General features: G+C 74.9%; 103 protein-coding genes, 8 tRNA genes and 1 pseudogene (1 of these 112 cut by a window edge). 52 read left to right on the top strand and 60 right to left on the bottom strand.

Annotation, left to right across the window (positions count from 1 at the left end; genetic code table 11):
- The 4 genes from BUE45_RS17370 to BUE45_RS17355 form a co-directional block, all read left to right on the top strand.
- Window positions 1–1103, top strand: partial view of a bifunctional acetate--CoA ligase family protein/GNAT family N-acetyltransferase gene (locus BUE45_RS17370; protein ID WP_073380393.1) — the final stretch only. 1609 nt of this gene lie to the left of the window's left edge; only the last 1103 of its 2712 coding nucleotides appear in the window; the start codon falls outside the window, past its left edge; it ends in the stop codon at window positions 1101–1103.
- Between the two features lie 130 nt (window positions 1104–1233).
- Window positions 1234–1806, top strand: coding sequence for a DUF5998 family protein (locus BUE45_RS17365; protein ID WP_084737424.1), 573 nt, complete (start codon window positions 1234–1236; stop codon window positions 1804–1806).
- A gap of 263 nt (window positions 1807–2069) precedes the next feature.
- Window positions 2070–2891, top strand: coding sequence for an enoyl-CoA hydratase-related protein (locus tag BUE45_RS17360; RefSeq protein ID WP_073380391.1), 822 nt, complete (start codon window positions 2070–2072; stop codon window positions 2889–2891).
- A 71-nt stretch (window positions 2892–2962) separates the two neighbouring features.
- Window positions 2963–3616 (top strand): MBL fold metallo-hydrolase, encoded by a 654-nt coding sequence (locus BUE45_RS17355; protein ID WP_073380390.1) that lies wholly within the window; start codon window positions 2963–2965, stop codon window positions 3614–3616.
- 1 nt (window position 3617) lies between these two features.
- Here the strand turns inward: BUE45_RS17355 and BUE45_RS17350 are convergent, their stop codons facing one another.
- The 3 genes from BUE45_RS17350 to BUE45_RS17340 all read right to left on the bottom strand — a co-directional run bounded on the left by BUE45_RS17350 (window position 3618) and on the right by BUE45_RS17340 (window position 6702).
- A complete protein-coding gene (locus BUE45_RS17350; protein ID WP_073380389.1) occupies window positions 3618–5501 on the bottom strand; it encodes a CHAT domain-containing protein in 1884 nt (627 codons plus the stop codon).
- A gap of 257 nt (window positions 5502–5758) precedes the next feature.
- Window positions 5759–6163, bottom strand: a complete 405-nt coding sequence (locus BUE45_RS17345) for a hypothetical protein (protein WP_073380388.1) — start codon at window positions 6161–6163, stop codon at window positions 5759–5761.
- Window positions 6160–6702 carry an RNA polymerase sigma factor gene (locus BUE45_RS17340; RefSeq protein ID WP_245833316.1) on the bottom strand — a complete coding sequence of 181 codons (543 nt, stop codon included), beginning with the start codon at window positions 6700–6702 and terminating at the stop codon, window positions 6160–6162. Before BUE45_RS17340 ends, BUE45_RS17345 begins: the two co-directional genes overlap by 4 nt.
- 279 nt (window positions 6703–6981) lie before the next feature.
- Here BUE45_RS17340 and BUE45_RS17335 point away from each other — a divergent pair, with 279 nt between their 5' ends.
- Window positions 6982–7476 (top strand): DUF3145 domain-containing protein, encoded by a 495-nt coding sequence (locus BUE45_RS17335; protein WP_073380386.1) that lies wholly within the window; start codon window positions 6982–6984, stop codon window positions 7474–7476.
- Between the two features lie 123 nt (window positions 7477–7599).
- On the opposite strand, the gene BUE45_RS17330 is transcribed toward BUE45_RS17335, so the two are convergent.
- The 4 genes from BUE45_RS17330 to BUE45_RS17315 all read right to left on the bottom strand — a co-directional run bounded on the left by BUE45_RS17330 (window position 7600) and on the right by BUE45_RS17315 (window position 10682).
- Window positions 7600–8010: a DUF1707 SHOCT-like domain-containing protein gene (locus tag BUE45_RS17330; RefSeq protein WP_073380385.1), complete on the bottom strand. Its 411-nt coding sequence runs from the start codon at window positions 8008–8010 to the stop codon at window positions 7600–7602.
- 65 nt (window positions 8011–8075) lie between these two features.
- Entirely contained in the window at window positions 8076–8864 is a 789-nt protein-coding gene (locus BUE45_RS17325) for an inositol monophosphatase family protein (RefSeq protein ID WP_073380384.1), read from the bottom strand.
- Complete coding sequence (locus BUE45_RS17320; protein ID WP_084737422.1) at window positions 8861–9898, bottom strand: ATP-grasp domain-containing protein; 1038 nt, start codon at window positions 9896–9898, stop codon at window positions 8861–8863. The genes BUE45_RS17325 and BUE45_RS17320 overlap by 4 nt, the downstream gene beginning before the upstream one ends.
- 247 nt (window positions 9899–10145) lie before the next feature.
- The gene (locus tag BUE45_RS17315) at window positions 10146–10682 is read right to left on the bottom strand and encodes a YbhB/YbcL family Raf kinase inhibitor-like protein (RefSeq protein ID WP_073380382.1); all 537 of its coding nucleotides are present in this window, start codon (window positions 10680–10682) and stop codon (window positions 10146–10148) included.
- A gap of 176 nt (window positions 10683–10858) precedes the next feature.
- Between BUE45_RS17315 and BUE45_RS17310 the strand changes: the two genes are divergently transcribed.
- Entirely contained in the window at window positions 10859–11824 is a 966-nt protein-coding gene (locus BUE45_RS17310; RefSeq protein ID WP_073380381.1) for an LLM class F420-dependent oxidoreductase, read from the top strand.
- Between the two features lie 34 nt (window positions 11825–11858).
- Here the strand turns inward: BUE45_RS17310 and BUE45_RS17305 are convergent, their stop codons facing one another.
- From BUE45_RS17305 to BUE45_RS17295, 3 genes are all read right to left on the bottom strand, one after another.
- Entirely contained in the window at window positions 11859–13232 is a 1374-nt protein-coding gene (locus BUE45_RS17305; protein ID WP_073380380.1) for a PucR family transcriptional regulator, read from the bottom strand.
- 233 nt (window positions 13233–13465) lie between these two features.
- Window positions 13466–14035, bottom strand: coding sequence for an SRPBCC domain-containing protein (locus BUE45_RS17300; RefSeq protein WP_073380379.1), 570 nt, complete (start codon window positions 14033–14035; stop codon window positions 13466–13468).
- 110 nt (window positions 14036–14145) lie between these two features.
- Window positions 14146–14844 (bottom strand): IclR family transcriptional regulator, encoded by a 699-nt coding sequence (locus tag BUE45_RS17295; protein WP_073380378.1) that lies wholly within the window; start codon window positions 14842–14844, stop codon window positions 14146–14148.
- A 115-nt stretch (window positions 14845–14959) separates the two neighbouring features.
- On the opposite strand from BUE45_RS17295, the gene BUE45_RS33450 reads away from it, so the two are divergent.
- From BUE45_RS33450 to BUE45_RS17270, 4 genes are all read left to right on the top strand, one after another.
- A complete protein-coding gene (locus BUE45_RS33450) occupies window positions 14960–16249 on the top strand; it encodes a glucose 1-dehydrogenase (RefSeq protein WP_084737419.1) in 1290 nt (429 codons plus the stop codon).
- Entirely contained in the window at window positions 16242–17669 is a 1428-nt protein-coding gene (locus BUE45_RS17280) for an FAD-dependent oxidoreductase (protein WP_073380377.1), read from the top strand. Before BUE45_RS33450 ends, BUE45_RS17280 begins: the two co-directional genes overlap by 8 nt.
- A gap of 74 nt (window positions 17670–17743) precedes the next feature.
- Window positions 17744–19063, top strand: coding sequence for an MFS transporter (locus BUE45_RS17275; RefSeq protein WP_073380376.1), 1320 nt, complete (start codon window positions 17744–17746; stop codon window positions 19061–19063).
- Window positions 19063–19872: an SDR family NAD(P)-dependent oxidoreductase gene (locus BUE45_RS17270; RefSeq protein ID WP_073380375.1), complete on the top strand. Its 810-nt coding sequence runs from the start codon at window positions 19063–19065 to the stop codon at window positions 19870–19872. The genes BUE45_RS17275 and BUE45_RS17270 overlap by 1 nt, the downstream gene beginning before the upstream one ends.
- Before the next feature lie 34 nt (window positions 19873–19906).
- On the opposite strand, the gene BUE45_RS17265 is transcribed toward BUE45_RS17270, so the two are convergent.
- The 3 genes from BUE45_RS17265 to BUE45_RS17255 all read right to left on the bottom strand — a co-directional run bounded on the left by BUE45_RS17265 (window position 19907) and on the right by BUE45_RS17255 (window position 22877).
- Window positions 19907–20452 carry a TetR/AcrR family transcriptional regulator gene (locus BUE45_RS17265; RefSeq protein WP_073380374.1) on the bottom strand — a complete coding sequence of 182 codons (546 nt, stop codon included), beginning with the start codon at window positions 20450–20452 and terminating at the stop codon, window positions 19907–19909.
- A 19-nt stretch (window positions 20453–20471) separates the two neighbouring features.
- Window positions 20472–21989 carry an MFS transporter gene (locus BUE45_RS17260; protein ID WP_084737418.1) on the bottom strand — a complete coding sequence of 506 codons (1518 nt, stop codon included), beginning with the start codon at window positions 21987–21989 and terminating at the stop codon, window positions 20472–20474.
- 549 nt (window positions 21990–22538) lie between these two features.
- Window positions 22539–22877, bottom strand: coding sequence for a GNAT family N-acetyltransferase (locus tag BUE45_RS17255; protein WP_073380373.1), 339 nt, complete (start codon window positions 22875–22877; stop codon window positions 22539–22541).
- Window positions 22878–22980: 103 nt separating this feature from the next.
- On the opposite strand from BUE45_RS17255, the gene BUE45_RS17250 reads away from it, so the two are divergent.
- Window positions 22981–24192, top strand: coding sequence for a DUF418 domain-containing protein (locus BUE45_RS17250; RefSeq protein WP_073380372.1), 1212 nt, complete (start codon window positions 22981–22983; stop codon window positions 24190–24192).
- A 9-nt stretch (window positions 24193–24201) separates the two neighbouring features.
- The gene (locus tag BUE45_RS17245) at window positions 24202–24921 is read left to right on the top strand and encodes a TetR/AcrR family transcriptional regulator (RefSeq protein WP_073380371.1); all 720 of its coding nucleotides are present in this window, start codon (window positions 24202–24204) and stop codon (window positions 24919–24921) included.
- Window positions 24922–25028: 107 nt separating this feature from the next.
- Here the strand turns inward: BUE45_RS17245 and BUE45_RS17240 are convergent, their stop codons facing one another.
- The 3 genes from BUE45_RS17240 to BUE45_RS17230 form a co-directional block, all read right to left on the bottom strand.
- Window positions 25029–25526, bottom strand: coding sequence for a hypothetical protein (locus BUE45_RS17240; protein WP_073380370.1), 498 nt, complete (start codon window positions 25524–25526; stop codon window positions 25029–25031).
- A gap of 45 nt (window positions 25527–25571) precedes the next feature.
- On the bottom strand, window positions 25572–26663 hold the full coding sequence (locus tag BUE45_RS17235; RefSeq protein WP_073380369.1) for a Gfo/Idh/MocA family protein: 1092 nt from the start codon (window positions 26661–26663) through the stop codon (window positions 25572–25574).
- An 88-nt stretch (window positions 26664–26751) separates the two neighbouring features.
- Window positions 26752–27723 (bottom strand): aldo/keto reductase, encoded by a 972-nt coding sequence (locus BUE45_RS17230; RefSeq protein WP_073380368.1) that lies wholly within the window; start codon window positions 27721–27723, stop codon window positions 26752–26754.
- 141 nt (window positions 27724–27864) lie between these two features.
- Here BUE45_RS17230 and BUE45_RS17225 point away from each other — a divergent pair, with 141 nt between their 5' ends.
- Window positions 27865–28413: a MarR family winged helix-turn-helix transcriptional regulator gene (locus BUE45_RS17225; protein ID WP_073380367.1), complete on the top strand. Its 549-nt coding sequence runs from the start codon at window positions 27865–27867 to the stop codon at window positions 28411–28413.
- A 140-nt stretch (window positions 28414–28553) separates the two neighbouring features.
- Here BUE45_RS17225 and BUE45_RS17220 read toward each other — a convergent pair whose 3' ends face one another.
- The 6 genes from BUE45_RS17220 to BUE45_RS17195 all read right to left on the bottom strand — a co-directional run bounded on the left by BUE45_RS17220 (window position 28554) and on the right by BUE45_RS17195 (window position 40155).
- Window positions 28554–29267, bottom strand: a complete 714-nt coding sequence (locus BUE45_RS17220; RefSeq protein WP_073380501.1) for a DUF3159 domain-containing protein — start codon at window positions 29265–29267, stop codon at window positions 28554–28556.
- 809 nt (window positions 29268–30076) lie between these two features.
- Window positions 30077–30829 carry an SDR family oxidoreductase gene (locus tag BUE45_RS17215; RefSeq protein WP_073380366.1) on the bottom strand — a complete coding sequence of 251 codons (753 nt, stop codon included), beginning with the start codon at window positions 30827–30829 and terminating at the stop codon, window positions 30077–30079.
- 239 nt (window positions 30830–31068) lie between these two features.
- Window positions 31069–31452 carry a hypothetical protein gene (locus BUE45_RS17210; protein WP_073380365.1) on the bottom strand — a complete coding sequence of 128 codons (384 nt, stop codon included), beginning with the start codon at window positions 31450–31452 and terminating at the stop codon, window positions 31069–31071.
- A 64-nt stretch (window positions 31453–31516) separates the two neighbouring features.
- The gene (locus tag BUE45_RS17205; RefSeq protein ID WP_073380364.1) at window positions 31517–31900 is read right to left on the bottom strand and encodes a YbaB/EbfC family nucleoid-associated protein; all 384 of its coding nucleotides are present in this window, start codon (window positions 31898–31900) and stop codon (window positions 31517–31519) included.
- Window positions 31901–32608: 708 nt separating this feature from the next.
- On the bottom strand, window positions 32609–32824 hold the full coding sequence (locus BUE45_RS17200; RefSeq protein ID WP_073380363.1) for a hypothetical protein: 216 nt from the start codon (window positions 32822–32824) through the stop codon (window positions 32609–32611).
- The gene (locus tag BUE45_RS17195) at window positions 32821–40155 is read right to left on the bottom strand and encodes a LuxR C-terminal-related transcriptional regulator (protein WP_073380362.1); all 7335 of its coding nucleotides are present in this window, start codon (window positions 40153–40155) and stop codon (window positions 32821–32823) included. The genes BUE45_RS17200 and BUE45_RS17195 overlap by 4 nt, the downstream gene beginning before the upstream one ends.
- Window positions 40156–40814: 659 nt before the next feature.
- Here BUE45_RS17195 and BUE45_RS17190 point away from each other — a divergent pair.
- Window positions 40815–41564, top strand: coding sequence for a DeoR/GlpR family DNA-binding transcription regulator (locus BUE45_RS17190; RefSeq protein ID WP_073380361.1), 750 nt, complete (start codon window positions 40815–40817; stop codon window positions 41562–41564).
- A 233-nt stretch (window positions 41565–41797) separates the two neighbouring features.
- On the opposite strand, the gene BUE45_RS17185 is transcribed toward BUE45_RS17190, so the two are convergent.
- Complete coding sequence (locus tag BUE45_RS17185) at window positions 41798–42673, bottom strand: helix-turn-helix transcriptional regulator (protein ID WP_073380360.1); 876 nt, start codon at window positions 42671–42673, stop codon at window positions 41798–41800.
- Window positions 42674–42795: 122 nt separating this feature from the next.
- Between BUE45_RS17185 and BUE45_RS34010 the strand changes: the two genes are divergently transcribed.
- The 3 genes from BUE45_RS34010 to BUE45_RS17170 all read left to right on the top strand — a co-directional run bounded on the left by BUE45_RS34010 (window position 42796) and on the right by BUE45_RS17170 (window position 43628).
- Complete coding sequence (locus BUE45_RS34010) at window positions 42796–43131, top strand: Scr1 family TA system antitoxin-like transcriptional regulator (RefSeq protein ID WP_342746027.1); 336 nt, start codon at window positions 42796–42798, stop codon at window positions 43129–43131.
- Window positions 43124–43303 carry a DUF397 domain-containing protein gene (locus BUE45_RS17175; RefSeq protein WP_073380359.1) on the top strand — a complete coding sequence of 60 codons (180 nt, stop codon included), beginning with the start codon at window positions 43124–43126 and terminating at the stop codon, window positions 43301–43303. The genes BUE45_RS34010 and BUE45_RS17175 overlap by 8 nt, the downstream gene beginning before the upstream one ends.
- Window positions 43304–43454: 151 nt before the next feature.
- The gene (locus tag BUE45_RS17170) at window positions 43455–43628 is read left to right on the top strand and encodes a DUF397 domain-containing protein (RefSeq protein ID WP_394328521.1); all 174 of its coding nucleotides are present in this window, start codon (window positions 43455–43457) and stop codon (window positions 43626–43628) included.
- A gap of 299 nt (window positions 43629–43927) precedes the next feature.
- Here BUE45_RS17170 and BUE45_RS17165 read toward each other — a convergent pair.
- From BUE45_RS17165 to BUE45_RS17155, 3 genes are all read right to left on the bottom strand, one after another.
- A tRNA-Val gene (locus tag BUE45_RS17165) sits at window positions 43928–44001 on the bottom strand.
- A 15-nt stretch (window positions 44002–44016) separates the two neighbouring features.
- A tRNA-Cys gene (locus BUE45_RS17160) sits at window positions 44017–44087 on the bottom strand.
- A gap of 41 nt (window positions 44088–44128) precedes the next feature.
- A tRNA-Gly gene (locus BUE45_RS17155) sits at window positions 44129–44201 on the bottom strand.
- Window positions 44202–44372: 171 nt separating this feature from the next.
- On the opposite strand from BUE45_RS17155, the gene BUE45_RS17150 reads away from it, so the two are divergent.
- Entirely contained in the window at window positions 44373–45572 is a 1200-nt protein-coding gene (locus tag BUE45_RS17150) for a molybdopterin molybdotransferase MoeA (RefSeq protein ID WP_394328519.1), read from the top strand.
- A 51-nt stretch (window positions 45573–45623) separates the two neighbouring features.
- Here the strand turns inward: BUE45_RS17150 and BUE45_RS17145 are convergent, their stop codons facing one another.
- Window positions 45624–47264, bottom strand: a complete 1641-nt coding sequence (locus BUE45_RS17145; protein ID WP_073380357.1) for an MFS transporter — start codon at window positions 47262–47264, stop codon at window positions 45624–45626.
- A 194-nt stretch (window positions 47265–47458) separates the two neighbouring features.
- Between BUE45_RS17145 and BUE45_RS17140 the strand changes: the two genes are divergently transcribed.
- From BUE45_RS17140 to BUE45_RS17130, 3 genes are all read left to right on the top strand, one after another.
- Complete coding sequence (locus BUE45_RS17140; protein ID WP_073380356.1) at window positions 47459–48010, top strand: TetR/AcrR family transcriptional regulator; 552 nt, start codon at window positions 47459–47461, stop codon at window positions 48008–48010.
- 304 nt (window positions 48011–48314) lie between these two features.
- Window positions 48315–49505 (top strand): mannose-6-phosphate isomerase, class I, encoded by a 1191-nt coding sequence (manA, locus tag BUE45_RS17135; protein ID WP_073380355.1) that lies wholly within the window; start codon window positions 48315–48317, stop codon window positions 49503–49505.
- Between the two features lie 59 nt (window positions 49506–49564).
- Window positions 49565–49939, top strand: coding sequence for an FKBP-type peptidyl-prolyl cis-trans isomerase (locus tag BUE45_RS17130; protein WP_073380354.1), 375 nt, complete (start codon window positions 49565–49567; stop codon window positions 49937–49939).
- Window positions 49940–50036: 97 nt separating this feature from the next.
- Here BUE45_RS17130 and BUE45_RS17125 read toward each other — a convergent pair whose 3' ends face one another.
- Window positions 50037–51212: an acyl-CoA dehydrogenase family protein gene (locus tag BUE45_RS17125; protein WP_073380353.1), complete on the bottom strand. Its 1176-nt coding sequence runs from the start codon at window positions 51210–51212 to the stop codon at window positions 50037–50039.
- 177 nt (window positions 51213–51389) lie between these two features.
- Between BUE45_RS17125 and BUE45_RS17120 the strand changes: the two genes are divergently transcribed.
- Window positions 51390–52031 (top strand): TetR/AcrR family transcriptional regulator, encoded by a 642-nt coding sequence (locus BUE45_RS17120; protein ID WP_073380352.1) that lies wholly within the window; start codon window positions 51390–51392, stop codon window positions 52029–52031.
- Window positions 52032–52073: 42 nt separating this feature from the next.
- Here BUE45_RS17120 and BUE45_RS17115 read toward each other — a convergent pair whose 3' ends face one another.
- Complete coding sequence (locus tag BUE45_RS17115) at window positions 52074–53738, bottom strand: hypothetical protein (RefSeq protein ID WP_073380351.1); 1665 nt, start codon at window positions 53736–53738, stop codon at window positions 52074–52076.
- Window positions 53723–54499 carry an ABC transporter ATP-binding protein gene (locus tag BUE45_RS17110; RefSeq protein ID WP_073380350.1) on the bottom strand — a complete coding sequence of 259 codons (777 nt, stop codon included), beginning with the start codon at window positions 54497–54499 and terminating at the stop codon, window positions 53723–53725. The genes BUE45_RS17115 and BUE45_RS17110 overlap by 16 nt, the downstream gene beginning before the upstream one ends.
- 284 nt (window positions 54500–54783) lie before the next feature.
- On the opposite strand from BUE45_RS17110, the gene BUE45_RS17105 reads away from it, so the two are divergent.
- Window positions 54784–56172, top strand: a complete 1389-nt coding sequence (locus tag BUE45_RS17105) for a sensor histidine kinase (protein WP_245833315.1) — start codon at window positions 54784–54786, stop codon at window positions 56170–56172.
- Window positions 56172–56939 carry a response regulator gene (locus tag BUE45_RS17100; RefSeq protein WP_073380348.1) on the top strand — a complete coding sequence of 256 codons (768 nt, stop codon included), beginning with the start codon at window positions 56172–56174 and terminating at the stop codon, window positions 56937–56939. The genes BUE45_RS17105 and BUE45_RS17100 overlap by 1 nt, the downstream gene beginning before the upstream one ends.
- A gap of 141 nt (window positions 56940–57080) precedes the next feature.
- Here the strand turns inward: BUE45_RS17100 and BUE45_RS17095 are convergent, their stop codons facing one another.
- Window positions 57081–58430 carry an MATE family efflux transporter gene (locus BUE45_RS17095; protein WP_073380347.1) on the bottom strand — a complete coding sequence of 450 codons (1350 nt, stop codon included), beginning with the start codon at window positions 58428–58430 and terminating at the stop codon, window positions 57081–57083.
- A 248-nt stretch (window positions 58431–58678) separates the two neighbouring features.
- Between BUE45_RS17095 and BUE45_RS17090 the strand changes: the two genes are divergently transcribed.
- From BUE45_RS17090 to BUE45_RS17065, 6 genes are all read left to right on the top strand, one after another.
- Window positions 58679–59131 carry a carboxymuconolactone decarboxylase family protein gene (locus BUE45_RS17090; protein ID WP_073380346.1) on the top strand — a complete coding sequence of 151 codons (453 nt, stop codon included), beginning with the start codon at window positions 58679–58681 and terminating at the stop codon, window positions 59129–59131.
- A 97-nt stretch (window positions 59132–59228) separates the two neighbouring features.
- Window positions 59229–61025: an AMP-dependent synthetase/ligase gene (locus BUE45_RS17085; RefSeq protein ID WP_073380345.1), complete on the top strand. Its 1797-nt coding sequence runs from the start codon at window positions 59229–59231 to the stop codon at window positions 61023–61025.
- Window positions 61026–61230: 205 nt separating this feature from the next.
- Window positions 61231–62364 (top strand): LLM class flavin-dependent oxidoreductase, encoded by a 1134-nt coding sequence (locus BUE45_RS17080; RefSeq protein ID WP_073380344.1) that lies wholly within the window; start codon window positions 61231–61233, stop codon window positions 62362–62364.
- Entirely contained in the window at window positions 62361–63200 is an 840-nt protein-coding gene (locus BUE45_RS17075; protein WP_073380343.1) for an ABC transporter permease, read from the top strand. The genes BUE45_RS17080 and BUE45_RS17075 overlap by 4 nt, the downstream gene beginning before the upstream one ends.
- A 20-nt stretch (window positions 63201–63220) precedes the next feature.
- Window positions 63221–64255 (top strand): taurine ABC transporter substrate-binding protein, encoded by a 1035-nt coding sequence (locus BUE45_RS17070; protein ID WP_073380342.1) that lies wholly within the window; start codon window positions 63221–63223, stop codon window positions 64253–64255.
- Entirely contained in the window at window positions 64242–65009 is a 768-nt protein-coding gene (locus BUE45_RS17065; protein WP_073380341.1) for an ABC transporter ATP-binding protein, read from the top strand. Before BUE45_RS17070 ends, BUE45_RS17065 begins: the two co-directional genes overlap by 14 nt.
- A gap of 63 nt (window positions 65010–65072) precedes the next feature.
- Here the strand turns inward: BUE45_RS17065 and BUE45_RS17060 are convergent, their stop codons facing one another.
- On the bottom strand, window positions 65073–65606 hold the full coding sequence (locus BUE45_RS17060) for a DUF7144 family membrane protein (protein WP_073380340.1): 534 nt from the start codon (window positions 65604–65606) through the stop codon (window positions 65073–65075).
- 211 nt (window positions 65607–65817) lie between these two features.
- Between BUE45_RS17060 and BUE45_RS17055 the strand changes: the two genes are divergently transcribed.
- From BUE45_RS17055 to BUE45_RS17035, 5 genes are all read left to right on the top strand, one after another.
- On the top strand, window positions 65818–66330 hold the full coding sequence (locus BUE45_RS17055; protein WP_073380339.1) for an ArsR/SmtB family transcription factor: 513 nt from the start codon (window positions 65818–65820) through the stop codon (window positions 66328–66330).
- 17 nt (window positions 66331–66347) lie between these two features.
- Window positions 66348–67418 (top strand): serine hydrolase domain-containing protein, encoded by a 1071-nt coding sequence (locus tag BUE45_RS17050; protein WP_073380338.1) that lies wholly within the window; start codon window positions 66348–66350, stop codon window positions 67416–67418.
- Window positions 67415–67801, top strand: coding sequence for a hypothetical protein (locus tag BUE45_RS17045; protein WP_073380337.1), 387 nt, complete (start codon window positions 67415–67417; stop codon window positions 67799–67801). Before BUE45_RS17050 ends, BUE45_RS17045 begins: the two co-directional genes overlap by 4 nt.
- Window positions 67802–68071: 270 nt before the next feature.
- Entirely contained in the window at window positions 68072–69439 is a 1368-nt protein-coding gene (locus BUE45_RS17040) for an ATP-binding protein (protein WP_073380336.1), read from the top strand.
- A complete protein-coding gene (locus BUE45_RS17035; RefSeq protein ID WP_143173392.1) occupies window positions 69436–70752 on the top strand; it encodes a cytochrome P450 family protein in 1317 nt (438 codons plus the stop codon). The genes BUE45_RS17040 and BUE45_RS17035 overlap by 4 nt, the downstream gene beginning before the upstream one ends.
- Before the next feature lie 53 nt (window positions 70753–70805).
- Here BUE45_RS17035 and BUE45_RS17030 read toward each other — a convergent pair whose 3' ends face one another.
- Window positions 70806–71936: a hypothetical protein gene (locus BUE45_RS17030; protein WP_073380335.1), complete on the bottom strand. Its 1131-nt coding sequence runs from the start codon at window positions 71934–71936 to the stop codon at window positions 70806–70808.
- Window positions 71933–72541 (bottom strand): RNA polymerase sigma factor, encoded by a 609-nt coding sequence (locus tag BUE45_RS17025; RefSeq protein ID WP_073380334.1) that lies wholly within the window; start codon window positions 72539–72541, stop codon window positions 71933–71935. Before BUE45_RS17025 ends, BUE45_RS17030 begins: the two co-directional genes overlap by 4 nt.
- A gap of 201 nt (window positions 72542–72742) precedes the next feature.
- Between BUE45_RS17025 and BUE45_RS17020 the strand changes: the two genes are divergently transcribed.
- The gene (locus BUE45_RS17020; protein WP_073380333.1) at window positions 72743–73765 is read left to right on the top strand and encodes an alpha/beta fold hydrolase; all 1023 of its coding nucleotides are present in this window, start codon (window positions 72743–72745) and stop codon (window positions 73763–73765) included.
- Here the strand turns inward: BUE45_RS17020 and BUE45_RS17015 are convergent.
- Window positions 73753–74598 carry an NAD-dependent protein deacetylase gene (locus BUE45_RS17015; RefSeq protein WP_073380498.1) on the bottom strand — a complete coding sequence of 282 codons (846 nt, stop codon included), beginning with the start codon at window positions 74596–74598 and terminating at the stop codon, window positions 73753–73755. The genes BUE45_RS17020 and BUE45_RS17015 overlap by 13 nt on opposite strands.
- Before the next feature lie 32 nt (window positions 74599–74630).
- A complete protein-coding gene (locus BUE45_RS17010) occupies window positions 74631–75023 on the bottom strand; it encodes a nuclear transport factor 2 family protein (protein WP_073380332.1) in 393 nt (130 codons plus the stop codon).
- A gap of 136 nt (window positions 75024–75159) precedes the next feature.
- Here BUE45_RS17010 and BUE45_RS17005 point away from each other — a divergent pair, with 136 nt between their 5' ends.
- Window positions 75160–75720, top strand: coding sequence for a PadR family transcriptional regulator (locus BUE45_RS17005; protein ID WP_073380331.1), 561 nt, complete (start codon window positions 75160–75162; stop codon window positions 75718–75720).
- A 43-nt stretch (window positions 75721–75763) separates the two neighbouring features.
- Window positions 75764–76291, top strand: coding sequence for a potassium channel family protein (locus BUE45_RS17000; RefSeq protein ID WP_073380330.1), 528 nt, complete (start codon window positions 75764–75766; stop codon window positions 76289–76291).
- A gap of 3 nt (window positions 76292–76294) precedes the next feature.
- On the opposite strand, the gene BUE45_RS16995 is transcribed toward BUE45_RS17000, so the two are convergent.
- From BUE45_RS16995 to BUE45_RS16980, 4 genes are all read right to left on the bottom strand, one after another.
- Window positions 76295–76648 (bottom strand): UBP-type zinc finger domain-containing protein, encoded by a 354-nt coding sequence (locus BUE45_RS16995; protein ID WP_073380329.1) that lies wholly within the window; start codon window positions 76646–76648, stop codon window positions 76295–76297.
- A gap of 53 nt (window positions 76649–76701) precedes the next feature.
- Entirely contained in the window at window positions 76702–76989 is a 288-nt protein-coding gene (locus tag BUE45_RS16990; RefSeq protein ID WP_073380328.1) for an Rdx family protein, read from the bottom strand.
- A gap of 65 nt (window positions 76990–77054) precedes the next feature.
- Window positions 77055–77684: a TetR-like C-terminal domain-containing protein gene (locus tag BUE45_RS16985; RefSeq protein ID WP_073380327.1), complete on the bottom strand. Its 630-nt coding sequence runs from the start codon at window positions 77682–77684 to the stop codon at window positions 77055–77057.
- Window positions 77685–77780: 96 nt separating this feature from the next.
- The gene (locus BUE45_RS16980) at window positions 77781–78521 is read right to left on the bottom strand and encodes an SDR family oxidoreductase (protein WP_073380326.1); all 741 of its coding nucleotides are present in this window, start codon (window positions 78519–78521) and stop codon (window positions 77781–77783) included.
- Between the two features lie 214 nt (window positions 78522–78735).
- Here BUE45_RS16980 and BUE45_RS16975 point away from each other — a divergent pair, with 214 nt between their 5' ends.
- Window positions 78736–79671 (top strand): aldo/keto reductase, encoded by a 936-nt coding sequence (locus BUE45_RS16975; protein ID WP_073380325.1) that lies wholly within the window; start codon window positions 78736–78738, stop codon window positions 79669–79671.
- A gap of 64 nt (window positions 79672–79735) precedes the next feature.
- Here the strand turns inward: BUE45_RS16975 and BUE45_RS16970 are convergent, their stop codons facing one another.
- The 4 genes from BUE45_RS16970 to BUE45_RS16955 all read right to left on the bottom strand — a co-directional run bounded on the left by BUE45_RS16970 (window position 79736) and on the right by BUE45_RS16955 (window position 83966).
- Window positions 79736–80776, bottom strand: a complete 1041-nt coding sequence (locus tag BUE45_RS16970) for a CPBP family intramembrane glutamic endopeptidase (protein ID WP_073380324.1) — start codon at window positions 80774–80776, stop codon at window positions 79736–79738.
- Window positions 80777–80927: 151 nt separating this feature from the next.
- Window positions 80928–81182: a hypothetical protein gene (locus BUE45_RS16965; RefSeq protein ID WP_073380323.1), complete on the bottom strand. Its 255-nt coding sequence runs from the start codon at window positions 81180–81182 to the stop codon at window positions 80928–80930.
- 2 nt (window positions 81183–81184) lie between these two features.
- On the bottom strand, window positions 81185–82531 hold the full coding sequence (locus tag BUE45_RS16960; RefSeq protein ID WP_073380322.1) for a TRAP transporter large permease subunit: 1347 nt from the start codon (window positions 82529–82531) through the stop codon (window positions 81185–81187).
- An 82-nt stretch (window positions 82532–82613) separates the two neighbouring features.
- Complete coding sequence (locus BUE45_RS16955) at window positions 82614–83966, bottom strand: RraA family protein (RefSeq protein WP_073380321.1); 1353 nt, start codon at window positions 83964–83966, stop codon at window positions 82614–82616.
- A gap of 215 nt (window positions 83967–84181) precedes the next feature.
- On the opposite strand from BUE45_RS16955, the gene BUE45_RS16950 reads away from it, so the two are divergent.
- The gene (locus BUE45_RS16950; RefSeq protein ID WP_073380320.1) at window positions 84182–84940 is read left to right on the top strand and encodes an IclR family transcriptional regulator; all 759 of its coding nucleotides are present in this window, start codon (window positions 84182–84184) and stop codon (window positions 84938–84940) included.
- Window positions 84941–85006: 66 nt separating this feature from the next.
- Here BUE45_RS16950 and BUE45_RS16945 read toward each other — a convergent pair whose 3' ends face one another.
- From BUE45_RS16945 to BUE45_RS16915, 7 genes are all read right to left on the bottom strand, one after another.
- On the bottom strand, window positions 85007–85834 hold the full coding sequence (locus BUE45_RS16945) for a MerR family transcriptional regulator (RefSeq protein ID WP_084737410.1): 828 nt from the start codon (window positions 85832–85834) through the stop codon (window positions 85007–85009).
- Window positions 85835–85943: 109 nt separating this feature from the next.
- Entirely contained in the window at window positions 85944–87515 is a 1572-nt protein-coding gene (locus BUE45_RS16940; protein WP_245833314.1) for an alpha/beta hydrolase, read from the bottom strand.
- Between the two features lie 757 nt (window positions 87516–88272).
- A tRNA-Val gene (locus BUE45_RS16935) sits at window positions 88273–88349 on the bottom strand.
- A gap of 19 nt (window positions 88350–88368) precedes the next feature.
- Window positions 88369–88443, bottom strand: a tRNA-Cys gene (locus tag BUE45_RS16930).
- Between the two features lie 51 nt (window positions 88444–88494).
- Window positions 88495–88567, bottom strand: a tRNA-Gly gene (locus BUE45_RS16925).
- A gap of 69 nt (window positions 88568–88636) precedes the next feature.
- A tRNA-Gly gene (locus BUE45_RS16920) sits at window positions 88637–88712 on the bottom strand.
- A 163-nt stretch (window positions 88713–88875) separates the two neighbouring features.
- Complete coding sequence (locus BUE45_RS16915) at window positions 88876–89307, bottom strand: roadblock/LC7 domain-containing protein (RefSeq protein WP_073380318.1); 432 nt, start codon at window positions 89305–89307, stop codon at window positions 88876–88878.
- A 385-nt stretch (window positions 89308–89692) separates the two neighbouring features.
- Between BUE45_RS16915 and BUE45_RS16910 the strand changes: the two genes are divergently transcribed.
- Complete coding sequence (locus BUE45_RS16910) at window positions 89693–90535, top strand: aminotransferase class IV (RefSeq protein ID WP_073380317.1); 843 nt, start codon at window positions 89693–89695, stop codon at window positions 90533–90535.
- A 103-nt stretch (window positions 90536–90638) separates the two neighbouring features.
- On the opposite strand, the gene BUE45_RS16905 is transcribed toward BUE45_RS16910, so the two are convergent.
- Complete coding sequence (locus BUE45_RS16905) at window positions 90639–91061, bottom strand: SsgA family sporulation/cell division regulator (RefSeq protein ID WP_073380316.1); 423 nt, start codon at window positions 91059–91061, stop codon at window positions 90639–90641.
- 493 nt (window positions 91062–91554) lie between these two features.
- On the opposite strand from BUE45_RS16905, the gene BUE45_RS16900 reads away from it, so the two are divergent.
- A tRNA-Val gene (locus BUE45_RS16900) sits at window positions 91555–91628 on the top strand.
- 1017 nt (window positions 91629–92645) lie between these two features.
- Here BUE45_RS16900 and BUE45_RS16895 read toward each other — a convergent pair.
- The gene (locus BUE45_RS16895) at window positions 92646–92939 is read right to left on the bottom strand and encodes a PGPGW domain-containing protein (protein WP_073380315.1); all 294 of its coding nucleotides are present in this window, start codon (window positions 92937–92939) and stop codon (window positions 92646–92648) included.
- A 626-nt stretch (window positions 92940–93565) separates the two neighbouring features.
- Here BUE45_RS16895 and thrS point away from each other — a divergent pair.
- Window positions 93566–95539, top strand: coding sequence for a threonine--tRNA ligase (thrS, locus tag BUE45_RS16890; RefSeq protein WP_073380314.1), 1974 nt, complete (start codon window positions 93566–93568; stop codon window positions 95537–95539).
- 71 nt (window positions 95540–95610) lie between these two features.
- On the opposite strand, the gene BUE45_RS16885 is transcribed toward thrS, so the two are convergent.
- Together BUE45_RS16885 and BUE45_RS16880 are read right to left on the bottom strand one after the other, a co-directional pair.
- Window positions 95611–95853: a hypothetical protein gene (locus BUE45_RS16885; protein ID WP_073380313.1), complete on the bottom strand. Its 243-nt coding sequence runs from the start codon at window positions 95851–95853 to the stop codon at window positions 95611–95613.
- A 68-nt stretch (window positions 95854–95921) separates the two neighbouring features.
- A complete protein-coding gene (locus BUE45_RS16880) occupies window positions 95922–96578 on the bottom strand; it encodes a hypothetical protein (protein ID WP_073380312.1) in 657 nt (218 codons plus the stop codon).
- A 311-nt stretch (window positions 96579–96889) separates the two neighbouring features.
- On the opposite strand from BUE45_RS16880, the gene BUE45_RS16875 reads away from it, so the two are divergent.
- Window positions 96890–97093: a hypothetical protein gene (locus tag BUE45_RS16875; RefSeq protein WP_073380311.1), complete on the top strand. Its 204-nt coding sequence runs from the start codon at window positions 96890–96892 to the stop codon at window positions 97091–97093.
- A 45-nt stretch (window positions 97094–97138) separates the two neighbouring features.
- Here BUE45_RS16875 and BUE45_RS16870 read toward each other — a convergent pair whose 3' ends face one another.
- Genes BUE45_RS16870 through BUE45_RS16860 form a run of 3 tightly spaced genes read right to left on the bottom strand, consistent with a single transcriptional unit; the run spans window position 97139 to window position 101983 of the window.
- Window positions 97139–98296, bottom strand: coding sequence for an acyl-CoA dehydrogenase family protein (locus BUE45_RS16870; RefSeq protein WP_073380310.1), 1158 nt, complete (start codon window positions 98294–98296; stop codon window positions 97139–97141).
- On the bottom strand, window positions 98293–100350 hold the full coding sequence (locus BUE45_RS16865; RefSeq protein ID WP_073380309.1) for an acetyl/propionyl/methylcrotonyl-CoA carboxylase subunit alpha: 2058 nt from the start codon (window positions 100348–100350) through the stop codon (window positions 98293–98295). The genes BUE45_RS16870 and BUE45_RS16865 overlap by 4 nt, the downstream gene beginning before the upstream one ends.
- A 7-nt stretch (window positions 100351–100357) precedes the next feature.
- Complete coding sequence (locus BUE45_RS16860) at window positions 100358–101983, bottom strand: carboxyl transferase domain-containing protein (protein WP_073380308.1); 1626 nt, start codon at window positions 101981–101983, stop codon at window positions 100358–100360.
- Between the two features lie 119 nt (window positions 101984–102102).
- On the opposite strand from BUE45_RS16860, the gene BUE45_RS16855 reads away from it, so the two are divergent.
- Window positions 102103–102687 (top strand): SACE_7040 family transcriptional regulator, encoded by a 585-nt coding sequence (locus BUE45_RS16855; RefSeq protein WP_073380307.1) that lies wholly within the window; start codon window positions 102103–102105, stop codon window positions 102685–102687.
- Between the two features lie 159 nt (window positions 102688–102846).
- Window positions 102847–104220, top strand: coding sequence for an NAD(P)/FAD-dependent oxidoreductase (locus BUE45_RS16850; protein WP_073380306.1), 1374 nt, complete (start codon window positions 102847–102849; stop codon window positions 104218–104220).
- Window positions 104221–104283: 63 nt separating this feature from the next.
- Here BUE45_RS16850 and BUE45_RS16845 read toward each other — a convergent pair whose 3' ends face one another.
- Complete coding sequence (locus tag BUE45_RS16845) at window positions 104284–104574, bottom strand: metal-sensitive transcriptional regulator (RefSeq protein ID WP_073380305.1); 291 nt, start codon at window positions 104572–104574, stop codon at window positions 104284–104286.
- Between the two features lie 334 nt (window positions 104575–104908).
- Here BUE45_RS16845 and BUE45_RS16840 point away from each other — a divergent pair, with 334 nt between their 5' ends.
- The 5 genes from BUE45_RS16840 to BUE45_RS16820 all read left to right on the top strand — a co-directional run bounded on the left by BUE45_RS16840 (window position 104909) and on the right by BUE45_RS16820 (window position 110311).
- Entirely contained in the window at window positions 104909–105154 is a 246-nt protein-coding gene (locus BUE45_RS16840) for a DUF2630 family protein (RefSeq protein WP_073380304.1), read from the top strand.
- A gap of 123 nt (window positions 105155–105277) precedes the next feature.
- The gene (locus tag BUE45_RS16835; protein WP_073380303.1) at window positions 105278–105916 is read left to right on the top strand and encodes a DUF4126 domain-containing protein; all 639 of its coding nucleotides are present in this window, start codon (window positions 105278–105280) and stop codon (window positions 105914–105916) included.
- 52 nt (window positions 105917–105968) lie between these two features.
- A complete protein-coding gene (locus BUE45_RS16830; RefSeq protein WP_073380302.1) occupies window positions 105969–106643 on the top strand; it encodes an HAD family hydrolase in 675 nt (224 codons plus the stop codon).
- Between the two features lie 272 nt (window positions 106644–106915).
- Window positions 106916–108898 carry an acetoacetate--CoA ligase gene (locus tag BUE45_RS16825; RefSeq protein WP_073380301.1) on the top strand — a complete coding sequence of 661 codons (1983 nt, stop codon included), beginning with the start codon at window positions 106916–106918 and terminating at the stop codon, window positions 108896–108898.
- Between the two features lie 159 nt (window positions 108899–109057).
- Window positions 109058–110311, top strand: a complete 1254-nt coding sequence (locus BUE45_RS16820; RefSeq protein WP_073380300.1) for a heparan-alpha-glucosaminide N-acetyltransferase domain-containing protein — start codon at window positions 109058–109060, stop codon at window positions 110309–110311.
- A gap of 8 nt (window positions 110312–110319) precedes the next feature.
- On the opposite strand, the gene BUE45_RS16815 is transcribed toward BUE45_RS16820, so the two are convergent.
- Window positions 110320–111003 carry a hypothetical protein gene (locus tag BUE45_RS16815; protein ID WP_073380299.1) on the bottom strand — a complete coding sequence of 228 codons (684 nt, stop codon included), beginning with the start codon at window positions 111001–111003 and terminating at the stop codon, window positions 110320–110322.
- Window positions 111004–111434: 431 nt separating this feature from the next.
- On the opposite strand from BUE45_RS16815, the pseudogene BUE45_RS16810 reads away from it, so the two are divergent.
- A pseudogene (locus tag BUE45_RS16810) lies at window positions 111435–111973 on the top strand (deoxyribose-phosphate aldolase); the annotation flags it as partial.

The following is a 111973-nucleotide window of genomic DNA, read 5'->3' as shown; positions in this document are numbered from 1 at the left end:
CCGACGAGGACGTGCACTCCGTCGTGGTCGTGTTCGTCCCCGCCCTGCACCCCATCTCCGACGACGTCGCCCGGGTGCTGCGGGCCCGGTCCCTGGGCGCGGACAAGCCCATCGTCGCCACCTACCTCGCCCGCCAGGGCATCCCCGACGAGCTGCGCCACGTCGGCGAGCGGGGGGAGACCCTGCGCGGGTCGGTGCCCTCCTACCCCGCGCCCGAGGACGCCGCGCGCGCCCTCGCCTACGCCACCCGGTACACCCAGTGGCGCGACCGCAAGCCCGGCCGCCACCCCGAGCTGCCCGACATCGACGGCGCCCGGGCCCGGGCCACCATCACCCGCGCGCTCAAGAACGCCCCGGGCCAGGAGGTCTGGTTCGGCGGCGAGCGCCGCTACGACGAGGACACCGCGGTCTCCGCCGAGGACACCCGCGAACTCCTCGCCTGCTACGGGGTCACCGCCTACCCCGACATCCCCGTGTCCGCCGCCGACGAGGCGGTGGTGGCCGCCGGGCGCCTGGGCTACCCCGTCGTGGTCAAGGCCGACTCGCCCGACCTGCGGATGCGGGCCGGGGGCACCTTCGTCCGCGCCGACCTGCGCACCCCCGACGACGTGCGCAGCGCCTACCTCTCGCTCGCCGACCGGTTCGGCGGGGAGGCCGACCTGGTCGTGCAGCGCATGGTCGCCCCCGGGGTGCCCACCGTGGTGCGGGCGGGCGACAACCGGTCGTTCGGGTCGGTGGTCTCCTTCGGCCTGGCCGACGTCACCGCCGAACTCCTCGACGACCGCTCCTTCCGGCTGGCCCCGCTCACCGACATGGACGCGGCCGACCTCATCCACGCCGTGCGGGCGGCGCCCCTGCTCTTCGGGCTGCCCGCCGGCGCGACCTCGCTGGCCGAGCAGCCCAACGTGGAGGCCCTGGAGGAACTCCTCATCCGGGTCTCGCGCCTGGTGGAGGCCTTCCCCGAGATCGGCTACATCGACCTGGACCCGGTTCTGGTCAACGCCACCGGGGCGCACGTGCTGGGCGCCCGCATGTGGCTGCGCGAGGCGCCCGACGACCGGCCCGACGCCGGGCCCCGGCGACTGCGAGGGGTGACCTTCTGATGCGGCGGCCACCGCACGCCCCCGGTCGGGGAGCGGCGTCCTGATCAGGCACTGGGCATCCCGTTTCTCCCAGCGGTCGCGAAGTGTCGCGTCGAGGAGGCAGGATAGGGACATGAGGAAAACACGCGCCGTGTCCACGGACTGGCGGCTGGAGATCGAACGCAGCGGCTACTATCCCGCGCTGGTGATCGACGCCGTCGCCACGGCCCTGGGCGACGAGACCGCCCAGGCGTTCGTCGTGCACCACGAGGCGACCTTCGACCCGGCGATGGAGATGCGCCGGCACATCACCGTCATGCTGCTGACCGCCACCCGGCTCGTCGTGTGCCACACCGACGAGCACCCGCCCACCGACGACGGCGGCACCTCGCACGCGTCCACCACCACCGACAGCATCCAGCTCGGCAACGTCCAGTCGGTCGCCCTCACCCGGGTCGTGCCCAACCCCGCGCAGTACACGCCCGGGAGCATGCCCAGCGAGCTGGTCCTCAGCGTCAACCTCTCCGTCAACTGGGGGGCGGTCGCCCACATCGACCTGGAGCCCGCCTCCTGCGCGGACGAGAGCTGCGAGCTCGACCACGGCTACACCGGCGCCATCACCGCCGAGCCGCTGACCCTGCGGGTGAGCGAGGCCGCCGACGGGGCCGAGGCCGTCGCCACCATGCTGAACTTCGCGAACGCGCTGTCGGAGGCCACCCGCTGACACCGGCCGTCCACGGGGCCGGGGACCGCGTACCGGTCCCCGGCCCCGCCGCGTTTCACACGCGCGCCCCGCGGCCGTGACGGGGACTTAACGAACACGGGCCGCCCGGGCGTGGTGCCGTAACAATCCGTCCGTCTAGGGTTGGGAGCGGATTCGTGCGTTCCGCCACGAACCAGGCGCCCCCGTGCACGCGGCACCCCACCGGCGTGCGCACCCTCCCCGCACCCGCGGAGATGACGGACCCGGAGAAAGGTCGGTCTGCGATGACGCAGCACTCGTCCCCGACGACCCAGGAAGGCGCACCGCCGGTGCGCCTCGACGTGGACAGGGGGGTGGCGACGGTCACCCTCGACTCCCCCCGCAACCGCAACGCGCTGTCCGCGCGGCTGCGGACGGGACTGTCCGGGGCGCTGTCCGCGGCCATGGCCGACGACGAGGTGCGCGCCGTCGTCCTCACCGGCACCGGGCCCGTGTTCTGCGCCGGGGCCGACCTCAAGGAGGTCGCCGCCGCCCTGGCCGGGGAGCCCGTCGCGCCCGCACCCGAGCTGCCGGAGGTCTTCGAGCAGATCATGGGCGCCCCCAAGCCCGTCATCGCCGTCCTCAACGGCGCCGCCCGCGCCGGGGGCATCGGCCTGGTCGCCGCCGCGGACATCGCCCTGGCCCCCAAGAGCGCCACCTTCGCGTTCACCGAGGTCCGCATCGGGGTGGTGCCCGCGATCATCTCCGTCCCGGTGTCCGCGCGGATGCACTCGCGCCAGCTCAGCCGCTACTTCCTCACCGGGGAGCTGTTCGACGCCTCGGCCGCCGCCAAGGCCGGTCTCATCACCCAGGCCGTGCCCGACCGCGAGATGGCGCACGCCCTCGACGCGGTCCTCCAGGGCATCCGCGGCTCCGCGCCCAAGGCGCTCTCCCGCACCAAGGAACTGCTCGGCGAACTCGGCGCCGGGGCCCTGGCCGCCCCCGAGCGGCGGGCCGAGGCGTTCGCCCGTATGGGCGAGCTGTCGGCGGAGTTCTTCGCCGGCGAGGACGCCGTCGAGGGCCGGGCCTCCTTCTTCGAGAAGCGCCCCCCGCGCTGGGCGCGGTGACCTCCGGCCGGACGCCCGCGCTTTCGGGGCGTCCGGCGCGTTCGCTCCTGTGAAGAGGTCACAATGGTCGGGTGAGCTACTCCGGAGATACGAGGGTCGGCGGTCCCGCCGACCTGCGACGACTACCGCACCTGACCATCACCAAGATCAGCGTCGGCCCCATGGAGAACAACGCCTACCTGCTGCGTTGCCGCTCCACCGGCGAAGCCGTCCTCATCGACGCCGCCGCCGAGCCCGACCGCATCCTCGAACTCATCGACTCCGACGGGCTCGACCGGGTGATCACGACCCACCGCCACCAGGACCACTGGCAGGCCCTGGCCGAGGTCGTCGGGGAGACCGGCGCCCGCACCGTGGCCCACCCCGAGGACGGCGGGGAGCTGCCCGTCTCGGTGGACGAGCCCGTCGTCCACGGCTCGCGGATCCCCGTCGGCGACTGCCACCTCACCGTCATCCACCTGCGCGGGCACACGCCCGGGTCGATCGCGCTGCGCTACGACGACCCCGAGGGGCACACCCACCTGTTCACGGGGGACGGCCTCTTCCCCGGCGGGGTGGGGCGCACCTGGTCCGACGAGGACTTCCGGACCCTCCTGGGCGACGTCGAGGAGCGCGTGTTCGGCGTCCTGGCCGACGACACCTGGGTGTACCCCGGCCACGGGGGCGACACGACCCTCGGGGTCGAGCGCCCCCACCTGGACGAGTGGCGCGAACGGGGCTGGTGAGTCAGGCCCCCAGGCACACGAAGCCGAGCCGGCCCAGGTGCGCGGCGACCGCCTCGGGCGGTGCGGCGCCCGCCGCCAGCGCCCGGTGGAAACCGGCCACGGCCCGCCCGGTCCCGGAGTCGAGCACCGGGGCCGGGTTGGCCACCACCGCGCGCACCCCCGCGGACAGCAGCGCGCCGGCGAACCGCCCCGCCCCGCACGAGGTCAGCACCACCACCTCCGGCGGCGGCGCCGACACCAGGTCCAGGGCCAGCAGCGGCCCGTCGTCCAGGGCGACCGACGACAGCAGCGGGGAGCGCTCCGACACCCTGCCGTGCCCGGCCAGGTGCACCAGGTCGCAGCCCGCGGCGCCCGACACCGCCTCGCCGACCCGCGTGGCCGTCCGCGCCCGGGCGTGGATCCCGGCCAGGTCGGCGACCTCCCGGGCCGCGCCCCGCGGCCCCGGGCCCGACACCAGCAGCACCCGCCGCCAGCGGGGGAGCGGTCGCGCCACCCGGTCCGCCCACGCCCGCGCCGACGGCACGACCGCCACCGGCCGGTCCCGCAGTCCGGGCAGCGTGCCCCACTGCGGGCGGCCCAGCCGCGGGTCGGCGGCGATCACCAGCGGGCGCTCGCCCGCCAGCTCCAGCACCGGGGCCAGCGCTCCGGCGAGGTCGCGCGCCACCGCCGCGGGCGCGCCCAGCGGCAGGGCATGCACCCGGCCGCCGGCCACGACCAGCGCCACCACCTCGCCCGCGACCGCCAGGCGCACGAACGCCCGGCCCTCCAGCAGCCCGGCCAGCCGGCCCCCCACCGGCCCGTGCTCCCGCTCGGGCAGGCGCCGCGCGTACCGCGACCGCTCCCACCGCCGGGCGTACACCAGGCAGTGCCGGTCCCGCCCCTGTGCCAGCGCCGCGCGGTAGCGCTCGACCACCGGCCCGCCCACCGCGCCCGGTGCCGCGGGCACCGCGCGCTCGGCCCACTCCAGCGCCGCGGCGAGGTCGCCCCGCGCCAGCGCCGCCTCCAGACCGGCCCGCGCCACCTGCGGGTCGCGCGGCGCCGCCCACGGCTCGGGCCGCGCCTCGACCGCCCGGTGCGCCGCGACCAGCGGGGGGAGCGGTCGGCAGACGCTCAGCGGCCGGCGCAGCTCCAGCTCCGCGTGCGCCCGCACCCGCGGCGCCGCGCACACCTGGTCCGCCATCGCCTCCACCCGCTCCGCCAGCCCGTGCCACAGCGAGCCGGCGCCATACGCGCCCCGCACCCGCCGCACCAGCTCCCGCGCCCGGTACCGGTCACCGCGCAGCAGCCGCAGCTTGGCCTCCACCAGCAGGGTGGCCGCCTGGGCGGACCGGCCGTGCGCCCAGGGGCCGTCCGCAAGCGTGCGCGCCGCCTCCTCCAGGTGCCCCTCGGCCAGCAGCGCCTCCGCCAGGTCGGTGCACAGCGCCTCCCGCCGGTCGGCGGGCAGCCGGTGCGCCAGGTCCGTGAACGTGGCGACCGCCCCCGCGGAGTCGCCCCCGCGCAGCGCGAGGCAGCCCAGGTTCTGCCGGGTGACCAGCTCCAGCAGGTGCAGGCGCCGGTCGGCGGCCAGTGACCGGGCCTCCTCCAGGTGGTCCCGGGCAGCCCCGAACCCGCCGCGCAGGATGTGCGCGAGCCCCAGGTTGGCGAGGAAGCCGGGCAGGACGGGCGCCGACTCCCGCGCGAGCGGGTGCCGCCGCAGCCGGGGGTGGGTGTCGTCGAGGATCTCCACGGTCCGCTCGAACCGTCCGCGCTTGGCCAGGTCGACGCCGGCCACGACCCGCCGCAGGAGCAGGCGGCCGGACCGTTCGACGCGCCCGTTCCTTCCCGGCCGCCAGTCGACGGAGGGGCTGGAGACGGGGGAGGGGCAGGGGGAAGGGGAGGTGGTCAAGGTCGGACCGCCTTTCTCCTGGGGGGAGGAACACCTCCAGGAATAGCAGCGGGTGACGTTGCGTGTGGAGAAGGGAACCCGAAGTCACCGTGGTGGAGGGCTCTCAAAGCTCGACAAAGACGGGCGAAGGCCCATGATCGCCCGCGGGTTCCCTCCGGGGTGCAATGGTGATTCGGCCCCGCCCGATCTGTGACGGCTGGGACCGGCGACCCGGGGCCCGCCCGCGGGCCCGCGCTGCGGGGCGCGGGCCGCCCGGGTCAGAGGGTGAACCACTCCGTGGTGAGCGGGGGCTCGGCGTCGCGCCGCAGGGTGAGGCGGATCGGGCCGCGGTGCAGGCCCTGGAGGGCGAACTCCCCGGTCTCCTCGATGGAGGCGACGTCCTCGCGGCGACCGCTGGGCCGGTGGGCCTCCAGCAGGGCGAACCCGAAGTCGCCCCGGACCGTCCCCGCCAGGGTGCGCGAGGGCCCGCGTGCGTGCAGGGAGAGGTCGATGCGCACGTCGCGGAACCCGAAGGACAGCTCCCCCACGACGGGGTCCTCCACCGACCGCACGACCTCGGCGCGGGGGCCCCGCTCGGTGACCAGGACCGCGAGGTCCATGGCGTCCCCGCTCCGGTCGAAGGCCGCCAGGGCGGCGTCCCGGCCCTCCCGGTCCTCGCTCATATCTCGTCCTCCAGGGTGGTGCGGAGCCTGCGGACCATGCGGCGGCGCCCGTTGGACGCCGCCCTGCGGTCCCGCGGGGGCGGGGTGGAATCGGGTTCGAGGAAGCGCAGCGCCTCCTCGCGCTCGCCCGGGTCGCGGAGCCGGTCGACCGCCCGCCGCAGCGCCCGGTCGCGCTCCTTGCGCAGGTACTCGGCCTCCGGGTCCGGGGCGTCGCCCTCGACGTGGGCGAACGCCTCCGGGTCGGCCGGGTACTGGCGGGCGTCCCTCGCGCGCTGGCGCAGGCACTTGTCGCGGGTGACCCTTTTCAGCCATGCGCGTAGGTGGTGGGGCTCGCGGAGACGGGGGAGGTGCTGGTTGAGGGCCAGCCAGACGGTCTGCACGACGTCCTCGCGGTCGGGTGCGGAGAGCCGGTAGGAGCGGGCGACGGCGTTGACCATGGGCAGGTGGCGGTCGACGATGCCGCACCAGGCCTCACGGCTGCCGAGCCGGGCCAGGCGCACGAGTTCGGCGTCGTCAAGGTCGAGTCCGGTTGTGGCCAAAGGCGGGGGCGGTTCATGCCGGGGGCCGCTGGAAAGTACGGTTTCAGGGTCCTCGTGCGACTGGTCTGGCAAACGCGCCCCCACTATGATCGGACTCCCATAGCACCTTCGGGGCTCACGTTACTCCGGAGGGCCCGGGGATGCCGGGAGATCCCAGAAGATCGCTGGTCCTCAGGGTGCCCATCGGGCACAATGGGGCAAAGGTATTCAGGCGGGTATGCAACCTTCTCGTGGTACGAGGGCGTCGGGGAAGCGCACTCGTTCGTATCAGGAGGTTCGGTGTCCGCACGTGGCGTCTTGTACGTCCACTCCGCGCCCGCGGCGCTGTGCCCACACGTCGAGTGGGCGGTCGCGGGTGTCGTAGGAGTACCCGTGAAACTCGATTGGGTCGCACAGCCGGCGGCGCCGGGCCACCACCGCGCCGAGCTGAACTGGCAGGGGAGGCCGGGCACCGCGGGAGCGGTGGCGTCGGCGCTGAACACGTGGCAGCGCCTGCGGTTCGAGGTGACCGAGGAGGGGTCGCCCGGCTGCGACGGCGTGCGCTACAGCTACACGCCGTCCCTCGGCATGTTCACGGGCGTCACCAGCGCGGCCGGGGAGGTCCTGGTGCCGGAGGGGCGCCTGCGGCTCGCCGTGCAGGAGGCCGCCGCGGGCGGCTCCGACCTGGCGGCGGCGATCGACCGCCTCACCGGGCGCGCCTGGGACGAGGAGCTGGAGCCCTTCCGCTACGCCGGCGACGGCGCGCCCGTCCGCTGGCTCCACGCCGTGGGCTGACCCTCCCGGGCGGTCCCTCCGGCCGTGTGCCCCCGCCGGGCCCGGGCCTGTGCGCCGCACGCGTCGCCGTGTCGTGGGCCGTTCGCTCGGTGCCGGCGGGACGGGAGCCGCCGGCCGGTGCGCCTAGAGGGGCTCGCCCTCGTCGGGCCAGACCATGGAGGCGAGCAGGACCGCCGCCCAGATGCCCAGCGGCACGAGCGGCCAGTACGGCACGAGTTCGCCGCCGATGAGGACGGCCCCGCCCCACACCCCCGTGAGCACCACCGCGATGCCCAGCCACCAGCGCCACTCGTCCGCGTGCTCCCAGCGGGATTCGTCCCGGACGGGGGTCACCAGCGGGGGCCGGGCGGCGGGCGCGGGCAGGTCGGCGATGAGCCGGTCCAGCTCCCCGACCAGCACCGCCCGCAGCGCCGACTCCACCCGGCGCTCGTACTCGACCAGGTCCAGACGGCCCTCCACGAAGGCCGTGGTGAGCCGCTCGACGATCTGCTCGCGCTCGTCGTCGGAGGCGCGTGTGCGTTGCCGGTCTTCCACTTCCCACCCCCCGGGGCGCGTGCGGTGCCCACACGATACGCGCGCCCCCCGGGGCGGGGGAAGGGTCATTCGGCGGCCAGCCAACGCGCGACGGTGCGGCAGGTGGACGGGTCCGCCCCGCCGACCAGGCCGGTGTGCTCGTACCCCCCGCGGTACCCGAAGGGCGTGCCGTCCAGCCGGGTCAGCAGGCCCCCGGCCTCGGCCAGGACCAGGCCCGGCGCGGCCACGTCCCAGTCCCGCACGGGAACGTCCTTGACGAACAGGTGGGCGGTGCCTTCGGCGATGAGGCACAGCTTCAGCGCGATGCTGCCGCTCTCCCGGTAGTCCCGGTACCCGAAGCGCTCGGCGACCCGGGCCGCGATGCCGACGGGCCGCGGGGTGTTGTCGGTGAGCACCCCGGCCCCCGGCGGGGCGGCGGGCAGGCGGGGCAGCGCGACGCCGTCGCGGTGCGCGCCCCGGCCGCGCACGGCGGTGTACAGGGCCCGGGTCTCGGGGGCGTACACGGCGGCGATCTCGGGCCGGTCGCCGATGACGAGGGCCGCCTGGGTGACGTACCCGGCGAAGCCGTGCGCGTAGCTGGCGGTCCCGTCGATGGGGTCGATCAGCCAGTAGCGGGACGGCCGCTCCCGGGCCAGGGAGCCGGGGTCCTCCTCGCTGACCACCGGGATGTCCGGGTCGATCGCGGTGAGCCTCTCCGACAGCGCCCGGTGGGCCCGCGCGTCGGCCTCGGCCTTGAACTGGCCGCCCTCCCACGCGCCCCGCAGCGCCGCGGCGTCCTCGCGCCAGGCGCGCAGCAGCGCGCCGACCCCGGTCACGGCTCCGGCCACCGCCTCCGCCAGCGCGTGCCCGCTCACCGGCCGGCCAGCGGGACGACGGGAGGGGAGACCGGTCCGGGGTCCCGGGAGGGGACCGCGGAGGCCGGTGCCGGGCTGATGCCGTGCGAGGTGAACCGCGCCTCGTCCATGAACTCGTCGGTCCAGCGCCGCACCATGGCGACGCCCTCGCTCCACCGGTCGGCGAGCCGCGGGCCCGTCCCGAGCGCCTGCCCCACCAGCCCGGCGACCTCGTCGACCCCCGCGGCGGTGGTGAGCGCCGAGGTGGAGGAGAAGCGCGGGTTGATCTCGAACACCCGGGGGACGCCCGCCCCGTCCAGGCACAGCTGGACGTTGAAGGGCCCGTCGGCGCGCAGGGACTCCTGGACCGCCCGGCAGGCCGCGATCACCGCCTCGTCGCGGCGGGTGACCGCGTACTTGGTGACACCCTGCTTGAGCACGACCTCCTTGGGGACGACGGCCTGTAAGGCGCCGTCGCGCCAGACCACCACGGACACGGTGAACTCGGGTCCGGCGATCCGCTCCTGGACGATGAGCTCGTCCGCGGGGCGCCCGCTCTCGGCCACCACCCGGGCGAGGTCGCCGACCGAGTGGACGATCCGCACCCCGCGGCTGCCCCGGCCGGTGCGCGGCTTGACCACCAGGCCGCGGTCGGCCTCGAAGGCGTCGGCGGGCCACTCGGAGGCGAGCCGGGTGCGGGGCACCCCGATCCCGGCGGCGTCGAGCTCGCGCATGAGCCGGTACTTGTCCAGGCAGGCGGCGACGAACCCCGGCAGCGGAAGCAGCACCGCCACCCCGTCCTCGGCGAGGCCGCCGACGCGCAGCAGCTCCTCGTCGACCAGGGGGACGACCGCGACGGCGCCCTCCTCGGCGCACAGCGCCCGCATGCGGGGCAGGAACGCCTCGCTGTCGCCCGGGGGGACGAGGTGCCCGCGGTCGGCCAGGTACAGGCCCGGGGCCGCGGGGTCGACATCGGTGGCGACGACCCGGTAGCCCCGCGATCTCAGGTGGAGGATGATGCCCGGAGTGGGTGCCGACCCCGCCGTCGTCACCACGATGGTCGGTTTCCTCGAAGACTTCTGTGGCACCGGTCGTACCCTTCCAGCCGTGTCGGGCGGATCGCGGGGGATGCACCGAGGGTAGTCTCCGCCGGGCGGGACGGGCCGGGAATGGCCGGTTCCGGCTCGGAGGTGAACCGTACGGGCCCCTCGCGCGTGTACCCATCGGCCCGCCGGGAGGAAGGGGGCCTGGGGCGGGCGGCCCCGGGGGAGGGGCCGCCCGCCCCCGGCGGGTCCGGACCGGCTACTTCTGCTCGTAGACCGGGGTCAGGAGCGCGCGCCCGAGGGAGTGCGAGAACAGGTTGAACCCGAGGAACGCCGGGCTGGCGGAGTCGTCCACGGCCAGTTCGGGCACGCTCACGGCGTGCACCGCGAAGAAGTAGCGGTGCGGCCCGTGCCCGGCGGGCGGCGCGGCGCCGATGTAGCGGTGGACCCCGGCGTCGTTGCGCAGGGTGACGGCGCCCGCGGGCAGGTCGTCCGGACCCCCGGAACCCGCGCCGGCGGCCAGCGAGGTGACGCCGGCGGGGATGTTGGCCACCGCCCAGTGCCAGAACCCGCTGGCGGTGGGGGCGTCGGGGTCGAAGCAGGTCACGGTGAAGCTCTGCGTCCCCTCGGGGAACCCGCTCCAGGACAGCTGCGGCGAGACGTCCTCGCCGCCGGCGCCCATGATGCCGCTGACCTGGGCCGGGGGCAGGGTCTCGCCGTCGGCGACGTCGGTGCTGGTCACGGTGAACGCCGCGACCCGGGGCAGGAAGTCGTAGGGGGAGGGTGGCACGGCCACGGTGAGGGGCCTCCTTCGTGTGGTGCGGTTTCTCGGGCCCTACGAACATACGCCGGGACGCGGCCGGCCGTCCGCGCCCCGCGCCGCCGTGTCGCGGGGGCGCCCCGAGACAGCAGACCGACCGGGCGGTATGGTCGGGGTCCACCGGCACGGACGACACCGACCAGGGAGCCACCATGACCAGTCGCTGGGGCATGACCGTTCCGCTCGAAGGGGTCCCGCTCCTCGACCAGAGGGCGATCATCGAGCGCATGGCCGACCAGGGCTACACCGACCTGTGGTCGGCCGAGGCCGCAGCCACCGACGCGTTCACCCCGCTGGCCCTGGCCTCGGTCTGGGCCCCCGGACTGCGCCTGGGCACCGCCATCGTGCCCGCCTACACGCGCGGCCCGGCGACCCTGGCCATGAGCGCGGCGACGCTGGCCGCCGCCGCGCCGGGCCGGTTCGCCCTGGGGATCGGCACCTCCTCCAACATCATCGTCGAACGGTGGAACGCCATCCCCTTCACCGAGCCCTACAAGAAGGTCCGCGACACCGTCCGCTTCCTGCGCGAGGCGCTCTCCGGCGCCCGGGTCGAGGCCGACTACGACACCTTCTCCGTCCAGGGGTTCACCCTGGGCGCGGTCCCGGCGCAGGTACCGCCGATCCTGGTGGCGGCGCTGCGCCCGGGCATGCTGCGGCTGGCCGGGCGCGAGGCGGACGGGGCGGTCGTCAACTGGCTGTCCGCCGAGGACGTGCGGACGGTGGTCCCGTACGTGCACGGCCAGGGGGAGGGCAAGGAGGTCGTCGCCCGGATCTTCGTCGCCCCCGGGGCCGACCCGGAGACCGCCCGGGGGATCGGCCGCCGGGCGATCTCCGCCTACCTCAACGTCCCGGTGTACCGGGCCTTCCACGAGTGGCTGGGCCGCGAGGAGCTGGCCCCGATGTGGCGGGCCTGGGACGCGGGCGACCGCAAGGGGGCACTGGCGGCCGTTCCCGACCGCGTGGTGGACGAACTGGTCGTGCACGGCCCGGCCGAGTACTGCCGCGAGCGCGTGGCCGCCTACGTGGAGAACGGGGTGACCACCCCGGTCCTGGCCCCGATCGGCCCGCCGGGGGAGGACCCGGCCGAGGTGGTGCGGGCGCTGGCCCCGCGGGACTGACGCCCGGGCCGTCCCCGGCGCGGGGACCGGGCGCTCACGGGCCCTCGACGGCCCCGGGCGCCAGGCGGGCGCGCAGGACGAGTTCGAGCTCGAAGCGCGCGCCCGGCTCGCGCAGCCGCTCCCCGAACAGCTCCTCCAGCAGCCGCATCCGGTACCGCACGGTCTGGGGGTGGACGCCCAGCCGCTCGGCGGCCCCGTTGGCGTTGAAGCCCGACTCCAGCCAGGCCAGCAGCGTGCGGGCCATCCGCTCCCGCCGGTGCGGACGCAGCCCCGCCAGCGGTGCGAGCCGGGCGCGGGTCATCTCGGACACCAGGGCGGCGTTCCGGGACAGCAGCAGGGTGAGCAGGTGGTCGTCCCAGCGGACCAGGCCCCGGCCGGGAACCGCTCCGGAGCGCACCAGCTCCGCCAGTTCCCGGGCCCGCTCCAGCGACTCCGGCGCGCGCTCCAGCGGCACGCCCGGCCCCAGCACCGCGCAGGCGCCCCGCAGCGACCGCTCCAGCGCCCGCAGCCGGCCGGGCCCCCCGGGGTCGGGGACCAGCGCGCAGGGCTCGGGGCGCTCCAGGTCCACCAGGGCGTCGGGCGGCAGCGCCGGGCGCAGGCCCCCGGGCGGCTCCGCCGGGCGCCCCCGGGCCGCCCCGCCGGCGGGCTCCGGCACCGGGCCCGTTCCGACCGCCTCTCCGGTCCCCTCCGCCGGGGCCGCCGCCTCCGCCGGGGCCGCCGCCTCCGCCGGGGCCGCCGCCTCCGCCGGGGCCGCCGCCTCCGCCGGGGCCGCCGCCTCCGCCGCGCGCCCGGGGTGGAACAGCACCGCGGCCACCCGCCCGGGAGGCCGCCAGCGGGCGGAGCGGGCCAGCGCCGCGACCGCCGCCGGGTCCCGGCCCGCCCCGCCCAGCAGCGCCTCCAGCAGCCGGGTGCGCCGGTGCCGCGAGGCGTCGACCCCGGCCGACGCCACCCGGGAGTGCCCCCGGGCCGCGGCCGTCCCGATCTCCTCCTCGAACAGCAGGACCGCCTCGCCCAGGGACCCCAGGTGCGCGCGGGGGAGGGCGTCCTCCTCGGACAGGCGCCGCCAGGCGACGGCGGCGGTGACGCGCAGCCCGGTGTGCAGGCGCTCCAGTCCGCGGCCCCGCGCGGCCTCGTGGGCGCCGAACGCGCGGAAGCGGGCGAGCAGCCCCTCGTCGGGGCCGCCGCCGGACTCCAGCCGGTCCAGGAACCCGCGCACGCCGGAGTCGACCAGGCCGCGCGCCGCGCCGCCCGCGCCCGGCGCCCCCGGGTCCTCCCCGAGCCTGCGGTGGATCCCGGCGAGGGCCTCCTCCACCAGCGCCGGGGCCAGGGGGCGCAGGCGTGCGCCCACCTCGGCCGGTATCCCGGAGAACGGGTCGGTGCGGTCGGTCTCCTGCGGCGGGTGGGTCATCGGGCGTGCCTCCGGCGCCGGCGCACGGCGGAGCCGTCCGCGGCACGCCCGCGCGTGCCGGACCGCCCGTGTGCCGGATCGAGGGGGTGCGACCCGCCGGGGCGGCGGGGGCGCCCCCATCCCACCAGAACCGCGTTCGGGGGACAAGCCCGGCCCCCGGCGACGCCGCCGCGCTCCGCCGCGCCGCGCTCCGCCGCGACCCCCCGGGGCCCGCGCGCACCGGCGGCGCGGGCTCAGCCGAACAGCAGGTAGCCAAGGAGCATGCCGCCCGCCACCACCAGCAGCGCGGCCGCCGACCACAGCCGCTGGGCGCCCGCCCCGGACCGCTCCGGCCCGGACGGCTCCCCGGCGTCCGCCTCCGGGGCGGGCGCGCGCTCGTCCAGGCGCCGGGCGCACCGCTCCATCAGGCCGCCCGCGACCTCCGTGACCACGGCCTCGTTCCAGCGGGTCAGCCCGCCGGACAGCTCCAGGTCGGTGACCACGGACACGGCGGTCGTGTTCCCGCGGCCGTGCAGCTCGGCGGTGATGACGGCGGTGCCGGTCCCCCGGCCGCGCCGGGACCGGCCGTCCGCCGCCACGACGATCCGGCGGGACCGCTCGTCCGCGGCCACCAGGCGGGCGCCCCCGGTACAGGCGACCACGGCGGGGCCGACCTTGACGCGCGCCTCGGCCAGGTGGCGGTCGCCCTCGGTCCCGACCAGGCGCACCCCGGGCACGCAGGGGACGAGGGACTCCAGGTCGGTGAGCAGCTCCCAGGACCGCTCGACGGGTGCGTGGACGACGAATTCGTTGCTGATCCTCATGGGTGTGCTCTCCACCGGGGCTCCGAGGGGTGCGGACCCGGCCTGCCCCGGACCGGGCCCGGTCCGTCTGCCAGTGTCGCGCCCCCGCCCCGCCGCCGCCAACGCGGGCCTCAGGGCAGGCGTGCGGCGATGCGCCGGGCCGCCGCCCTGACGGCCTCCCCGTGCCGGGCGGGGTCCTGCGGGTCCAGGACGGAGACGCCGATGCTGGCGACGGGCGCCCCGTTCGAGCGGACGACGGGCGCGGACACACCGGTCACCGCGTTGGTGACCTCGCCGTGGGACACCGCGTAGCCGCGCTCGCGCGCCAGGGCGACCTCCGCGCGCTCCCCGGGGCGGGGCGGCATCGCCGACAGCAGGGCGAGTCCGGCCGACCCCTGGTCGAGCGGGTCCACCCGCCCGGGCCGGAAGGCGAGGTGGACGCGGGCCCGGCTCGGCTCCACGACCATCAGGGCCCGTGCCTCGTCCTCCCCCTCGGGCACGATCAGGTGCGCCGTCGCCTCCTGCGATTCGGCCAGCTCGGTCAGTACCGGCAGCGCGACGCCGCGCAGGTCGGACTCCACCGACTCGGCGAGGGCGATCAGGCCGGGGCCGGGGGTGATGCGCTTGAACGCGTCGCGGCGGCACAGCCGGTGCTCCTCCAGTGTCCGGACCAGCCGGTGCGCCACGGTGCGGTGCACCCCGATCCGCTCGGCGATCTCGGTGACCGAGAGGCCGTGGGGGTGGCGGCCGAGCAGCTCCAGCACCTCGATCCCGTTGTGCAGGGTCTTGGACGTCCTGGTGTCCGGCCGGCCGGTGTTCTCGTCGGGCATCGGGCTCCTTCCGCAGGTGAAGATACACCCCGCCGCTTGACGGGAGTGACGTGTGACACTTACGTTAACTACTAATTGCACACCTAGTGCGATTATCGCACACCGGAGGTGATCCATGGGCGACCTCACGGTCTCCGCGACCCAGGCGTTCTACGCGCTCCAGTCGCACCTCATCGACTCCGGCGACGCCGACGCGTGGGCCGCCACCTTCACCGCGGACGGCGCGTTCCACTCGCCGACCTATCCGGCGCCGGTCCTCGGACGCCGGGACCTGTCCGCCTTCGCGCGGCGCTTCACCGAGACGGCCCGGGCCGCCGGCGAGGTCCGCCGCCACGTGGTGACCAACGTGGTCCTGCACCCGGGCGGAGCGGAGGAGGCGCAGGTCAGTGCGTATCTTCAGGTCATCGCCACGGACTCCGCCGGCGACACCCGCATCCTCAGGTTCACGACCGTCCACGACCGGCTCCGCCGGGAGGACGGGCGCTGGCGGGTCCACCGCCGCGACATCGCCCGCGACGCCCCGCAGCCGCCCGTCCGCCCCCTGCCCGCCCCGACGAAAGGCACCGCCACCATGACCCCGTACGAGGGCACCGGCCCCGCCCGTGTCGTCGACCGCCCGATGGAGGTCGTCCACCCCGAGATGGCCGGCCGCACCGCGGTCGTCACCGGCGCGGCGCGCGGCATGGGCCGCGCCTTCACCGCCGCCCTGGCCGCCCGGGGGGTCAACGTCGTCGCCGCCGACATCAACGACGTCGACATGAAGGCCGCCGCCGAGGAGATCGCGCGCGAACTCGCCGCGGACCCCCGGGCGGGCGCCCCCGGCCGGGTCGCCGCCCGCCGGGTCGACGTCGTCGACCCCGAGCAGCACGAGGCCCTGGCCCGTGCGGCCGTCGAGGAGTTCGGGTCCCTCGACTACTGGATCAACAACGCCGGGGTCTTCCCGTACGCGCCGGTCGGCGAGATCACCGCCGAGCAGATGTCCTCCGTCCTGGACGTCAACGTCCAGGGCGTCCTGCACGGCTCCCAGGCGGCGGCCCGCCACATGGGACCCGGCGGCGCCATCGTCAACATGTCGTCGGTGTCCGCCGTGCGGGTCCGGCGCGGGCGCGCCGCCTACTGCGCCTCCAAGGCGGCCGTCGCCCACCTCACCGAGTCCCTCGCCGTCGAGCTCGGCGACCTCGGACTGCGGGTCAACTCCATCGCCCCCGGGTTCATCGACACGGAGATGACCCGGTGGCTCCAGGACGACCCCGAGGCCCTGGCCGCGGCCCTGGACCGGGTCCCCCTGCACCGGGTCGGCTCCCCGGAGGAGGTCGTGGGCGTGCTGCTCTTCCTGCTCTCCGACAGCAGCCGTTACGTGACCGGCCACAGCATCGCGGTGGACGGCGGGTCGCGCCATGTCTGACGGCGGGGACGGCGCGAGCGTCGACGTCGTCGTCATCGGCGGAGGGGGCGCGGGGCTGGCCGCCGCGGCCACGGCGACCGAGCACGGCGCGTCCGTCCTGCTGTTCGAGGCCGAGCCCGACCTCGGAGGGTCCACCCGGCTGTCCGCGGGGCTGTTCACCGCCGCGGAGACCAGCGTCCAGCGCGGTCTGGGCGTCGAGGACTCCGCCGACCGGTTCTACCAGCACTACATGGACCTCAACCAGTGGATGCTGGAGCCCGGCCTCGTCCGCGCGTTCTGCGAGAACACCGGTCCCACCCTGGAGTGGCTCATCGGCCTGGGCGTGGAGATCCCGGCGCGGACCTCGGGCAACGCCCACACGCCCGGCCTGTCCCAGGCGGGGGTCGAGGACGTCTGGCGCGGCCACGTCCCCCGCGACCAGGGCGAGGGGCTGGTCGCCGCGCTGGCCGCGGCCTGCCGCCGGGGCGGGGTCGAGACGGTGCTCAACACACGGGTCGAGCGACTCCTGTTCGAGGACGGCCGGGTCGTCGGCGTCGTCGCGGACGGCGTGGAGGTGCGCTCCGGCGCCGTCGTGGTGACCACCGGCGGGCTCTCCCGGGACCCGGAGCTGCTGAAGGAGCACTACCCGGCGGCCCTGGCCGCCGGCGAGCACGGGTTCGTCGTGGCCGCCCCCGGCAGCCGGGGAGACCACCTCCGCTTCGCCGGGCAGGTCGGCGCCTCCGTCACCGGGTCGGGCTGGGGCCTGCTGCTGCCGACCGTCTACTTCCAGCGCATGCACCACTGGCAGTCGGGGTTCCCGCCGGTGTCGCGCGTGTACGTGGACGGCTCCGGCCGCCGCTTCATGGACGAGGACGCCTCCTACGCGGTCTCCGCCGGGATCATCGACTCCCGCGGCGGGTCCGCCTGGTGCGTCTTCGACGAGCGGGCCCGGCTCTCCCTGCCCCCCGGTTACGCCGACTGGAACCCCGGGCGCGTCCTGGAGGAGGCCGAGGCCGGGCGCACCCTGCGCGCCGACACCCCGCGGGAGCTGGCCGCGCTGATGGGCGTGCCCGCGGACGCCCTACAGGTCACGGTGGACACCTGGAACGACGCCCTGCCCCACGGCCGGGACGAGCGCTTCCGGCGCCACCTCACCCTGCGGAACAAGGGCTACGAGGGCACGCCGGACCCCCTCGGCCCGGGCCCCTACTACGCGGCGCGCATCCTGCCCGCCGAACTCGTGTGCACGCACGCCGGCCTGGAGATCGACTCCCGCGCCGCCGTGCTCGACCGCACCGGGACACCCGTCCCGGGCCTGTTCGCCGCGGGCGAGGCGGGGGCCGGAGTCCTCGGCCTGCGCTACGTCGGCGGCGGCAACGCGGTCGCCAACGCTCTCACCATGGGCCGCATCGCCGGCCGCGGTGCGGCACCCCGGGGCTGAGGCCCCGCACCCCCTAGCGGAACCGGGGCCGGAGCCCGCCGGGCACCGACCCCCTCGCGCCCCAGGAGGCGTACATGACACTGGACCAACGACCGTCGGACCCGGCGGGGAGCGGCGACACCGGGTTCCAGTCCCGGGTGAAGGTCATCCGCGCGGCCGTCATCGGCACCGTCGTCGAGTACTACGACTTCGGCATCTACGGCTACATGGCCACGTTCGTGGCGATGCTCTTCTTCGTCTCGGACGATCCCACGGCGTCCCTGCTGGGGACCTTCGCCGCCTTCGCGGTGGCGTTCTTCATGCGGGTGCCCGGCGGGATCGTCTTCGGGCACATCGGCGACAAGTACGGCCGCCGCAAGGCCCTGTCCTGGACCATCCTGCTGATGGTGCTGGCGACGGCGCTCATCGGCATCCTGCCCAACTACTTCACCCTCGGGGTGTGGGCGACGGTCCTGCTCGTGCTGTGCCGCTGCATGCAGGGCTTCGCGGCGGGTGGCGAGCTGGGCGGCGCCAACGCCTTCGTGGCGGAGTCGGCCCCGGCCCGCTGGCGCGCCACCCAGACCTCTCTCGTCAACTCCGGGACCTACTTCGGCTCCCTCTTCGCCGCCCTGGTGGCCCTCGCCGCCACCTCGCTGTTCACCGAGCAGCAGATGCTGGACTGGGCCTGGCGGATCCCGTTCCTGCTCAGCCTGCCCATCGGCGTCATCGGCCTCTACATCCGCAACCACCTGGAGGACACCCCGCAGTTCAAGGAGCTCTCCGAGCAGGGCGAGACCGAGAAGATGCCGATCAAGACCCTGCTGGTCACCAACTGGCGGTCGGTCCTCAAGATCATCGGCCTGGGCGCGGTCATCACCGGCGGCTACTACATCGTCTCGGTGTACGCCGCCACCTACCTCCAGACCACCGCGGGCCACTCCTCGCAGGTGGCCTTCACCTCCACCGCGGTCGCGATGGTGGTGGGAGCCGCCACCCTGCCCCTGTCCGGGTTCCTGGCCGACACGATCGGCCGCCGCAAGGTGATCCTCATCGGCAGCGTCGGGGCGATCCTCCTGGGCTTCCCGATGTTCATGATGATGTCGGCCGGCCCGGCCTGGGCGGCGATCGTCGGCCAGTCCGTGCTGTTCGTGTGCGTCTCGATCGTCAACGGGGCCTCGTTCGTCACCTACGCCGAGATGCTGGGCGCCTCCACCCGCTACAGCGGGATCGCCCTGGGCAACAACGTCACGAACACCCTGCTGGGCGGGACGGCACCGTTCATCGCCACCTGGCTGATCGGTGCCACGGGCAACCCCCTGGCGCCGGCCGGGTACTTCGTCCTCACCGCGGTCATCACGCTGGTCGCGGTCCTGTTCACCGCCGAGACGCGCGGCACCGAGCTGAGGGTCGACTGATGGCGGCCGGGACGCCGGGGGCGCACGGGCTCGACGGCCGCGTGGTGCTGGTGACCGGCGCCGCCAGCGGCATGGGCCGGGCCGAGGCACTGGCCCTGGGCCGGGAGGGCGCCCTGACCTGGGTCGCCGACATCTCCGGACCCGGAGCCGAGGAGGTGGCCGCGCAGGTCCGCGACGCCGGGGGCAGGGCCCGGGCGGTCCGGCTCGACGTCACCGACCCGCAGGGGTGGCGCGAGGCCGCGGAGCTGGTCGGGCGGACCGACGGCGCGCTCCACGGCCTGGTCAACAACGCGGGGGTCAGCCACCGGTTCGGCATCTCCGACACCACCGACGAGGACTGGCGGCGCGTCCTCGACGTCAACCTGTCGGGGGTGTTCTACGGGATGAAGTACACGGCGTCCCTGCTCGGCGCCTCCGGCGGCGGATCGGTGGTCAACGTGTCCTCGATCGCCGGGATGACCGGCTACTTCTCCGCGGGGTACGCCGCCGCCAAGTGGGGCGTGCGGGGGATCAGCAAGACCGGGGCGCTGGAGTACGCGGACCGCGGGGTGCGGGTGAACTCGCTGCACCCCGGGCTGGTGGAGACCCCGCTGCTGCTCTCGGGAAGCGACCGCTTCGTCCAGGAGAGCCTGCGCTCGGTCCCGGCGGGGCGGGTGGCCGACCCGGAGGAGGTGGCCGGCGTCGTGCTGTTCCTGCTCTCCGACGCCGCGCGGTACGTCACCGGCACCGAGGTCGTCGTGGACGGCGGCCTCACCGCGGGCGGGCTCTACCACCGGATCCTCGCCGGGCTCGGGGAGGGCCCGGCCTGAGGGGGCGCGGCCCGCCGCGGCGGGCCGCGCCCCCTCACGCGTCGGGGGCCGGGCAGGCGTCGACGTGTGCCTGCACCCCCGGGGCGTACAGGTCGAGCAGCTCCGCGTCGGGGATCCCCTGGAACAGCCCCACCACCCGCAGCCCTTCGGCGAGGCCGATCATCTGGCACGCGACCGCGGCCGCGTGCCGCCGGTCCGGGGTGGTGTCGCCGATGACGCGGGCGACGCTGTCCAGCAGTTCGCCGCCGTCCGCCCCGAACCCCTCCTCGGCGGACTCGCGGGCCCGTGCGGTGGCCAGCAGCCAGTTCTCCGGCAGGCAGTGCTCCCGGCGGGTGAGGACCTTCTGCACCAGGGCCCGGCCCAGGGCCGACCGGGGCAGGTCGAGCTCTCCCAGGGGGATGCGATGCGGTCCGAGGGCGTTGAAGAGCTCGGCCTTGCTGCCGTAGTGCTTGATGACCAGGGCCGGGGAGACGCCCGCCGCCGCGGCGATGTCGCGGACGGTCACGCCCTTGTACCCGTGCTCGCTGAAGAGGGCGCGGGCGGCGGCGATGATCGCCTCACGGCTGTCGGTTCTGGTCACGGTGCGCGGCTCCCGGCGTTCAGGTCCCCGTGGGTTCCCGGGGAGGACGAGGGTAACCGGCCCCTCCGGGCACCGGTGCGGCGCGGTCGGGCGAACCGCTCGCGCCGCCGCTTTCGGCCACGGGGCCCGGGACGGGGTCGGGCTCGGCCTCGTACCCCCGCACCGGGATGAACAGGCCGAAGGCCGTGCCCGCGACGCAGACCGCGGCGCCCGCCCACAGCGCGGCGTCCATGCCCGCCGCCGACGGGTAGGTGACCCCGTCCACGGAGACGGTCAGCGACGCGAACAGCAGCGCGAGCAGCGCGCTGGCCGAGGAGGTGCCCAGCGCGCGGACCAGCGAGTTGACCCCGTTGGCGGAGGCGGTCTCGCTCCGCGGCACGGCGCTCATGATGAGGACCGGCATCGCCGCGAAGGAGATGGCCGTGCCCACGCTGACCAGGGTGCTGCCCACCACGGCGTTGGCGACCGAGTCGGGGGCCAGCACCCGGCCCGCGTAGGTCAGCCCCATGACGGCCAGCCCGGCGACCAGGGTGGGCTTGCCGCCCCACCGGTTGAGCATGCGGCTGGAGACCGGGGAGAACACCAGCATCATCAGCCCGCCCGGCACCATGAGGAGACCGGCGGTGACCACCGGCAGCGCCAGGCCGTATCCGGTGTCGGTCGGCACCTGGAGCTCCTGGGTGGTGATCAGGCTGTTGAGGAGCATCGCGAACCCGGCGAAGAACGACGCGACGTTGGTGAGCAGCACCGGCGGCAGTACCGCCGTGCGCAGGTCCACCATGGGGGCGCGGGTCCTGAGCTGGAGCGGGATCCACAGGGCCAGGGACAGGACCGACACCGCGCCCAGGACGAGCACCCGCGGCCCGCCCCAGCCCCAGGAGGCGCCCTTGGACAGGGCCAGCAGCAGGCACACCAGGAAGACGGACAGCACCAGCGCGCCCACGACGTCGAAGCGGCCGGGGGAGCGCTGCGGGGACTCGGCCACCGCCAGCCGGATGAACACGATGAGCACCGCGCCCACGGCGGCGGTCGACCAGAACAGGGACGTCCACCCGAACGCGCCGTAGAGCACCCCGGACAGCGGGAGCCCGAGCGCGCCGCCGATGCCCAGCGTCGCGCTCATCAGCGCGATGCCCCCGGCGAGCCGCTCCCGGGGCAGCTGTTCGCGCATGATGCTGATGCCGACGGGGATGAGCGAGGCCCCGAACCCCTGCATGGCGCGCCCGACGAGCAGCGGTACGAAGCTCCCGCCCACGGCGGCGATGAGGGAACCGGCCGTCATCACCCCGAGCGAGAGCAGCAGCATGCGGCGCTTGCCGTACATGTCGGCCATGCGGGCGACGATCGGGGTGGACACGGCTCCGGCCAGCAGGGTGGCGGTGACCAGCCAGGACGCGTCGTCGGCGGACACCCCCAGGATCTCGGGCAGGTCCGGGAGCAGCGGGATGACCAGGGTCTGCTGGAGGGAGACGATCATGCCGCAGAGGGTGAGGACGCCGGTGGTGAACCAGGCGGGTCCCCGCGGTGCGGACGACATGGGACCTCCGGGGAAGGGGCGGGCGAGGGGGTGAACAGTTGTTCACCACCAGGGTAAACAGTGTTCAACCCCGGTGGCACGCCCCGGCCGCCGATCGTGGCGCGGATCACCCCCGCGTGCCGCGCCCGGGCGGGGCGCACGGTCGCGGGCGCGGGAACGCGCCGCGCGCCGTGCGGCCCCCGTCCGCGCGGACCGGCCGCACGGGCGAGGGGCGGAGGGGGCGGGCGGGACGCGGGTGGTAACGCTGCGGCCGGCGGGGGAGGGGTCGGTGCGCGGGGCCCGGGCACCGCACCCGCGGGGCCGTCCCCGCCGCCGGCCCCCTGGTCGGGCCGGTCCCGGCGCCGGGTCCCCGGTCCCCGTACTCCCGGGAGGGGGCGGCCCCGCCCCGCGGCCGTTCTTCGCCCCGGCCTGCTCGACGGCGGTGGCGCCGGCCACCGCACCCCCGGCCGACGCGCTCCCGGCCGTCGACCCGGGGCGGGCCGTTCGGGAGCGGCCGGCGCAGGGCGGACCGGTGCGCGTGTCCGCCCGCCCGCCGGGGCGCGGCGGCCCTCACTCCTGCTGGTGCGGGAGGGAGCGCACGAGTTCCAGATCCTGCGGCGTCACGTCGAGCAGGGCGTCGTCGAAGTCGTGGTGCTCCCTGACGTACCGGGCCACGTACGGGCAGACCGGGACGATTTTCAGGCCCAGCGCGCGGGTCTCCGCCAGTGCCTCCGCGACCAGCGTCCCCGCCCACCCCCGGTCGGAGTAACGCTCGCCGATCTCCGTGTGGAAGAAGATCCGCCGCCGGTCGTCGGGGTCCACGAACTTCGTGTACCCCACGACGTTCCCGTCCGTGCTGATCGTGTACCGGTCCGCAGCCTCGGCCACCCTGGGCCTGTCGTCCGCCATGCACCCATCATGCTCCCGCGCACCCCCTTGTGCCGGGAGGGCGCGCGGTCTAAAGTTCTGAACACCGTTCAATTATTGAACACCGTTCAGAGAGGAAGTGCCGATGGACGGACGACTGCTGGCACCCGACTTCGCACGGGGCGGGATGCTGCTGCTCATCGTGCTGTCCAACGCCGCGATCTTCTACCACGGGGTCGCCGCCGCCGGGGGCGGTACCTCGGCGACCCCCCTGGCCGACCAGGCCGTCCGTTTCGCGATGCTCGCCCTGCTCGACGTCCGCGTGTACCCGCTGTTCGCCTTCCTCGTCGGCTACGGGCTCGCCCGCGCCTACGCGGCCCGCTCCGCGGAGCTGGGCGAGGACCGTGCGCGGGCCGTGATCCGCTCGCGCAACCGGTGGCTCCTCGCCTTCGGGGCCGTGCATGCCGCGCTGCTGATGGGCAGCGAGGTCCTGGCCGCCTACGGCATCGTCGGCCTGGTCCTGTGCGCCCTGTTCCTGGGCCGGAGCGAACGCCGGTTGAGGGCCGCGGTCCTCACCGGCGCGGGTCTGCTCGCCGCGGCCTTCCTGGTGTCGGCCGCGGTCCTGGCCGCCTCCGCACTGCTGCCGGCCGCCGGGACGCCCCCCGCGGCGGGCCCCCCGCCCGAGGAGCTCGGCCTCAACGGCTCCGGCACCGCCGACTACCCCGCCTCCGTCGTCTCCCGCCTGACGGGCTGGGGCTTCCTGCTGTTCGTCAACGCGTTCGGCGTCGTGATGCCCACGGCGGTCCTGGCCGGCATGTGGACGGCCCGGCGGGGGATCCTGGAGGAGCCGCACCGCCACCGCCGCCTGGTCGCCACCGCGGCAGCCGCCGGGGTCGGTCTGGGGCTGGCGGGCGCGCTGCCCTCCGCGCTGGCGCACGTCGGCGTGCTCGAACCGGCCTCGGGAGCCGCCGAGGCGGCGCTGTTCCTGCTGGCCTGGACCTCGGGGCTCGCGGGAGGACTGGGGTACGCCGCCCTGTTCGTGCTCGCCGCCGACCGGTTCACCCGCCGCGGCCGCACCCCCCGCCCGGTCGCCGCGGTCGCCGCGCTGGGCAAGAGGTCCCTGAGCGGCTACCTCACCCATTCCCTCGTCATGGCGCCCGTCCTCTCCCTGTGGGGGCTGGGCCTGGCCGCACACCTCACCGAGGCGACCACCGCCCTGTTCGCCCTCTGCCTGTGGCTGGCCACCGTCGCGGCGGCCGCGCTCATGGAGAGGAAGGGGGTGCGCGGCCCCTTCGAGGTGCTGCTGCGCGGGCTGGGCGCGCGTGCTGCGCGCCGCCGGGCCGGGGTACCGCGTTAGATTGGGGCCGTGCCTGCGACATCCTCATCCGGCCGGAGCCGGGACACCGGCGGCGGTTCCGCCGCCCGCCGCGGACCGCGCCGGAGCCTGACCCGCGAACGCGTCGTCGACGAGGCGATCGCGATCGTCGAGTCCGACGGACTGGCCGCCCTGTCCATGCGCAGCCTCGCCGAACGCCTGGGCGTGGCACCGGGCACCCTGTACACCTACGTCCCCAACCGGACGGCGCTGGAGACGCTCATCCTCGACGCGGTGGCGGCCGGGGACGCGCTCCCGCACCGGCTGCCGGGCCCCTGGTGGCTGCGGCTGGAGGCGTGGGCCCGCCAGGACCTGGTCACCTTCCGGGAACGTCCCTGGGTCCTGGAACTGCGCCGCTCCACCCCCGGCGTCGGGCCCGCCCTGATCGCCTGGCTGGACTCGGCGCTGCGGGCCTTCGACGGCACCGGCCTGCCCGAACAGGTCAAACTCGACATGATCGAGGCCCTGGACGCCTACGTCTGCGGGGCCGCCGCCAACGACGCCCAGGCGCACGGTGGGGAGAGGCTTCCCGACATGGAGCTGTTCCCGGAGACCGGCCGGGCCTACGCGGACGCGCACGCCCTGCGGCGGGCGGCCGGGGAGGGCGCGCTCACCGCGCACCAGGGGCAGTTCGAGTTCGGGCTGCGCTGCCTGATCGCCGGGTTCCGCGCCGTCGCCGAGGAGTACGGGGAGGCCGGCGGGACCCCCTGACACCGCCGGGCCGCACCCGCGCACGGCCCTGCTCCGCTCCACGGGCCCGGACACGGTGTCGTCGCCGAGTCCGGGCCGGCGCACCCGCGGGACGGTCGGAGCGCCCCTCAGGCCCCGTCGGAACGGCCGCCCGGCCCCCGCGCGGACCGCCGGGCCAGGTGCCGTTTGGAGCCCGCCGTCGTGGGGCCCGGCACGGTCCCCGGGGGGAAGGGCGGGGGGTCGGCCGGCCGCCGCGAGCGCGGCAGCACGCAGACCTGGTACCCGTCCTCGTAGAGGACCGTGCCCGGGTCGTCGGAGGTGCTCTCCCGGTGGGCCACGCCGTGGGCGGTGAGGATCCCGCGCAGGGCCGCGATCCGCCCGGTGAAGTCCTCCCTGCCCCGCACGGAGTCGCGGAACCAGGTCACCGCGCCCCGGGTGTTCCCGTCCGCGTACACGGGCGGTACGGGCAGGGCGTCCCGGAACCAGTCGTCGATGTCGAGGTAGAGGTCCTCCTCGGCGTCCGAGAGCAGCCCCGCCCGCCGCAGGTGGTCGACCGCCACGAAGACCCCCACCTCCACCCCCACCCGCCCGACGTAGTCCGCGTGCACCCTGAAGAAGTCCGCCATCCCCGCGGTATACCCGCGAGGCGCCCGGCCTCCCCGAGGGCGGTGTCAGCGCCGCGCGCCGGTCCGCGCGGCCTCCTCCACCCGGGCGACCAGGCGGCTGTTGTGCAGGGCGCGGGCGAACCCCGGGGTGCGGCGGGTCCCGTCGGCGATGTCGCGCGCCAGGGAGGCGTACACCTCGCCGACGTTGAGGGAGGCCCCGTCCCAGACCTCCGCGGCGGTCGGCCCGGTACCCGTGGCGACGGGTGTGTCGGGCGCGTCGAAGTCCGCGCTCGAAGCGAGCGCGAGGTCGCCCACCTGGACGCCCGCGGGGTGGTCGCCGGTCAGCCGCAGCCAGCCCTCGGATCCGCGCACCTCCAGCGCGAAGCCGGCGTCCGCCGCGGGCACGCCCGCCAGGACCTGCACCCCCGCCGGGGCGCCCGACGCGGTCTTGACGATGGCGTCGAGGTGGTCGGGGACCTCCCGCACGGACGTCTCCCCCGTGTCCGCGAGCCGCACCCGCGGCCAGAGGGTCTCCGTGCGCGCGTCGACCTCGGTGATGTCCCCGAGGACCGCCTCGACCACGTCCAGGACGTGGCCGGCCGCGATCGGCAGGAGGCCGGCCCCCGACTCGGCCCTGTCGAAGTACGCGTACGCGCTCGCCGACTCCGGTCCGTTGCCGAACGTCGTCGCGGACACCCGCGCCGAGAGCAGCCGTCCCAGCCGCCCCCGCGCGACGATCTCCGCCGCCCGGCGCACCGAGGGGTTGAGCCGCCCCTGGAGGCCGATCGCCGTGTGCAGCGACCCGGCCGCGTGCGCCATCTCCTCCGTCTGCGCGAGGCTCGCGCCCAGCGGGGACTCGCAGTACACGGCTTTGCGCGCCGCCAGCGCGGCGAGCACCAGGTCCCGGTGGGCCGGGACCTTGACGGCCACGGTGACCAGGTCCACCTCCGGGTCGCGGATGAGCGCGAGGGGGTCGGCGTACCAGCGCCGGGCGCCGAAGGCCTCGGCGGCGCCGCGCGCGCTCGCCTCGTGCCGCGTCGCCACGGCCGCCAGCTCGAACCGCGGCTGCGCGGCGAGCGCGGGGACGTGCGAGGCCCCCGCCCAGCTCGCCCCGGTGTCCGCGCCGATGATGCCGACCCGGATCGTCCTGTCCGTCATGGTGTCCGCCTTCGTTGTTCGGTGTTCCCGGGGCGCGGCCGTTCCGCGCCCCGTGTCCGGTGGCCGCCGGGCCCCGGGCTCCGGGCCCTCAGAGGTCGACGGCGGCCATGTCGGCCGCCGCGTGGCGCGCGCCCGAGGCCGGGGCCAGGGCGTCCAGGCGGCCGGTCTGCTCCGCCGTGAGCCGGACGCCGTCGGCCGCGCAGTTCTCCGCGAGCCGGTCGGCGTTCGTGGTCCCCGGGATGGGGGCGATGCCCTCCCCCCGTGCGAGCAGCCAGGCCAGGGCGACCTGCGCGGGTGTGGCCCCCGCCTCCTCGGCCACCGCGCCGACCTCGTCGGCGATGCGCAGGTTGCGCTCCAGGTTGCCGCCGGTGAACCGGGGGTTCGTGCGCCGCCAGTCGCCGGCGTCCAGGCCGTCGAGGGTGCGCACGGCCCCGGTGAGGAAGCCGTGCCCCAGCGGCGCGTAGGGGACGAGGCCGATGCCGAGTTCGCGCAGCACGGGCAGGACCCCGGACTCGGGGTCGCGGGTCCACAGCGAGTACTCGGTCTGGACGGCGGTCAGCGGGTGGACCGCGTGGGCCCGGCGGATCGTCGCCGCGGAGGCCTCCGACAGCCCGATGTGCAGGACCTTGCCCGCGGCCACCAGGCCGGCCAGCGCCCCCACCGTCTCCTCCACGGGGGTGCCCGGGTCGATGCGGTGCTGGTAGTAGAGGTCGATGCGGTCGGTCCCGAGCCGCCGCAGGGAGCCCTCCACGGCCGCGCGGACGTTGGCGGCCGTGCCGTCCGGGCCCGGGCGGCCGGTGTGCGAGACCAGGCCGAACTTGGTGGCCAGCACGACCCCGTCCCGCCGGCCCCTGACCGCGCGCCCCACCAGCTCCTCGTTCACGTGCGGCCCGTACACCTCGGCGGTGTCCAGGTGGGTGACCCCCAGGTCCAGCGCCCGGCGCAGGGTCCGGACGGCCCCGGCCGGGTCGCGGCCGGCGCCGGTGTAGAACGCGGACATGCCCATGGCCCCGAGCCCGATGCGCGAGACTTCGAGCCCCCCGAGTGCCGTGGTCCTCATGCGGTGCTCCCCTTCCGGAGGGTGCGGCGGTCCGGTGCGGGGCGCGGGACGCGGGCCCGCACCGGACCGACTTCGAACTTGATGCTTCAACAACTACACCCTCTAACTTGACGCGTCAACAACGAGGGCTAATCTGGTCCCATGGACACGAGCACGACCGGAGCGCCGGGACCGGGCGGCCCGGACCCGCGGGGCGGGGAGGGCGCCGAGGCGGGGGAGCCCGCCGGTCCCCCCGCCGGGACCCGGTGGCTGGACGGCGGGGAGCTGGCGGCCTGGCTGGCCACGTCGGCGATCATGATCAGCCTGCCCGCGGCCCTGGACGCGCGGATGCAGCGCGAGTCCGGGATGACCTTCTTCGAGTACATGGTGCTCTCGGTCCTGTCCGAGGAACCGGAGCACACGATGCAGATGAGCGACCTGGCCGCCCGGACGTCGGCCTCGCTCTCGCGGCTGTCCCACGTCGCCGGGCGCCTGGAGAAGCGCGGGCTGCTCGCGCGGGTCCGCGTCCCCGGGCCGGGCCGGCGCACCAACGCCGTCCTCACCGGGGCCGGGTACGGGGAGGTCGTGGCCGCCGCTCCCGGGCACGTGGCGGCGGTCCGCGAGTACCTGGTGGACGGTCTCGGCCCCGCGGAGCTGGCGGCGCTGCGCCGCATCGGCGCCTCGGTCGAGGCCGCGATCGACCGGACCTGACCGGGCCCGGCCGGCTCCGCGCGCGCGGCCCGGCGCGGGGCCCGCGGCTCTCCGGGGCCGCCCGGCGGGTGCGCACCGCGTGCGGGACCTTGGCACAACGGGGCGCCGGCGGTCCGCGGACCGCCGACGCCCCCTCCGGCTCAGCCCCGTGCGGCGGCCGGGGCCCCGTCGGTTCCGATGAGCCGCTTGGTCGTGCGGCGGAAGGCCCAGACCACCACGACCGCGACCAGCGCCGTCAGCGGGAACCCCGTCACCGTGTCGGCGATCGCGAGCCCGGTCGTGGAGTCGGCGAGGTACAGCCACTGCCGCACGGCGAACCGGCCGGCGAACCCCACCGCCACCGCCAGGGTGGCCAGGTCGTGCGCCAGCAGCGAGGGCCCGTCCCCGCGCCACGGGTGCGCGTTGCCGTGGACGGCGTTCCAGGCCAGGCCGGTCAGCGGCCGGCGCACCAGCAGTGAGGCGGACGCGGCCACGGCCCCCGCCAGCGAGGCCCAGATCCCGATCAGGAAGAAGTCGTTGGCCGACCCGGTCAGGGCGGCGATCCCCCCGGCCGCCGCGACGCCGATCACCCCGCCCAGCGCGGGCATGAGGTCCTCGCCGCGCCACCTGCGGAACACGGCCAGCGCCAGCGCGACGGCGACCGCCACGCCGACCGCGCCGGTCAGGGGCAGGAAGGGGACGGCGGTCGCGAAGACCACGACCGGCAGGGCGGAGTACACCATCCCGGACGGGCCGCCCAGGCCCCGGAGCATCTCCCCCTTCAGGTCCACGGGGGACTCGGTCCGGGCGGTCGCGCCGGAGGCCCCGTGCTCTGCCTCGTCGGAAAGGTCGTGGACGCGTCGGTGGTCGGTCATGGTGTCGCCTTCCTTCCAGGGGGTCGGTGAGGGGGCGGCCACGGCGCCGTTCCGCTGCGGGACGGGGGAGGCGTCCCGGGCGCCCTCCGGCGCGAGGGGTGCGCGGGGGTGCGCCGGGAGGTCGAAGAGGTTCCTGTCCGTGCGGGGGGCGGGCGGTGCCATGTCGTGCCTCTCCTTCGTTCTCGGGGACGCTGGAGGTTCTCCGTCGGGACCGCGGGGGAGCGGGCCCTCCCGGGGGCGAACCCGGTATCTCCGATCCAACCCGGCGGAGCGGTCACCGGTCAGTGGCGCAGCGTCACCGATCCGATGTGACCCGCCTACGGGTACGACGGTGACACGGCGTCACTTGCGCGGGCGTCCGCCCCGGTCCGCGGAACGGTGTCCGGGGCGAAGAGGGGCGTCCCCGGTGCGGTGGCACGACGGGTGGCCGCGCCGCGCCCGCCGTGCCACCGCCCGCCCCGCGGCCCCCGCTCCCGGACGCGGGGAGCGGCGACGCGGACCGCGGTGAAAGCGGCGGCGGCAGGAGGGGTCCGGCCCCCACCGGGGGCCTGAGTTCCGGCGGTCGTCGCAACACCCCGCCGGTGAAGGGCTGCGGCGGACGACTACGAGATCCGCGACCGCTTCCTCGGCCGAGGGAGCGCCCTCTCGCCGGGGAGCGGCGCCTCCGCCTACGGCTCAGGGGACAGGGCGTGGGGACCGGGAGGCGTGCCGCGTCGTCGTCACCGGCTCCCGAACCGGCGAACGACGGCGTGACGGTCGCACGGCCTCGGGAAGGACACCGGCGGCGGCGCCCGGGAAGGGGGGCGCGGTCACCGCGGCGCGCCGCCCGAGACGACCAGGGACTGGCCGCTGACCCGGCCCGCCAGCTCGCCCGCGAGGTACTCGGCGGCGTCGGCGACGTCCTCGGGGCCGTCGCCGCGTCCGCCGAGCGGTGGGAACCGGGCCGTGTGGTGGAACCCGCCTCCCGCCGCCGCGCCGGTCGGCACCCCGGCGCCGAGGGCCACGGCGGGCAGGATGGTGTTCACCGTGACGTTCCTGGGGCTCAGCTCCATGGCGAGGACCCGCACCAGGTGTTCGGCGACCCGCTTGGACGACGAGTACAGTCCCGTCCCCGGGCGCGGTCCCGTGGTCGTGCCCGATCCGACGTAGATCAGCCGGCCCCCGTCGGAGACCAGCCTCGCCGCCTTCTGGAGGGCGAAGAACGCGCCCTTGGCGTTGACCGCGAACAGCCGGTCGAACTGCTCCTCGGTGACCTCCGCCACCGGCCGGTCGGCGACCTCCTCCCCGGCGTTGGCGACGACGATGTCGAGGCGCCCGAACGTGTCGACCGCGGTCGCGTACAACGCGTCCAGCCCGGCCGGCGACGCCACGTCCGCCCGCACCACGATCCCGCGGCCCCCGGCCGCTTCGACCTCCTCCAGCGTGTGCAGCGCACCGTCCTCGTCCGTGGAGTAGGCGATCACCACGCTCGCCCCCAGCCACGCGTAGCGCTGCACGATCGCGCTGCCGATCCCGCGGGACGAACTCGTGGCGACGGCCACCTTGCCCGACAGATCAGTCAATGTCCCGGTCCTTCCGTCCTCGGGTGATGGCGTCGATCCTCGGGGGAGGCCGGGGGCGTATCCAGGCCTCCCCGATCCCCGGCTCGGCCGTCCGCCTCCGGGCGCACCGCCGGCGAGGGGCCCGCGGGCCGCCCCGGAGCGCGGGCGCCGGGAACACCGCTGCGCCGGGGGAGGGGCGCCGCCTCGCGCCGGCACCCGCCGGGCGGCGCCGCCCGTCCCGGGACGGCGCACGCGGTCGGCTACCGCCGGCCCGGGAGGCCGCCGGGAACCTCGTCGCCGATCCGCTGCGCGCGGTTCTCGGCGTCCTCGTCGGCGTTCGCGTAGTTCCGCGCGGTGCCCTCGGTTCTTTCGGAGGTGCTGCGCAGGAGGCCGGCGGTGCTCCTCAGATACAGCATGAGGTTCTCCTCCAGCGGTTGCAGCACGTCGTTCATCTGCCGGGCGAAGTCGTCTCCCTCGCCCCACGGGGTTCCCAGGGGCCGGCGCACGGACTCGTACCACTCGACCAGGGCGTCCATCCTGTCGGCCGGCTCGTGGATGTACCGCCCGTCGCGCGCCAGTGCCTCCGGCGCGACGTAGAGGGAATCGCCGGAGCCGCTGCCGCCGGGGCCGTCGTATCTGGGCATGCTCTCTCCTGTCGGAAGTGTCGTGGGCGCGCACCGCGGGGTGGACCGGGTACCGGTCCCGTGCCTACCGGGGCGGTTCCACACCGAGGCCGCGGAAGAGGGCTCCGGTGTCGAAGGTGCCCTTCATGACCTCGCCCATGTCGATGCCCTCCGGGGCGAAGGGCCGGTACAGCTCCGTCACGCGGTCGGCCATCCGCGCCCGCGCGCGGTTGACGACGTCCTTGATGGCGCTCGCCAGCTCCGTGGGCGCCATGTCCCGGTAGGACTGGGTGTGGAACTTGAGGTCGACCAGATCACCGGTCGCGTCCACCGTCGCCGCGACGAGGCGGTTCTTGGACACGGCCTCCTCGGTCGCCTCCTCCAGGGTCGCGCTCGCGTCCTCTACTTCGCGGAGCGTCCGCTGGAGCCGGGCCAGTTCTCGTTCGTTCCGCTCTTCCCAACCGCTCATCGCCCGTTCCGCTCCTTCTGTCCTCGTCCGGGCCGTCCCGGATACCGGGCGGCCCTGAACCGTGGTGTTCTCTGTGCTGACGAGGCACCCCTCACCCGCTCGTCCTCCGGCAGTCGGGTCGAGCGCCGCCGGTCGCGACCCTCGTGCCCGCCTCGCGGGGGCGCCGGTCGGCGCCGTCGCCGCGGGGAGGGCCGTCGACACGCGTCGGCGTGCCCGGGCCGTTTCCACCGGAGCCGGGGGAGAGGGGGTCGCTCGGCGGGAGCCGCAGCGGGGACTCACGGAGGAAGGGGGAAGCGGAGTCGAAGACGCGCGGCCTCGTGCGCCGCATGTTGTCTTGTGTTGTTTTTCCGCTTCGCTTAATTTCTACCATATTCGCTTGTGGGTGTTCCGTGTTCGTCCTGTGGCCGCTGTCACCGCGGGACCGTGCTCCGCCCTCGGGTGTCGGCCGTGCGACCGGCCTGGGCGCGCGGCCCGGCCCCTTTCCCGTGGGCGCGTCCCCGGGCGCGCCCGGGGACGCGCCGGCGGCACCGCCGAACGGCGGGAACGGGGCCCGTCCCGGGCGCCGCCCCCGCGTCGGCGGCACCGCCGGTCAGCGGAAATGGAGGGCTCGCCTCCCGGGCCCCGTGGTCGCGGCCGCGGTGCGCCGGCCCGGTCCTTGCCGGCCCTTCGGCGCGTCGGGCGGGGAATCCCGCTGCGGCCCGGCGGCGCTCACCCGGGTTCCTCGAAGTAGCGGACGTAGGCGTTGGACCGCGCCGCCCAGTCCTCGAATATCCGTTCGCCGGACCAGCCGCGTGTGGCGCGCATACGCGGGATGGCCTCGGCCGTCGCCGCGTCGTGGCCGGTGAGGGTGCCGTCGTCGTGCAGCGTCAGGAAAGGCCGCGACCGCCGTGTGCGGCGGTCCTGGACGTAGAGCACGCGGGTCATCGGCCGCTCCCGGTGAGAAGGCCGGCGGTCCCCCGCGCGTTGTGGGCGAGCATGTCGAAGCGCGCCGTCATCTCGTCGAACCAGTCGGTCCGGCCCAGGTGGTCGAAGTCGGCGGAGACCTGCGTGAGCCGGGAGCGCAGCAGCCGGATGTCGGCCCGGGTCAGCGGGTTGGCGATCCACGCCTTGGCGTCGAAGTCGTAGAAGGGCCGCATCCCGTCGGTGTAGGCCAGCCCGTCCAGGTCGGTGGGGTCCTCCGGCGTGTACTCGTACTTGAACCAGGCCTTGCCGTGGTCGATGCCCGCGACGTGCCCGTCGCCCTGGTCCAGCCAGTTGCCCGGGTTGCGGTCGCCGTTGGCGACCAGCACGTCCAGCAGGCCCAGCACGTACCCGTCCCGGGTGGTCAGGAGCGGTGACCGCGGATCGTCCAGGTGTGCGAACCCGGATTCGCCGTGCATGAAGTGCATGAACACCTCGGTCTCACCGACGCGCAGCACACCGGGCACATTGGCGCCGATGGCGCGGCCCACCAGGGAGGCGAGCTGCTCGGCGTCGGCACGGTGACGGGAGAAGGTGGCCCCCTCGGTGTCCTTGTAGACCGCCTGCACGCCGTTCTCGAAGCGCATGAGCGCGGTACTGCCGTCGGAGCCGTCGGTGACCAGGTCCTGCTGGTCCAGCACATCGGATCCGGTGGCGGCGACGAGGTCCTCGACACCGGAGAAGGTCCGGTTCCACAGCGTGAGCGTTTCCATCCGCCCGTCCCGGTCTCCGTCCGACTCCTGCGCGTCCTCCTCGTGCGAGGCCGCGGGCTCCTCGCCGTGGGCGTCCGGGTAGGTGCCAGGGGCCTCGGTGGAGCCTTGCGTGTACCCGTACGCCGGGGGGACCTGGCCGTAGACGGGCTCCGTGGGGTACCGGGACACCCGTGTCCCCTCGGGGTAGGCCGATTCCGGCTCCACGGCCGGCCCGTAGCCGTACGCGCCCCCGTACGGGTCCGAGGGCTCGGCCTCGGTGCGGTGGCCCCTGCGGCGCCGGTGGTGGTGGCCCGCCATGAAGACCTGGGTCCGGGCGTCCTGGGCGCTGTGGTGTCCGATGTCCTCTATCCGGTAGCGGTAGGTGAGGTCGGCGATGACGTCCTCGACCGTCGGCGGCCGTTCGTCGTTCTTCTTGCCGGCGGCGACGAGCGCCCCGAGGTCGGGCCCGGTCGGAGGTTTGCCGCCCCACGGATCGTCGGGGTCGGCCGGGGCCGGCTCCCGCGCGGGCGCCGTCGGCGCGGGGCCGTAGAAGTCGTCGTCCGGGTCGTCGGCGGGTACCGGGGAGACGGGCGGGGGGTTGAGGGTGGCGCTGAACAGTTCGACGATGTCGTGGCCGGACGTCGCGGTGGACGGCCCCGCGGTGCCGTCGGCGGTGGTGGACCCCGGTGCTGCGGGGCCCGGTTCGGTGGGCGGTCGCGCGGACTCCCGCCGAACCGGAACGGAGGGGGCGGTGGCGCCGGGGCCGCTGTCGGCGGGCGGGGGTCCCTGCCGGGTGCGGTTGCCGGGGCCGGCGCCGCGGCGGGTGGAGGAACCGCCGGTCGAGCGGTCCGCGGCGGTGGCACCGCCGCTTCCGGTTGCCGGCGGCGGTGCGGAGGGTGCGGTGCCGGCGGTGCCACCGCCTGTCGGCGGTGCGGGCGGGTCGTCGTCGCGGGGGCCGCGCGCGTGGCGGTCGCGGGGGTGGTCGTCGGCGTCGTAGAGGTCGTCGTCGCTGTCGTCGCTGTCCGAGGTGCCCCGTCCGTCCTCGTTGTCGAGAGCGGGGCCTGCGGCGGCCCGCGGACCGTGGGAGGCGGGGGTGAGGCCTGCGGCGGCCAGGACGGCGGGCACGTGCCCGGGACCGTCCAGCCCCAGGGTGCGGACGATACTGCGGATCTGGTTGGCCACGGTGCTTCTGCTCGCCCCGAGGCGGGTGGCGATCTCGACCGCGTCCAGCCCGGCGCCCAGATGGATCATGACCCCGTATTCGGGGTCGTTCAGAGTGTTGATCCGGTCGACGGCCCGGGCGATCCGGTCGGGGGTGGGAGCCGCTGGGGCCGGTGCCGACTGAGTGGGCACCGCTCGGGCCCGTGCGGGCCGGGCGGAAGCCGGGCCGGCGGTCGCCCACCCGGCGGCCGCGGCGGCTGCGACCGCCTCGCCGCGGCCGGCCACCCCGAGGCGGTGGGCAAGGCGGGTGAGGTCGTTCTTGACCACGTTCTGGGTCAGCTGGAGCCGTTCGGCGATCCGCCCGGCTTCGAGTCCCTGCGCGTGGAGGGCGAGGACCTGGCGCTGGTTTTCACGTAGGAAGGGGATGCGGGTGCGGGCGCGCTGTATCCGCTGCTCCGGTGACAGGGCGGCGGGGTCGGTGTCGTCGGTGAGTCCGGCCGCGGCGGCGACGGCGGCGGCGTCCGTGCTGGCCTCCGCCCCCAGCCCCAGGGATTCGGTGAGGCCCCTGAGCATGACGGTGAGCCTGCGCGGCGTCCACTCGGGCCGGGCGGTGATCTCCTCGATGGTCCGCCCGGCTCCCAGCGCGACGAGAAGCTCGAACTGGCCGTCGCTCAGGGTGGTGATGCGGTCGGCGGCCAAGGCCGACCGCTCGGCGGTGGCCGGCGGCGGGCCCGCCGCGTCGGTGGTACGGGACGCCGCGACGGTCGGGACCGCCGGTCCGGCGGCGCGGGCGACCGCGGCCACCTCGCTGCGGCCGACCACGCCGAGGCGGTGCGCGAGGCGGTTGAGGTGCGTTCTCACCGTGTTCTCCGGCATGTCCAGCCGTTCGGCGATCCGTCCGGGGTCGAGTCCCTGCGCGTGGAGGCCGAGAAGCCGACTCTGGTCTTCGCGCAGGAGGGGAACGCGGGTGCGGGCGCGCTGTACCCGTTGTTCGGGGGTCATGGCGTTGGAGGCGGTGTCGTCGGTGAGTCTGGCCGCGGCGGCGACGGCCGCCGCCCCGGCGCGGTCGCCCGCTTCCAGACCCAGCGAGCCGTAGAGGCCCCTCAGGGCGGTGGCGAGCCGGTGCGGGGTCCAGCCGGGCCGGGCGGTGATCTCCTCGTCGCTGTGACCGGCACCCAGGGCGACGAGGATCTCGAACCGGCCGTCGCTCAGGGTGGTGATGCCGTCGGCGGCCCGGGACGGCCGCTCGGCGGTGGCCCGGGGCGGGACCACCGGGTCGGTGGTGCGGGACGTCGCGGACGCCTCCTCGCGGCCGATCACCCCGAGGCGGTAGGGAAGGCGGGTGAGGAGGGTCTTGACCGTCTCCCGGGAGAGGCGGAGCCGTTCGGCGATCCGGTCGCGTTCGAGCCCCTGCGCGTGGAGGACGAGGGCCTGGCGCTGGTCTTCGCGCAGGAAGCGGATGCGGGTGCGGGCGCGCTCCCGTCGTTGCCCGGGTGTCAGGCCGTCGGGGGCGGTGTCGTCGTCGAGCCCCGCCGCGACGGCGATGGCCGCCACGGCCTCCCGGCCGCCCGTCTCCAGGCCCAGGGAGTCGGCGATGCCCCGTAGGGAGATGGCGATCCCCTGGGGTGTCCAGCCGGATCGTGCGGTGATCTCCTCATCACTGCGACCGGCCCCCAGGGCGACGAGGAGGACGAATTCGTTGTCGCTCAGGGTGGTGATGCGGCGGACGGCCTGAGCCGCCTGCTCGGCGGTCAGCACCGGCGCCACCGCCTGCTCGGCGTGCGGCACCGGCGCCACCAGGCCGGAGATTTCAGCGGCGGCGACCGCCTCGGCGCGGCCGTCCACGCCCAGGCGGCGCACGAGACCGCTGAGGCGGGCCCTGACCGACTCCTGGGACATGTGGAGCCGTTCGGCGATCCGGCCGAGTTCGAGCCCCTGCGCACGGTGGGTGAGGACCTGGCGCTGGTCTTCGCGCAGGAAGGGGAGGCGGGTGCGGGCGCGCTGTATCCGCTGCTCCGGTGACAGGGCGGCGGGGTCGGTGTCGTCGGTGAGTCCGGCGGCGACGGCGACGGCCGCCGCCCCCGCGCGGTCGTGTACCGCCAGGCCCAGCGCGGCGGCGATGCCCCTCAGGGCGAGGGCGAACCGGTGCGGGGTCCAGCCGGGTCGTGCGGTGATCTCCTCGTCGGTGCGCCCGGCTCCCAGGGCGACGAGGATCTCGAACTGGCCGTCGCTCAGGGTGGTGACGCGGTCGACGGCCTGGACCGTCCGGGCGTCGCGAGGTGCGGCGGTGGCGTCTCCGCCGCCGTCGGAGGGCACCACCGGCGGAGACCAGGCAGGGGCGGTCACGGGTCCGGGGACGGAGGGGAGGGGGTCCCGGCCCCCGAGCATGTCCGTGTCGTCCTGGAGGAACCCGAACGGGTCGTCCGCGTCCAGGGAGTCGAACACGCCCAGCTCGTCCAGGAGGGCGATGGGGTCGTGCTCCCCGAGATCGTGGGTGTTCTCGTCGTCGGTGACGAAGAGCGGCCCCTCGTCGGGTGCGCCCGTGTCGTCCAGAGGGGCGACGGGGCCGTTCTCCCGGCGGCCGTGGGTCCACCCGGTATCGAGGAAGGAGGGGAAGCCGCCGCCGAGCACGTCCCCCTCGCCGAGTCCCTGGAGGGGGTCCTCGAACGTGCCGGGCGGCGGGAAGCCGTGATCCGGAGGGAAGGTCACCGCGTCCGCCGGGAAGTCGAGGAAGGGGGCGTACGCGTCCTGCCACTGCGGTGCGTCGGGGAGGTTCTCGGGGTCGCCGCTGTCCCCCGCACCGTCGCCGCTGCCGTCGGGGTCGTCGAGGTCCATGGTGAAGACCCGGGTGTCCTCACCGGTGCCGCGTCCGATGGTGTCGAGGTCGCGGGGGCCGTAGCCGGGGTCGGTGAGGTGGGCGATGGCCTCTGCGATCGTGCGGGGCTGCTCCTTGGCGGACTTGGGGTCCGCGAGAACGCTGAAGTCGGGTGTGGTCGGCGGGTTGCCGTTCCAGGGGTCGTCGGGGTCGCCAGGGGCGGGGCGCGCGGGTACGGAGGGGCCGTAGAAGTCGTCTTCCGCGCCGTCGCGGCCCGGTGCGCGTCCGGCACCGGACGCGTCGGCCGGGTCCGCCGGTCCGGGGTCTCCGGTGACGGTGCTTTCAGGCGGCCGGGAGAGGGCCTCCCGCTGCGGGCGTTCCGCGTCGGGCGCGCCGTTACCGGGGTCCTCTTCGGACGGTGTTCCGGAAGACGCGGAGGAGACGTCTCCGTGTCCCGGCCTGGACACGGGCACGGGCGCCCCGGACACGGTGGCGCTTGCGGTGTCGGCGGAGCCATGGGCGCGCCCCGCGCCGTCGTCTTCTCCCCGGGTGACCGGGGCGGCGGTGCCGGAGGTGCGGACCGGGGGCCCGTCGGCGGGGTCCGCGGAGGCGGGTCCGTCGGAACCGGCGTGGCCACCGGTCTGGAGGCCGCCCCGGTCGGGGGCCGGGACCGGCCGGTTCCGCGCGTCGGCCGGTGCGCCGGGAGCGGCGGTGCCGTTCGCGGTGGCACCTGTGGCGGGACCCGCGGGCGTGTTCGGTGCGTGTTGCTGGACTGGCGCGGCGGGGGACACGGGCGCGGCCGGTACGGGGGCCGCGTGGGGCACGGCACCGGAGCCGGTGCCGCGGGCGCGCGGGACGTCCGGTGGGCTCTGTCCCGGTGCGGTGGGCCGTTCGCCGCCCAGGGCTTGCGCGCCCGTGGGCGCGGAGCGGTCGAGGTGCTCCCCTGCGGCCACGGGGGGAGCGGGGGACCCGTCGCGTGTGGCGTCGGAGGCCGTGCCCTGGGCGGTGTCCGCACGACCGTCGTCGGCGCGGCCGTGCGGGGCGTCGCCGCCGGCGGGGGTGTGGAGCCGGGTGCCGGGAGGAGCGGCGGCGTCGATGCGGACGGCGCCGGTGCCCGGAGCGGTGCCGCCGGGGTCGGGGCGGTCTGCGGGGGCCGGGTCGTCCCCGTGGCCGTCGCCGCCGGCGCTTTCGCTGCTCTCATCGTTCCCGGTGGTGCCGGGCTCGGCGGGTGGCGGCGGCGGGGCCTGCGGGCGGTGGAGGCGGTCGATGGCGGACAGGGCGCCGTCGACGGTGACGCCCTGGAAGGTGGACTGGAAGGCGCCGGCGGTTGCGGAGTGGCCGTTGGCCTTCCAGCCCTCGTCGGTGAGCAGGGCGTTCGCGGTGCCTTCGCCGAGGTAGCCCTCCAGGGCGCCGGAGGCCGCGCCGGCACCGAGGACCTCGGCTCTGACGAGGGGGCGCGTCATGTAGTCGCCCATGCCGTCGGTCAGGACGGTCGGGACGGTGTGCGCGAGGTGGGCGCGGGTCTGGGGAGGCAGGGGCGTTCCGTGCAGGAGCCCGGCCAGGCGGTGGGCGAGGTCGGGGCGGCCCCAGTGGGCCATGAGGGTGTCGGCGTAGCCGTTGCCGAGGGCCCGGGCGCCGGTGGTTCCCAGGAGTGGGCCGTAGTGGGTGGCGAAGACCCCGGCGAGGTCGTCGCGGAAGTCCTTGTTGATGAAGGGGTTGTCGAAGCCGGTCCTGCCCGCGGGAGGGTTGAAGGTCGCGGCGAGGTCGCGTTCGTAGGAGGCGAAGACCCCGGCGAGATCGCGGTTGATGTCCGGGCCGGGCACGGGACCGGGGCCGGGACCGGTGTCCGTGTCGGGGCGGTCCGGCGGAGGGGCGTCGAGGCGGGGCGGCGGGGGGACGCTGGCGAGGGTGTCCAGGTTGGTGCGCAGCAGGTCGCGGACCTGGTGGCTGAAGAGGCCGTCGACGACGCCGGAGAACCCGGCGGAGATGAGGCCGGACAGGCCGGCGCCGCCGTGGGTCAGGCGGGTCATCTCCCTGTCGTGGAACCTGCGGGTGCCGGCGTCGATCTGGGCGCGCTGGATGACGGAGTCGAGCGACGCGAAGAGCTGTTCGGTGATCTGGTGCGAGGGTGCGGTGAGCAGGAGCCAGGCGAGGACGCGCTGGATGGCGACGGAGCGGATGTACTTGAACCAGGGGATCCACGCGTACGACGCGCCCATCGTCCACTTCGCCATCGCGATGCACCAGGCGATCTCGATGAGGAGCTGGAGGAGCTGGCCGAAGGCCATCCAGTGCATGTACTCGGCGTTGGCGGCTCCGTCGCCGAGGGCGCGGGAGGAGTTGCGGGCGGTTCTGGCCCCGGAGCCGATGTAGTCGTTGTCGCCGGTGGTGAACTGGGCGAGGGAGGTGTCGTAGTGGTCGGCGGCGGTGCTGGAGAAGTCGGCGCGGACCCGTCGGCGGACCTGGGAGAGCAGGTCCTTGAGCTGTTCGAGGGTGGCGGCGACGTGATCCTGGTGGGCGGCCAACTGACGCATCGCGGCGGGGTCGGCCGAGGGGATCTCCATGCCCAGGAGCCATTTGGCGGTCTCACGGATCCACGCGGCGGTGTCGGGACCGAAAGGGGGCATGGGGACGACCGCTCTTTCCATCGTTGCTGTTCGCGCAGGCCACGGCGGGTTCCTGCCGGGGACCCACCCCTCGCCGGGAGGACACGGCGGTAGGGGGCACGCCGTTCGGCACTGTGGGGATGAGTTGCTTTGGGTTGTTCAGTATATTGCTTTATGTTCGTTTGTGTTGTGGTGGTGGTTACAGTGCGGTGGTGCGGCGGAACCCTCGGAACTCCGGCCGTGCCCGGCGACCGGTGCGGGTGTCCGGTGCCGCTCGCCGCACCCGGATCGCGGTGACCGTGCACGGGCCCTCCGGCACCGACACGCCACTGGTCGCCCCGGTTGCGGGCACCCGCGACCCGGGGGAGCGTCCGGCCGCCGAGAAGCCGCTCCGACCTCCCGAACGCAGCGCCTGCGCGGTCACCGTGGACGGGGCCGGTCCGGGCGGTGGCGAAGAGCCACCCCCCTGACGGGAGAGGGGCCGGGGCGTGCACGGGAGGCGGCGCATGGAGACGTCAGAATGGGATCGGCGACGTTTCCGGGGCGGGGGTACGCCGAGGTATCCCAGGTGGGAAGGCGCCTCCCCGGTCCCGGGGAGGCGCGCGACCGGGAGGGACCCCTGAGGCGCCGCCCCGACGACCAGCATCCCCCGAGCCCCATGGAAACGCAGGTGAAGCCACATGTACGCCGAAGAGCGGCAGCGCCACATCCTGGAGCGCGCCCGGCGCGACGGAAGGGTGGAGGTCGCCGACCTCGCCGAGGCCTTCGACGTCACCTACCAGACGGTGCGGCGCGACCTGACCGCCCTCGAACACCACGGGGTGCTGCGGCGGCTCCACGGCGGTGCCATCCCGGTCGAGCGGCTCAAGTTCGAGCCGGCCCTCGGCCGGCGCGACATGACCCCCGAGAAGGAGCGCATCGCCGAGGCCGCCCTGGAGGAGGTGCCCGCCGGGGGAGCGGTCCTCCTCGACGGGGGCTCCACCACGGGACGGCTCGCCGAGCAGCTCCTGCTCGATCTCACGGTCGTCACCAACTCGGTGTCCATTGCGATGACGCTGATGCCCCGGAGCAACATCGACCTGATGCTGCTGGGAGGGCGTGTGCGTGCGCGCACACAGGTGACCGTGGAGGGGTGGGTGCTCCAGGCGCTGGAGGACACCCGCGTCGACGTCGCCTTCATGGCCGCCGACGGCGTGTCCGCCGAACACGGGCTCACCACCCGTGGCGCCGCCGAGGCACAGGTCAAGCGGGCGATGATCCGTTCGGCGCGCCGGGTCGTCCTGCTGGCCGACCACACCAAGGTCGGTGAAGAGCACTTCGCCCGCTTCGCCGCGCTCGACGAGGTGGACTGCGTCATCACCGACTCGGACCTGGCCGACGGCCTGGCCGACGAGCTCGCCGCCGCCGGGCCCCGGGTGGTCGTCGTGTGACCGGCCCCTCGGGGCGTGCCGTCGCCGCGGGGCGGGAAGGACACGGGTGACCGGCGCGCTCTCGGTCCGGTGCCCCGGCCGTGCCGCATCGGATCCGCTCCGCGCTCCGGTGTCCGGCCCGTGGCCGGGGGCGGATGTGCGGGGGGTCGACCCCGCCCCGGGACCGGGCCCGGGGCGACCGGTGTCCTTCCGGGGCCGCGGGGGTCCGTGGTGCGGACGCCGGACGGCCCGTCTCACACCGTTCCGGGAACCGTGCGGCCCCGCCGGCCGGTGCGGGCCGCCCGGGGGCCGGTGACGGAGAGCAGCCGCAGCTTCTCGTGGCTCTCGGAGCCCGGGGCGGCGGTGTAGACGAGCAGGCAGTGCGACTGGTGGGGGTCGAGCAGCACCTGGCAGTCCAGCTCCAGTGTGCCGAGCCAGGGGTGGATGAAGCGCTTGACGGTACCGGGGAGGACACCGACCTCCTGGTCGTCCCACACCTGCCGGAACTCCTCGCTCCGGGAACGGAGGAGGGTGACGAGGTGCCCCGCGCGGGACGCCGATCCCCGCAGCGCGGCGGTCTTGCGCAGGCCCGCGGCGAACACCCGCGAGAGCGTCTCGTGGTCTTCGGGCGCGTAGAGCCCCCGGGTGGCGGGGTCGGTGAACCAGCGGTACACGATGCTGCGGGCCGGGCCGGTGTAGCGGGTCGTGTCGCCGGTGAGTGCGACGCTCAGTGGGCTCTGGCGCAGGGTTTCCGCGAGTTCGGTGACGATCTCGGCGGGGGTGTCGTCCAGGCGGTCGAGGATGCGCAGCAGCCCGGGGCTGATGTGCTCGTTGTCCGTGCCGCGCGGGGGCGGATTGTGCCCGGCCAGGCGGAACAGGTGGTCACGTTCGTCGAGGGACAGGTGCAGTCCCTGGGCGATCGAGGAGAGCATCTGCACGGACGGCCGGGGGCCGCGCTCCCGCTCCAGGCGGGTGTAGTAGTCGGTCGACATGTGGCAGAGCACGGCGACCTCCTCGCGGCGCAGCCCGCTGGTCCTGCGGCGCTGTCCGCGCGGCAGTCCGATGTCCTCGGGTTGCAGCGACTCCCGGCGGTGCCGGAGGAACGCCGCCAGTCCGGCCCGGTCTATCACGGCCCGTCTCCTTCTGCTCGGTGTCCGCCCTTCCTACCGCCGGCGGGAGCGGTTAGCCACGGAGCGTCGATCCCCCTTTCGGGTCCGGCGCGGTCTGGGGCCCGGGGTTCCCGTCCCCGGCCGTGCCGGCTGCGCTGTCCCGCGGCAGATCGTTCCCGCAGTCGGTTCGCCTGTGCGCGGAGGTGGTCCCGCGCGTCCGGTGCGCGGGACCACCGCGGTCCTGCGCGGTGCCGGTGGGGTCGGCGGGGAGCATCCTCGCGGGGGTGACGTCGCCGTTCCAGATCTACAAGCTTCGCGACGGTTCACGGGTGGCCACGTCCGAGCACACGAACGGGACTATCGTGGTCAACGAAGCCCCGGGTGTTCAACGGTTGCAGGAACTCGCCCGCAACGCTCTCGGTAGCGCGCTCCCTGTGGACGACACCCTTCGCAGACTCAAGGAGATCAGTGATGAGTAACGAGTGGCGCACGTCGAGCTACTCGCAGAACGGCGGTCAGTGCGTCCAGGTCCGCGACCGTTCGACGGCGGTGGACGTGCGGGACAGCGTCCACCCCGAAGCGGGACACGTGACCTTCTCCGCCTCGGAGTGGGCGGCGCTGGTGGCCTCCTCCGTCGAAGGCGACCGCTGACCCACCGCCCCCTTTTCACGTCCGCGTACGGCCCGTCACCCTCGTCTCCGGCGGTGGGTCGCGCCGCGTTCGCAGTGTCTGCTGTGAGAAACCTGATCGGACTCTGTTTCCCTCTGGGGGAAACGCCCACCCTGCTAGGAAGGCTGCTGTGATGTGGCACAAGTCCAGCTACAGCAACGACGCCGCTCACTGTGTCGAGGTCAGCGAGGGGCCGAGCACCCTGGTCCGGGACACCCGTAACCGGACGGCGGCGATCCTGGCCTTCCCCGCCTCGGAGTGGATCGCCCTGGTCGCCGGCGAATCGCGGGAACCGGTCTCCCGCTGACCGCATCCCCTCGACGGCCTCGCGGCCGACCGTCCCGAAGGCGGTCGGCCGCCGTCGTGGAACGGGCCCCGGTGCCTCGGCCCGCGGCCCGGTTCCGCGAGCACGCGGGGTCCTGGCTTCTCCGGTGCTCCGGACAGGTGCTCCCCGGTCCGCCTCGGTCCCCGGTCCCGCACGGCTCATACGGTCGCGGGGCCTGCCCGCCTGAAGTGATGCCGGGGCAACGAACGGGCGACTCCCGGACACAGCGAAGGGCATGTGCCGGATATCTCCGGAACATGCCCTGAACTGGTCGTGCTGGGTGGGCGATACAGGATTCGAACCTGTGACCTCTACCGTGTCAAGGTAGCGCTCTAACCAACTGAGCTAACCGCCCGTGCGAAGCGATGGGAGGTGGAGACGGGATTCGAACCCGTGTAGACGGCTTTGCAGGCCGCTGCCTCGCCTCTCGGCCACTCCACCGAGTTGCACGCAAGCGCCTGAGCACTTCCGCGTCTCCTCCGAGCGGACGACGGGATTCGAACCCGCGACCCTCACCTTGGCAAGGTGATGCTCTACCAGCTGAGCCACGTCCGCTTGTCGACCGGACCGGCCTCGTTCCCTCGGCCGCTGCCCTGTCGCTGGTTAGAACTGTAGCGGAAAGTCGGCAGACGGCAAATCGGGTTTGCGTGGGGCCCCGCCCACACGCTGGGCGGAGACGGGAACCCCTCCGCCGCCCCGCGGGGTGGACAATGGGTGGTCAGGCCGATGACGACGGGGGAGGGCGACGCCATGGGCGGGTGCGGATCGGACCACGGGGGATCGCTGGACTGGTCCTCGGCGCGGGACCGGGCGCGCGCCGCGGGGGGACGGGCCGCGGTGGCCGTGCGCGCGGTGCCGCTCGCGCGGGCCGCGGGGGCGGTGCTGGGTGCGGACGTGCGCGCGCTGACCGGGGTCCCGGCGTTCGACGCCGCCGCCATGGACGGCTTCGCGGTGGCCGGCGCCGGCCCCTGGGAACTGGTGGGCACGAGCCTGGCCGGAGCCCCGGCGGCCGGTGCGGGCCTGGCGCCCGGGCAGGCCGTGGAGATCGCCACCGGCGCGCGGGTGCCCAAGGGGACCGAGGCGGTCCTGCCGTACGAGAGGGCGGAGCGACGGCAGGGCCGGGTCGCGGGCCCCGCGGAGGCGGGGCGGCACGTGCGCTGGACGGGGGAGGAGACCGCGCCGGGTGAGACGGTCCTCACCCGGGGGACCGTCGTGGGCCCGGCGGCACTGGGCCTGGCCGCCTCCCTGGGGCACGAGACCCTGCCGGTGCTGGCCCCCCGCGTCGCGGTTCTCGTGACCGGTGCCGAGGTCACCACCTCGGGCCTGTCCGGCGAGGGGTTCGTCCGCGACGCCATCGGCCCGATGCTGCCCGCGCTCGTGGAGTGGGCGGGCGGCCGGGTGGACCGGCTGGACCACCAGGGCGACGACCGCGCGGCCCTGGCGGAGGCGATCGCCGCCGCGGACGCCGACCTGCTCGTGGTGTGCGGCTCCTCCTCCAAGGGCCCCGCCGACCACCTGCGCGCGGTGCTGGCCGACCTGGGCGCCGAGGTCCTGGTGGACGGGGTGGCCTGTCGGCCGGGGCACCCGCAGCTGCTGGCGCGCCGGGCCGGCACCGTCATCGCCGGCCTGCCGGGCAACCCCGGGGCGGCCCTGGTGGCGGCCCTGACCCTGGTCGTCCCGCTGCTGTGCGCGATGACCGGGCGCCCCGACCCCTCCTGGTGGCCCGGCCCGGTCCCGGTGGCCGGGGAGGTGGCCGCCCACCCCCGCGACACCCGGCTGGTCGCCGTCCGGGTCCAGGACGGCACGGCCGTCCCGGTGGGCCACGACCGCCCGGCCAGCCTGCGCGGCGCGGCCCTGGCCGACGCCTACGCGGTCGTCCCGCCCGGCTGGCGGGGCGGCGGGGCGGAACTGCTGCGCCTGCCCTGAGCGGGCCCCGGTACGGCGAAGGACCCGCGGGACGTCCCGCGGGTCCTTCGGTCAGCGTGCCGCCCGCTCCCCGGCGCCTGCGGCCGCTTCGGCCGCCCCGGTGGCGGCGGGCACCGGCGGCTCGGGCCGCTCCACCGCCGGGTTGCCCCGGCCGCGCAGCAGCAGCCACGCCTGGACGGCCGCCGCCGCCACGATGGCCACGGCGATCGCACTGGTCATGTGCATCCCGCTGGTGAACGCGGTGCGCGCCGCCTCCATCAGCGCCTCCCCGGGAGCCCCGCCCAGGTCGGTGGCGCTGTGCGCGGCGCCGCCCAGGGTCTCGCGGGCGGCGTCCACCGCTCCGGCCGGAACGCCCTCGGGCCCGGTCAGGTGCGAGCGGTAGAACGCGGTCAGCGCGCTGCCCAGCACGGCCACGCCCAGGGCCGCGCCCAGTTCGTAGGCGGTCTCGGAGATGGCCGAGGCCGCCCCCGCGCGCTCGGGCGGGGCCGCGGACATGATCGCTCCGTTGGTGAGCGTCTCGGCGAACCCGGAGCCGGTGGCGATCAGCGCGAACCCGGTGGTCACCACCGCCACGCCCAGCGTGGCGTCGTTGACCGGCGCGACGACCAGCACCGCGAACCCGGCGGCCGTCACCAGCAGGGACCCGCCGACCACGGTGGCCAGGCTCAGCCGGCGCGACAGGCGCACCGCCACCAGCCCGGCCAGGACCGACAGCAGCAGGCCCGGGACCAGGACGAACCCGGCCCGCATCGGCGAGATGCCCAGCACCAGCTGGAGGTACTGGGTCAGGAAGAACAGGGACGACACCAGCGAGAAGACGATCATCAGGTTGGTGACCACCGCGACGCTGAACACGCGGTCGCGGAACAGCCCCACGTCGATGAGCGGGTCGTCCAGCTTCTTCTGCCTGCGCACGAACAGGTAGCCCAGGGCCAGGCCGACGGCCAGCGAGGCGACCGGGACCGCGGACAGGCCCTCGGTCGCGAGCTTCTTGACCCCGTACACGGCGGGCAGCATCGCGCCCAGGGACAGCAGCACGCTGACCGCGTCGATCCGGCCCGCGCCCGGGTTGCGCGACTCGCGCACCAGCAGCGGCACCAGGACCAGGATCAGCGCCATCACCGGCAGGTTGATCAGGAACACCGAGCCCCAGAAGAAGTGCTCCAGCAGCCAGCCGCCCAGGATCGGCCCCAGGGCGGCGCCGCCGGAGAACCCGGAGGCCCACAGGGCGATGGCCAGCAGCCGCTGGCGCGGGTCCAGGAAGATGTTGCGCAGCAGGGACAGGGTGGAGGGCATCAGGGACGCGCCCGCGACGCCCAGCAGGGCGCGCGCGGCGATGAGGATCTCGGGGGTCGGCGCGAAGGCGGCCAGCAGCGACGCGGCGCCGAACGCGGCCGAGCCGATCATGAGCAGCCGGCGGCGGCCGATGCGGTCGCCGAGCGAGCCCATGGTGATCAGCAGGCCGGCCAGGATGAAGCCGTAGACGTCGATGATCCACAGCAGCTGGCCGGCGGTGGGCGCCAGGTGCTCGCTCAGCGCGGGCACGGCGAAGCCGAGCACGGTCGAGTCCACCGAGATCAGGATCACGGGCAGCACCAGGACGGCCAGGGCGGTCCACTCGCGGGGGCCTGCCAGGGCCGGGGCGCCGTCGCGTGCGCGCTCGCTGCCGTTTCCGGTCGTGACGGAAGTCATCTCTCCTCGTAACGTGTCGCTGTTCCCGCGTGCCCGGGAAGGCCGGGGCGGGGGTCCGGCGGGATGGCGGGCTCCGGGCCGGAACGGGTGGATCGGGACGGGAAGCGCTGTCGACCGTCCGTGCGCGGACGCACTTCGGGGATTCTTCAACCGTCCAGACGGTACAGTACCGTCCGGCCGGTACAGTGTCAATCGTGAACGCTTCCGATACCCGCGACCGCATCCTCGACGCCCTCCAGGAGATCCTCGTGCGCGAGGGCTACTCGTCGGTGACCCTGGAGGCGGTGGCCCGCGCCGCCTCGGTGTCCAAGGGCGGCCTCCTCTACCACTTCCCCTCCAAGGCCGCCATGCTCACCGGCCTGATCGAGCGCCTGTCCGTCCTGGCGGAGGAGGAGTTCCGCGAGGCCGTCGAGGGGGAGGAGGGCGTGGTCCGCGTCTTCCTGCGGACCTCGCTGCCGCAGAGCCCGGAGGAGCGCGAGCTCTACTGGGCGATCATCGCGGCGCTGCGCGGCCACAACGACATGCCTGAGGAGGCCTTCGCCCACGTCCTGAGCCTGTTCGACCGCTGGCGCGTGCTGCTGCACGAGGAGCTGGAGGACCCCGTCCTGGCGGAGATCATCCTGCGGGCCGGGGACGGCCTCTACCTGTCGGACATCGCCGGACTGCCCCCCGCCGACCCGGCGCTGCGCCAGGGCATGATCGACCGCCTGGTGGCCGAGTCCGACCGGGTCCGCCGCAGGCGCTGAGCCCCCGGCCGCGGCCCCCGCTCCCGTTGCCGCCCGCCGGGGCCCGCCCGTGGGCCCCGCGCTTTCGCCCGCAGTGACGCGGTGGTGCTGTCCCTGTGTCCTGGATCATGATTTACTTGCCGGTAACTTCGTTGCCGCCGCCGGACCACCGGTCAGCCGGGCGCCTGCGGCGGGGGATGCGAGCACCACCTCCGGCAGGGGGGCGTGCCGGGTCGACGCGGGACCGCTCCGTTCGCGAGACTGGCCCCCGTCCCGCCGGAGCGTCGGCGGGGTGAGAACTTGCAGACGGGAAAGCGGGGAGCGGATGCACAGGCTCACCAACCAGGTCCGACCGTACGCCTGGGGTGCGCGCACGGCCATCCCCCGGCTGCTGGGCCTGGAGCCGGACGGCACCCCGCAGGCCGAGCTGTGGCTGGGCGCCCACCACGGCGCCCCCAGCACCGCCCGGTGCGAGCGGGGACCCCTCCCGCTGCCCGAGCTGATCACCGCCGAACCCCACCGGGTCCTGGGTGCGGAGGTCGTCGACCGCTTCGGCGCCCGCCTCCCCTTCCTGCTCAAGATCCTGGCCGCCGACGAGCCCCTGTCCCTCCAGGTGCACCCGGACGCCGCCCGGGCCCGGTCCGGGTTCGCCGCCGAGGAGGAGCGGGGCATCCCGGTCGACGCGCCCCACCGCAACTACCGCGACCCCCACCACAAGCCCGAGCTGCTGCTGGCCCTGGAGCCCTTCGAGGCCCTGTGCGGATTCCGCGAGCCCGCCGCCGCCCACCGCGACCTGCTGGACCTGTCCTGCGAGCTGGCCGACCTGCTGCGCGAGGACCTGTCCCGGGAGGACGACCGCGCCGCGCTGCGGGCGGCGCTCACCCGCCTGCTCACCCTGGACGCCGCCGACCGCGGGCGGCTCATCGGCGGGTTCGTGGACGAGTGGGAGCGCGTCCGCCCCCGGTGCGCCCACGCCGGCATCATCGGCGACCTGGCCGCCCGGTACCCGGGAGACCCCGGAGCAGTGGCGTCGCTGCTGCTCAACCGGGTCACGCTCTGGCCGGGGCAGGCACTCTTCCTGCCCGCCGGCAACCTGCACGCCTACCTCCAGGGCACGGCCGTCGAGGTGATGGCGGGCTCCGACAACGTGCTGCGGGCGGGACTGACCCGCAAGCACGTGGACCCGGCCGAGCTGCTGGACGTGGTCGACTTCTCGGTCCTGCCCATCCCGTACTCCCTGCCCACCGTCCAGGACGGCAGGCGGCAGTTCAGCCCGGCCGCGCCGGAGTTCGCCCTGCACGAGATCGGTCCGGGCCGGGTCACCGCCCACCTGCCCGGGGAGGGGCCCGCGGTGGTGCTCGCGCTGAACGGCCGGGTCGAGCTGATACCCGAGATCGGGCGCCGGATCGAGCTGCTCCGCGGGCAGTCGGTGTTCGTCCAGGCCGACAGCGGACCCCTCAAGATCGAGGGCCGCGGGCACGTCGTCGCGGCCACGGTCGGCGCGCTGCTGGGCTGAGCGCGGGGACCGGTACGCTGGCCCCCTCTGTTCACCCGTGTCACAGAAGAGGTACCACCATGGCTCTGGAGCGTCCGGAGATCGACCCCATCGACGGCCCGCCGCCGGCGGACCTGCAGATCACCGACTCCGTGGTCGGCGAGGGGCAGCAGGCCGGACACGGCAGCACGGTCGACGTCCACTACGTGGGCGTGGCCTTCTCCAGCGGCGAGGAGTTCGACGCCAGCTGGAGCCGCGGCGCCCCGCTGAGCTTCCGCCTGGGCGCCGGCCAGGTCATCCCCGGCTGGGACCAGGGCGTCCTGGGCATGCGCGTGGGCGGCCGCCGCAAGCTGGTCATCCCGCCGCACCTGGCCTACGGCGAGCGCGGCGCGGGCGGCAAGATCGGCCCGAACGAGACCCTGATCTTCGTCTGCGACCTGGTCGCCGTCCGCTAGAGGGCGTTCTCCGGACCCCTGCCGCGGCCCTGCCCGGGCCCGGAGGGGAAAGGGGCCCGTGCCGCACCGGGCACGGGCCCCTTCCGCACTCCCGCGGTCAGCCCAGGGTTGCGCCCACCTTGACGTGGCCCCTGAGCAGGTCGCGGGCGATCGTGCGGCGCTGGATCTCGTCGGTGCCCTCGAAGATGCGCAGCAGGCGCAGGTCGCGGTAGAACCGCTCGATGGGCAGCTCGCGCGTGTACCCCATGCCCCCGTGGATCTGGAGCACGCGGTCGACGATCTCGTTGGCCTTGACGCCGCCGAAGAGCTTGGCGATGGACTGTGCGTGGCGCGAGTCGCGGCCCGCGCCGACCTGCCAGGCCGCGTGCAGCACGAGCAGGCGCAGCGCCTCGATCTCCACCTGGGAGTCGGCGATCATCCACTGGATGGCCTGGCGGTCGGCGATCGGCGCGCCGAAGGTCTCCCGGGTCCGGGAGTACTCGACGGCCATGGTCAGCAGCCGCTCGCAGCTGCCGACGGCGCGGGCGGGGAGCAGGTAGCGGCCCTTGCCGATCCACTGCATCGCCAGGGTGAAGCCCCCGCCCTCCTCGCCGAGGATGTTCCCGTGCGGCACGCGCACGTCCTGGAAGACCAGGGAGGCGGGGCGGCGCTCGCCCATGGTGTCGATGGGCTCGGAGGTCCAGCCCATGTCGCGGTCCACCAGGAAGCAGGTGACGCCGCCGTTCGCGCCCCTCTCCGGGTCGGTGACCGCGAAGACCATGGCGAAGTCGGCCTCGTTGCCGCCGGTGATGAAGGTCTTCTCCCCGTTGATCACCCACGTGTCGCCGTCGCGCACGGCGCGGGCGCGGATGGCCTTGGCGTCCGAGCCGGCGCCCGGCTCGGTGATGGCGAAGCACGACCGCTTCTCCCCGGCGATGGTGGGCAGCAGGTAGCGCTCCCGCTGCTCCTCGTTGCAGTGGTAGAGGATGTTGTCGGCCTCGCCGCCGAACTTGAAGGTCAGGAAGGTCCGGCCCAGCTCGATCTCGATGACCGCCGCGGTGACCGGGTCCAGCCCCATGCCGCCGTACTCCACCGGCGTCTCCACGCCCCAGAAGTCGGACTTGCGGGCGAGCTCCCGCAGCCGGGCGCGCTCCTCGCGGTCCAGGCCCGGGGGGTGCCCCTCGCGCTCGCGCCGCAGCACCCCGTTCTCCAGCGGCACCAGCTCCCGCTCGACGAAGGTCCGCACCCAGTCGCGGACGGCGCGCTGCTCTTCGCTCAACGAGAAATCGATCACGGCCTGCTCCCAGTTAACCTAACGGTGTTCGGTTAATTGAGGGTACGACGATCCCCGCCGCCGGGGCAAGAGGGGGCGCGCCCGCGGAACGGGTCCGGACGGCCGGGGGCCGTACGATGATCGGGCCCGGACACCGGAGGTACCGGTGCCGGCCCACCGCAGAGGGGACCCAGGTCAGTGGCCCGACCCAAGACGCCGATCCTGAGCCGCGCGGGCATCCGCCGCGCCGCGCTCGCCCTCATCGACCGGGACGGGCTGGACGGGCTGTCCATGCGCAAGCTCGCCGAGGAGCTGGACGTGCGCGCGGCCTCCCTGTACAGCCACTACCGCACCAAGGAGGAGCTGCTCGCCGCGATAGCCGAGGAGGTCACCCGGGACATCGAGGTCTCCGCGTTCGAGAGCGGCGACTGGCGCCGGGGCCTGACCGCCTGGGCGCGCTCCTACCGCGGCGCCCTGGCCGCCCACCCCAACCTGCTGCCGGTCATCGCCGCGGGCCCCGGCCGCCGGGAGGAGGCGCTGCGCCGCGCCGACGCCATCCACGGCGGGCTGGTGGGCGCGGGCTGGCCGCCCCGCTACGCCACCATGATCGGCGCCTCCACCCGCTACCTGGTCCTGGGCTCGGCCACCGGCTCCTTCGCGCGCGGCTTCGACGACGACGTGCGCGTCTACCGCGACCGCTACCCCAACCTGTCCCAGGCCCACCGGCTGGCCGAGCACGCCGCCGAGATCGACGAGGACAGCTTCGAGCTGGCCCTGTCGTCCTTCCTGGACGGGCTCACCGCCCTCTACGCGAGGGTGCGGACCGAGCCCGGTCCCTGAGCCGGGGCGCCGTCCACGCCCCGGCCCGGGTCTGTGCGGGGTTCAGGACCCCTGCGGCCGCGTCTCCTCGTTGCCGGAGATCGCGGTCCGCTCCAGCCGGTCCAGTAGGGACCCGGCCTCCGGTACCGCCTGGAGGGCGACGGCTTTGCCGTAGCGGATACGGGTGAACGTCTCCGGCAGGCGCCCGTCCAGCCGCCGGTGCGCGATCCGCCCCAGCCACAGGGCGCCCAGCAGGCCGTTGGCCACCCCCACCGGGACCGCCGCCCACGGCGCCCCGGCCAGCCCCAGGAACACCGCCGCCAGTACGGCCGGGGACGCCAGCACCGGCAGCGACAGCAGCGACAGCCACACCTGCACCTGGTTGTCGCCGCTGTCGTTGGCGTCCACCCGCAGCTGCGGGTCCACCCCGGGGGACAGCGCCACCACCGAGAACAGCAGCGACAGGCCCGAACCCGCGCCGAACACCGCGGCCAGCCCGGTCAGCACGTAGGGCCAGGCCCAGTGCTCCCCGGTGAGCACGATGAACAGCACGCTCAGCGCCAGCGCCCCCGGCGCGCTCAGCAGCGCGATCGCGATCTGGCGGCCGCGCACGTCGGCACGGGCCGTGCCGGGGCCCTGGCCCACCGCGGTCAGCCACAGCGCCGTCCCGTCGTGGCCGTACATGTTGGCGGTGGCCAGCACCATGATGAACGCGCAGATCACCCCGGCGAACGGCGCGAAGAACGAGAACGTGTCGCTCGACCACGCCAGCAGGCCGATGAACAGGCCCGCCCACAGGGAGGCGCGCACCTCCAGCCCCCGCCACGGGTCGCGCCACCACTGGCGCAGCTCCTTGCCCACCACCGCGCCCAGCGGGGTGCCCGGCAGCACGGCGCGGGCCGGCCGGGAGAGCGGCCGGGCCCCCGGCGGGCGCCCGCGCCGGCGCACCCCGCGCGCCGTCACCCGGGGCGCCAGCAGCACCGCCGTGACCGACGCCAGGACCAGCGAGGTCAGGGCCGTGGCCGCCAGCCAGCCCAGGGCCGAGCCCCAGGCCCCCGCCCCCGCCGCGTCCACGGCGTGCACCGGCCACGACGTGGGCAGCGCCGCCAGCAGCGCGCCCGTGGGACCCTCGCCCAGGCCGCGGTCGCGCAGCTCCAGCGTCGCCGCCAGCGCCGGCTGCACCGCCATCCAGCCGAAGAAGATCAGGGCCAGGAAGAGCCCCCACTGCACCGAGGCGATCTCCATTCCCAGCCGCGAGTGCATCGCCGCGCCCAGCGCCCGGAACACCAGCCGGGAGAGGGAGATCAGCGAGACCCACAGCAGCAGCGCCGCGGGCACCGCGACCAGGGCCGCGCCCGCCGACAGGGACGCGCCGTGCCACACCAGCGCCGCCGACGCGACCAGCGTCAGCGCCGGGCCCAGGTCCACGAACGCCGTGACCAGCAGCAGCGCGCCCGTGCGGCGGCGGTCCATCGGCAGCAGCGCGAAGTACTGCGAGCGCAGTGTCCCCGCCCCGTTGGCGACCGTGGGGCCCAGCGCCCAGGCCGCCGCCCACACCGCGAAGACCAGGGGGAGCAGGTCCGAACGGACCCGCGGGCCGGGGGAGGAGACCGCCAGGTACCAGGTCAGCGCGGCGCCCAGCAGGGCCAGGACCAGCCCCAGCACGCGCATCCCGGTGAAGGAGTGGCGCATCAGCGCCAGTTTGAGGCGGATCAGGACGACAGCCACGCCAGCTCGTCCTCTCCGACCTCGCGCGCGCCGACCAGCCGCACGAAGGTGTCCTCCAGGGTGGCGTCCGGGCCGCGCACGCCGTCCAGGGTCCCGTCGGCCAGCACGCGCCCGCGGGCGATGATGGCCACCCGGTCGGCGAGCCCTTCCACCAGGGCCATCACGTGGCTGGAGACCACCACGGTGCCCCCGCCGTCGGTGAAGCGGCGCAGGATCGCGGTGAGCACCCGGGCCGACACCGGGTCGACGGCCTCGTAGGGCTCGTCCAGCACCAGCACCCGGGGCGCGTGCAGCAGGGCCGTGGCCAGGCCGATCTTCTTGCGCATGCCGGTGGAGTACTCCGCGATCAGGACGCCCCTGTCGTCGGCCTCCTCCAGCTCCAGGACCCGCAGCAGCTCCCCGGCCCGCTCCCGGACCAGGCCCCGCTCCAGCCCGCGCAGCCCGCCCCAGTGGGTCAGCAGCTCCCCGCCGGTGAGGCGCTCGGGCAGGGACAGCCCGTCCGGGAGCACACCGAGCAGGCGCTTGGCGCCCACCGGGTCCGACCACATGTCCACGCCCAGCACCCGGGCCGTGCCCGCGTCGGGGCGCAGCAGGCCGACGGCCATGGAGATGGAGGTCGTCTTGCCCGCGCCGTTGGGGCCCACCAGCCCCAGCAGGGCGCCGCGGGGAACGGCCAGGGACACACCGTCGGCGGCCCTGGTGCCGTTGAAGGCCTTGGTCAGCCCGACCAGTTCCAGGGCGGGCCCGTCGTCGTTCGCCATACCCCCGATCGTCCCGCCGCGGACCGGTGCCCCGCATCGTCCGATCGGTCGTTTTCATCCGGCGCGGTGTCGGCCGATCGGACGACGGCCGGGACGGCGCCCGGGCCCGGTATCGGCCTTTCGGCCGAGGTGCCGCCACCCGCTCCCGGCCTACCCTGAGAGGGGTGGGCGGTGCGCCGGCCGCGGGTCCGCCGCGCCGGGCCGGCCCCCCGGGGCGGTCGCGGGTGCGTGCCGGCGGGCAGGGGCGGGCCCTGCGGGCCGCGGGTGCCGGGAGGGCGGGTGCGGTGGAAGGGGTAACGGCCGTGGAGGCGGCGGGCGGCGACGGGACCCGCGGCGGCGGGGGGCCGGGGGAGCCGGGCGGGTCGGACGGAGGGCGCGCCGTCCCCTGGGGCGTGCTGCTGACGGTCGGCGCCGGGCTGGGGTGGGCGGTGCTGTACGCGCTCCTGTACCGGCTGGGGTACAACTCCTACGTCCCCGGGTGGCTGGCCGCCGTGGACGTGGTGCTCGGCGTGGCCGCCGCCCTGGTGCTGTTCGCCCGGCCCCGGTTCCCGCTGGCCTCGGCCGCGGTCGTCGGGCTCCTCTCGGCCCTCTCCTCCGCCTCCCTGGCGGCGCTCGTCGTCTCGCTGATCGGGCTGACCGCGCGCCGCCCCTGGTGGCAGGCGGCCGCGGTGGCGGCGGGCACCGTCGTCGTCGGACTGCCCTGGTTCCTGCTGGTGATCCCCGACCACCAGGTGGCCTTCGCGCTCGTGGTCGTCGTGCTCCTGCTCCTGGGCTGCCTGGGCTGGGGGCTGGCGCTCAAGTCCCGGATCCGGCTGGTCGAGCGGCTGCGCGAGGACGTGCTGCGCGCCCGCGCCGACCGCGACCGCAGGCTGTCCGAGGCCCGCGCCGACGAACGCCGCCGTATCGCGCGCGAGATGCACGACGTCCTCGCCCACCGGATGTCCCTGCTGTCCGTGCACGCCGGAGCCCTCGCCTACCGGGTCCGCCAGAGCGAGCAGGGGCAGGCCCCGCCGCCCACCGCGGAGGAGCTGGGCGCGGCCGTGGGCGTCATCCGCGACAACGCCCACCGGGCCCTGGACGAACTGGGCGGCGTGCTCGCGGTCCTGCGCGCCGCCGACACCGGACCCGGGGAGGGCGGCACGGGCGCGCGGGAGGGCGCGGGCACCGCCCCGCCTCAGCCGACCCTGGCCGACCTGGAGCGGCTGCTGCGCGAGGCCACCGGGTCCGGGCAGCGGGTCAGCGCCCGGCTGGAGCTGCCTGGGGACGCGGTCCCCGGCGACCGGGTGGGCCGCAGCGCCTACCGGGTGGTGCAGGAGGGGCTGACCAACGCGCGCAAGCACGCCCCGGGGGCCCGGGTGGAGGTACGGGTCCAGGGCGGGCCGGGCCGGGCACTGGCGGTGTCGGTGCGCAACCCGCTGCCGGTGGGGGTGGCCGCGGCGGAGATCCCCGGTGCGGGAGCCGGGCTCACCGGGCTGGCCGAGCGCGTCCGCCTCGACGGCGGGACCCTCACCCACGGGTCGCGACGGGGGGTCTTCCGCCTCGACGCCGAGCTGCCCTGGCCCGAGGCCGCGGCGGCACCGCGACCACCCCGGGCCGGGGCGGCGGACCCGCGGACACCCCCCGCCCGGCCGGTACCGGCGGACGCCGCTGCCGCGGACACGCGGGTGCGATAGTGGACGACGTGGACACTCCCGTACGCGTTCTCCTCGTCGACGACGACCCGCTGGTGCTGACCGGGCTGCGGATCATGCTCTCCGGGGCGCCGACCATCACCGTGGTCGGCGAGGCCGCCGACGGGGAGGAGGTGGCCGCCGCGGTGGCCGCGCACCGCCCCCACGTGGTGCTGATGGACGTGCGCATGCCCGGCATGGACGGGATCACCGCCACCGGGGCGCTGCGCACCGGAGGGGAGGACGACCCCCAGGTCATCGTGCTGACCACGTTCGACGCCGACGACACCGTCGCCCGGGCGCTGCGCGCCGGGGCCGCCGGATACCTGCTCAAGCACACCGAGCCCGAGCGGATCGTGGAGGCGGTGCACCGCGCCGCGGCCGGGGAGCCGGTGCTCTCTCCCGCGGTGGCCCGCGCCCTCATGGACCGGGTCGCCGCCGGCACCGGGCGGGACGGCCACGACGCGGCGGCGGGGCCGGAGGGCGCACGCCGCGACGGCGTCGCCCCCGCTCCGGACGGGGGCGGGGCGCACGATGCCGCGGCCGTGCGCGGCCGCGGCGCCCGGGAGCGGCTGGCCCTGCTCACCGGGCGCGAACGCGAGGTCGCCGAGGCCGTCGCCGACGGGCTGTCCAACGCCGAGATCGCCCGTGCGCTGCACATGTCGCTGGGGACGGTCAAGGCGCACGTCTCCAGTGCGCTCACCAAACTCGACCTGGCCGGCCGGGTGCCGCTGGCCCTGCTCGCCCACGACGCGCGCGACCGCTCCTGACACCGGTGCCGGTCGCCGGCGCCCCGGGGGCGGCAGGCCCGCCCCGGCAGGCGCGGAGCGGAGCGGTCCCGGACCGGTCCAGGGGTCGCGGTACCCGGCCGGTCCGAGCGGGCGCGGAGCGCGGCCCCGGGCGGGGCCCGCTCACACGAGGGCGGAGCGCCGGTGGAAGGCCGCCGCCTGGCCGGCCACGAGCCCGGTGTTGGCCACCGCGTAGGCCGCCCAGACCCCGGCGAGCCCGCCCAGTGCGGCGACGGGCACCGCCGCCAGGCACAGCAGGCCGTAGCAGACCGCGAACGTGTACAGGGAGTAGCGCGCCTGCCTGATCCCCAGCAGCCCCATCCCGGGCAGCGACTGCGCGGCGTCGGCGACCACCACCGCCGACAGCAGCGGGAGCAGCGCGACCACCGTCTCCCGTACCGCGGGGTCGGGGGTGAACACCCCGACCGCGGGGCCGGCCAGCGCCCACAGCAGCACCAGGCTCGCCGTCACCACCGGCACCGCCACCAGGTATCCGGCGGTGACCGCGCGGCGCACCCCCGCCACCGACCCCTGCCCGGCCGCCCGGGCGGCGAACGGGACGCTCGACTGCCCCACGGCGATCGCGGGGATGAAGACGAACCCCGCGATGACCGCCAGCAGCTGGTGGGCCGCCGCCTCCTCGGTACCGATCCGGGCCACCACCAGCCCCAGCAGGCTCAGTGATCCGAACTTGACGAGCAGGGTGGAACCGGTGGGCAGCCCCACCCGGGCGATCTCGGCGACGCCCGACCGGTCGGGGGCGCCCAGCCCCACCCGGTGCCCGCGCAGCGGGGTCCCGCGGCGCGAGACGTACAGGTACAGCGCCGCCATCGCGCAGTTGTCCAGGCACAGCGCCAGCGCCGCCCCGGTGAGCCCCAGCCCGGGCACCGGGCCCGCGCCCAGCACCAGCAGCGGCGTCAGGGTCACCGCGGTCGCGGTGTTGACCAGGCTCAGTGCCAGTACGGTCCGGTTGCGCCCCAGCCCCACGAGCAGCACCGTCACCGAGGCCTTGACGGAGGAGGCCAGCAGGGCCAGCCCGGCCAGCGCCGCGGGCAGCACCCCCAGCGCGGCCAGGGTGGGGGCGGCCACCCCGATCGCCCGCGCCCACAGCGGGGTCAGCCCCAGGACGACACCGCCCGCCGCGCCCGCGAGCAGGGCGAGCCAGGTGGAGTCGCGCACCACCGGAGCCAGCGCCGCCGGGTCGTCCACGCACTCGGCGACGAACGGCATCGACCCGCGCAGCGCTCCCTGCACCACCATGAGCAGGGGGTTGAACACCGTGATGAGCAGGGCGAAGGCCGCGAGGTCGGCGGTGGCGACGTTCCCGATCACACCGGCGGTGACCATGCCCCCCGCCATGGACGCCAGCATCGAGAAATACAGGGGGAACGCCTTCGCCCCCAGTTCCCGCACGGTCCCGCCGAGGGAGGCGGGCGTCCCGGCCCGCCGCGGGGGCGGGGGCTCCGTTTCCACGGTGCGGTCTCCCCAGGGGTCGGAAGAATTCCGGAGAAAACGGCATGCCTTTCCCGGTGAAAGGAAAAGGAATGCGCGGAATCAAAGCCTTTTCTACCACGGTGTGAATTCGGGTGGAAGGGTGCGCCGCGTCCGGTTCCGGCCGGGGCGCCGGGGCGGCAGCCGGTCCGGGAAGAGCCGCCGGGTGGCGTACGTTGCGGGTAGTGCGGGCCGCCCGGCCCGTGCCCGGATCGAGGAGGCGTCGTCCCGTGTCGCAAGAGCGCATCGTGTGGTCCAAGCAGGTTCCCGAGATCTATTCCAAACTGGACGAGGTCGACGGCCTCGTCGCGGAGCACCTCGACATCACCCTGCTCGAACTGGTGAAGCTCCGCTCCTCGGTCCTCAACGGCTGCTCCTTCTGCGTGGACCTGCACACGCGCCGGGCCCTGAAGGAGGGGGAGACCCAGCAGCGCCTCTTCCTGGTGTCGGCCTGGTACGAGGCGGGCGCGGTCTTCACCCCCGCCGAGCGCGCGGCCCTGTCCCTCACCGACGCCGTGACCCGCCTGGGTGAGCACGGGGTCCCGGACGAGGTGTACGCGGAGGCCGCCGAGCACTACGACGACAAGCGGCTGGCCGCCCTGCTGGTCGCGATCTCGATGATCAACCTCTACAACCGGCTGGCGGTCGCCTCGCACCTGCATCCCCGTCCCCGTAAGGGCTGAGGGCCGCCAAGGGGTCTGTCCGGGGGGATGGCCCGGTGTTACCCTCGCGTGTGTTCCAGATCACATGTGAGCGTAGGACGACCGTCAGGAGCCCTCCGTGCCCCCAGCCGTCTCCCCGGACCACACCCTCGCCCGCCTCCTCGAACACAACGCCGCCGCGCACCCCGACCTGCCCGCCCTCTCCTGGCGCTCCGGCGACGACTGGCCCACCCTCACCTGGGCGGGGGTGAACGAGGCCGTCGCCCGACTCGCCCAGGGCTACGCCTCGCTCGGCACCGCCCCCGGCGACCGCGCCCTGCTGATGCTGGGCAACCGGCCCGAGCACTGGCTCTCCGACCTGGCGCTGGTGCACCTCGGAGCGGTCCCCACCACCGTCTACGGAACCGCCGCCCCCGAGCAGGTCGCCTACATCGCCCGGCACAGCCGGGCCCGCGTCGCCGTCGTGGAGGACGCGGCGGTCGCCGCCGCCTGGGAGCCCCTGGTCGCGGACCCCGGCACGGCGCTGGAGTTCCTGGTCGTGGTCTCCGGCGCGGACCCCGGCCGCGGCCACCTGGACTACGCCGCGCTCGCCGCCGCCCCGGCCGGGGACGCGTTCGAGCACCGCCACTCCCTCAAGCCCGAGGACCTGCTCACCGTCGTCTACACCTCGGGGACCACCGGCGACCCCAAGGGCGTGGCGGTCACCCACCGGCGGATGCTCGCCAACCTGGCGGCCCTGGACTCCCTCATCGACCTGCCCGAGCACGCCGCCCACATCTGCTACCTGCCGCTGGCCCACATCGCCGAACGCGTCCTGGGCCTGTACCTGCCCCTGCTCCGGGCCTCCCACGTGTGGATGTGCGACGACCCGGCGGAGCTGGTCGGCGTGTTGAGACACGTGCGCCCGCCGGAGTTCTTCGGGGTGCCCCGGGTGTGGGAGAAGCTCGCCTCCGCGCTGCGCGCCGGGCTGGCCGGGCTGCCCGGGGAACAGCGGTCGGGGATCGAGGCGGCCATGGCGGTGGCCGCCGAGCACACCGCCCACCTGGAGCGCGGCGGGCCGGTCCCGCCGGACCTGGCGCGGCGGTTCGCGGCGGTCCGCGAGCTCGCCCTGACCCCGGTCCTGGAGAAGGTGGGCCTGGACCGGGTGGTGTGGGCCTCCAGCGCCTCGGCCCCGATGCCGCCGGAGGTGGTGCGCTTCTGGGCCGGCCTGGGCATGCCGATCATGGACGCCTGGGGCCTGACCGAGTCCCTGGGCGTGGCCACCGCCAACACCCCGACCGGCGGGTTCCGGCTGGGCTCGGTGGGGCGCCCGCTCTCCTCGGTGGAGGTCCGGGTCGCCGACGACGGGGAGGTCCTGCTGCGCGGGGAGACGGTGTTCGACGGGTACGTGGACGCCGGCGGCGCGGTGCGCGCGGCCACCGACGGCGACGGCTGGTTCGCCACCGGCGACATCGGCCGCCTCGACGGGGACGGCCACCTGTGGATCACCGACCGCAAGAAGGAGATCATCGTGACCAGCGGGGGCAAGAACGTCTCGCCCGCCCTGGTGGAGAACACCCTCAAGGAGCACCCGCTGGTCGGCCAGGCCTACGCGCACGGCGACGGGCACCCCTACCTGGTGGCCCTGGTGGTGCCCGACCGGGACGTCACCCCGGTGTGGGCGGCGGCCCGTGGGATCGATACCGGCGGGGACTGGGACGCGCTGGCCGCGCATCCGGAGGTGGCGGCGGAGCTGGAGCGCGCCGTCGCCGCCGCCAACGCCCGGCTGAGCCGTGCCGAACAGGTCAAGCGCCACCGGGTGCTGGCGGGTGAGTGGGGGCCGGACACCGGTGAGCTCACCCCCTCCCTCAAGCTCCGGCGGCGGGTCATCCGCGACAAGTACGCGGCCGAGCTGGACGGGCTCTACGAGGACTGACCCGTGCCGGGGGTCGGGAGGACCGCTCCCGGCCCCGGCCGCGCGCCCCGGCCGTGCGGTCCCGCCGCGCCCGGTGCCCGTGGCCGCTGCGCGTCCCCTTGCGCCGTGCCACCGTCCGGACACGCTGCCGACCTGGTAACAGATATTTCCTATCTGTATAGTCAGGAATGTTCGACGGCCCCTCCGCGAAAGGCCCCCCTTCGGCATGCGCTTCCACTGGTTCCTGCCCACGACCGGCGACGGCACCGCGGTCCGCAACTCCACCGTCCGCCTGGGCGCGGGTGGTGTGACCGCGGCCCACCGCCCGGCCACCACCGCCTACCTGGCCCAGGTCGCCCGGGCGGCCGAGGCCGCCGGGTTCGACGCGGCGCTCACCCCGACGGGCGCGGGGTGCCCCGACCCGTGGATCACCTGCGCGGCCCTGGCCCGGCACACCGACACCCTGCGCTTCCTGGTCGCCTTCCGCCCCGGGTTCGTGCTCCCCACCCTCGCCGCCCAGCAGGCCCGCACCTTCCAGGAGGTCTCCGACGGCCGCCTGCTCCTCAACATCGTCACCGGTGGCGACCCCGTCGAGCAGCGCGCCTACGGCGACACCCTCGGCCACGACGAGCGCTACGCCCGCACCGACGAGTTCCTCGCGGTGCTGCGCCGCTCCTTCGCCGGGGGGAGCTTCGACTTCCGCGGCGACCACTACACGGTCCAGGGCTGGGGAGACCTCCCCCTGGAGCCCGCCCCGGAGATCTACTTCGGCGGCGCCTCCCCGGCCGCGGAGCGGGTCGCCGCCCGCCGGGCCGACTCCTACCTCATGTGGGGCGAGCCGCCCGCCATGATCGCCGAGCGCGTGCGCCGGGTCCGGGCGGCCGCCGCCGCGCAGGGGCGCTCCCCGCGCTTCGGCGTCCGCCTGCACGTCATCACCCGCGACACCGCTGACGAGGCCTGGCGCGAGGCCGCCCGCCTGTTGGAGGGCATGGGGGCGGACCGGGTGGCGGCCATGGAGGAGTACTACGCCCGGATGGACTCCACCGGGCAGGCCCGCATGAACGCCCTGCGCACCCGCGGCCTGACCGGGGACGTGCACGCCCTGGAGGTGTCCCCGAACCTGTGGGCGGGGGTGGGCCTGGTCCGCGAGGGCGCCGGGACCGCCCTGGTGGGGGACCACGACCAGGTGGCCGAGCGCCTGCGCGAGTACCGCGCCGCGGGGGCGGACGAGTTCATCCTCTCCGGCTGGCCGCACCTGGAGGAGGCCTACCGCGTGGGCGAGCACGTGCTGCCCCGCCTGGCCGCCGCCCCCGGCGCGCCGGCGGACCCCGCCGCGGTCCCCGCCGGGACCCGCCCGTGAGCGCCCCCGCCGAGGCACCGCCCGCGCCCGCCGCCCCGACCGCACCCCGGCGCCGCCGGGAGGGCCCCTCGCGGCGGCGCGCCCTGGGCCTGCGCGTCCTGTCCGTGGGCGGGCTCCTCCTGCTGTGGTGGGCGGTGGCCCGCGCCCAGGTCTGGCCACCGGTCGTCCTGCCCCCGCCCGGCGCCGTCTGGGCGCAGGCCGTCGCCACGAGCACCGAGGGCTACAGCGGCCACACCCTGGGGGAGCACCTGCTCACCAGCCTGCGCCGCATCCTCGTCGGCAGCGCCTGGGGCACCCTGGGCGGCGTCCTGCTGGGCCTGCTCATCGGACTCGTCCCGGCCGTGCGCGCCATGCTCGGCCCCCTCGTCACGTTCGTGCGGACCCTGCCCCCGCTGGCCTACCTGAGCCTGCTGGTGATCTGGTTCGGCATCGGCGAGGAGCCCAAGATCTGGCTGCTGGTCGTCGCCTCCCTGCCCCCGGTCGCCGTCGCCACCGCCGACGCCGTGCGCGGGGTGGACCCCGACCACCTCAACGCCGCCCGCTCGCTGGGGGCCCGGCCCTGGCAGCAGGCCCTGTGGGTGGTCCTGCCGCACTCGCTGCCCGAGATCTCCACCGGCGTGCGCATCGCCGTCGGCGTGGCCTACACCTCCGTGGTGGCGGCCGAGACCGTCAACGGCGTCCCCGGCATCGGCGGCATGATCCGCGAGGCCCAGCGCTTCAACCACACCGACGTCGTCATCCTCGGCCTCATCGTCATCGGCCTGTCCGGGCTGCTCATCGACCGGCTGCTGGTGACCCTCGACCGCACCGTCGCCCCCTGGCGCGGGCGCACCTGAGATCCCCCTGGAGAAGAACCGTGAACCGTCCGACCCTCGCCCTCCTCGCCGTGCTGGCCTCCCTCGGCCTCACCGCCACCGCCTGCGGCGCCGACGCCCCCGCCGACCCGGCCGACGGCGTCCCGGCGCAGCTGCGGATCGGCTACCAGTCGATCCCCAACGGCGACCTCGTCGTCAAGAACCAGGGGTGGCTGGAGGAGGCGCTGCCCGACACCGAGGTCGTGTGGAGCCGCTTCGACTCCGGGGGCGACGTCAACACCGCCTTCCTCGCCGGGGAGCTGGACATCGCCCTGGCGGGCAGTGCCCCCGTCACCCGCGGCCTGTCCGCGCCCCTGGACATCGACTACCGGGTGCCCTGGATCCACAACGTCATCGGCGAGAACGAGGCGCTCGCCGCGGTCGAGGGCATCGACGAGGTCGCCGACCTGCGGGGCCGCACCGTGGCGGTGCCCTTCGCCAGCACCACCCACTACCACCTCGTCGCCGCCCTTGACGAGGCCGGGCTGGGCGTCGGCGACGTCGAGCTTCTCGACCTGGAGCCCCAGGACATCCAGGCCGCCTGGCAGCGCGGGGACATCGACGCCGCCTTCGTCTGGTACCCGGTGCTGGGCGAGCTGTACGCGTCCGGCGGCCACCCGGTGGTCACCAGCGGCGAGCTGGCCGAGCGCGGCAAGGTCACCGCCGACCTGGCGGTGGTCTCTGCGGCCTTCGCCGAGTCCTACCCCGACGCCCTGTCCACCTGGGTCGGGCAGCAGGACCGGGCGGTGCGGCTGCTGCGGGAGGACCCGGACGCCGCTGCCGCCGCCATCGCCTCCGAGCTGGGCCTGACCGGGGAGGAGGCGGCCGAGCAGATCGGCCAGCTCGTGTTCCTCACCGCCGAGGAGCAGGCCTCCGCCGAGTACCTGGGCACCGCCGGGGAGCCCGGGCGCCTGGCCGAGTACCTGAACCTCACCGCGGAGTTCCTGGCCGCCCAGGGGGAGATCGACGCGGCGCCCGGACCCGCGGCCTTCGAGGAGGCCCTGGCGGCGGAGGGGGTCGCCGGTGCCCTCGACTGACGACGCCCTGGTCCTGACCGGGATCGGGCACGAGTACCGGGGCGGCTCCGGCCCGGTGCCCGCCCTGGACGGGATCGACCTGTCCCTGGCCGCGGGGGAGCACCTCGTGGTCGTGGGACCCTCCGGATCGGGCAAGAGCACCCTGCTGCGGCTGATCGCCGGATTCCTGCGGCCCACCCGCGGGGAGATCGCGGCCGGCGGCGTTCCGGTGCGGGGCCCGGGGCCGGACCGGGGCATGGTCTTCCAGCAGCCCACCCTGTTCCCGTGGCTGAGCGTGCGGGCCAACGTGGAGTTCGGACTGCGCACGGCGGGGGTGCCCCGGGAACGCCGCCGGGAGGTCGCCGGGGAGCGGCTGGCCCAGGTGGGCCTGGCCGACGCCGGGCGGATGCGCACCTACGAGCTGTCCGGCGGCATGCGCCAGCGGGTGGCCATCGCCCGTGCCCTGGCCCCGGATCCGGGCGTCCTGCTCATGGACGAGCCCTTCGGGGCCCTGGACGCGCTCACCCGGGAGCGCCTCCAGGACGAGGTGCGGGCGCTGTGGTCGGCCACCGGCAAGACTATCGTCTCCATCACCCACGACGTCGACGAGGCGGTCCGGCTGGGCTCGCGCCTGGTGGTGCTCAGCGCCCGCCCCGGCCGGATCGTGCTGGACGAGACCTCCGGCCTGCCCCGCAGTCCGGACCCGCGGGCCGAGCCGGGGTTCGCGCCGCTGCGCGACCGGCTGGCGTCGGCGGTGCGCGCCGCCGCGGCCTGAGCGGAACGGGGAGGTGGGGCGGCCCCGCGGGGCCGCCCCACCTCCCCGTCTCCGGGTCCCTCCTCAGCCGTCGGCCCGGCCGCGCCCGCCGGGGCGGGCGACGGTCCGCTCCGCGGCCCGCGCCTGCGGCGGCGCCTCGTGCGCCGCCTGGTACCCGCTCCGGTACGCCTCCTGCTCGGCGGCGCTCATCCCGGAGGACGTCGCGGACCCCTCCCCGCGGGACCGGCTCGGCCATCCGGCGGTGAGTCCGTAGACCACCAGGATGTCGATGGCGATCGCCACCATCGACCAGACCGGCATGGCCAGCACGAACGCCAGCTGTGCCAGGGCGTTGAGGCAGGCCAGCACGATGCCGAACACCCGGGCCCAGGTGCGGCCGGACAGGACGGCCAGGCCCGCGACCACCAGGACGACGCCCCACAGGCCGAGCAGGACGCCCCAGGCGCCGAAGCCCAGGAAGAGCATCTCCGTGCCGCCGACCATGTAGAAGTCCGGGGTGAACAGGGCCACCAGCCCCTGGATGATGTTGACGGCCCCGATGACGATCAACAGGGTCGCGACGAAGAACTGCCACCCGTTGGCGGCTTCCGCACGCATGTCTCGCCTCCTCATCGACCGCGGGCCCGCGGCCCCGGCCCTTCGGACGTCGCGGAGAACGCGGCCCGCCCTCCTTTTCCTTCATGATCTGCCGGTCGCGGTCAGCGGCACGCCAGGCGCTCTCACACATCCGGCAAAGGAAGGGCCCCGGGGCCGTGACCGGCGTGAGTGCGGAATTACGTAATTACGGACTTTCTGATACTTTGGCGGAGTGGCAGAGAAGACGACCGAACAGCGCCTGGCCGAGCTGGAGGCCCGGGTCGCCGCGCTGGAGACGCGCGGCACCGCAGGGACCGACGCCGACGCGGCCGGGGACCACGACCCGTTCTTCGCCCTGAACGCCCTGAAACAGCACGTCGCCGGGGACGGGGGCGTGGTCTTCGCCGGTGTCCTCGGGTCCGGGCCCCAAGCCCTGGAGTGGCAGCAGGGCCTGCCCGCGGAACGGCTGGACGCGGAGGACTGGTCCCGCCGCGCCGCCTCCCTGGACGCCCTGGGGCACCCGGTCCGCCTCCGGCTCCTCCAGGCCGTCCGGCAGGGCACCGACACCGTCGCCGCCCTGGCCGAGCGCTCCGAGTTCGGCACGACCGGCCAGATCTACCACCACGTCAACCTGCTGTCCGCCGCAGGGTGGCTGGTCGCCGTCCGCCGCGGCCACTACGCCGTACCGCCCGAACGCCTCGTCCCGCTCCTGGTGATCCTCACCGCCGCGGGCGGGCCCGCCTGACACGAGGGAGGAGACCCGTGCGCACCCGCACCATCGCGGCGGCCTGTCTGGCCGCCCTCCTGGTCATCGCCCTGGGGATCGCGGTCGCCCCGCGCGTCCCCGCGCTGTCCACCGCCGAGACCGGCGACCGGGAGCTGCTCGACCGCGCCCGAGACCTGTACGCCGACGGACCCCGCGACCTGCTCGGCGTCGTCGAGATCGACGGCGAGGAGACGGCCCTCGCCCACTTCGGGGGCGGCGCCGACACCGACTTCGAGATCGGCTCCATCACCAAGGCCATGACCGCCCTGCTCCTGGCGGACGCGATCGAGCGCGGAGAGGTCACCGAGGACACCCGGCTCGGCGACCTGCTCGACCTCGACGGCACCCCGGTCGCCGACGTCACCCTGGCCGAGCTGGCCTCCCACCGCTCCGGGCTGCCCCGGCTCCCCACGCGGTTGCGGGACGTCGTGTCGAGCGCGGTCGCCGCCAACTACTTCGGCCGGGACCCCTACCGCTACGACGACTCCGTCCTGCTGGACCAGGCCCGCGCCGCAGAGCTCACCGACCGCGGCGAGTCCCACTACTCCAACCTGGGCTTCGCCCTGCTGGGCCCGGCCCTGGCCGAGGCGACCGGGACCGGGTACGCCGACCTGCTGCGCGAGCGCCTCCTGGACCCCCTGGGCATGGACGACACCTACCTCCCCCGCACCGAGGCCGACCTGCCCGACGACGCAACCCTCGGGCACACCGAGCGGGGCCGCACCGCCGCGCCCTGGCTCGCCGCGGCCTACACCTCCACCGTCGGGGTCCGCTCGACCCCGGCCGACATGGAGCGCTTCGCCCGCGCCGTGCTCGACGGCACCGCCCCCGGCACGGCCGCGCTGGAGCCGCGCTGGCCCGACGGGGACGACCGCATCGGCTACGCCTGGGTGACCACCGACGTCGACGGCACCGAGGTGACCTGGCACAACGGCGGCACCGGCGGGTTCGTCTCCATGCTGGCCCTGGACCGGGAGGCCGACCGGGCCGTCATCGTGCTCTCCAACACCACCGCCGAGGTGGAGGGGCAGGCCGTCGAGCTGCTCACCGGGAAGGAGTGGTCGTGAACCCCGCGCTGATCCCCGTACTCATCGGCGCCGCCCTGTGCCTGTGGTGGGCGCTGGCCGCCGTGTCCCTCGCCCTGGCGGCCCGGCCGGGCGAAGGGAGGAACCGCCTCGCCGACCGCTGGGACGCGGTGTCCCGGACGGCGTCCCTGGGCTTCGTGGCCGCGCTGTCCCTGGTCGTCGTCACCTGGACCGTCGTCCCCGTGGCCCTGTGGTACCTGCTGACCGCCCTGTCCGCGGCGGCGGTCGCCGCCGTCGTCCTGCGCTCCCCGGCCCTGCCCGCCCGGGGGGAGGACCCCGCGGCGCCCGGCCGCCGGGCCTCGGCGATCGGCAACGTCGTCCTGACCGCCGCGGCCGTCTGCGCGCTCGCCCTGTTCCTTCCGTGAACGGCCCGGGAAATCCCGGAAAGGCGGGCCCTCCGGGAAATGCCGTCTGTCCCGGAAAATGCATTGTCCTGACAAATAACGAATTCGTCCCGCCGGGTGCGGGATGACCTGGGGGTCCCCGCCTTTCCGGCGGGGATCCCTTTCTCGGTAAGGCCCGCGCGGCGGACGAATGTGGTCTACCGTAAAAATGTCCAACCGCGCGTTCCCCGGCGAGCGCCGTGGCCGGCCGGGCACGCGGCGGGACTCCGTGCCGTTCGACCCGAGGACCACATGTCGACCGACTCCACCGACCGGATCCGGATCTCCCCCCACCCCGCCCACCAGGCGCTGATCGCCCTGCTGGCCAGCGCCGTCCTCGTCGCCCCCGCCTGGTCGTGGTCGGTGGCGGCCGTCGGCCAGGGCGACCGCCCCCTGGTCGCCGCGGTCACCGGGGCCCTGGGCACCGCCCTGTGCGCCGCGGTCGCGGTGGCCGCCCACCGCGCCGCCGCGGTCCGCGTCGTCCGGGACGGGCGCGTCCGCGCCCGGGCCGCGGACGACACCCTCGAACACGAGGCCGCCCTGCTCGCCGACCACCTCCTGCCCGCCCTGGCCGACGGCGTCCGCTCCGGCCGCACCGTCCGGGAGGTCCTCGCCGCCCACCCGCCGGTCCGGCACGCCGCGCTGGACCGGCTGCTGCGCGCCGCCGGGGGCGAACTCGACCTCGCCGCCCGCAGGGCCGAGCACGCCCGCGCCCTCATCGCCCGCTGCGAGCGGCGGATCACCGAGCTGGACCGGGCCTGGCTGCCGCCGCTCACCGCCCGCATCCGCACGGACCGCTGCGCCGCCGCCGAGGCCGCGGACCCCCCGCCCGCACCGACGGGCCACCTGCCCCTCGACGACGCCCTGGCCTCCCTGCGCGACCACGTCCGCTCCGAGCTGCTGGCCGCCGCACGCCGCACCGACACCGTCCTGGCCGCCACCGCCTCCTGCGGGGCCCGGCTGAGCGCGGGCCTGGAGACGGCGGCCGAGCACCTGCGCGTCCTGCGCGAGACCCACGGGGACCGGCCCGAGGTCCGCGAGGACCTGGTGGAGGCCGGGCGCGTCCTGGCCCGCACCGTGCGGACCGCCGACACCCTGGTCACCCTCGCCGGCGGGGGGACCGGCCGGCGCGACCCGCTCACCGTGCCCCTGCCTGACGTCCTGCGCCGGGCCGCCCGCCGCGTCGGCGCCCGCACACGGGTGCGCGCCCGCGGCGCCGAGGGCGTGGAGGTGCTGGGACAGGCGGCCGAGCCGCTGGCCCGCGTCCTGGCCGAGCTGCTCGACAACGCCGCCGCCTTCTCCGGCCCCGACGCCGAGGTGTCCGTCCGGGTGGAGGGGGACGAGGAGGGGATCGTCCTGCACGTGGAGGACGGCGGACCGGGGATGCGCCGCCGCGAGCGCGAGGCGGCCCGGGCCCGCGTCGACTCACCCGGGGGCCTGGAGGTCGTGGACGGGGACCGCACCGGCCTGGCCGTGGTCGGCCTCATCGCCGCCCGGCACCGCTTCGGCGTGGACTTCGGGACCTCCCCCCAGGGGGGCCTGTCGGTGGGGGTCCTCGTCCCGCGGACCCTGGTCGCGGCGTCCGGTCCGGTGCCGGAGCGGGCGGGGCTCGCCTCGTGAGCGCCCGGCGGGAGGACCCCCTCCGGTGGTGGGAGGGGGCCGGGGCCCGGCCCGCGGACCGGGGCCCGGCCCGCCTCCCGGTCTTCGGCGCCGACCCCGTCCCGGACGGCGCACCGGACCCCGCCGCCGATCCCGCCGGCAGCGGACCCCCGCCGCCCTCGCCCGACCACGCCGGCGCCCCCCGCCTGTACGGGCCCGCGGCCGACCGGGACGTCGCGGCCCTCCACGCCCGGCTGCGCGCGCTCGGACCGGTCGCCCCGGTGCTGCTGGAGGGCGACGTCCCCGCCTGGTTCGTCTCCGGGGTCCGCGAGCTGCGGCAGGTGATGGGGCGCTCCGCGTGGTTCTCCCGGGACCACCGCAGGTGGAACCTGCGGGACCGGATCGGCCCCGACCACCCGGTCCTGGCCCACGCGCTGTGGGCGCCGCCGGTGCTCCTGGGCGAGGACGGCGCCGACCGGGCCGACGCGATCGGCGACGCCCTGGCCGCGGTCGAGGGGATCGACCTGCGCGACCTGTCCCGGCGGGTGGCCGGCCGGCGGGTCGACGGCTTCGCGGCGGCGGGGAGCGCCGACCTGGTCGCCGACTACGCCCGGCACGTCCCGGCGCGGGTGCTCGCCCGCCTGTGCGGAGCGCGGGAGGTCCCGCCCGGCGAACTCCTCGCGGCGGCGGGCACCGGCCCCGGCGCCGCCGCGGCCCGCGGCCGTCTGCACGGGCGCCTCACGGAACTGGTGCGCGACCGCCGCCGCCTGCCCCGCGCCGACGACCCGGCCTCCCTGCTCGCCGCCCGCCGCGCCGCCCCGGAGGAGGTCGCCCAGGACCTGCTGCTGGTGCTCGTCTTCGGTCAGGCGGCCGTCGCCGACTGGATCGCCGTCACCCTGCGCCTGGCCCTGGCCGACGACGGCCCGGCCCGCTCCCTGGCCGCGGGGCGGACCACCGTGCCCCAGGCGCTGGAGGAGGCGCTGTGGCGGGACACCCCCGCCCGCAACGCGGTCGGACGCTGGGCGGTCCAGGACTGCGACCTGGGCGGTCGCCGGATCCGCCGCGGCGACCTGCTCGTCCTGGGGCTGGCGGCGGCGGGCGCCGGCGCGCAGCCCGCCGGGCGGGAGAGGCCCCGGGTCTTCTTCGGCCACGGCGAGCGCGGCTGCCCCCACCCCGTGCCGCGGGTCGCGGCGGCCATCGCCGCCGCGGCCGTGGAGGTGGTGCTGGAACGGCTGCCGGACCTGCACGCCGTCCCGCCGCTGCCCGCGCGCAGGTCCTCCCCGTGGGCGGGCGGCCCGGACCGCCTCCCGGTGGCCTTCACACCCCGCCCGTGACGACGCCGGCCCGCTCCCTGGAGAAGGGGGAGCGGGCCGGCGCCGGACCGCGGTCACCAGTCCTCGTACTCCACCGGCACGGCCGGGTCGCCGATCTCGTCGACGGCCCCGACCTCCTCGTAGGCCGTCCAGGCGTGCTCGTCCCAGTGCTCGCTCAGCAGGGCCCCGCCGTCGGGGTCGATGATCCAGCGGACGGACTTCTCCCGCCCCTCGTCGGAGGAGGCCGGGTTCACGACCTCCACCTCGTAGCCCTCCCGGCCGAGCGGGTCCCGGGCCGGGCCGACCAGGCGGATCCCCTCGATCTCCCCGGCCAGGGTGAAGAGCGCCCCCAGGGTCCGGCCGCTCACCGGGGAGGTCGCCAGCGCGGGGAAGTCGTAGACCATGCTGGCCCGGAAGTCCTCCTCCGTCGGCTCCACCGGCGGCACCCCCTCGGGCTCGCCGCCCTGGCGGTTCGCGGTCCACTGCTCGCGCAGGACCTCCTCCAGCGCCCCGGCGTCCTCGGGCAGCGCCGCCAGACCGGAGACCCCCACCCCGTACGGGGTGTTCCTCTCGCCCCGGTAGGCGGTGCTCATCGGGGAGGCGAAGGCCAGCTCGGGCGAGCCGTCCCGCTCCCAGGCGCTCTCGTCCGCCTCGGTGGGGAACTCGGTCTCGGTGTCCAGGCTGAGGTTGGCCAGGCTCCGGAACTCCCCGCCCAGCTCCCACCATCTCTCGTCGGTGAAGGTCTGGCGCACGGTGTACTCGCCCTCCCCCTCGCCCAGGACCCCGGGCGGGTCCGCGACGAGGTGGCGGCGCGTGCGGACGTACCAGAAGCCCTCCGGGTCCGCCTCCCGGGCGGCGGCGGCCTCGGCGGCGGCGGCGAACAGCTCCCGCGCGTCGGCGGGGCCGGACGCCGCCACGCCGTTGTTCTGGACGTCGGCGTCGCCTTCGCCGGGCACCACGGTCCGGCCGGGGGAGTACACGAGGACCCCGGCGGCGACCGCGGCGGCGGTGACCAGCACACCCGCGGTCAGGGGCAGCCGCCACCGGCGGTCGGCGGCGGCCCGCAGGAACGCCCTCCGCCCGCCCGCCGCCCGCGCCCGCTCCAGGACGTGTTCGCGCCGGCGCCGGCTGAGCTCGTCGGCACGCTCGCGCAGGGCCCGGGGCTCCAGCGCCGACACGGTTTCGAGGATGTCGTCCTGGATCATCGTGCCTCCTGGTGAACGGTGCGGGCGACGGTACCGGGAACGGCCCGGTGGCCGGGGGAGGGGCGGTCCGCCCCCCGGCGGGCGGCGGAGCCCTCCAGGGACTCCAGTGCTCTGGCCAGCGCGCGGCGGGCGCGGTGCAGGCGGACCGAGAAGGTCCCGGACGAGCAGCCGACCACGCGGCCGGCCTCGGCGGGCGACAGCCCGTGCCAGGCGACGAGGGTCAGTGCCTCCACGTGCTTCTCCGACAGCCCGCCCAGCGCCCGGACGGCGCTCTCGCGCAGCACGAACCTCTCGGCGACGTCCCAGTCCTGCTCGTCGCGCCGGTCGGAGAGGTCGGCCAGCCGCCGCAGCAGCGTCTCCCGGCGCATACGGGCCCCGTACTGCTTGCGGAGCAGGTTGCGGGCCACCCCCAGCAGCCAGGGCAGCGGCGGGTCGGGGACGGCGGACAGCTTGCGCCAGGCGACCACGAACGTCTCGCTGGCCACCTCCTCGGCCACCGTCTCGTCCGCGCGCAGGAGGCAGAACGCGAGGATCCTCGCGTGGTAGCGGTCGTAGAGGTCCGCCAGCCGGTCGGTGGGCGGGGCCTGCGCCCTGTCGGTCCTCATCGGTCTCCTTCGACATCGCCGGACTCTCGCTGAAGTAGTCCCGGGCGGGACGGGCGGGATTACCACCGCACCGGCTTATTTCGCGCTTTTCCGCCCCTGGTCCGAAAAAGCCCGGTTCCCGTCCTCGCGAGCGGGGGACGCCGCCGGGAGCGGCGCTGTAGCGTGGCCCCGACCCTCCCCGACCGGCACCAGGAGCGGACGATGAACGTGGAGCACGAGGACGTCGAGGTCAACGGTGTCCGCCTGCACATCGCGCACCGGGGGAGCGGCCCGCTGGTGCTGCTCCTGCACGGCTTCCCCGAGGGCTGGTACTCCTGGCGGCACCAGTTCGACGCGCTGGCCGCGGCCGGGTACCGCGTCGTCGCACCCGACCAGCGCGGCTACGGCCGCAGCGACCGGCCCGAGGAGGTGTCGTCCTACACCCTGCCGCACCTGGTGGGCGACGTGGTCGCGCTGATCGCCGCGCTGGGGGAGGAGAGCGCCGTCGTGGTCGGGCACGACTGGGGCGCCCCGGTCGCCTGGGCCACCGCGCTCATGCGCCCGGACCTGGTGCGCGGCGTGGTCGGCCTGAGCGTGCCCCCGGCGCCCCCGGCGATGATGCCGCCGCCCTCGGTGACCCGGCAGATCTACGGCGAGGGCTACTACCAGGTGTACTTCCAGGAGCGGGGGCGCGCGGACGCGGAGATGGCGGCCGACCCGGCCCGGTTCCTGCGGCGGATCCTGGTGGGCGCCTCCGGCGACGCCCCCTTCGCCGACGGGCCGCGGGTGTGGATGATCCCCGAGGGCACGACCGCGGTGGACGGGCTGCCCGAGCCGGAGTCGCTGCCCGCCTGGCTCACCGAGGAGGACGTCCGGGTGTTCGCCCGCGAGCACGCCCTGCACGGGGAGCACGCCTACACGGGCCCGCTGGACTGGTACCGCAACATCGAGGCCAACCAGGGCCTCATGTCGCCGTTCCGGGGACGCACCATCGACGTGCCCGGGCTCTACGCGGTGGGCACGATGGACCTGGTCCTGGCCATGCGCGGGGTTGCGGAGCTGCGGGCGGCGCTCACCTCGATCGTCCCGGACCTGCGCGGGGACATCACCCTCCAGGGCTGCGGGCACTGGACCCAGCAGGAGCGCCCCGCGGAGGTCAACGCGGCCCTGCTGGACTTCCTCGCCGGCCTGGACCGGGCCCCCGCGCCGCGGACGGGGCACGGGGCGCGGCCTCAGGAGGCGTAAGAGTCGGCCAGGGCGGCGAGCACCTCCGAGCAGCCCGCGTCCACGGTGAGGTCGGCCAGCGCGTCGCCGCGGGTGGCGCCCCGGTTGAGGATGACGATCGGCAGGCCGGCGTCGGCGGCGGCCCTGACGAACCGCCGCCCCGACAGGACGGTCAGCGAGGAGCCGGCGACCAGCAGCGCCGCGGCCTCCTCCACCAGCCGGTACCCGCGGCGCACCCGGGCGGGCGGCACGTTCTCGCCGAAGTACACGATGTCGGGCTTGAGCACGCCGCCGCAGCGGGCGCAGTCCGCCACCCGGAAGCCCTCGGTGGACGCCAGGGCGGCGTCGGCGTCGGGGGCGATCTCCACGTCGTCCACCATGCCGGCGAACCCGGGGTTGAGCGCGGCCAGCCGCTCGGCCAGCCGTTCGCGCGGGAGCACCGCCGAGCACTCCAGGCACACCACCCGGTCGTAGCGCCCGTGCAGGTCGATCACGGAGCGGCTGCCCGCCGCCTCGTGCAGGGTGTCCACGTTCTGGGTGATGACCGACGAGACCACCCCGGCGGCCTCCAGGCGGGCGAGCGCCAGGTGGCCCGCGTTGGGCCGGGTCCGGTGCACGTGCCGCCAGCCGACGTGGTTGCGCGCCCAGTAGTGGCGGCGAAAGGCCGGATCGCCGACGAACTGCTGGTAGGTCATGGGGGTGCGGGGCGGGGACCCGGGACCGCGGTAGTCGGGGATGCCGGAGTCGGTGGAGACGCCCGCCCCGGTCAGGACCAGCACGGGGCCGTCGCCCAGGACCCCCCGGATCCGCGCGGCCGCGGTCACGGGGTCGGTCGCCGCGAGTGTGTTCGTCACCCTTGCGAGGGTATGCGCCGCGCCCGCCGGGGTCACCCGGCGGCGGCCTCCTCCCGGACGCGGTCGAACTGCGCGTCCATCGCGTCGGCCAGGGCCTGGAGCCCCGACAGCGGGCGGACCATCACGGTGAGGGCGTCGATCCGGCCCTCGTCGTCGAGGTGGAGCAGGTCGCAGCCCTCCACCTCGCGGCCCGACACCGTGGCCCGGAACCGCAGCACGTGCTCGCGCCCGTCGGCGGAGGCGCACTCGCCCACGTACCGGAAGTCCTCGAACACCCGCAGCACCGCGCGCAGGATGGCGGCGGTGACGGCCCTGCCGCGGTGCGGCCGGAACGCGACCGGGCTGGTGAAGACGACGTCGTCGGCGAGCAGGGCGGCGACGGCCTCGCCGTCCCGGGCCTCGACGGCCTCGCGGAAGGTCCCCACGGCGCACTCTCCTCAGTCAACGAATTGAATAGGTGTGCAGGAGGCTAACAGGGCGGGGCCGGGCTGTACACGGGGCGGCAGTGGATTCCTTGACCAGTCAACGACGCGACTATTCCGGGGGCGCTACAGTGGCCCGATGGCACTGCGCAACGCCGTCATGGCCGCCCTGCTGGAGGGCCCGGCCTCCGGGTACGACCTGACCAAGATCTTCGACTCCTCGGTGGCCAACTTCTGGATGGCCACCCCCCAGCAGATCTACCGCGAGCTGGAGCGGATGGAGGGCGAGGACCTCATCGAGGCGACCGTCGTGCGCCAGGAGCGCAGGCCCGACAAGCGCGTCTTCACCCTCACCGGCCGCGGTCGCGGGGAACTGCGCGCCTTCACCTCCCGCCCGCCCCGGCCCATCGCCATCCGCGACGAGCTGATGGTCCAGGTGCAGTCCGTGGACGTGGGCGACGCCGACGCCGTGCGCACCGCGGTCACCGAGCGCACCGCCTGGTCCAGCGCCCGCCTGGGCCACTACCTCCGGCTGCGCGCGCACCTGCTGGACGGGCGCACCGAGGAGGAGCACCTGTCCCGCGCCGAGCGGATCGGCCCCTACCTCACCCTGCTCCGGGGCATCGCCCTGGAGGAGGAGAACCTGCGCTGGTACGAGCGCGTGCTGGACATCCTGGAGCGCCGCGGCGCCCTGCGCTGAGCCGCCGGGAAAGCCCGCCGTGTCCGTGCTATGACTGTGGGTCATGGCCTTCGAGAGCGGGCGGACGCCGCCCCCGCGCCGGTGGGACCGCACGATCCTCGCGGGCGAGGTGGGACTCGTCGTCGTGCTGTACTACCTCGTCCCCTTCGAGGCGGTCGGCGACTCCTGGCAGGTGTGGGTGCGCTGGACCGCGCTGGCCGCCGGGCTCGCCCTGATCTGCCGGTCGGTGGTCCGGGCGGCCCGGCTCCAGGAGCGGGAGGACCCGGCCGGGCTGTCGCTGCGCCCGCCGATCCTCCTCGCCGCCTGCGGGATCGCCCTCTTCGCCCTCGCCGACCACGGGATGGCGCTGGCCCGGCCCGGCGAGTTCGCGGGCCTGGAGACCCGGACCGACGCCCTCTACTTCGCCCTCACCACACTGGCCACCGTCGGCTACGGCGACATCCACGCCCAGGGGCAGTGGGCGCGCGGGCTCCTCATCTGCCAGATGGTCTTCAACGTCGCGGTCATCGCGGGCGCGGTGCGCCTGCTGGCCGGGCGCCTGCGGGCCCGCGCCCGCCCGGGCGGGCGCTGAGGGTCAGCGGTTCAGCCGCCGCGTCCAGTCCCCGGGCACCCGGTCGGCCGGGCCGGGCGAGGGCTGGTCCGCGGGGTGGGAGGTGGGCTCCGCCAGTGCGGGGCCCTCGCCGGTCCCGCCGCTGCGGAAGTCGTAGAACCACACCTCGCCGGGTTCGTAGCTCTGGATGAACGGGTGCCCGGTCTCCTCGAAGTGCCCGGTGGCGTGCCGCCCCGGCGAGCTGTCGCAGCAGCCCACGTGCCCGCAGGCCGCGCAGCGGCGCAGGTGGAACCACCAGCCGCCGCCCTCGTCGCACTCCCGGCAGCCGGGGCCGGTGGGCGGGGCGGACGGGTCGATCTCGTTCTGGGAGTCGCTCATGGGGCAACGGTAGACGCCGCACGCGCTTTTGGGGAGGACGCGCGTGGGCCGTGTCAGTCCTTGCGCTCGGAGTGGCCCAGCGGCCGGTCCGGGGCGATCCTGTCGCGGACCAGCCGCTTGATGTCCGCGGCGTCGGTGAAGGCGGCGTCGCTGCTGCGCGACCACACGGTCTCGCCGCCCACCCGCACCTCGAACACCCCGCCGGTCCCGGGGACCAGCGCGACCTCTCCCAGTTCGGCCTCGAACGTGGTCAGCAGCTCCTGCGCCATCCACGTCGCGCGCGGCAGCCAGCGGCAGCGCGTGCAGTACTCGATCTCCAGGCGGGGTCCGTGTTCCGGCATGGGGACAGTATGCCGGAACCGGCCGGTCCGGGGCCGGGCCGGGGCCGGGCCGGGGCCGGGCCGGGTCACCCCGGGCCGACGCCGTCCAGCAGGTTGGCCACCAGCGCGGCGGCGAACTCCTCGGTGACCGGTTCGTCCGGGATGAGCAGCCGGTGGTAGACCGCCCCCCACAGCTGGTCGACGAGGACCCGCACGTCCGCGTCCGCCCGGATCTGGCCCTCCTCCTGCGCCCGGCGCAGCCGCTCGGCGGCCAGGGCGCGGCGCTGAGAGGAGTACAGCCGCCGGTAGGCGGCGGCCAGCCCGGTGTCGGTCTGCGCCTCGCCGATCAGCTGGGTCAGGACGCGGCCCCCGGGCGTGCGGGTCATGACGCGCACGAACGACCGCATCTGGGAGAGGAGGTCGGCGCGCACGTCCCCGGTGTCGGGGAAGTCCAGCGCGGGTTGGACGGCGTGGAAGTAGCCGTCCAGCGCCAGCGAGCCCCGCGAGGGCCACCACTTGTGCAGGGTGGTCTTGCTGGCGCCGGACAGGCGGGCCACCCGCTCGAAGGTCAGGCCCGCCAGGCCCTCCTCCAGCAGCAGGCCGCCCACGGTGCGCAGGACGTCCGCGCGGACCTCCTCGGCGGGGCGGCGGCCCCGGCCGCGGGCGCCGCGCCGCGGACCCCCGTCGGCGGCCCCGGCCGCCGAATCGTTCGTCACGCTCCCCCTCCTCGCTCCCCGTCTCCCGGGCGCCGGCTCCCCGGCCCCCGACGGCACCGTACGCGACCGCGCCGCGCGGGCGCGCCGGGGGAGGCCTCAGGCGAGGCCGCCGTTGGTGTAGAGGGTCTGGCCGTTGACCCAGCGGGCCGGTCCGGCGAGGAAGGCCACCGACTCGGCGATGTCCTCGGGTCGGCCCAGCCGCTCCAGCGGAGGGGCCGCGGCGAGCGCGTCGACCTGTTCCTGCGACTTGCCGTCCAGGAACAGCGGGGTGGCGGTGGGCCCGGGGGCGACGGTGTTCACGGTGATGTCCCGGCCGCGCAGCTCGCGGGCGAGGATCAGGGTGATCCCCTCCACCGCGCGCTTGCTCGCGACGTAGGGGCCGTAGCCGGGGAACTGCAGGCGCGAGACGCTGGTGGAGACGTTGATGATCGCGCCGCCCGCGCGCACCCGCCGGGCGGCCTGCTGGGAGACGACGAAGGCGCCGCGGACGTTGGTGCGGTGCATCCGGTCCAGGGCGTCGAGGTCGAAGTCGGCGATCGGCCCCAGGACCATGGTCCCGGCGGTGTTGACGACGACGTCGATGCCGCCGAACGCCGCCTCGGCCTCGTCGAACACGGCCGCCATGGCGTTCTCGTCGGCGACGTCGCCCGCCACGGTGATCGCCCTGCCACCCGCGCCCGTGACGGCGGCGACGGCGGCCTGCGCGCGCTCCCTGTTCCCGGCGTAGTGGACGGCGACCGCCGTCCCGTCGGCGGCCAGCCGCTCGGCGACGGCCCGCCCGATGCCGCCCGAACCGCCGGTGACGAGGGCGACGCGATCGGTTCCGCTGCTGCCCATGGTCCTGCCTCCCGTGGTCTCCGTGAAATGGTCTACGAGTCCATATAACTCCTATATGGACTCAACGTCCATATCTTTCGCCATGGCGTGGATCACACGGGGCGGGCACCCCGGCGGGAATTGATGAGCCCCGGTTCTGAATCGCGGAGGACGCCCCTGTTGGACTTCCCCCGGCCCGCACTCCTACCGTGAACGCCGGACCGAAAGGAACCCCGTGAAGACCTTCACCCTGCCCGGGACGGACATCGCCGCCCCCAACGTCGTCCTCGGACTCATGCGCATCGCCGAGAAGACCGACGACGAGATCCGCGCCCTCGTGCGCACCGCCCGGGACGCGGGCGTCGACTTCGTCGACCACGCCGACATCTACGGCCGCTCCCTGCACGAGTGCGAGCGGCGCTTCGCGGAGGCGATGCGCCTCACCCCCGCCGAGCGCGACGCCGTCACCGTGCAGACCAAGGTGGGCATCGTCCCCGGGGGGCCCTACTTCGACTTCTCCTACGAGCACATCCTCGCGTCCGTCGAGGGCTCGCTGCGCGCCCTGGACACCGACCGCGTCGACATCCTGCTGCTGCACCGGCCCGACGCCCTCGTCGAGCCGGAGGAGGTGGCCCGGGCGTTCGACGACCTGGAGGCCGCGGGCAAGGTCCGCGCCTTCGGGGTCTCCAACCACACGCCCCGCCAGATCGACCTGCTGCGCCGGTACGTGCGCCAGCACATCGCGGTCAACCAGCTCCAGCTGTCGGTCACCCACGCCCCGATCGTCGCCCAGGGGGTGGCCGCGAACATGCTCGGGGAGCCGCAGGCGACCGTCCTGGACGGCGGCGGCGTCCTGGACCACGCCCGCCTGCACGACATCACCGTGCAGGCGTGGTCGCCGTTCCAGTCGGGGTTCTTCAGCGGCGTCTTCCTCGGCTCGCCCGACCACCCGGAGCTGAACGCGGTCCTCGACCGGCTCGCGGAGAAGTACGGGGTGCCGCCGATCGCCGTGGCGACCGCCTGGATCACCCGCCACCCCGCCCGCATGCAGGTGGTGCTCGGCACCACCACACCCGAGAGGGTGGCCGGCGCGGCCCTGGGGTCGGACCTGCCGCTGACCCGGCCCGAGTGGTACGAGCTGTTCCGCGCGGCGGGCCACCGCGTCCCCTGACCCCAGGGGCGGGCCCCGCACCCGTTACCGGGTGCGGGGCCCCGGGACCCGGCGGGGACCGCCGCTACACGGCCGGGCCCGTCGGGGCGCCGCCGGGGGTCAGCGCGGGTCCCGTGCGCCGGGTGGCCAGCCAGACCACCGCCGTGACCGCGATGAGCAGGGCGCAGGGGACGAGCATGACCGCCGATCCCATGCCCACCGAGCGGTCGAACCCGGCGGCGAGGTCGGAGTGGGTGATGACGGCGATCAGGAACGCGAGCGTGTTGTTCACCGCGTGGATCACGATCGCGACCTCCAGGCCGCCGGTGCGCCAGGTGATGAGCGCCAGCGTGGCGCCGAACGTCAGGTAGTACAGGTTCAGCCACGGGTCGGCCGCCAGGTGCGCCGCCATGAACACCAGGCTGGAGACGGCCACGCCCAGGAGCAGCGCCGTCCGGGGGCCGCGGCCCCAGCTCCCGGCGACCCGGAAGACCAGGCCGCGGAAGCCGTACTCCTCGCCGGCCGCCTGGAGCGGCACCAGCAGCAGGATGATGCCGAAGGTCAGCAGCAGGTCGGTGGTCGACCACACCCCCTCCTCATACGGGCTGAGGAAGGAGAAGACGGTCATGTAGACGACCCAGACCGGCCCCAGGACCAGCAGGGAGCGGGTGAACGGGCCGGACCGGAAGCTCGCCAGGACCGAGTGCAGGGAGGCCGCCCGCACGCCGTAGAGCCACCGCTGGAGGAGCATGCTCCAGGGGATGAGCAGGGCGAGCGAGAGCAGGCCCGCGCCGTTGAGCAGGGGGGTGAACTCCATCTCGCCCGACATCGGGTCGGACCTGCCGGTCAGGGTGTCGACCATCACCGCGAGGAAGCTCAGGCCGAAGCTGAGCACGAGCATCCCGGCCACGAGGAGCACGATCGCCAGGACGCCGCGCCAGACGCGGCGCTTCTCCCCGGCCAGGACGCGGTGGTAGGGCACCCCGGCCGGGACGGGCACCGGCCCGCGGCGCCGCGGGAGGGCGGTGGGCGGGACGGGCTGCGGTTCGGCCTCAGCCGCGGGGGCCGCGGGGTCTGCGGCGGGTCGCGCGGAGGGAGGGGGGAGGGGACGGTCGTCGCTGTTCATACCTAGAACCTAACGAGGGACGGGCCCCGACCGGCAGGGGCGGCCGTCACCGGTTCCGGCTGAGATACACACGCCCGCGGCGATGACATCCGTCATCCCCGGGGCGGGGGAGGACCGGGCCGGGGGGCCGCGGCGCGCCGCGGCCCCCGCCTCACTCCTCCTCGGGCCCGCCCGCTCCGGGGCGGAGGTAGTTGCCGATGAACCCCAGCACCCCGAAGGCCGCAGCGGCGGCGATGGTCGGCACGAAGAACAGGTCCGAGGCGCCGGTCACCCATTCCGGCCGCTGGGCGACGACACCGGCCAGCTGGCCCAGCACCAGCAGCGCCCCGAGGGCGAAGCAGCTCAGCAGGCCGATCTTGAACAGCGCGCGGACCACGGTGAAGGCCCGGGACTTGAGAGCGGTCATGGTCAGCCTCCCAGGACCGGAAGGACGCCCCAACCGATCAGACAGCCGATCAGGAAGATCGGGATCATGTAGTAGACGATGAGCGGCAGGAAGGTGCTCTCCGGCCGTGCCCCGGTCAGCCCCGCGGCCACGAAGATCGACCCCGACGCGGGCGGCGAGGCGCCCTCGGTGGAGGCGAACACCAGGATCGCGATGACGGCGAGCAGCGGGTCGACGCCCACACCGACCAGGGCCAGGAACGAGATCTGGCCGACCGCGGTCAGGGTGGCGGTCGAGGAGAGCGGGCCGGCGACCAGTGTGACCACCAGTCCGACCACGACCACCATGAGGGTCGAGCCGACCGGCAGGGCCTCCAGGACGGCGTTGACGTCCTCGGCCAGTCCGAGCCGCCCGAGGATCTCGCTCGCGGCGATCGCGAAGAACAGCAGGGCGCCGATGGTCGCGAACTTGGGCAGCGCCCCGTCCAGCAGGCGCGACCAGTCGCGCGCCGAGCGCGGGAGGCGGTCCCGCCCGGCGACGAGGGCGAAGCCGATGATGAGGATGGGGATCCAGGTCAGCAGCGAGATGTCGCCCATCGCGTCGCCCAGGGGGGTCGACTCGGCGAGCAGGTCCGCCAGCGGGCCCACGGTGAGGACGATGGGGATGAGCGCGCCGAGGAAGATCGACAGGGCCCCGGCCCCCTGCCGCAGCGAGGTGCGCAGCGGCACCAGGTCGTGCTCGTCCACCTTGGGGATGCCGTCGCGGCGCACGAAGTACGCCACCAGGCCGATGCGCAGCAGGATCTGGTAGAGCCCGGCGACCAGCAGGCCCAGGTACACCTGTCCGGTGGTGACCATGCCCCCGGCGAAGCCGATCATGATCACCATGGAGGCGCTCGGCGGCAGGGCCGCGCCCATGCCCCCGTTCCCGGCCAGGACCGTCGCGGCCCGCGTGGGCGTCCACCCCGTGCGCACCATCCAGGGCCCGGTGAAGGATCCGCTGGAGGCGGTGTTGGCGGAGTTGGACCCCGACAGGGACCCGAAGACCGCGGAGCCGGCCGTGTCGATGAACGCGGGACCGCCGCGGATGCGGCCGAACACGGAGTTGAGGATGGCCAGGATCCGCTGGATCAGCCCCGTGACGTCGATGAGGTACGCCATGAACACGAAGGCCAGGGCCGCGTAGAGCACGTCGTGGGTGAGCGCGTCGGCCAGGCCGCCCAGGAGGTAGGCGGGCGCCTGCGCTCCGGCGAACAGGGCCGTGGTCACGAGTCCGAGCAGCATGGCCTCGCCCATGTTCCGCTTGAACACGACGTTCCACACGATGATCACGGCGATGAAGGCCGCGAGGGCTAGAAGTGCGATGGGCATGGGTCGACCTTCGGTGGTGGGGCGTGCCGGTGCCCGCGGACGGGCGGGGTGTCGCTCGCGCGGAGCGACCCGTGGGGGGTGCTCATCCGCGTTCCCGGCGGATGGTGCGGAGCCGCTCGGCCTCGTCCTCCAGGACGAGCCGGGACGCGGCGAGGGTCTGCTCGGCCTCCAGGCGCGGCACGATGAAGACGCCGTCGCCGTCGGCCACCACGATGTCCCCCGGGGCGCAGACCGCGCCGCCCACGGAGATGGTGCGGCCGACGTGGCCGGGCCCGTCCTTGTAGGGGCCCGCGGGGGAGACCGCGGCGGCCCAGACCGGGAACCCGAGTTCGCGCAGCTCGTCGACGTCGCGCACCGCGCCGTCGACCACCATGCCGCGCACGCCCCGGTTGACGGCGCGCTCCGCGATCAGCTCGCCCAGCAGCGCCCGGGAGCCGTCGCCCCCGCCGTCCACGACCAGCACGTCGCCGGGCCGGGCCTGGGCCAGCGCCCGGTGCAGCGCCCGGTTGTCGCCCGGGCGCGTCTGGACGGTGAGCGCGCGGCCCGAGACCCGCGCCCCGCTCCACACCGGCCTGATCCGGGAGGACACGAACCCCAGGCGGTCGCGCGCGTCCCCGACGGCCGCACTGGGAATCGCCGCGAAGGCGTCGATCAGCCGCTCGTCGCCCCCGCCGGCCGTGCGCGCCAGGTACCGGTGGCGGTCGGCCGCGCCCCGGCTCACCGGCGACTCGACGGAGAGGCCGTCCAGCAGCGCGATGCTCGCCTCCAGTTCGCTGGAGCGCCGCACGGCGTGCAGGCGCGTCCCGTGGTCCAGCCGGTCCAGCGCCTGGGAACCACCGGTGAGCGCGTCGGCGATCTGCTTGCGCATCCACTCCTCTTCACCCGCCGCGGCCCCCGCGTCGACGGCTTCGGTGATCAGCGCGCCGAGGCCCTTCATGAACACGCTGCGCAGCAGTTTGCGGCCGGAGGCCGCCCCGACCGTGTCCCCGATCGGCCGCGCGTCCGAGCCCACGACCTCCAGGGCGCGGGCGGCGCCGTCCGCGGCGGGACCGGAGAGCAGGACCTCGACCCCGGCTCCGAACTTGACGACGGAGCCGATGACGGCCCCGTCCACGACGCCGGCCGCGTCACCGATGGTACGGGCCACATCCGTCTTGACCTGCGGTGAGGCCGCGTTCAGGTCGATGTAGACGGCGTCGGGGCGCAGCGCGGGGGCGGCCTCCCCGGCGGCCCGGACCGCGTGGGCTGCCGTGGTCAGGCTCAGGACGAGGTCGGCGCCCTCGACCGCCTCGACCGTCGAGGAGGCCCGTGTGACGCCCTCGGGTGTGGGGACCGCGGGGCCGGGATCGAACCCGACCGACCGCCAACCGGCGTCGGCGTACGCCTTCGCGTAGATCGCTCCGGCCTCGCCGAGGCCCAGGACAGCTACCTTCATCACTCCACCATCTATCATTGGGTGATAGTTTCTCTTGCTGGTTGATAGTGAGTGTGACCTGTGGCTCTTTCGGCTGTCAACCTGGTGGAAACCTCTCCGCTACCGTGGAAGGGTCGACGGCGAGCCGGATCGCCGTGTCCGGCGGGCCTCGCGGCCTCCGCCGCGAACACGGGGATCCCCGGAGGAACACGAGTGGGGAGAGTGGCCAGGCGAGCATGGGCGCCACAGCCGGAGGCGGGAACCAGGGGCGTACGCTCGACCGTGCGCTGGACGTCCTCGAATGCCTGGAACGCGCGCGCGGACCGCTGCGGCTGAGCGACATCGCCCGGGAGGCGGACCTGCACCTGGCCACCACCCAGCGCACGGTCAACCAGCTGGTCCGGCGCGGATACGTGCAGCAGGGCCGCCTGGGCTACTCACTGGGACCGGTGCTGCTGTCGCTGGCCCACGCGTTCGTGGTCCACGACCGGATGAGCACGGTCGCCCCCCCGGTGCTGACCGAGCTCTCCGCGACCACCCGGCTGACCTCGTCGGTGTACGTCCGGTCGGGGGACGAGCGCATCCTCGTCGCCCGGGTCAGCGGCGCGGACCCCCTGCGCTACCAGTTCCCCATCGGGCGCCGGGTGCCGCTGGACGTCGGCGGCGGCAAGGTCCTGCTCGCGGCCCTGCCGGACGAGGAGATCGAGGAGTACCACCGCCGCTCCCCGGAGACCACCCTGGCCTCGGGCCGGGTGCAGACCCTGGAGGAGCTGCGCGCCGACGTCGAGCGCGTGCGCCGCAACGGCTACCACCTCGCCGAGTCCGAGCGGGAGCTGGGGGCGCTGAGCCTCACCCTGCCGGTGCACGACGCCGACAAGGAGATCGCCGGGGCCATCAACCTGGTCACGACCACCGACGTCACCGGCGCCGACGAACTGCTCGCCTGGCTGCCCGAGCTCTCGCGCGGGGCCGGCGCCATCGGGGTCCGCATCTGACGGCCCGCGGGGCGCCGGCGCGCCCGGGCGGCCCGATGCGGCCCCGTAGGCCGGCGCGCCCGGGCCCTACTCCCGCGGGTCGCCGGGCCGCCCGGCGGCGGCCTCCCCGTACAGGTGGAGGACCGCGCGCCGCAGGACGTCGCGCTGTGCCTCGCCGTACAGGTCGTGCAGGGAGCGCGCCGCCGTCCGCGCGACCTCGCTCCAGGGCTTCGTCCGGTGCGCCCCCTGCTCCGCCAGCCAGGGGAAGGCCTCCCGATGCCCGGCGAGCGCCCGCGCCACCCGCTCGGCCAGGCGTTCCCGGGTCTCCTCGTCCGTGTCGGGGCCCAGCGCGTCGAACTCGCGGTCGAGGTCGGCGGGCTCGGCCTCGATCATGCGCCTGATGTCGCCCAGCGCCCGCTCGTCGTAGAACGTGGAGTAGATCGCCAGGAGCGCCCGGTCGGCCTCGCCCAGCCGCCCGGCGACCGGCCCGAAGCCTGCCGGGACGTCGATCGGGGTGCGGTCGCGCAGCAGGGCGGCGAGTTCGGCGCGCGCCCGCTGGAGCCGCTCGATACCGGCCGCGAGCTCGGCGTCGAGCACGCGCAGCGAGTCGGCGACGGTGCCCGGCCGGTCCCCCATCCGCTCCACCCGCGTGAGCGGGAGCCCGAGTTCGCGCAGCCGCCGGATCCGGACGAGCCGCGCGAGATGGCGCGCCCGGTACTGCTTGTAGCCGTTGCCCAGCCGCTCGGGCTCGTCGAGCAGCCCGATGCGGTGGTAGTGGCGGACGGTGTTCACCGTCGTGCCCGCCATCTCGGCGAGTTCGCGCGTGCTCCACCCCGTGGTCGCCCCCGCCCCGGGGAACGGCGGTGCCGGTGCGCGGTCGTCGGGCGCGGGTTCCGGGTCCGTCGGCGGTGTCATCGGCCCCTCCTCGCGGGGCCGGCCGCGGCCCCGTCGTCGACGCCCCGGGATCCGGTCCCGGGGGAACGCGCACTCGTGAGGATACGGGCGCGCCCCCCGGGAGGCGGAGTCACAGCGTGCAGGTCGCGCCCTCGTCGGGCACGTCGAGGTCGATCAGGTACGCGGCCGTCGCCCGGTCGACGCACTCGTTGGTCCCGAGGCCGACGATCCCGTGCCCCGTCCCCTCGACCGTCAGCAGCGCGCCCCCGAGTGTCTCGGCCAGCCGGATGCCGCCCTCGTGCGGCGTGGTGGGATCGCCGGTGATGGACACCACGAGTGTGGCGGGCAGGCCTTCGACGTCCTGGGCGTAGGGGAACCCGACCCCGGGCTCGGCGGGCCAGTGCTCGCACCCGTCCCGCGCCCCCGCGCTCACGTCCACACCCGGGTCCATGAAGGGCGCCTGCTCGTAGGTCGCCTCCCGCAGCTCCCCGCCCTGCTCCGGGGTCAGGCGGTCCTCGTCCATGCAGTTGATCGCGTGGTTGGCCTCCAGGGAGTTGGGCCACCGCCCGTCGGGGCCGCGGAGCCCGAAGTCGTAGACCAGCTGCATCAGGGTGTCGCCGCGCCCCTGCGCGACCTCCGCGATGCCCTCGACGATCCGGGGGTGGCTCTGCGTGTTGTAGAGCCCCGCGACCACCCCGCCGACCGCGCCGTCGAAGTCCAGCTCCGCGTCCAGAGCGGGCACGGGCTCGTCCCGCAGCGGCCGCACGATCTCCTGGAACCGGGCGGTCGCCTGGGCTGGGTCGGTGCCCAGGGGGCAGTCCGCCTCCTCCGCGCAGGAGGCCGCCAGCTCGTCGAACGCCGCCTGGAACCCCGCGTACGCGTTCACGCGGCTCTCGAAGGTGCCTTCGAGCGGGTTCTTGGCCCCGTCCAGCACCATCGCCCGCACCCGGTCCGGGAACTGCTCGGCGTAGAGGGTCCCCAGCCGGGTCCCGTAGCTCTGCCCGAGGTAGGTGAGCTTCTCCTCGCCCAGGACGGACCGCAGTACGTCCATGTCGCGCGCGGTGTCGCGCGTCCCCAGGTGCGGGAGGACCCCGACGCCGCCCGACCCCTCGGCGCACCGCTCCATGATGGCGCGGGTGTCCTCCTCGGTGAACTCGACGGTGGTGCCCTGCGACCCCAGCGCCACGACCCCCGCGTCGGCCTCCTCGTCGGTGTAGCAGTCCACGGCGGGCACGGTGGCGCCGACGCCGCGCGGGTCGAAGCCGACCACGTCGAACCGCTCGGTGATCTCGCTCTCCGCCAGCCCCGCGAACGTCAGGGCGGCGCCCACCACCCCGGAGCCGCCCGGGCCGCCCGGGTTGAACAGCAGCGGTCCCATCGACTCGCCCCTGGCCGGAACCCGCGACACCGCCACGGACGCCTGCTCACCCTCGGGGTCCCCGTAGTCCAGCGGCACCTCCATGCGCGCGCACTCGATGCCGGGCGCCAGGCCCATGAGCGCGGCCTCGGTGTCCGTCGTCGCGTGGCCGGCGCAGTCCCCCCACTCCAGCTCCTGTCCGTAGAAGCGGTCCAGGTCGGCGGAGGGGGAGCCGGTGCCGGACACCTCCTGGGCCGGCTGCGCCGGGGCGCACGCCGCCAGGACCCCTGCCAGGGCGAGCGCGCCGATTCCGGCCGGCCCCCGGGACCGGTGCCCACCGGGCACGCTCCTCCCGCGCGGTCTCCGATGCTCCATGTGCGCCTCCCCGTATGCGGCCGGTACTCGGACCGCCAGGAGACACCGTGTTCCTGGAACAGGGTCAAGCCCGCGTCCGGGGGCCGGTCCCGCGGGCCCGCGTCCGCCCCGTGCCGCCGGGGGCGTGGGCGCTCCCCGCGGCCCCGGCCGCCGGCCGCCGCCGTGCCCGTCCGGCACCGGGCAGCGGCGGGCGAAGTCCCGGACCGGGGCGGCGGCGTCCGGCCCCGCGCGGTCGGTGTGCTCGCCCAGCCGGGACCACGCCTGCCGGGCCGTGTACTCCGGCGGTGTGGAGCCGGTACTCCCTGCCGGGTGTGCTGGAGGGCCGGGCGGCTCCGCGATGCCGGACGGCTGGGACCGGGAAGGCCTCGCACCGGAACCCGGCGGGGTATCCACGACGTCCCCTGGTGTTCGCCTCGGGGTGCCATGTGCTTCCTGGTTCCAGAGAACCGGTTTCGGAGAACACGGGACGCGCCGGGAGCGGGCACGGAACACGGGAGCGGGCACGGAGCGCGGGGGAGGGGCCCTGCGGGGGCCGGCGTGGACGCGGTCTCCGCGCAGGGCGGGGCGCGGTGGTCCGCGGTTCCGTCAGCGGGGGAGCACCGCCGCGCGGGCATGGAAAACGGGCCCCGGAGGAGCCCGCGGGGAAGACGATCTCCCAGGCGGCTCCCACACGCCCGCCCCCGGGAACGCCGAAGGCCAGGACTGGTGTCCTGGCCTCGGGTGATGCTGGTGGGCGATACAGGATTCGAACCTGTGACCTCTACCGTGTCAAGGTAGCGCTCTAACCAACTGAGCTAACCGCCCTCATGGGAAATGAGGTGCATGGAGGCGGAGACGGGAATCGAACCCGTGTGCAGGGATTTGCAGTCCCTTGCCTCAACCACTCGGCCACTCCGCCTGGAAACGACATGGGGGAATCGCCTTGTGGACACCCATGCGGGCCTCTCCGAGCGGACGACGGGATTCGAACCCGCGACCCTCACCTTGGCAAGGTGATGCTCTACCAGCTGAGCCACGTCCGCTTGTGCTCCGGAAACGGTGTCCCGGCGCCGGTCCCGCTCCGCCACCTCGCGGTGGCCGAGTCGGACCGTTGGAGCGGACGACGGGATTCGAACCCGCGACCCTCACCTTGGCAAGGTGATGCTCTACCAGCTGAGCCACGTCCGCGCGGCGATTCTTGTGGGCCTCCCGTTCATCTCCGGGCCGCCCTCTCGCTGCGTTAAGAACTCTAGCGGATTCCGCGCCGAGCGCGAAATCGGCGGCCCGGGGCGCACCCGTCCCCCCTGCCGGGGCAGGGCCGCCGGGCGGCCCGCCGCGGCGGCGGTAGGGGTCACTTCTCCACGTGCGCCGGAGTGGAGGGCATGTCGGGCCGGGGCGGCGCGGACAGGTACTGGCCGACCCGCTCGATCACCTTGTTCATCTCGTAGGCGATCAGGCCCACGTCGCTGTCGGAGTCCGACATCAGGGCCATGCAGGCCCCCTCGCCCGCCGCGGCGACGAAGAGGAAGGCGCGGTCCATCTCGATGATGCTCTGCCGGATGTTCCCCGCGGAGAACTGCTTGCTGGCGCCGCCGGCGAGGCTGTGCAGGCCCGAGGCGATGGCGGAGAGGTGCTCGGCGGCCGGCCGGTCCAGGCCGCTGGAGGTCGCCATGAGGAGCCCGTCGGTGGACAGAACGATGGCGTGCTGCGTTCCGGAGGCCCGGGTGAGGAGGTCGTCCAGCAACCAGCTGAGCTCTCCGCGGGCGGTACTCGGTGGGATCATGTCTCTCTTTGCTCTGTCGGGTCGGGGCGGGCAGGGGACCTGCGGGGACCCGTACGCCGCGGGGCGGTCGTCAGAGGGGGAGAGCACGACCGGTCACCGCCGGGTCCCGCATAAGCGTTGCCCAGATGATAGCCATTCGTAACCTATCTTTTCGGGCCCCCCGGCGTCAGCCGATCGGGCCGCCGCTTCTCGGGATGCGCCTGACCAGTCACGATGCGATGATGAACGGACCAGGAGAACCGGACCGCGGCCGGTGCCGGTCACGTCCTTGCCAAGCCCGACGGCCTGCCGGTAGCGCCCGGACCCCGGGGCCGCCCGCGGGGTGGGAGGATCGTGGCGCGGCCCGGCGCGAGCCGGGCGCCCGAGAACACTGGGGGTTGGGGCTATGAAGGTGTGGATCGCCGGTGCCGGTCACGGCCGCGGCGCCGTCGTCGACGAGGCCGAGGCCCGGATCCCGGTGGCCGACCACGGCATCACCGTCGGGGACGGCGTCTTCGAGACGGTCCGGGCACGGCACGGCCGCCCGTTCGCGCTCACGCGCCACCTGCGCCGCCTGGCCCGCTCCGCGGAGGGGCTGGGCATGGAGACGCCCGACCTGGACCTGGTCGCCGAGGGGGTGGGGCTGGCGATCGCCGCCAACCCCGAGCTGACCGACGCCCGGGTGCGCGTCACCGTCACGGACGGCGCCGGGCCGCTCGGCTCGGAGCGGGCCGCCGGCGAGCAGACCCTGATCGTGGCGCTGGGCCCCTTCCTGCCGATCGCCCCGCACACCGTGGTCGCGCTGGCCCCCTGGCCGCGCAACGAGTTCGGCGCCCTGGCGGGGCTCAAGACCACCTCCTACGCCGACAACGTGCTCGCCCTGGCGCACGCCAAGGCGAGGGGGGCGAGCGAGGCGGTCTTTCGCAACGTCTCCGGGAACCTGTGCGAGGGCACCGGCAGCAACGTCTTCGTGGTGCTGGACGGGCGCCTGGTCACCCCTCCGCTGTCCGCGGGCCCGCTGGCCGGCATCACCCGCGAGCTCGTCCTGGAGTGGTACGGGGGCGAGGAGGAGGACGTGCCGATGGCGCGGCTGCCGGAGGTCTCCGAGGTGTTCTTGACCTCCACCGGGCGCGACGTGCAGCCGGTCCTGGCGATCGACGACCTGAAGGTGTCGCAGGGGCCCGGCCCCGTCACGCTGGAGGCGATGAAGGTGTTCGCCGAGCGCTCCGCGGACGACCTGGACCCGTGACGGGTCCCCGGGACACACGAGAGGGGACGGCGCCGTGCGCCGTCCCCTTCCCGTTGCGACCGTGCGGTCCCGAGCGCGACCCCGTACCGGCGGGCCGAGGGCCTCAGGAGGCCAGGTGCTGCTGGATCTCCTCGTCGAGGTCGACGAACTGGGCCTCCTGCCCGGCCGGGACGATCTCGTAGGTCCGGTGGAGGAACTCGGCCAGCGGCGACACCTGGGTGTCGAACTCGGCCTGGCCGAAGGGGGAGGAGAGCGAGATGCAGACGTTGCGGTCCCCGTTCTCGTCCTTGGAGGGCCACACGCGCACGTCGCCCTCGCCGACCGGCCGCACGATGCCGACGGTCAGGAGCTCACGGGCGAAGATCCACTCGACGGGGTCGTCCTCGCCGGTGTGGAAGGCCACGCGGATCGCGTAAGGGTCGTTCGAGCTGTAGTCGAGCCGAGCGACCAGGGGAACCGCGGTGCGCTCGGGAACCACGAGCCGAAGGCCCAGCTCGGCGGTGGCAGTGGTGTCGCTACTGTTCATGTTCGCCAAACCTTTTCTCGTCCGGCCCTCGCCTGCGGCGGTGCGGGTCGGTGCCGTCTCACTCGCTCCAACGGGGTCGCTCGCGGACTATGACGTGAGTACGGAGACTTTCTTCGATCGGATCGGAGGTCTCACCGCCCGCCCAGCGGACACGGCGCGCCGCGGGGCGGCTCCACGATCCTTCGTCACTGTAATGACCAGGAGAAACCAAAGATTTCCCAATGTCGGGTGGTCCACGTCACGAAGTGTGCGCTACGCGGGGCGGTGCCGGGGGCCGGTCGGTGACGGAACTCCTTCTAGCTGTGGGGATACACGCCCGACGGGTGACTCTTCCATGAACCCGACGGTAGCGTAATGTGACCTCCGTCACATCTTCTGTGGGGGTGGTCGCGGGGCGGGTCCCGACTGGAGCGAACACCCTCCGGGATGCGCTAGAGTTTTCCTTGTCCGAACGACAGGGAGGACACCGAAACGGCGGGTCACCGCGGTTCTCGGGCGATTAGCTCAGTTGGTTAGAGCGCATCGTTCACACCGATGAGGTCACAGGTTCGAGTCCTGTATCGCCCACCCACTCAGGACGACCCTGCTCGGAGGCCCTCGGCCTCCTCGCGGGGTCGTTTCGTTTTTACCGGGGGGAGACCCCCCGTTCCCCCCGGGGGCCCTCCCTGTGGTCGGGGTCGCGTCGACCGGTGGGGTTGTTGGGGCGGCCGCTTGTGACGTGGGGGAGTGCCCGCCGCGTTTCGGGCCTTTGGCCTCCTCGCGGGGTCGTTTTGTCTTTACCGGGGGGAGACCCCCCGTTCCCCCCGGGGCACCCCCTGTGGTCGGGGTCGCGTCGACCGGTGGGGTTGTCGGGGCGGCCGCTTGTGACGTGGGGGAGTGCCCGCCGCGCTTCGGGCCTTCGGCCTCCTCGCGGGGTCGTTTTGTCTTTACCGGGGGGAGACCCCCCGTTCCCCCCGGGGCACCCCCTGTGGTCGGGGGCCTTTCCGCTCCGTCTCGGGCCCGGGGTCTTCGCGCGGGGGCGTTTCGACGGGGTGCCCCGGCCCCCGGCGGGTGTCCGCACCGGCGGATCACCCGTGCTCCGCCGCCGGGCACCTCCCCCGCTCCCGTGCGGGACGGGTCACGCCCCCTGGAGCGGTTTTCCGCGCTCGTGTCCTTGCGGGTCGTCGCCTTGGCCGGCCGGATCCGGGTGCCCGCCGCGCGCTGGTGGTCCGTGGGCCGGGGTGGACGATCCGTCGAATGCGGCGGTGCATCGGCCCGGCGCCGTCCGCGGATCGCGGAACGTGGCGCGGGGCCCGCCCCTTCCCGCGGCCTCCTGCGGACACGTGAGGCGGCCCCTGGAGGGCTCTCGGCCGCCGGTGCGGGGGAGGAGCCCGAGAGGCTCCGCGCGGGCGGCGACGCGCCGGACCGGGCCCTCCCCCGGGGGCCTTGACCCGGGGACGACCTTGCGACCGCCCCGGACCGCCGCCCGGGAGTCGCGGGCTCCCGGCACCGCGGGCCCCTGCGCCCCGCAGCCGTCCTCCGTGTTCCGGACATGACGAAGGGCCCCTTTCGGGGCCCTCGTATCGTCTCGTCCTCCGGCCGCGTTCAGCCGGAGGAGAGGCGCTTGCGCCGCAGCTCCCGGCGGGCGCGGTAGCGCCTCACCGCGTCGGCGCGCACCCGCATGCCGAACCGCTCCGCCCGGCGGAACCAGACCTGCGCCGGGCGCACCACCCGCTGCGCCCACCTGAACTCCGTGCTGAGCACCACCAGGCCGAGGATGACCGCGGCGACCCCCGGCCCCGGGGCCACCATCATCACCAGGCCCGCCAGGATGATCAGCGTCCCCGCCGTGCCCACGAGGATGCGCCAGGGCAGGTGCAGCACCGGATGGGTGTGCATGCGCCTGCGGAAGAGGCGGAGCCTGGCCCTGGTGCGGCGCCACAGGCGGGCGCGGCGGTGGTGGCGGGCCGTGCTGGGGGATGTCTCCGGGGTCGATGGGCCGTTCGGTGGGCTCGGTGACATGCGCTCACAGTATTCGGTCGAAGCGAGTGGGTGCATTCGGGTCGACTCGGGGCGGTGGTCGGATGTCTGCTGATTGTCACCGATCCCGCCAAGCGGATCAATGGTCCGCGGCTAACCTGTGGACGGCTCGCTGGAAACGTGACAATTCATGACAGATTCGTCTGGCTCCCGGGTGTTCCCCGGGGCTGGCCTGCGTGGTCGTCCTGTGCCGGGTACCCGTTACGGAACCTCGGAGAGTGATGGCGGTCGAGTCCGAATCATGCGATCTGAAGGTGAACGATCGTGTCCGTGCGTCGGTTCCCGGCACTTCCCATTCGCGGCACCGGGTTCCGCCGTCCTTCCTTGCATACGCCGTATACCGCGAGGTGGAACGGTTTTCCGGCCGTCCGGGCCGCGGGGCGCACGCGGCCCGGAGCCGATAGCATCGTTCGCAGGCGCGGGGCCGCCCGCACGAGGCGCGGCGCCCGGCGCCACCACCCGTCCACGTCTTACGAGGAGTCACCGTGTCCGCCGCGCCCGAGCTGCACATCACCATCGCCGGAACACCGCGTGTGGTGGCGGCCACCACCACGGCGGGGCAGGCGCTGGAGGCCGACGGCAGGACCGTCATCGCCGCACTGGTCAACGGAGAGCCGCGGGACCTCTTCCGCGAGCTGGCCGACGGCGACGCCGTCGAGCCGATCGCCGTCGACTCCGAGCAGGGGCGCGCGATCCTGCGCCACTCCACCGCGCACATCCTCGCCCAGGCCGTCCAGGAGCTGTTCCCCGAGGCGAAGCTGGGCATCGGCCCGCCCGTCGAGAACGGCTTCTACTACGACTTCGACGTCGCGGAGCCCTTCACCCCGGCCGATCTCAAGGGCATCGAGAAGAAGATGCAGCAGATCATCAAGCAGGGGCAGCGCTTCGACCGCCGGGTCGTCTCCGACGAGGCCGCCCGCGCCGAGCTGGCCACCGAGCCCTACAAGCTGGAGCTGATCGGCCTCAAGGGCGGCGCCGCCGAGGCCGCCGAGGGCGCCTCCGCCGAGGTCGGCGCCGGCGAGCTGACCATCTACGACAACGTCGACCCGCGCAGCGGCGAGCAGTGCTGGAAGGACCTGTGCCGGGGTCCGCACCTGCCCACCACCCGGGTCGTCCCGGCGTTCAAGCTCATGCGCACCGCCGCCGCCTACTGGCGCGGCAAGGAGACCAACCCGCAGCTCCAGCGGATCTACGGCACCGCCTGGGAGAGCAAGGACGCCCTCAAGGCGTACCTCACCTTCCTGGAGGAGGCCGAGAAGCGCGACCACCGCAAGCTCGGCGCCGAGCTGGACCTGTTCTCCATCCCGGACGAGATCGGTTCCGGGCTGGCGGTCTTCCACCCCCGGGGCGGCGTCATCCGCCGGGTCATGGAGGACTACTCGCGCCGGCGCCACGAGGAGGGCGGCTACCAGTTCGTCTACACCCCGCACGCCACCAAGGGCGCCCTGTTCGAGAAGTCGGGGCACCTGGACTGGTACGCGGACGGCATGTACCCCCCCATGCAGCTCGACGGCGGCCAGGACTACTACCTCAAGCCGATGAACTGCCCGATGCACAACCTGATCTTCGACGCGCGCGGGCGCTCCTACCGCGAGCTGCCGCTGCGCCTGTTCGAGTTCGGCACCGTGTACCGGTACGAGAAGTCCGGCGTGGTCCACGGGCTCACCCGAGCCCGCGGCTTCACCCAGGACGACGCGCACATCTACTGCACCAAGGAGCAGATGGCGGACGAGCTCGACTCGCTGCTGACCTTCGTGCTGGACCTGCTGCGGGACTACGGGCTCAACGACTTCTACCTGGAGCTGTCCACCAAGGACCCGGAGAAGTCCATCGGCTCCGACGAGGTCTGGGAGGAGGCCACCGAGACCCTGCGCCAGGCCGCCCAGAAGCAGGGCCTGGAACTGGTCATGGACCCGGGCGGCGCCGCCTTCTACGGGCCCAAGATCTCCGTCCAGGCCAAGGACGCCATCGGCCGCACCTGGCAGATGTCCACCATCCAGGTGGACTTCAACCTGCCCGAGCGGTTCGACCTGGAGTACACCGCGGCCGACGGCTCCCGGCAGCGCCCGGTGATGATCCACCGCGCCCTGTTCGGCTCCATCGAGCGGTTCTTCGCCGTCCTGCTGGAGCACTACGCGGGCGCCTTCCCGGCGTGGCTGGCCCCGGTCCAGGCGGTCGGCATCCCGATCGCCGACGAGCACGTGCCCTACCTCCAGGAGATCGCCGCCCGGCTGCGTGCCGAGGGGATCCGGGTGGAGGTCGACGGCGGGGACGACCGCATGCAGAAGAAGATCCGCAACGCCCAGAAGCAGAAGGTGCCCTTCATGCTGCTGGCGGGCGACGAGGACATCAGCAAGGGCGCGGTCTCCTTCCGCTACCGCGACGGCTCCCAGAACAACGGCGTCCCGGTGGACGAGGCGGTGGCGGAGATCGTCGCCGCCGTCCGCGAGCGCCGCTGACCCCGGCGGTCCGCGAAGCGAAGAGCGCCCGACCCGGGTACCGGGCGGGCGCTCTTCGCATGGCGGCGACCTCAGTCGTCGTCGCGGAACAGGTCGGCGCGGGAGATGCGGGCGGTCGAGTTGGGGTCGGGGGTCTCGTCGTCGCGGAACAGGTCGGCGCGGGAGATGCGGGCCGTCGAGTTGGGGTCGGGGGTCTCGTCGTCGCGGAACAGGTCGGCGCGGGAGATGCGCGCGGTCGAGTTCGGGTCGGGGACCTCCTCGTCGCGGAACAGGTCCGCGCGGGAGATGCGGGCCGTCGAGTTGGGGTCGCTCAAGACGGATGTCACTCCTTGTCGCGTTGGGGCAAGCCGGATTCTAGCGCTCTCCCGGTGGTGCGGGCGGGTCACGGACCGGCGGCGTGCGTCCTCCAGGCCCGCGCGGGGACGCGGTCGACGAGGTCGATGAGGTAGTCGGCGGCGGTGAGCGCCCGGTCGGGGTCGAGCCGCATGACGGCCCAGGTGAGCACGTGCTCCCCGGTGAAGCGGACCGGGAAGGACCGCGAGCGGGGGTCGGACAGCAGCCACTCCACGGTGTCCCGGTCCAGGGCGGACCGGGCGAACCCGCGGCCCCCCGACACCTGGAAGGCGTCTTCCAGATCGGTGCCGGCGACGGCGGCCGCGGTGCCCGCCGCGTCGTCGCGGCGGCGGATCTCCAGGTCGGTGTCGGTCCCGGGGGTGCGCACGGCCACCACCCGGTAGGTGTGCACGGCCTCGTCCGAGCCGCGGGCCGGGCGGGGGGAGTGCTCGAAGAAGGTGACCAGGTGGTCGCCGTGCCGCCCGGTCAGCACGTGGCGGAACCGGGGGGAGCGCCCGCCCAGGGGGCGCGGCAGCGCCGCGTCGCCCAGCGGGGCGGGGTGGTGCTCGGCGTAGGTCCATCCGTGCGTGCGCGCCCACCTGCGGAGGTCGACGACGCGTTCCTTGCGAAAGTGCGCGGAGACCACGACCGCGCCGGCCGTCACCACGACGACGACCAGGGCGAGGACGGGCATGGCGCCTTCCATCCGGTGACTCCTCCGGCCGGGGACAGGGGTGGCCGTGGACCCGAGGCGGGCGCCGCTGCGTGGGCGGACCGGGTCGCGGGGTCCGGAACGCAGGGGACCCGCACTGGCCGTATGGAGTCCATTCTGTGCCGATTGTGGGGACTTGTCACCCCTTGCCGCCGTGCGGCGGGGCCGCTGGCCGGTCCCGGCCGCCGTCCGCCACCGGGGCGGCGGGCCCTGAGAGGGCGTCCGAGGGCCTGCGGGGCGGGGGTTGCGGGGGGCGCGATGCCCCGGGGGAGCGGGGGCCGGACCGCGCCGCCGCGGCGGGGCCCGTGCACGGCCCCGGGGGTCCCGGGGGCCGGTTCGGGGAGGGTCCGGCGGGTCAGGAGGCCGGAACGTCCGACGGCCGCAGCGCCACCGGGTCGGAACCGGCGGCGGAGCCCGAGCCGGCCGGGGTGTTCCTGGCGGCGGCGACGGGCGCGGTCGCCGGCGTCCTCGTCATCGCCGTGGACGACCTCGCGGAACTGTTCGCCTGAGGCCCCGGACCCGCTCCCGCGGGCCCGGGGCGCCCCGGGCGGCCCTCAGGCCGGGAGCCCCAGCTCACGGGCGATGAGCATCTTCTGGACCTCGCTGGTGCCCTCGCCGATCTCCAGGATCTTGGCGTCCCGGTAGAAGCGGCCCACGGCGTAGTCGTTCATGAACCCGTACCCGCCGAACACCTGCGTGGCGTCGCGCGCGTTGTCCATGGCCGCGTTGGAGGCGACCAGCTTGGCGATCGCCGCCTCCTTCTTGAACGGCTCGCCCGCGAGCATCCGCGAGGCGGCGTCGTAGTAGGCGAGCCGCGCGGTGTGCGCGCGGGCCTCCATCTCGGCGATCTTGAACTGGATCGCCTGGTAGCGGCCGATGGCGTTGCCGAACGCCCGCCGCTCGTGGGCGTAGCGCACGCTCTCGTCCACGCAGCCCTGGGCCAGGCCCACCGACAGCGCGGCGATGGCGATGCGCCCCTCGTCGAGGATCCGCAGGAACTGGGCGTACCCGCGGCCGCGCTCGCCCACGAGGTTCGCCTCGGGCACCCGGCAGTCCTCGAACACCAGCTCGTTGGTGTCGGAGGCGTTCCAGCCCACCTTGGAGTACTTCTGCCCGACCGAGAACCCGGGGGTCCCGGCGGGCACCAGGATGGCGGAGATCTCCGGGCGCCCGTCCTCCCGCCGGCCGGTGACGGCGGTGACGGTGACCAGCGCGGTGATGTCGGTCCCGGAGTTGGTGATGAACGACTTGGTCCCGTTGATCACCCACCGCCCGTCCTCCAGCCGGGCGGTGGTGCGCGTGGCCCCCGCGTCGGAGCCGCCGTCGGGCTCGGTCAGGCCGAACGCGCCCAGCGCCTCGCCCGAGGTCAGGCGGGGCAGGTACGCCTTCTTCTGCTCCTGGGAGCCGAACCGGTACAGCGGCATCGCGCCCAGCGACACCCCGGCCTCCAGGGTGATGGCCACCGAGGAGTCCACCCGGGCCAGCTCCTCCAGGGCCAGGCACAGGGCGAAGTAGTCCCCGCCCATGCCCCCGTGCTCCTCGGGGAAGGGCAGGCCGAACAGGCCCATCCGCCCCATCTTGGCGACGACCTCGTAGGGGAAGGTCCGGTTCTCGTAGTGCTCCCCGATGACCGGGGCGACCTCGGTCCGGGCGAACTCCTCCACGGCGGCCCGCAGGTCGGCGTGCTCGGTCGACAGCTGGTGGCGGTTCAACGCTGGTTCTCCTCGCTGGTGGCGTGGGCGGACGGGCCGCCGGGGGTGTCCGGGGGCCCGGTGGGCTCGACGACGACCAGCACGGCGTCCATCGGGACGGGCGTGCCGGGGCGGACCGCGACGGTGGCCACGGTGCCGTCGACGGGTGAGGTGACGGAGTGCTCCATCTTCATGGCCTCGACGACGGCCAGCGCCTGGCCGGCGGTGACCGCGTCGCCGACCGCCACCGGCACGGCGAGCACCGTGCCGGGCATCGGGCTGCGCACGGTGCCGTCGGCGGCGGCCTCGTCGCCGCGCAGGGCGGCGCCGACCGGCTCCTCGTGCAGGGTCCACGCGGTGCCGTCGGCGCCCAGCCAGCGGTGGGCGGTGGCCGGGTCGGCGGCCCGCAGGTAGGTGCGGGTGCGGCCCCCGTAGGACACGGTGAGCCGGTCGCCGTCGCGGCGGGCGCGGGCGGCGGCCGGGTCGGCGGCGCCCACGGCCACCGAGAAGCCGGACCCGTCGCGGCGCACCCGGACCGGGACGGCCCCGCCGCCGGGGGCGCGCAGCCGCCACGGCGTCCAGGCGGGCCCGCCGGCCCGCCAGCCGTCGGGGACGGCGAACCGGTCGGCGGTGGGCTCCGGCGGCTCCAGGTCCAGCATGTGGTCCAGGGCGGCGGCCGCGTACACCTCGTCCGGGACTCCCTCGGGGGCCGCCTCCGGCGGGGCGGTCTCGATGAGGTCGGTGCTCAGGTCCCCCGAGGCCACCCGGGGGTGGCGCAGCAGGCGGCGCAGGAACGCGGTGTTGGTGACGCACCCCAGCAGCAGGTACCCGGCCAGGGCGTCGTCGGCGCGGCGCAGCGCCGCGGCCCGGTCCGGCTCCCACACGACCACCTTGGCCAGCATGGGGTCGAACGCCGAGGTCACCTCGCTCCCCGCGGCGATGCCCGAGTCCACCCGGACGCCCTCGCCGGAGGGCTCGGCCAGGGCCAGCACCGGTCCGCCGCTGGGCAGGAACCCGCGGTCGGCGTCCTCGGCGTAGATCCGGGCCTCCACGGCGTGCCCGGACCAGGACACGTCGTCCTGGCCGAACGGCAGCGGCTCGCCCAGCGCCACCCGCACCTGGAGCCCGACCAGGTCCAGGCCGCGCTCGCCGCGGACCGCGACGACCTCCTCGGTGACCGGGTGCTCCACCTGGAGCCGGGTGTTCATCTCCAGGAACGAGAACGCCAGGCCGCCGCCGTCCCCCGCCTCGGCGATGAACTCGACGGTGCCCGCGCCCACGTACCCGCAGGAGCGGGCGGCGGCCACCGCGGCCTCGCCCATGGCGGCCCGCTGCCCGTCGGTGAGCAGGGGGGAGGGGGCCTCCTCCACCACCTTCTGGTGGCGGCGCTGGAGGCTGCACTCGCGCTCGCCCAGGTGGACGACGTTGCCGTGGGCGTCGGCGAGGACCTGCACCTCGATGTGCCGGGGCCGCAGGACCAGCCGCTCCACCAGCAGGGTGGAGTCCCCGAACGAGGCGAGGGCCTCGCGCCGGGCCGCGGCGGCCGCCGCAGGCAGCTCCCGGGGGGAGTGGACGGCGCGCATGCCCTTGCCGCCGCCCCCGGCGGAGGGCTTGATGAGCAGCGGGTAGCCGGTGGCGGCGGCCCGCTCCAGCAGCGCGTCGTCGGACAGCGGGGCCCCGGGCTCCTCGGTGAAGCCGCCCAGCACCGGGACCCCGGCGGCGGACACCTTCTCCTTGGCGCGGATCTTGTCGCCCATCGCGTCGATCGCGGCGGGCGGCGGGCCGATGAACACCAGCCCGGCGTCCGCGCAGGCGCGGGCGAACGCGGCGTTCTCGGACAGGAAGCCGTAGCCGGGGTGGACCAGGGCCGCCCCGGTCTCCGCGGCGGCGGCGACGAGGGCGTTGGCGTCCAGGTAGGAGGGCACGCGTACGGCCAGGTCGGCGGCCCCCACGTGCGGGGCGTCGGCGTCGGCGTCGGTGTGCACCGCCACCGCGCCCAGGCCCATGCGGCGCAGGGTGCGCATCACCCGCAGGGCGATCTCGCCCCGGTTGGCGACGAGTACGGTCGTGGTCAAGGGTTCCTCACATCCGGAAGACGCCGTAGCCCACGGGCTCCAGCGGGGCGTGGCGGGCGGCGGACAGGGCCATGGCGAGCACGTCGCGGGTGTCGGCGGGGTCGATGACGCCGTCGTCCCACAGCCGCGCGGTGGAGTAGTAGGGGTTGCCCTGCTCCTCGTAGGTGTTCCGGATGGGGGCCTTGAACTCCTCCTCGGCCTCGGCAGGCCACTCCTCGCCGCGCGCGGCCAGCTGGTCGCGGCGCACGGTCGAGAGCACGGAGGCCGCCTGCTCTCCGCCCATGACGGAGATGCGGGCGTTGGGCCACATCCACAGGAACCGGGGGGAGTACGCCCGGCCGCACATGGAGTAGTTGCCCGCCCCGAACGAGCCGCCGACGACGACGGTGAACTTGGGGACGCGGGCGCAGGCCACGGCGGTGACCATCTTCGCGCCGTGCTTGGCGATGCCCCCGGCCTCGTAGTCGCGGCCCACCATGAACCCGGAGATGTTCTGCAGGAACACCAGCGGGACGGAGCGCCGGTCGCACAGCTCGATGAAGTGGGCGCCCTTGAGGGCCGACTCGGCGAACAGGATGCCGTTGTTGGCGACGATCCCCACCGGGTGCCCGTGGATGTGCGCGAACCCGGTGACCAGGGTGGTCCCGTACTCGGCCTTGAACTCGGTGAACTCGCTGCCGTCCACGACGCGTCCGATCACCTCGCGCACGTCGTAGGGGGTGCGGGTGTCGGCGGGCACCACGCCGTACAGCTCCTGCGGGTCCAGCGCGGGCGGGCGCGGGTCGCGGGTCTCCCAGGCCGGCCCGCCCCGCGGGCCGAAGGTGCCGGCGATGCGCCGCACGATGGACAGCGCGTGGGCGTCGTCGTCGGCCAGGTGGTCGGTCACGCCCGACACCCGCGAGTGCAGGTCGCCGCCGCCCAGCTCCTCGGCGGTGACGACCTCGCCGGTGGCGGCCTTCACCAGCGGCGGGCCGCCCAGGAAGATGGTGCCCTGGTCGCGGACGATCACGGCCTCGTCGCTCATCGCCGGGACGTAGGCGCCCCCGGCGGTGCAGGAGCCGAGCACCGCGGCGATCTGCGGGATGCCCAGCCGGGACATGGTGGCCTGGTTGTAGAAGATCCGGCCGAAGTGGTCGCGGTCGGGGAACACGTCGTCCTGGAGGGGCAGGAACGCGCCGCCGGAGTCGGCCAGGTACACGCACGGCAGCCGGTTCTGGAGGGCGACCTCCTGGGCGCGCAGGTGCTTCTTGACGGTCATCGGGTAGTAGCTGCCGCCCTTGACGGTGGCGTCGTTGGCGACGACCACCGTGGGCCGCCCGGCCACCCGGCCCACCCCGGCGATCATCCCGGCACCCGGGGCGTCCCGCCCGTCGGCCCCGTACATCCCGTGGGCGGCCAGGGGGGCGATCTCCAGGAAGGGGGAGCCGGGGTCCAGGAGGTGGTCGACGCGGTCCCGCGGCAGCAGCTTGCCGCGCTCGACGTGGCGGGCGCGGGACTTCTCGGGGCCGCCCAGCGCCGCGGTGGCGATCCGCTCGCGCAGCTCCGAGGCGAGGGCGCGGTTCGCCGCGTCGTTGGCGGCGAACGCGGGTCCGGCGGTGTCCACCGCCGAGCCGAGTACGGATGCCCTGCTCATGCTGTCCTCTCGTGGAGGGGTGTTAATGGTCACTAACATCGCCGATGTTAGTGACCATTAACATGGGTGTCCACGGTTCGGCGCGAAGAATCGCCGGGCGGGAGGGGAACGGAGCGGGCATGGTGTCCAGACCGGCGGGCGACCGCCGTACGGCGCTCCTGGGCGCGGCGGCGGAGCTGTTCGCCGAGCGCGGCTACCGGAGCGTGCTCATCGACGACATCGGCCGCGCCGTCGGCACCACCGGCCCCGCCCTGTACCGCCACTTCCCCGGCAAGCAGGCGCTGCTCGGCGCGATCCTCGTCGACGTCAGCGAGCGGCTGGCCGCGCGCGGGCGGGACCTGGTCGCCGGGGCGGACGGGCCCGGGGCCGCGCTGACCGCCCTGCTGCGCGGGCACATCGAGTTCGCGCTGGACGAACCCGCGCTGATCACCGTGCACGACCGGGAGCTGCACCACCTCACGGAGGAGGACCGGCGCCGCGTGCGCCGCCTCCAGCGCGGATACGTCGAGGAGTGGGTCGGCGTCCTCTCCCAGACGCGCCCGGACACGCCGGCGCCCGTGCTGCGGGCGGCGGTCCACGCCGTGTTCGGCCTGCTCAACTCCACCCCGCACAGCCGCGGGGAGTTGCCCCGCGCGCACATGGCCGACCTCCTGCTGGGCATGGGCGCCGCGGCCCTGGCCGGGCCCGCCGCCGACGGGTCCTGACCCGGCCCCTCCCTCCCAGGGCGAAAGCCGACAAAGAGGTCGCCAAGAGGTGGGTACGGCCCGGTCCGGTGGCTTCGGGCCGGCCGGCCGCGGCTCTACATTCGGCCGTATCGGGTAGGGCCGCCAGTGACGGCGACCGACACGGAGAAGGAGCAAGATATGGCTCGGCCTCGGATCGTGGTGGTCGGCGCGGGGTTCGGCGGCATCCACGCCCTGCGTCGCCTGGAACGCCGGATCCCGGCGGGGGCGGCGGACATCGCGCTGATCGCCCCCCACGACTACATGCTCTACAGCCCGCTGCTGCCGCAGGTGGCGTCCGGGCTCCTGACACCCCAGTCGGTGGCGATGTCCGTGCACCGGCTGACCCGCGAGACGCGCCTGGTCCCCGGCCACGCGGTCGGGGTCGACACCGACGACCGCGTCGTCGTGGTGCGCCGGGCCACCGGCGAGCTGACCCCGGTCCGCTACGACCGCCTGATCCTGGCGCCGGGGGCCCTCACCAGGGCGTTCGACATCCCCGGGCTGACCGAGCACGCCTACGGCGCCAAGACCCTGGCCGAGGCGGTCCTGCTGCGCGACCACGTGCTCGCCCAGCTGGAGCTGGCCAACGACAGCACCGACCCGGTCGAGCGCGAGGAGCGCTGCCGGTTCATCGTGGTCGGCGGCGGCTACACGGGGGTGGAGACCGCGGCCTCGCTCATGCGCCTGTGCGAGGAGGCCGCCAGGCGCTACCCCGAGCTGCGCTCGGTGATCCGCTGGCACCTGGTGGACATCGCCCCCAAGGTGCTGCCCGAACTGGGCGACCGGCTCGGGCGCAAGGCCCTGGACCTGCTGCGCAACCTGGGCATCGAGGTCAAGCTCAAGGTGTCGGTGCGCGAGGTCACCGCGGACAAGGTGGTGCTCACCGACGGGCGCGCGCTGCCCTGCCGGACCCTGATCTGGACGGCGGGCGTGTCCCCCAGCCCGCTGATGGAGACCCTGGGAAGCCCGACCCAGCGAGGCCGCCTGGAGGTGGGGGCCGACCTGCGGGTGCCCGACGCGCCGGAGGTGTTCGCCCTGGGCGACGCCGCGGCGGTGCCCGACCTGTCCGGGGACGCGCCCTACTGCCCGCCCACGGCCCAGTACGCGACCCGGCAGGCGGTGACGGCGGCCGACAACGCCGTGGCCTCCCTCCTGGGGCGGCCGCTCCGGGAGTTCCGCCACCGGGACCTGGGCCTGGTCGTGGACCTGAGCGGCAAGGACGCGCTGGCCCGGGTGATGGACCTGGAGCTGACCGGGCTCGCGGCCCTGGGCGCCACCCGCGGCTACCACCTCATGGCGGTGCCCTCGCCCAACGCGCGGGCGCGGATCCTGGCCAACTGGGGCATCCGCGCGCTCATCGGCGGGGACGTGTCCCGGATGGGCTTCGCCGACGACGGGCGCCCGTCCTCGTTCGTGGCCAACGAGGCCGTGGACTACCTCGACGCGGAGTCGGCCGGGCGCGAGGGCGCGCGGCTGCTGGACAACCTCAGGGCCCGCTACGGCGATTCCTGAGACCGCGGACGGGGGCGGCGGCCGTCGCGGCCGCCGCCCCCGGAACGACGCGGGGCGGGGGGATCAGGAGCGGACCAGCCGGGCGATGGCCTCCGACGCCTCCTTGACCTTGGCGTCGGCCTCCTCGCCGCCGTTGGCGACCGCGTGGGCGACGCAGTGCTTGAGGTGCTCGTCCAGCATCGCCAGGGCGAAGGAGCGCAGGGCGCTGTTGACGGCGGAGGTCTGCGTGAGGATGTCGATGCAGTACTGGTCGTCCTCGACCATGCGCTGAAGGCCGCGGATCTGCCCCTCGATGCGGCGGAGTCGGTTGATGTGGCTCTGCTTGTCATTGCTGTAACCGTGGGTCGCAGCCATGGTCCCGCTTCCGTGTCGTTCCTGATCAGATGCCATGAACAATACCCCCTCCAGGTATTGAACCGCCCGGCGTGGCGGAGCATTCCTCCGCCGGGGCCCTTAGGAGGAGTTTCCCAGACGAACAGGGGCGTAGGGTGTGCCGCGCCCCGCGCCGCCCCCGGGCGCCCGTCACCCGGAGTGTTCCCCGCGGGCGCCGCCGATCACGGAAGGTGGCGCGCCGGCGGTCCCGGCGTTCCCCGCCGTCCCGGCCGCCGCCCGTAAACGTCAGGGCTGATCTGGGCAAGCCCGGGGCGGGAGGCTTGCCCTCGCCCCGGGCCCGCAGCACCATGGCCCCATGGAGCCGAGCGCCGACAACGACATCCTGTCCACCATCAGGGGCCTGATGGACGAAGAGCACGCCCTGCGGGACACCCCCGGCGGCCTGTCCGCCGAGGAGCGGGGCCGTATGAAGGAGGTCGAGCAGGCGCTCGACCAGTGCTGGGACCTGCTCCGCCAGCGGCGGGCCCGCGAGGAGCACGGCCAGGACCCCGAGGACGCACGGGCCCGCCCGGTGTCCGAGGTGGAGAACTACCGCCAGTGATCCGGCACCGACCGCAACCACAGGGCCCCGTCCGGCATCATCCAGGGTGAACCGGCGCGGGCCGGCCCGTCGGCCTGCGCCCGCCGGACCGGGGCCCGCGCCCCGGATCCGGAAGGGCCCCTCTTGCTCACTGCACTCACCGGCATCGGCCTGTCGACCGCGGCGGGACTGAACGCGTACATCCCCCTGTTGCTGGTGGGCCTCATCGCCCGCTTCACCGACCTGCTGGTCCTGGGCGACGCCTGGACCTGGCTGGAGCACCCGGTCACCCTCGTCCTCCTCGCCGTGCTGCTGGTGGTCGAGTTCCTCGCCGACAAGTTCCCGGCGGTCGACAGCGTCAACGACGTGATCCAGACCGTCGTGCGCCCCACCTCCGGCGGCATCGTCTTCGGCGCGGGGGCGTCCGCGGTGGAACTCTCCGAGATCACCGGCGCCGCCTCCGGAGCGACCGCCCAGGGGGACGTCTCCTGGGGGCCGGTCGTCGCGGGCGTGGTCATCGCCCTGGTGTTCCACGTGCTCAAGTTCCTCGGCAGGCTGGCCGCGAACTCGGTCACCGCGGGCTGCGCGGCCCCGTTCGTCTCCTTCCTGGAGGACGTCGTCAGCTTCCTCACCTCGATCGCCGCCATCCTGCTGCCGGTCCTGATCCTGCTGGTGGTCCCGGCGCTGGCCGCCGCGGGGGCGCTGCTGGTACGGCGCAGCCGCCGACTGCGCGCCGAGCGCGGCGCGGAAGGGCAGGCCACCGGCCCGGCGGCTCCGGCCTGAGACGCCCGACGCGGCCCGCGCCGGGCGGCCGGGGCCGCGTAAAGTGCGGGTGATGACCGAACTGACTTTTCCTCCGAACGACATCACCCACATCGTCTGGGACTGGAACGGCACCCTCCTGGACGACAACCACGCCAACCTCGCCGCGGTCAACGCCGTCTGCGCGGCGTACGGCCGCGACCCGGTCGAGATCGACCACTGGCGGACCGTCTTCCGGCGCCCGCTCGTCCCCCTCTACGAGGAGCTGCTGGGCCGCAGCCTCCTGGAGGGGGAGTGGGAGCGCCTGGAGAAGCTCTACGACGAGGACTACCTGCGCCACCTGCCCTCCTGTGAGCTGGCGCAGGGCGTCCCCGATGTCCTGCTCGACTGGGCCGGCACCGGCCGCAGCCAGTCGCTGCTGTCGATGGCCTCGCACGACCACGTGTTCCCGCTCATCACCGAGCGCGGCCTGGCCTCCCACTTCACCCGGGTCGACGGCCGCAGGTACGACACCGTGGCGGACTCCAAGGCCGAGCACCTGGTGCACCACCTGGCGGCCCAGGACGTCGACCCCGCCACGGTCGTGCTCATCGGCGACATCGACGACGACGCCCGCGCCGCCCGGGCCGCCGGGGCGCACTCGATCCTGGTGACCACCGGCCTGATGGCGCCCGAGCGGCTGGCCGCCACCGGCTGCCCGGTGGTCGAGTCGCCCGTCGCGGCGGTCCGCGCCCTGCGCGGCCTGTGAGCCGGGGCCCGCGCCCGGCCGCGGGCGGACCTGTGAGCGGTCCCGCCCGCGGGCGGACACGGCCGCCGCGGCGGCTGTCAATGGTGGTTCCCCACTGCTGGAGAGCGCCCGGCAGTGGGTCCGCCACAGGCCGCGCGCACACGGTGTGACCTGCGCACTTCCCGGCGCCACCCGGCCCCCTTCCGGGGGAGCCCGGGGGGTGGCCCCCGTCATGGCGTGCTGTTAGATGGACCTCACGGCAACACACAGCGACGCGAATGGAAGGCGGGCCAATGACGGAGAGCAGCGTGCCCCGTGTGCTCTGGCGACCCGACGAGGAGACGGTGGCGTCCTCCAACATCGTCGCGTTCGCCCGGTGGGTGGCAGAGCACAGGGGCGTCGAGGCCTTCGGTACCGACGGGGACTTCGACTACGACGCCCTGTGGCGCTGGTCGGTCACCGACGTCGACGGTTTCTGGGACGCGGTCCGCGAGTACTACGGCGTCCGGTTCGACACCCCCGCCGAAGGCGTCCTCGCCCGGGACACCATGCCCGGCGCCCTCTGGTTCCCCGGCGCCACCCTCAACTACGCCCGGCACGTGTTCGAGGGCCGCGACCCCGACCGGGTCGCGATCCGCCACGCCACGGAGCTGCGCCCGCTGGCCGAGTGGACCTGGGGCGAACTGCGCGACCGCACCGCCGCCATCGCCGCCGGGCTGCGCGGGATGGGGGTGGGGCCAGGCGACCGGGTCGCGGCCTACCTGCCCAACCTGCCCGAGACCGTCGCCGCGTTCTACGCCGTCGCCTCCCTCGGCGCCGTCTGGTCCTCCTGTTCGCCGGACTTCGGCGTGCGCAGCGTCATCGACCGCTTCGCCCAGATCGAGCCCAAGGTGCTGCTGGCCGTCGACGGCTACCGGTACGGCGGCAAGGACTTCGACCGCCGCCCCGTCGTCGAGGAGCTGCGCGCCGCCCTGCCCACCGTCGAGCACACGGTCCTGCTCGACCACCTCCGGCCGGGCGCCGAGCCCGCCGGGGGCACCCTGGCCTGGTCCGCGCTGGAGGCCTCCGGCGCGGGCGCCGTGCTGGAGTTCACCCCCGTCGCCTTCGACCACCCCCTGTGGGTGCTCTACTCCTCGGGCACCACCGGCCTGCCCAAGGCCATCGTCCAGGGCCACGGCGGCATCCTCCTGGAGCAGCTCAAGAACCTCCACCTGCACCTGGACGCGCAGGAGGGGGACCGGGTCATGTGGTTCACCACCACCGGCTGGATGATGTGGAACTTCCTGGTCAGCGTGCTGCTGACCCCGGCCTCCATCGTCCTGTACGACGGCTCGCCCGCGGCCCCGGACCTGGGCGCCCTGTGGGACCTGGCCGACGAGGCCGGGGTGACCGTGTTCGGCACCAGCGCCGGGTTCCTCGCCTCCTGCATGAAGGACGGCGTGCACCCCCGACGCGGACGCGACCTCTCCCGCCTCAAGGCCATCGGCTCCACCGGCTCCCCGCTCAGCCCCGAGGCGTTCTCCTGGGTCTACGAGGAGTTCGGCGACGACCTGTGGCTGTTCTCCACCAGCGGCGGCACCGACGTGTGCAGCTGCCTGGTCGGCGGGACCCCCACCCTGCCGGTGTACGAGGGCGAGATCCAGTCCCGGGCCCTGGGCATGGCCGTCGCCGCCTGGGACCCCGAGGGCAGGGAGCTGACCGGCGAGGTCGGCGAACTCGTCGTCACCCGCCCGGCCCCGTCCATGCCCGTCTTCTTCTGGGGGGACGAGGACGGCGAACGCCTGCGCGACAGCTACTTCTCCATGTACCCGGGCGTCTGGCGGCACGGCGACTGGATCGAGATCACCGACCGCGGCACCGCGATCATCTACGGCCGCTCCGACTCGACCATCAACCGCGGCGGCGTCCGCATGGGCACCAGCGAGATCTACCGGGCCGTCCTGGCCCTGGAGGAGGTCACCGACGCCCTGGTCGTGGACGTGCCCCGCGGCGACGGCTCCTCCCGCATCGAGCTCTTCGTCGTCCTGCGCGAGGGCGCCGAACTGGACGAGGGCCTGGTCCGGGAGATCGCCCGGCGGGTGCGCACCGACTGCTCCCCCCGCCACGTCCCCGACCGGGTGCGGGTCGTCCCGGAGGTGCCGCGCACCCTCTCCGGCAAGATCCTGGAGGTCCCGGTCAAGCGCATCCTCATGGGCCAGGACCCGGACAAGGTCGCCAGCCGCGACTCCCTGGCCAACCCCGGGGCGCTGGACCGCTTCAGCACCCTGGCGGACTGAGCCCGCGACCGGCCGCGCCGGGGCCGGGGCCGGGGCCGCTGCGCCCGGGCCCCGGCGCGGCGGCGCCCGGTGGCCGCCGGTGCCGGTGGCCGCACCCGGCCACACCGGGGCGAACGGTCCGGATTGTGGCACACCCCCGACGGGCATAGCCTGACCCGCGTGGCACAGAAGCGACCAGACGACATCGCCGCACCGGCTCCCGGTCCGGCTCCCGCCCGGACCCGGATCGACGGCATCGACGCCGCGCGCGCCCTGGCGGTGTTCGGCATGTTCATCGTCCACCTGGGGGTGGACTCCATGGGCGTGCTCTCCCCGGAGAACTACGCCTGGGACCTGCACGGCATCGTCCGGGGCAACTCGTCGGCGCTCTTCGCCTTCCTGGCGGGGGTCTCGCTGGCGATGATGACCGGCCGCACCCGGCCGGCCTCCGGGGAGCCGCTGCTGCGGGCCGTGGTGCGGATCGCCACCCGGGCGCTGCTCATCGCCCTGCTCGGCCTGCTGCTGGACCTGATGGCCGTGCCGGTCGCGATCATCCTCACCTACTACGGCGGGTTCTTCCTGCTCGCGCTGCCCGTGGTCCGCCTGCGCCCGTGGATGCTGTGGACGGTCTCGGGCACGCTGGCCGTGCTGGGCCCGCCGCTGTCGTTCCTGCTGCGCGACACCCTGTTCCCGGCCGAGCCGCGCACCGGCGCGGTCACCTCGTTCACCGAGTTCTTCCTCACCGGCTACTACCCGGCGATCACCTTCATGGTCTTCGTGACCGCCGGGATGGCGGTGGGCCGCCTGGACCTCACCGCGCACACCGTGCGCCTGCGCCTGCTCCTGGGCGGCGCCGTGGCCGCCGCGTGCGGCTACCTGGGATCGTGGCTGGCCCTGGGGCCGCTGGGCGGCATGGAGCGGCTGATGGAGCTGCGCGCCCCCACCCTGGTCGGGCAGCCGCTGTCGGCGGTCACCGACCCCCTCCTGCTGGAGGACCTGCGCTACCAGGTCGAGCAGGAGGCCGAGTCGATCTCCGGCCAGGTCCCGACCGACTCGTGGTGGTGGCTGGCCGTCAACACCCCGCACACCGGGACCACCTTCGAGATCCTGGAGGCGGTGGGCCAGGGCCTGGTGGTGCTGGTCCTGTGCATGTGGCTGTGCGACCGGGCGCGCACGGTCATGTACCCGCTGACCTCGGTGGGGCGCATGCCGCTGACCGTCTACACCGGGCACCTCGTGGTGATCTCGATGCTCGTCACGGCCGCCGGGTACGAGTTCCACACGCCCTGGCTGACCGAGCGGTTCATCCTGGGGGCGCTGCTCTTCGCCACCTTCTGGCGCCTGGTCTTCGACCGGGGGCCCGCGGAGTTCCTCCTGGGGCAGGCCGCGGACGGGACCGTCGGACTGGTCGACTCCCTGCGCGGCCGGGGGTAGCCCGGCCGCTACCGCTCCGGCCTGCGGATGGTGGAGGAGGTCCGGTCGCGGTGGGCGAGGGTGTCGGAGGTGGTGCGGGCGTTCTGGCGGATGAGCCTGCGGGCGTCGTCGGCCGCGGACCGCGCCACCGCCGGGCTGGCCACCGGCCCCAGGCCGGGAGCCGCGTCCGAGGGCAGGCCGATGTCCACCGGCAGCCCCGCCCTGCCGATCACCCGCAGCTGGGCGCCCTCCTGGGACAGGGAGGGGCGGATGTCCCCGTCCGGGGTGCGCCAGGCGCGCAGCCGGGCCATCAGCCACTCGCCGCCCCGGTGCTCGGGGCCGCGCGGCCACGGCTCCCCGTCGGGGCGGTGCCCCAGCGCGTGCAGCACGTCCTCGGTGGTCCACCCGGCGGAGAACAGCCGGGCCGCCTCCGTGCGCAGCGACGCGAAGTCCACCCCCCGCAGGGTCGGGTCCTCGGCGTGGACCATTTCGCAGGCGCGGTGCACGTCGCGCGGGGTGTGCAGGGGCCGGGTGCGAAAGTCCGGCTCCGGCCGGCGCAGCAGGGCGTCGTCGACGGTGACGATGACCTCGCCGCGCCGGTTGTCCCAGATGCCCACGTCGTCGCGCGCCCACCCCTGGGACTCCGCCAGGGCCGTCGCCAGCCTGCGCAGGTCGACCTGCCCGTCTTCGCTGCTGATCCGGAACTCCGCCATGGGGACAGGGTACGCACCGCGGGTGCCGGGTGCGCGCCGCCGGTGACCGTGAGGATGCGCGGCGGCCCCTGCGACGGGTCCGGCCCCTGCGCCGACCGGTGCCGCGGGCGCCCCCGCGCCCGCCGTGGCCGGACGCCCTCCGGGCGGGTCCGGTCTAGACCGCGCTCGACCCTCCTGTGACCGAGGACATGCGTCGCAGCGTCGTTTTCGGGGGTATTCACCGGTGAATTGGAGGAAAGCACCATGCCGCCGTCGGGGCCGGCTTGGACTCTCCTCCAACCTTGGGTGGTGCGCTGCCGAGGGGTACCGGCGGTCTGTCCCCCCGGGGTTATGGTGACCACCTGACGGCCCGGAGGGATCGCCGATCCCGGCCGGGCCGCCCCCGCCGACCACGGCGGAGGAGCCCGTTCCGTCGTTCGACCGAGCTGTAGGTGCCCGTGTCCCACACCGCATCCGCGCCCGAGGCGATGACCGACCACGCGCTCCGGGCGTTCCTTCGGGGGCTTCCGGGTGTGGACGAGGTCGGCGCCCGAGCCCGCGCCCAGGACCTGTCCACCCGGTCCGTGAAGACCACCGCGAAAGCCCAAGCGATCGATCTGGCCATCTCCATGGTCGATCTGACCACCCTGGAAGGCGCCGACACCCCCGGCAAGGTGCGGGCGCTGTGCGCCAAGGCCGCCCTGCCCGACCCCGCCGACCGGACCGCGCCCCGGGTCGGGGCGGTATGCGTCTACCCCGACATGGTCGCCACCGCCGTGGCCGCTCTGGACGGGACCGGGATCGGGGTGGCGTCGGTGGCCACCGCGTTCCCGGCCGGGCGCGCACCGCTGGAGGTCAAGCTCGCCGATACCGCCCGGGCGGTGGCCGACGGCGCCAGCGAGATCGACATGGTCATCGACCGGGGCGCGTTCCTGGCCGGTGACTACCTGAAGGTGTTCGAGGAGGTCGTGGCGGTCAAGCAGGCCTGCGG

Source organism: Nocardiopsis flavescens (assembly GCF_900141985.1).
GTDB classification, from domain to species: Bacteria; Actinomycetota; Actinomycetes; order Streptosporangiales; family Streptosporangiaceae; genus Nocardiopsis; species Nocardiopsis flavescens.
This window is presented reverse-complemented; position numbering and strand designations above follow the sequence as displayed.

Coding starts and splice junctions, on each gene's coding strand:
- BUE45_RS16850 (WP_073380306.1), top strand. CDS start 102,847: ATGGCTCGGCCTCGGATCGTGGTGGTCGGCGCGGGGTTCGGCGGCATC.
- BUE45_RS16990 (WP_073380328.1), bottom strand. CDS start 76,989: ATGCCGGAACACGGACCCCGCCTGGAGATCGAGTACTGCACGCGCTGC.
- BUE45_RS16840 (WP_073380304.1), top strand. CDS start 104,909: ATGGAGCCGAGCGCCGACAACGACATCCTGTCCACCATCAGGGGCCTG.
- BUE45_RS17360 (WP_073380391.1), top strand. CDS start 2,070: ATGACGCAGCACTCGTCCCCGACGACCCAGGAAGGCGCACCGCCGGTG.
- BUE45_RS33450 (WP_084737419.1), top strand. CDS start 14,960: ATGGGCGACCTCACGGTCTCCGCGACCCAGGCGTTCTACGCGCTCCAG.
- BUE45_RS16970 (WP_073380324.1), bottom strand. CDS start 80,776: ATGAACAGCGACGACCGTCCCCTCCCCCCTCCCTCCGCGCGACCCGCC.
- BUE45_RS16995 (WP_073380329.1), bottom strand. CDS start 76,648: ATGAGCGACTCCCAGAACGAGATCGACCCGTCCGCCCCGCCCACCGGC.
- BUE45_RS16980 (WP_073380326.1), bottom strand. CDS start 78,521: ATGGGCAGCAGCGGAACCGATCGCGTCGCCCTCGTCACCGGCGGTTCG.
- BUE45_RS16845 (WP_073380305.1), bottom strand. CDS start 104,574: ATGGCTGCGACCCACGGTTACAGCAATGACAAGCAGAGCCACATCAAC.
- BUE45_RS17345 (WP_073380388.1), bottom strand. CDS start 6,163: ATGAGCGAGGACCGGGAGGGCCGGGACGCCGCCCTGGCGGCCTTCGAC.
- BUE45_RS17000 (WP_073380330.1), top strand. CDS start 75,764: ATGGCCTTCGAGAGCGGGCGGACGCCGCCCCCGCGCCGGTGGGACCGC.
- BUE45_RS16815 (WP_073380299.1), bottom strand. CDS start 111,003: ATGGCGGAGTTCCGGATCAGCAGCGAAGACGGGCAGGTCGACCTGCGC.
- BUE45_RS16855 (WP_073380307.1), top strand. CDS start 102,103: ATGGTGTCCAGACCGGCGGGCGACCGCCGTACGGCGCTCCTGGGCGCG.
- BUE45_RS16910 (WP_073380317.1), top strand. CDS start 89,693: ATGAAGGTGTGGATCGCCGGTGCCGGTCACGGCCGCGGCGCCGTCGTC.
- BUE45_RS17250 (WP_073380372.1), top strand. CDS start 22,981: ATGGACGGACGACTGCTGGCACCCGACTTCGCACGGGGCGGGATGCTG.
- BUE45_RS17270 (WP_073380375.1), top strand. CDS start 19,063: ATGGCGGCCGGGACGCCGGGGGCGCACGGGCTCGACGGCCGCGTGGTG.
- BUE45_RS16915 (WP_073380318.1), bottom strand. CDS start 89,307: ATGATCCCACCGAGTACCGCCCGCGGAGAGCTCAGCTGGTTGCTGGAC.
- BUE45_RS17205 (WP_073380364.1), bottom strand. CDS start 31,900: ATGAGCGGTTGGGAAGAGCGGAACGAACGAGAACTGGCCCGGCTCCAG.
- BUE45_RS16860 (WP_073380308.1), bottom strand. CDS start 101,983: ATGAGCAGGGCATCCGTACTCGGCTCGGCGGTGGACACCGCCGGACCC.
- BUE45_RS17040 (WP_073380336.1), top strand. CDS start 68,072: ATGTCGACCGACTCCACCGACCGGATCCGGATCTCCCCCCACCCCGCC.
- BUE45_RS17280 (WP_073380377.1), top strand. CDS start 16,242: ATGTCTGACGGCGGGGACGGCGCGAGCGTCGACGTCGTCGTCATCGGC.
- BUE45_RS17220 (WP_073380501.1), bottom strand. CDS start 29,267: ATGACCGACCACCGACGCGTCCACGACCTTTCCGACGAGGCAGAGCAC.
- BUE45_RS17175 (WP_073380359.1), top strand. CDS start 43,124: ATGAGTAACGAGTGGCGCACGTCGAGCTACTCGCAGAACGGCGGTCAG.
- BUE45_RS17150 (WP_394328519.1), top strand. CDS start 44,373: ATGACGACGGGGGAGGGCGACGCCATGGGCGGGTGCGGATCGGACCAC.
- BUE45_RS16945 (WP_084737410.1), bottom strand. CDS start 85,834: ATGACACCGCCGACGGACCCGGAACCCGCGCCCGACGACCGCGCACCG.
- BUE45_RS16960 (WP_073380322.1), bottom strand. CDS start 82,531: ATGCCCATCGCACTTCTAGCCCTCGCGGCCTTCATCGCCGTGATCATC.
- BUE45_RS17025 (WP_073380334.1), bottom strand. CDS start 72,541: ATGAGGACCGACAGGGCGCAGGCCCCGCCCACCGACCGGCTGGCGGAC.
- BUE45_RS17295 (WP_073380378.1), bottom strand. CDS start 14,844: ATGCCCGACGAGAACACCGGCCGGCCGGACACCAGGACGTCCAAGACC.
- BUE45_RS16905 (WP_073380316.1), bottom strand. CDS start 91,061: ATGAACAGTAGCGACACCACTGCCACCGCCGAGCTGGGCCTTCGGCTC.
- BUE45_RS17210 (WP_073380365.1), bottom strand. CDS start 31,452: ATGCCCAGATACGACGGCCCCGGCGGCAGCGGCTCCGGCGATTCCCTC.
- BUE45_RS17255 (WP_073380373.1), bottom strand. CDS start 22,877: ATGGCGGACGACAGGCCCAGGGTGGCCGAGGCTGCGGACCGGTACACG.
- BUE45_RS17240 (WP_073380370.1), bottom strand. CDS start 25,526: ATGGCGGACTTCTTCAGGGTGCACGCGGACTACGTCGGGCGGGTGGGG.
- BUE45_RS16825 (WP_073380301.1), top strand. CDS start 106,916: ATGACGGAGAGCAGCGTGCCCCGTGTGCTCTGGCGACCCGACGAGGAG.
- BUE45_RS17110 (WP_073380350.1), bottom strand. CDS start 54,499: ATGGCGAACGACGACGGGCCCGCCCTGGAACTGGTCGGGCTGACCAAG.
- BUE45_RS17195 (WP_073380362.1), bottom strand. CDS start 40,155: ATGCCCCCTTTCGGTCCCGACACCGCCGCGTGGATCCGTGAGACCGCC.
- BUE45_RS17275 (WP_073380376.1), top strand. CDS start 17,744: ATGACACTGGACCAACGACCGTCGGACCCGGCGGGGAGCGGCGACACC.
- manA (WP_073380355.1), top strand. CDS start 48,315: ATGCACAGGCTCACCAACCAGGTCCGACCGTACGCCTGGGGTGCGCGC.
- BUE45_RS17190 (WP_073380361.1), top strand. CDS start 40,815: ATGTACGCCGAAGAGCGGCAGCGCCACATCCTGGAGCGCGCCCGGCGC.
- BUE45_RS16880 (WP_073380312.1), bottom strand. CDS start 96,578: ATGGAAGGCGCCATGCCCGTCCTCGCCCTGGTCGTCGTCGTGGTGACG.
- BUE45_RS17230 (WP_073380368.1), bottom strand. CDS start 27,723: ATGAGGACCACGGCACTCGGGGGGCTCGAAGTCTCGCGCATCGGGCTC.
- BUE45_RS17260 (WP_084737418.1), bottom strand. CDS start 21,989: ATGTCGTCCGCACCGCGGGGACCCGCCTGGTTCACCACCGGCGTCCTC.
- BUE45_RS17060 (WP_073380340.1), bottom strand. CDS start 65,606: ATGCGTGCGGAAGCCGCCAACGGGTGGCAGTTCTTCGTCGCGACCCTG.
- BUE45_RS17020 (WP_073380333.1), top strand. CDS start 72,743: ATGAACGTGGAGCACGAGGACGTCGAGGTCAACGGTGTCCGCCTGCAC.
- BUE45_RS16895 (WP_073380315.1), bottom strand. CDS start 92,939: ATGCACACCCATCCGGTGCTGCACCTGCCCTGGCGCATCCTCGTGGGC.
- BUE45_RS16955 (WP_073380321.1), bottom strand. CDS start 83,966: ATGAAGGTAGCTGTCCTGGGCCTCGGCGAGGCCGGAGCGATCTACGCG.
- BUE45_RS16965 (WP_073380323.1), bottom strand. CDS start 81,182: ATGACCGCTCTCAAGTCCCGGGCCTTCACCGTGGTCCGCGCGCTGTTC.
- BUE45_RS17300 (WP_073380379.1), bottom strand. CDS start 14,035: ATGAGGATCAGCAACGAATTCGTCGTCCACGCACCCGTCGAGCGGTCC.
- BUE45_RS17080 (WP_073380344.1), top strand. CDS start 61,231: ATGCGCTTCCACTGGTTCCTGCCCACGACCGGCGACGGCACCGCGGTC.
- BUE45_RS17145 (WP_073380357.1), bottom strand. CDS start 47,264: ATGACTTCCGTCACGACCGGAAACGGCAGCGAGCGCGCACGCGACGGC.
- BUE45_RS17305 (WP_073380380.1), bottom strand. CDS start 13,232: ATGACCCACCCGCCGCAGGAGACCGACCGCACCGACCCGTTCTCCGGG.
- BUE45_RS17200 (WP_073380363.1), bottom strand. CDS start 32,824: ATGACCCGCGTGCTCTACGTCCAGGACCGCCGCACACGGCGGTCGCGG.
- BUE45_RS17235 (WP_073380369.1), bottom strand. CDS start 26,663: ATGACGGACAGGACGATCCGGGTCGGCATCATCGGCGCGGACACCGGG.
- BUE45_RS16950 (WP_073380320.1), top strand. CDS start 84,182: ATGGGCGCCACAGCCGGAGGCGGGAACCAGGGGCGTACGCTCGACCGT.
- BUE45_RS17170 (WP_394328521.1), top strand. CDS start 43,455: ATGTGGCACAAGTCCAGCTACAGCAACGACGCCGCTCACTGTGTCGAG.
- BUE45_RS16830 (WP_073380302.1), top strand. CDS start 105,969: ATGACCGAACTGACTTTTCCTCCGAACGACATCACCCACATCGTCTGG.
- BUE45_RS17130 (WP_073380354.1), top strand. CDS start 49,565: ATGGCTCTGGAGCGTCCGGAGATCGACCCCATCGACGGCCCGCCGCCG.
- BUE45_RS17225 (WP_073380367.1), top strand. CDS start 27,865: ATGGACACGAGCACGACCGGAGCGCCGGGACCGGGCGGCCCGGACCCG.
- BUE45_RS17005 (WP_073380331.1), top strand. CDS start 75,160: ATGGCACTGCGCAACGCCGTCATGGCCGCCCTGCTGGAGGGCCCGGCC.
- BUE45_RS17030 (WP_073380335.1), bottom strand. CDS start 71,936: ATGATCCAGGACGACATCCTCGAAACCGTGTCGGCGCTGGAGCCCCGG.
- BUE45_RS17310 (WP_073380381.1), top strand. CDS start 10,859: ATGACCAGTCGCTGGGGCATGACCGTTCCGCTCGAAGGGGTCCCGCTC.